General features: G+C 68.1%; 114 protein-coding genes, 1 tRNA gene and 3 rRNA genes (2 of these 118 only partly in view). 76 read left to right on the forward strand and 42 right to left on the reverse strand.

Features of this window, described 5'->3' with window-relative positions:
• The 4 genes from hisB to EV141_RS06825 all read left to right on the forward strand — a co-directional run.
• Window positions 1-84: the end of an imidazoleglycerol-phosphate dehydratase HisB gene (hisB, locus tag EV141_RS06810; protein ID WP_130485202.1), read on the forward strand. Its footprint begins 522 nt before the window's first position; 84 of the gene's 606 nt are visible here — the last part of the coding sequence; the start codon falls outside the window, past its left edge; it ends in the stop codon at window positions 82-84.
• On the forward strand, window positions 81-728 hold the full coding sequence (gene hisH, locus EV141_RS06815) for an imidazole glycerol phosphate synthase subunit HisH (protein ID WP_130485203.1): 648 nt from the start codon (window positions 81-83) through the stop codon (window positions 726-728). The genes hisB and hisH overlap by 4 nt, the downstream gene beginning before the upstream one ends.
• Window positions 729-816: 88 nt before the next feature.
• On the forward strand, window positions 817-1,566 hold the full coding sequence (priA, locus tag EV141_RS06820) for a bifunctional 1-(5-phosphoribosyl)-5-((5-phosphoribosylamino)methylideneamino)imidazole-4-carboxamide isomerase/phosphoribosylanthranilate isomerase PriA (RefSeq protein ID WP_130485204.1): 750 nt from the start codon (window positions 817-819) through the stop codon (window positions 1,564-1,566).
• Between the two features lie 8 nt (window positions 1,567-1,574).
• Entirely contained in the window at window positions 1,575-2,336 is a 762-nt protein-coding gene (locus EV141_RS06825) for an SseB family protein (RefSeq protein ID WP_130485205.1), read from the forward strand.
• Here the strand turns inward: EV141_RS06825 and EV141_RS06830 are convergent.
• Window positions 2,333-2,656 carry a DUF1844 domain-containing protein gene (locus EV141_RS06830; protein WP_130485206.1) on the reverse strand — a complete coding sequence of 108 codons (324 nt, stop codon included), beginning with the start codon at window positions 2,654-2,656 and terminating at the stop codon, window positions 2,333-2,335. The genes EV141_RS06825 and EV141_RS06830 overlap by 4 nt on opposite strands.
• A 161-nt stretch (window positions 2,657-2,817) precedes the next feature.
• On the opposite strand from EV141_RS06830, the gene infC reads away from it, so the two are divergent.
• From infC to recN, 31 genes are all read left to right on the forward strand, one after another.
• Window positions 2,818-3,522 (forward strand): translation initiation factor IF-3, encoded by a 705-nt coding sequence (gene infC, locus EV141_RS06835; protein WP_130485207.1) that lies wholly within the window; start codon window positions 2,818-2,820, stop codon window positions 3,520-3,522.
• Between the two features lie 63 nt (window positions 3,523-3,585).
• The gene (gene rpmI / locus EV141_RS06840; protein ID WP_130485208.1) at window positions 3,586-3,783 is read left to right on the forward strand and encodes a 50S ribosomal protein L35; all 198 of its coding nucleotides are present in this window, start codon (window positions 3,586-3,588) and stop codon (window positions 3,781-3,783) included.
• Between the two features lie 34 nt (window positions 3,784-3,817).
• Window positions 3,818-4,204, forward strand: a complete 387-nt coding sequence (gene rplT / locus EV141_RS06845) for a 50S ribosomal protein L20 (RefSeq protein WP_130485209.1) — start codon at window positions 3,818-3,820, stop codon at window positions 4,202-4,204.
• A gap of 104 nt (window positions 4,205-4,308) precedes the next feature.
• Window positions 4,309-5,124 carry a TrmH family RNA methyltransferase gene (locus EV141_RS06850; protein WP_130485210.1) on the forward strand — a complete coding sequence of 272 codons (816 nt, stop codon included), beginning with the start codon at window positions 4,309-4,311 and terminating at the stop codon, window positions 5,122-5,124.
• Between the two features lie 16 nt (window positions 5,125-5,140).
• Window positions 5,141-5,812 carry a response regulator transcription factor gene (locus EV141_RS06855; RefSeq protein ID WP_130485211.1) on the forward strand — a complete coding sequence of 224 codons (672 nt, stop codon included), beginning with the start codon at window positions 5,141-5,143 and terminating at the stop codon, window positions 5,810-5,812.
• Window positions 5,813-5,814: 2 nt separating this feature from the next.
• Entirely contained in the window at window positions 5,815-7,191 is a 1,377-nt protein-coding gene (locus EV141_RS06860; protein ID WP_130485212.1) for a sensor histidine kinase, read from the forward strand.
• Window positions 7,188-8,144, forward strand: a complete 957-nt coding sequence (locus EV141_RS06865; RefSeq protein ID WP_130485213.1) for a TAXI family TRAP transporter solute-binding subunit — start codon at window positions 7,188-7,190, stop codon at window positions 8,142-8,144. The genes EV141_RS06860 and EV141_RS06865 overlap by 4 nt, the downstream gene beginning before the upstream one ends.
• A gap of 169 nt (window positions 8,145-8,313) precedes the next feature.
• Window positions 8,314-9,063: an amino acid ABC transporter ATP-binding protein gene (locus EV141_RS06870; protein ID WP_130485359.1), complete on the forward strand. Its 750-nt coding sequence runs from the start codon at window positions 8,314-8,316 to the stop codon at window positions 9,061-9,063.
• Window positions 9,064-9,138: 75 nt separating this feature from the next.
• Window positions 9,139-10,068 carry a glutamate ABC transporter substrate-binding protein gene (locus EV141_RS06875; protein WP_130485214.1) on the forward strand — a complete coding sequence of 310 codons (930 nt, stop codon included), beginning with the start codon at window positions 9,139-9,141 and terminating at the stop codon, window positions 10,066-10,068.
• A gap of 111 nt (window positions 10,069-10,179) precedes the next feature.
• Window positions 10,180-10,827: an amino acid ABC transporter permease gene (locus EV141_RS06880; protein WP_130281821.1), complete on the forward strand. Its 648-nt coding sequence runs from the start codon at window positions 10,180-10,182 to the stop codon at window positions 10,825-10,827.
• Window positions 10,824-11,753, forward strand: coding sequence for an amino acid ABC transporter permease (locus EV141_RS06885; protein ID WP_130281823.1), 930 nt, complete (start codon window positions 10,824-10,826; stop codon window positions 11,751-11,753). Before EV141_RS06880 ends, EV141_RS06885 begins: the two co-directional genes overlap by 4 nt.
• A 32-nt stretch (window positions 11,754-11,785) precedes the next feature.
• Window positions 11,786-12,826: a phenylalanine--tRNA ligase subunit alpha gene (gene pheS / locus EV141_RS06890; protein ID WP_130485215.1), complete on the forward strand. Its 1,041-nt coding sequence runs from the start codon at window positions 11,786-11,788 to the stop codon at window positions 12,824-12,826.
• A complete protein-coding gene (gene pheT / locus EV141_RS06895) occupies window positions 12,826-15,324 on the forward strand; it encodes a phenylalanine--tRNA ligase subunit beta (protein ID WP_130485216.1) in 2,499 nt (832 codons plus the stop codon). The genes pheS and pheT overlap by 1 nt, the downstream gene beginning before the upstream one ends.
• A gap of 9 nt (window positions 15,325-15,333) precedes the next feature.
• On the forward strand, window positions 15,334-16,380 hold the full coding sequence (gene argC, locus EV141_RS06900; RefSeq protein WP_130485217.1) for an N-acetyl-gamma-glutamyl-phosphate reductase: 1,047 nt from the start codon (window positions 15,334-15,336) through the stop codon (window positions 16,378-16,380).
• Window positions 16,377-17,531, forward strand: a complete 1,155-nt coding sequence (argJ, locus tag EV141_RS06905) for a bifunctional glutamate N-acetyltransferase/amino-acid acetyltransferase ArgJ (RefSeq protein ID WP_130485218.1) — start codon at window positions 16,377-16,379, stop codon at window positions 17,529-17,531. The genes argC and argJ overlap by 4 nt, the downstream gene beginning before the upstream one ends.
• Entirely contained in the window at window positions 17,531-18,436 is a 906-nt protein-coding gene (argB, locus tag EV141_RS06910; RefSeq protein WP_130485219.1) for an acetylglutamate kinase, read from the forward strand. The genes argJ and argB overlap by 1 nt, the downstream gene beginning before the upstream one ends.
• Window positions 18,433-19,635 carry an acetylornithine transaminase gene (locus EV141_RS06915; RefSeq protein WP_130485220.1) on the forward strand — a complete coding sequence of 401 codons (1,203 nt, stop codon included), beginning with the start codon at window positions 18,433-18,435 and terminating at the stop codon, window positions 19,633-19,635. Before argB ends, EV141_RS06915 begins: the two co-directional genes overlap by 4 nt.
• Window positions 19,632-20,591 carry an ornithine carbamoyltransferase gene (gene argF / locus EV141_RS06920; RefSeq protein WP_130485221.1) on the forward strand — a complete coding sequence of 320 codons (960 nt, stop codon included), beginning with the start codon at window positions 19,632-19,634 and terminating at the stop codon, window positions 20,589-20,591. The genes EV141_RS06915 and argF overlap by 4 nt, the downstream gene beginning before the upstream one ends.
• Window positions 20,588-21,991: an argininosuccinate lyase gene (gene argH / locus EV141_RS06925; RefSeq protein ID WP_130485222.1), complete on the forward strand. Its 1,404-nt coding sequence runs from the start codon at window positions 20,588-20,590 to the stop codon at window positions 21,989-21,991. Before argF ends, argH begins: the two co-directional genes overlap by 4 nt.
• Window positions 21,992-22,011: 20 nt before the next feature.
• Window positions 22,012-22,692 carry a DNA-3-methyladenine glycosylase gene (locus tag EV141_RS06930; RefSeq protein WP_241969142.1) on the forward strand — a complete coding sequence of 227 codons (681 nt, stop codon included), beginning with the start codon at window positions 22,012-22,014 and terminating at the stop codon, window positions 22,690-22,692.
• 12 nt (window positions 22,693-22,704) lie between these two features.
• Window positions 22,705-24,012 carry a tyrosine--tRNA ligase gene (gene tyrS / locus EV141_RS06935; RefSeq protein WP_130485223.1) on the forward strand — a complete coding sequence of 436 codons (1,308 nt, stop codon included), beginning with the start codon at window positions 22,705-22,707 and terminating at the stop codon, window positions 24,010-24,012.
• A 555-nt stretch (window positions 24,013-24,567) separates the two neighbouring features.
• Window positions 24,568-26,088 (forward strand): 16S ribosomal RNA (locus tag EV141_RS06940).
• A 423-nt stretch (window positions 26,089-26,511) separates the two neighbouring features.
• A 23S ribosomal RNA gene (locus EV141_RS06945) occupies window positions 26,512-29,630 on the forward strand.
• A 141-nt stretch (window positions 29,631-29,771) separates the two neighbouring features.
• A 5S ribosomal RNA gene (gene rrf, locus EV141_RS06950) occupies window positions 29,772-29,888 on the forward strand.
• The 16S, 23S and 5S rRNA genes sit together here, the layout of an rRNA operon.
• Before the next feature lie 106 nt (window positions 29,889-29,994).
• Entirely contained in the window at window positions 29,995-30,495 is a 501-nt protein-coding gene (locus EV141_RS12350) for a hypothetical protein (protein ID WP_185740133.1), read from the forward strand.
• Window positions 30,492-31,265 carry a tetratricopeptide repeat protein gene (locus EV141_RS06955; RefSeq protein WP_198675515.1) on the forward strand — a complete coding sequence of 258 codons (774 nt, stop codon included), beginning with the start codon at window positions 30,492-30,494 and terminating at the stop codon, window positions 31,263-31,265. Before EV141_RS12350 ends, EV141_RS06955 begins: the two co-directional genes overlap by 4 nt.
• Complete coding sequence (locus EV141_RS06960; RefSeq protein ID WP_375880248.1) at window positions 31,249-32,265, forward strand: HAD-IIA family hydrolase; 1,017 nt, start codon at window positions 31,249-31,251, stop codon at window positions 32,263-32,265. Before EV141_RS06955 ends, EV141_RS06960 begins: the two co-directional genes overlap by 17 nt.
• 2 nt (window positions 32,266-32,267) lie before the next feature.
• A complete protein-coding gene (locus EV141_RS06965; protein ID WP_130485225.1) occupies window positions 32,268-32,465 on the forward strand; it encodes a hypothetical protein in 198 nt (65 codons plus the stop codon).
• On the forward strand, window positions 32,462-33,376 hold the full coding sequence (locus tag EV141_RS06970; protein ID WP_241969144.1) for a TlyA family RNA methyltransferase: 915 nt from the start codon (window positions 32,462-32,464) through the stop codon (window positions 33,374-33,376). Before EV141_RS06965 ends, EV141_RS06970 begins: the two co-directional genes overlap by 4 nt.
• Window positions 33,377-33,384: 8 nt before the next feature.
• Window positions 33,385-34,425: an NAD kinase gene (locus EV141_RS06975; RefSeq protein ID WP_241969145.1), complete on the forward strand. Its 1,041-nt coding sequence runs from the start codon at window positions 33,385-33,387 to the stop codon at window positions 34,423-34,425.
• Window positions 34,422-36,122, forward strand: a complete 1,701-nt coding sequence (gene recN, locus EV141_RS06980; protein WP_130485227.1) for a DNA repair protein RecN — start codon at window positions 34,422-34,424, stop codon at window positions 36,120-36,122. Before EV141_RS06975 ends, recN begins: the two co-directional genes overlap by 4 nt.
• A 37-nt stretch (window positions 36,123-36,159) precedes the next feature.
• On the opposite strand, the gene EV141_RS06985 is transcribed toward recN, so the two are convergent.
• The gene (locus EV141_RS06985) at window positions 36,160-37,131 is read right to left on the reverse strand and encodes a hypothetical protein (RefSeq protein ID WP_130485228.1); all 972 of its coding nucleotides are present in this window, start codon (window positions 37,129-37,131) and stop codon (window positions 36,160-36,162) included.
• A gap of 86 nt (window positions 37,132-37,217) precedes the next feature.
• Between EV141_RS06985 and EV141_RS06990 the strand changes: the two genes are divergently transcribed.
• Genes EV141_RS06990 through EV141_RS07000 form a run of 3 tightly spaced genes read left to right on the forward strand, consistent with a single transcriptional unit; the run spans window position 37,218 to window position 40,508 of the window.
• The gene (locus EV141_RS06990) at window positions 37,218-38,915 is read left to right on the forward strand and encodes a CTP synthase (protein WP_130485229.1); all 1,698 of its coding nucleotides are present in this window, start codon (window positions 37,218-37,220) and stop codon (window positions 38,913-38,915) included.
• Between the two features lie 4 nt (window positions 38,916-38,919).
• Complete coding sequence (locus tag EV141_RS06995; protein WP_241969146.1) at window positions 38,920-39,543, forward strand: NUDIX domain-containing protein; 624 nt, start codon at window positions 38,920-38,922, stop codon at window positions 39,541-39,543.
• A gap of 2 nt (window positions 39,544-39,545) precedes the next feature.
• Entirely contained in the window at window positions 39,546-40,508 is a 963-nt protein-coding gene (locus tag EV141_RS07000) for a site-specific tyrosine recombinase XerD (protein WP_130485230.1), read from the forward strand.
• Between the two features lie 3 nt (window positions 40,509-40,511).
• Here EV141_RS07000 and EV141_RS07005 read toward each other — a convergent pair whose 3' ends face one another.
• The 5 genes from EV141_RS07005 to EV141_RS07025 form a co-directional block, all read right to left on the reverse strand.
• A complete protein-coding gene (locus EV141_RS07005) occupies window positions 40,512-41,660 on the reverse strand; it encodes a hypothetical protein (RefSeq protein ID WP_130485231.1) in 1,149 nt (382 codons plus the stop codon).
• Between the two features lie 72 nt (window positions 41,661-41,732).
• Complete coding sequence (locus EV141_RS07010) at window positions 41,733-42,848, reverse strand: hypothetical protein (RefSeq protein ID WP_130485232.1); 1,116 nt, start codon at window positions 42,846-42,848, stop codon at window positions 41,733-41,735.
• Complete coding sequence (locus EV141_RS07015) at window positions 42,845-43,981, reverse strand: hypothetical protein (RefSeq protein WP_130485233.1); 1,137 nt, start codon at window positions 43,979-43,981, stop codon at window positions 42,845-42,847. The genes EV141_RS07010 and EV141_RS07015 overlap by 4 nt, the downstream gene beginning before the upstream one ends.
• Entirely contained in the window at window positions 43,978-44,886 is a 909-nt protein-coding gene (locus tag EV141_RS07020; RefSeq protein ID WP_130485234.1) for a hypothetical protein, read from the reverse strand. Before EV141_RS07020 ends, EV141_RS07015 begins: the two co-directional genes overlap by 4 nt.
• Window positions 44,886-45,617: a hypothetical protein gene (locus tag EV141_RS07025; RefSeq protein WP_130485235.1), complete on the reverse strand. Its 732-nt coding sequence runs from the start codon at window positions 45,615-45,617 to the stop codon at window positions 44,886-44,888. Before EV141_RS07025 ends, EV141_RS07020 begins: the two co-directional genes overlap by 1 nt.
• A gap of 99 nt (window positions 45,618-45,716) precedes the next feature.
• Here EV141_RS07025 and EV141_RS07030 point away from each other — a divergent pair, with 99 nt between their 5' ends.
• The 7 genes from EV141_RS07030 (at window position 45,717) to der (ending at window position 52,333) form a co-directional block, all read left to right on the forward strand.
• Window positions 45,717-46,604, forward strand: a complete 888-nt coding sequence (locus EV141_RS07030) for a ParA family protein (RefSeq protein ID WP_130485236.1) — start codon at window positions 45,717-45,719, stop codon at window positions 46,602-46,604.
• A gap of 7 nt (window positions 46,605-46,611) precedes the next feature.
• The gene (locus tag EV141_RS07035) at window positions 46,612-47,454 is read left to right on the forward strand and encodes a segregation and condensation protein A (protein WP_130485364.1); all 843 of its coding nucleotides are present in this window, start codon (window positions 46,612-46,614) and stop codon (window positions 47,452-47,454) included.
• Complete coding sequence (gene scpB, locus EV141_RS07040; RefSeq protein WP_130485237.1) at window positions 47,444-48,088, forward strand: SMC-Scp complex subunit ScpB; 645 nt, start codon at window positions 47,444-47,446, stop codon at window positions 48,086-48,088. Before EV141_RS07035 ends, scpB begins: the two co-directional genes overlap by 11 nt.
• Complete coding sequence (locus EV141_RS07045; protein ID WP_130485238.1) at window positions 48,078-48,917, forward strand: pseudouridine synthase; 840 nt, start codon at window positions 48,078-48,080, stop codon at window positions 48,915-48,917. Before scpB ends, EV141_RS07045 begins: the two co-directional genes overlap by 11 nt.
• The gene (locus EV141_RS07050) at window positions 48,914-50,020 is read left to right on the forward strand and encodes a prephenate dehydrogenase (protein WP_130485239.1); all 1,107 of its coding nucleotides are present in this window, start codon (window positions 48,914-48,916) and stop codon (window positions 50,018-50,020) included. Before EV141_RS07045 ends, EV141_RS07050 begins: the two co-directional genes overlap by 4 nt.
• Window positions 50,021-50,084: 64 nt before the next feature.
• Window positions 50,085-50,759, forward strand: a complete 675-nt coding sequence (gene cmk / locus EV141_RS07055; RefSeq protein WP_241969147.1) for a (d)CMP kinase — start codon at window positions 50,085-50,087, stop codon at window positions 50,757-50,759.
• Window positions 50,756-52,333: a ribosome biogenesis GTPase Der gene (gene der / locus EV141_RS07060; protein ID WP_130485240.1), complete on the forward strand. Its 1,578-nt coding sequence runs from the start codon at window positions 50,756-50,758 to the stop codon at window positions 52,331-52,333. Before cmk ends, der begins: the two co-directional genes overlap by 4 nt.
• On the opposite strand, the gene EV141_RS07065 is transcribed toward der, so the two are convergent.
• From EV141_RS07065 to EV141_RS07080, 4 genes are all read right to left on the reverse strand, one after another.
• A complete protein-coding gene (locus EV141_RS07065) occupies window positions 52,330-52,527 on the reverse strand; it encodes a hypothetical protein (RefSeq protein WP_130485241.1) in 198 nt (65 codons plus the stop codon). The two genes, der and EV141_RS07065, sit on opposite strands and share 4 nt — an antisense overlap.
• Before the next feature lie 48 nt (window positions 52,528-52,575).
• Window positions 52,576-53,370, reverse strand: a complete 795-nt coding sequence (locus EV141_RS07070; protein ID WP_130485242.1) for a PKD domain-containing protein — start codon at window positions 53,368-53,370, stop codon at window positions 52,576-52,578.
• 157 nt (window positions 53,371-53,527) lie between these two features.
• On the reverse strand, window positions 53,528-54,094 hold the full coding sequence (locus EV141_RS07075) for a hypothetical protein (RefSeq protein ID WP_130485243.1): 567 nt from the start codon (window positions 54,092-54,094) through the stop codon (window positions 53,528-53,530).
• Between the two features lie 74 nt (window positions 54,095-54,168).
• Window positions 54,169-55,047, reverse strand: a complete 879-nt coding sequence (locus EV141_RS07080) for a YqjF family protein (protein WP_241969148.1) — start codon at window positions 55,045-55,047, stop codon at window positions 54,169-54,171.
• A gap of 86 nt (window positions 55,048-55,133) precedes the next feature.
• On the opposite strand from EV141_RS07080, the gene EV141_RS07085 reads away from it, so the two are divergent.
• Window positions 55,134-55,673 (forward strand): NUDIX hydrolase, encoded by a 540-nt coding sequence (locus EV141_RS07085; protein WP_130485245.1) that lies wholly within the window; start codon window positions 55,134-55,136, stop codon window positions 55,671-55,673.
• A 1-nt stretch (window position 55,674) separates the two neighbouring features.
• Here the strand turns inward: EV141_RS07085 and EV141_RS07090 are convergent, their stop codons facing one another.
• The gene (locus tag EV141_RS07090; protein ID WP_130485246.1) at window positions 55,675-55,887 is read right to left on the reverse strand and encodes a hypothetical protein; all 213 of its coding nucleotides are present in this window, start codon (window positions 55,885-55,887) and stop codon (window positions 55,675-55,677) included.
• Between the two features lie 17 nt (window positions 55,888-55,904).
• On the reverse strand, window positions 55,905-56,234 hold the full coding sequence (locus EV141_RS07095; RefSeq protein WP_130485247.1) for a hypothetical protein: 330 nt from the start codon (window positions 56,232-56,234) through the stop codon (window positions 55,905-55,907).
• Window positions 56,235-56,456: 222 nt separating this feature from the next.
• Here EV141_RS07095 and srmL point away from each other — a divergent pair, with 222 nt between their 5' ends.
• Complete coding sequence (srmL, locus tag EV141_RS07100; RefSeq protein WP_130485248.1) at window positions 56,457-57,587, forward strand: PheS-related mystery ligase SrmL; 1,131 nt, start codon at window positions 56,457-56,459, stop codon at window positions 57,585-57,587.
• Between the two features lie 125 nt (window positions 57,588-57,712).
• Here the strand turns inward: srmL and EV141_RS07105 are convergent, their stop codons facing one another.
• The gene (locus EV141_RS07105; protein ID WP_130485249.1) at window positions 57,713-58,321 is read right to left on the reverse strand and encodes a TetR family transcriptional regulator; all 609 of its coding nucleotides are present in this window, start codon (window positions 58,319-58,321) and stop codon (window positions 57,713-57,715) included.
• A gap of 87 nt (window positions 58,322-58,408) precedes the next feature.
• On the opposite strand from EV141_RS07105, the gene EV141_RS07110 reads away from it, so the two are divergent.
• On the forward strand, window positions 58,409-59,149 hold the full coding sequence (locus tag EV141_RS07110; protein ID WP_130485250.1) for an SDR family NAD(P)-dependent oxidoreductase: 741 nt from the start codon (window positions 58,409-58,411) through the stop codon (window positions 59,147-59,149).
• A 116-nt stretch (window positions 59,150-59,265) separates the two neighbouring features.
• Here EV141_RS07110 and EV141_RS07115 read toward each other — a convergent pair whose 3' ends face one another.
• Window positions 59,266-59,850: a GNAT family N-acetyltransferase gene (locus EV141_RS07115; protein WP_130485251.1), complete on the reverse strand. Its 585-nt coding sequence runs from the start codon at window positions 59,848-59,850 to the stop codon at window positions 59,266-59,268.
• 85 nt (window positions 59,851-59,935) lie between these two features.
• Here EV141_RS07115 and EV141_RS07120 point away from each other — a divergent pair, with 85 nt between their 5' ends.
• On the forward strand, window positions 59,936-60,553 hold the full coding sequence (locus EV141_RS07120) for a helix-turn-helix domain-containing protein (protein ID WP_157985522.1): 618 nt from the start codon (window positions 59,936-59,938) through the stop codon (window positions 60,551-60,553).
• Window positions 60,522-60,983, forward strand: coding sequence for a HEPN domain-containing protein (locus EV141_RS07125; protein ID WP_157985523.1), 462 nt, complete (start codon window positions 60,522-60,524; stop codon window positions 60,981-60,983). The genes EV141_RS07120 and EV141_RS07125 overlap by 32 nt, the downstream gene beginning before the upstream one ends.
• A gap of 21 nt (window positions 60,984-61,004) precedes the next feature.
• Here EV141_RS07125 and EV141_RS07130 read toward each other — a convergent pair whose 3' ends face one another.
• The 8 genes from EV141_RS07130 to EV141_RS07165 form a co-directional block, all read right to left on the reverse strand.
• Complete coding sequence (locus tag EV141_RS07130; protein ID WP_130485254.1) at window positions 61,005-61,208, reverse strand: hypothetical protein; 204 nt, start codon at window positions 61,206-61,208, stop codon at window positions 61,005-61,007.
• Between the two features lie 70 nt (window positions 61,209-61,278).
• Window positions 61,279-61,896, reverse strand: coding sequence for a pyroglutamyl-peptidase I (pcp, locus tag EV141_RS07135; RefSeq protein WP_130485255.1), 618 nt, complete (start codon window positions 61,894-61,896; stop codon window positions 61,279-61,281).
• A gap of 69 nt (window positions 61,897-61,965) precedes the next feature.
• Window positions 61,966-63,327, reverse strand: coding sequence for an HNH endonuclease signature motif containing protein (locus EV141_RS07140; RefSeq protein ID WP_157985524.1), 1,362 nt, complete (start codon window positions 63,325-63,327; stop codon window positions 61,966-61,968).
• A 299-nt stretch (window positions 63,328-63,626) separates the two neighbouring features.
• Window positions 63,627-64,787, reverse strand: a complete 1,161-nt coding sequence (locus EV141_RS07145; protein ID WP_198675516.1) for a Wadjet anti-phage system protein JetD domain-containing protein — start codon at window positions 64,785-64,787, stop codon at window positions 63,627-63,629.
• Complete coding sequence (locus tag EV141_RS07150; protein ID WP_130485257.1) at window positions 64,784-68,155, reverse strand: ATP-binding protein; 3,372 nt, start codon at window positions 68,153-68,155, stop codon at window positions 64,784-64,786. The genes EV141_RS07145 and EV141_RS07150 overlap by 4 nt, the downstream gene beginning before the upstream one ends.
• On the reverse strand, window positions 68,152-68,745 hold the full coding sequence (locus EV141_RS07155; protein WP_130485258.1) for a DUF4194 domain-containing protein: 594 nt from the start codon (window positions 68,743-68,745) through the stop codon (window positions 68,152-68,154). The genes EV141_RS07150 and EV141_RS07155 overlap by 4 nt, the downstream gene beginning before the upstream one ends.
• Window positions 68,742-70,166, reverse strand: coding sequence for a DUF3375 domain-containing protein (locus tag EV141_RS07160; protein ID WP_130485259.1), 1,425 nt, complete (start codon window positions 70,164-70,166; stop codon window positions 68,742-68,744). The genes EV141_RS07155 and EV141_RS07160 overlap by 4 nt, the downstream gene beginning before the upstream one ends.
• 51 nt (window positions 70,167-70,217) lie before the next feature.
• On the reverse strand, window positions 70,218-70,619 hold the full coding sequence (locus EV141_RS07165) for an NUDIX hydrolase (RefSeq protein ID WP_157985525.1): 402 nt from the start codon (window positions 70,617-70,619) through the stop codon (window positions 70,218-70,220).
• An 82-nt stretch (window positions 70,620-70,701) separates the two neighbouring features.
• On the opposite strand from EV141_RS07165, the gene EV141_RS07170 reads away from it, so the two are divergent.
• The 5 genes from EV141_RS07170 (at window position 70,702) to EV141_RS07190 (ending at window position 74,580) form a co-directional block, all read left to right on the forward strand.
• Window positions 70,702-70,775, forward strand: a tRNA-Pro gene (locus EV141_RS07170).
• Between the two features lie 486 nt (window positions 70,776-71,261).
• Complete coding sequence (locus tag EV141_RS07175) at window positions 71,262-71,933, forward strand: hypothetical protein (RefSeq protein WP_130485260.1); 672 nt, start codon at window positions 71,262-71,264, stop codon at window positions 71,931-71,933.
• Window positions 71,934-72,342: 409 nt separating this feature from the next.
• A complete protein-coding gene (locus tag EV141_RS07180) occupies window positions 72,343-72,978 on the forward strand; it encodes a hypothetical protein (protein ID WP_130485261.1) in 636 nt (211 codons plus the stop codon).
• Window positions 72,979-72,997: 19 nt separating this feature from the next.
• On the forward strand, window positions 72,998-74,161 hold the full coding sequence (locus EV141_RS07185; RefSeq protein ID WP_130485262.1) for a helix-turn-helix domain-containing protein: 1,164 nt from the start codon (window positions 72,998-73,000) through the stop codon (window positions 74,159-74,161).
• Window positions 74,162-74,175: 14 nt separating this feature from the next.
• The gene (locus EV141_RS07190) at window positions 74,176-74,580 is read left to right on the forward strand and encodes a Rossmann-fold NAD(P)-binding domain-containing protein (protein ID WP_130485263.1); all 405 of its coding nucleotides are present in this window, start codon (window positions 74,176-74,178) and stop codon (window positions 74,578-74,580) included.
• A gap of 86 nt (window positions 74,581-74,666) precedes the next feature.
• Here the strand turns inward: EV141_RS07190 and EV141_RS07195 are convergent, their stop codons facing one another.
• From EV141_RS07195 to EV141_RS07205, 3 genes are all read right to left on the reverse strand, one after another.
• Complete coding sequence (locus EV141_RS07195; protein ID WP_241969149.1) at window positions 74,667-76,580, reverse strand: hypothetical protein; 1,914 nt, start codon at window positions 76,578-76,580, stop codon at window positions 74,667-74,669.
• 220 nt (window positions 76,581-76,800) lie between these two features.
• Window positions 76,801-78,555 (reverse strand): DUF2075 domain-containing protein, encoded by a 1,755-nt coding sequence (locus EV141_RS07200; protein ID WP_130485265.1) that lies wholly within the window; start codon window positions 78,553-78,555, stop codon window positions 76,801-76,803.
• A complete protein-coding gene (locus EV141_RS07205) occupies window positions 78,542-78,862 on the reverse strand; it encodes a nucleotide pyrophosphohydrolase (protein WP_130485266.1) in 321 nt (106 codons plus the stop codon). Before EV141_RS07205 ends, EV141_RS07200 begins: the two co-directional genes overlap by 14 nt.
• A 100-nt stretch (window positions 78,863-78,962) precedes the next feature.
• On the opposite strand from EV141_RS07205, the gene EV141_RS07210 reads away from it, so the two are divergent.
• The 3 genes from EV141_RS07210 to EV141_RS07220 are packed head-to-tail and all read left to right on the forward strand — an operon-like array spanning window position 78,963 to window position 82,550.
• A complete protein-coding gene (locus tag EV141_RS07210) occupies window positions 78,963-80,384 on the forward strand; it encodes an SNIPE associated domain-containing protein (RefSeq protein ID WP_130485267.1) in 1,422 nt (473 codons plus the stop codon).
• On the forward strand, window positions 80,381-81,040 hold the full coding sequence (locus tag EV141_RS07215; RefSeq protein WP_130485268.1) for a nuclease-related domain-containing protein: 660 nt from the start codon (window positions 80,381-80,383) through the stop codon (window positions 81,038-81,040). Before EV141_RS07210 ends, EV141_RS07215 begins: the two co-directional genes overlap by 4 nt.
• A 37-nt stretch (window positions 81,041-81,077) precedes the next feature.
• The gene (locus tag EV141_RS07220) at window positions 81,078-82,550 is read left to right on the forward strand and encodes a protein adenylyltransferase SelO (protein WP_130485269.1); all 1,473 of its coding nucleotides are present in this window, start codon (window positions 81,078-81,080) and stop codon (window positions 82,548-82,550) included.
• An 18-nt stretch (window positions 82,551-82,568) separates the two neighbouring features.
• On the opposite strand, the gene EV141_RS07225 is transcribed toward EV141_RS07220, so the two are convergent.
• Complete coding sequence (locus EV141_RS07225; protein WP_130485270.1) at window positions 82,569-82,895, reverse strand: nucleotidyltransferase family protein; 327 nt, start codon at window positions 82,893-82,895, stop codon at window positions 82,569-82,571.
• Window positions 82,896-82,972: 77 nt separating this feature from the next.
• On the opposite strand from EV141_RS07225, the gene EV141_RS07230 reads away from it, so the two are divergent.
• From EV141_RS07230 to EV141_RS07240, 3 genes are read left to right on the forward strand one after another with little or no spacing between them, the layout of a single operon-like run.
• Window positions 82,973-84,424 carry a threonine/serine exporter family protein gene (locus EV141_RS07230; protein ID WP_241969150.1) on the forward strand — a complete coding sequence of 484 codons (1,452 nt, stop codon included), beginning with the start codon at window positions 82,973-82,975 and terminating at the stop codon, window positions 84,422-84,424.
• A gap of 50 nt (window positions 84,425-84,474) precedes the next feature.
• A complete protein-coding gene (locus tag EV141_RS07235; protein ID WP_130485271.1) occupies window positions 84,475-84,750 on the forward strand; it encodes a type II toxin-antitoxin system TacA family antitoxin in 276 nt (91 codons plus the stop codon).
• Complete coding sequence (locus EV141_RS07240) at window positions 84,747-85,262, forward strand: GNAT family N-acetyltransferase (protein ID WP_157985526.1); 516 nt, start codon at window positions 84,747-84,749, stop codon at window positions 85,260-85,262. Before EV141_RS07235 ends, EV141_RS07240 begins: the two co-directional genes overlap by 4 nt.
• A 38-nt stretch (window positions 85,263-85,300) precedes the next feature.
• On the opposite strand, the gene EV141_RS07245 is transcribed toward EV141_RS07240, so the two are convergent.
• From EV141_RS07245 to EV141_RS07270, 6 genes are all read right to left on the reverse strand, one after another.
• Window positions 85,301-88,300: a hypothetical protein gene (locus tag EV141_RS07245; protein ID WP_130485273.1), complete on the reverse strand. Its 3,000-nt coding sequence runs from the start codon at window positions 88,298-88,300 to the stop codon at window positions 85,301-85,303.
• 69 nt (window positions 88,301-88,369) lie between these two features.
• Window positions 88,370-89,161: a type I methionyl aminopeptidase gene (gene map / locus EV141_RS07250; protein ID WP_130485274.1), complete on the reverse strand. Its 792-nt coding sequence runs from the start codon at window positions 89,159-89,161 to the stop codon at window positions 88,370-88,372.
• On the reverse strand, window positions 89,158-89,955 hold the full coding sequence (locus EV141_RS07255) for a response regulator (protein WP_130485275.1): 798 nt from the start codon (window positions 89,953-89,955) through the stop codon (window positions 89,158-89,160). The genes map and EV141_RS07255 overlap by 4 nt, the downstream gene beginning before the upstream one ends.
• Window positions 89,952-91,232, reverse strand: a complete 1,281-nt coding sequence (locus EV141_RS07260) for a sensor histidine kinase (protein WP_130485276.1) — start codon at window positions 91,230-91,232, stop codon at window positions 89,952-89,954. Before EV141_RS07260 ends, EV141_RS07255 begins: the two co-directional genes overlap by 4 nt.
• Complete coding sequence (locus EV141_RS07265) at window positions 91,229-92,080, reverse strand: ABC transporter permease (protein ID WP_130485277.1); 852 nt, start codon at window positions 92,078-92,080, stop codon at window positions 91,229-91,231. The genes EV141_RS07260 and EV141_RS07265 overlap by 4 nt, the downstream gene beginning before the upstream one ends.
• Window positions 92,077-93,012, reverse strand: coding sequence for an ABC transporter ATP-binding protein (locus EV141_RS07270; protein ID WP_130485278.1), 936 nt, complete (start codon window positions 93,010-93,012; stop codon window positions 92,077-92,079). The genes EV141_RS07265 and EV141_RS07270 overlap by 4 nt, the downstream gene beginning before the upstream one ends.
• A gap of 205 nt (window positions 93,013-93,217) precedes the next feature.
• Between EV141_RS07270 and EV141_RS07275 the strand changes: the two genes are divergently transcribed.
• Window positions 93,218-93,772, forward strand: a complete 555-nt coding sequence (locus EV141_RS07275; RefSeq protein WP_130485279.1) for a small multidrug efflux protein — start codon at window positions 93,218-93,220, stop codon at window positions 93,770-93,772.
• Here the strand turns inward: EV141_RS07275 and EV141_RS07280 are convergent.
• The 3 genes from EV141_RS07280 to EV141_RS07290 are packed head-to-tail and all read right to left on the reverse strand — an operon-like array spanning window position 93,719 to window position 96,080.
• Window positions 93,719-94,498, reverse strand: a complete 780-nt coding sequence (locus tag EV141_RS07280; RefSeq protein ID WP_130485280.1) for a MerR family transcriptional regulator — start codon at window positions 94,496-94,498, stop codon at window positions 93,719-93,721. The two genes, EV141_RS07275 and EV141_RS07280, sit on opposite strands and share 54 nt — an antisense overlap.
• Entirely contained in the window at window positions 94,495-95,451 is a 957-nt protein-coding gene (gene bla, locus EV141_RS07285) for a class A beta-lactamase (protein WP_130485369.1), read from the reverse strand. Before bla ends, EV141_RS07280 begins: the two co-directional genes overlap by 4 nt.
• Window positions 95,452-95,453: 2 nt before the next feature.
• Window positions 95,454-96,080, reverse strand: coding sequence for a TetR family transcriptional regulator (locus EV141_RS07290; protein WP_130485281.1), 627 nt, complete (start codon window positions 96,078-96,080; stop codon window positions 95,454-95,456).
• 88 nt (window positions 96,081-96,168) lie between these two features.
• Here EV141_RS07290 and EV141_RS07295 point away from each other — a divergent pair, with 88 nt between their 5' ends.
• Together EV141_RS07295 and EV141_RS07300 are read left to right on the forward strand one after the other, a co-directional pair.
• Window positions 96,169-96,816 (forward strand): hypothetical protein, encoded by a 648-nt coding sequence (locus EV141_RS07295; RefSeq protein ID WP_241969151.1) that lies wholly within the window; start codon window positions 96,169-96,171, stop codon window positions 96,814-96,816.
• Between the two features lie 46 nt (window positions 96,817-96,862).
• A complete protein-coding gene (locus EV141_RS07300; RefSeq protein ID WP_130485282.1) occupies window positions 96,863-97,804 on the forward strand; it encodes a CPBP family glutamic-type intramembrane protease in 942 nt (313 codons plus the stop codon).
• A 27-nt stretch (window positions 97,805-97,831) separates the two neighbouring features.
• Here the strand turns inward: EV141_RS07300 and EV141_RS07305 are convergent, their stop codons facing one another.
• Window positions 97,832-98,386 (reverse strand): LysR substrate-binding domain-containing protein, encoded by a 555-nt coding sequence (locus EV141_RS07305; protein WP_130485283.1) that lies wholly within the window; start codon window positions 98,384-98,386, stop codon window positions 97,832-97,834.
• Between the two features lie 54 nt (window positions 98,387-98,440).
• Between EV141_RS07305 and EV141_RS07310 the strand changes: the two genes are divergently transcribed.
• From EV141_RS07310 to EV141_RS07320, 3 genes are read left to right on the forward strand one after another with little or no spacing between them, the layout of a single operon-like run.
• A complete protein-coding gene (locus EV141_RS07310) occupies window positions 98,441-98,857 on the forward strand; it encodes a DUF5997 family protein (RefSeq protein WP_130485284.1) in 417 nt (138 codons plus the stop codon).
• A gap of 60 nt (window positions 98,858-98,917) precedes the next feature.
• Window positions 98,918-100,153, forward strand: coding sequence for a Fic family protein (locus EV141_RS07315; protein WP_130485285.1), 1,236 nt, complete (start codon window positions 98,918-98,920; stop codon window positions 100,151-100,153).
• 9 nt (window positions 100,154-100,162) lie between these two features.
• Window positions 100,163-100,576 (forward strand): VOC family protein, encoded by a 414-nt coding sequence (locus tag EV141_RS07320; protein ID WP_130485286.1) that lies wholly within the window; start codon window positions 100,163-100,165, stop codon window positions 100,574-100,576.
• 168 nt (window positions 100,577-100,744) lie between these two features.
• Here EV141_RS07320 and EV141_RS07325 read toward each other — a convergent pair whose 3' ends face one another.
• Window positions 100,745-101,743 (reverse strand): DMT family transporter, encoded by a 999-nt coding sequence (locus EV141_RS07325; RefSeq protein ID WP_130485287.1) that lies wholly within the window; start codon window positions 101,741-101,743, stop codon window positions 100,745-100,747.
• 57 nt (window positions 101,744-101,800) lie between these two features.
• Here EV141_RS07325 and gdhA point away from each other — a divergent pair, with 57 nt between their 5' ends.
• Window positions 101,801-103,150: an NADP-specific glutamate dehydrogenase gene (gene gdhA, locus EV141_RS07330; protein ID WP_130485288.1), complete on the forward strand. Its 1,350-nt coding sequence runs from the start codon at window positions 101,801-101,803 to the stop codon at window positions 103,148-103,150.
• On the opposite strand, the gene EV141_RS07335 is transcribed toward gdhA, so the two are convergent.
• Complete coding sequence (locus tag EV141_RS07335) at window positions 103,147-104,070, reverse strand: FUSC family protein (protein WP_130485289.1); 924 nt, start codon at window positions 104,068-104,070, stop codon at window positions 103,147-103,149. The genes gdhA and EV141_RS07335 overlap by 4 nt on opposite strands.
• A 77-nt stretch (window positions 104,071-104,147) precedes the next feature.
• Here EV141_RS07335 and EV141_RS07340 point away from each other — a divergent pair, with 77 nt between their 5' ends.
• Window positions 104,148-105,386 carry an amidohydrolase gene (locus EV141_RS07340; protein ID WP_130485290.1) on the forward strand — a complete coding sequence of 413 codons (1,239 nt, stop codon included), beginning with the start codon at window positions 104,148-104,150 and terminating at the stop codon, window positions 105,384-105,386.
• A 27-nt stretch (window positions 105,387-105,413) separates the two neighbouring features.
• Here EV141_RS07340 and msrB read toward each other — a convergent pair whose 3' ends face one another.
• On the reverse strand, window positions 105,414-105,884 hold the full coding sequence (msrB, locus tag EV141_RS07345) for a peptide-methionine (R)-S-oxide reductase MsrB (protein ID WP_130485291.1): 471 nt from the start codon (window positions 105,882-105,884) through the stop codon (window positions 105,414-105,416).
• A 168-nt stretch (window positions 105,885-106,052) separates the two neighbouring features.
• On the opposite strand from msrB, the gene EV141_RS07350 reads away from it, so the two are divergent.
• Window positions 106,053-106,571 (forward strand): DUF2975 domain-containing protein, encoded by a 519-nt coding sequence (locus tag EV141_RS07350; RefSeq protein ID WP_130485292.1) that lies wholly within the window; start codon window positions 106,053-106,055, stop codon window positions 106,569-106,571.
• Window positions 106,571-106,801: a helix-turn-helix domain-containing protein gene (locus tag EV141_RS07355; RefSeq protein WP_130485293.1), complete on the forward strand. Its 231-nt coding sequence runs from the start codon at window positions 106,571-106,573 to the stop codon at window positions 106,799-106,801. The genes EV141_RS07350 and EV141_RS07355 overlap by 1 nt, the downstream gene beginning before the upstream one ends.
• Before the next feature lie 7 nt (window positions 106,802-106,808).
• Here EV141_RS07355 and EV141_RS07360 read toward each other — a convergent pair whose 3' ends face one another.
• Both EV141_RS07360 and EV141_RS07365 read right to left on the reverse strand, forming a co-directional pair.
• Entirely contained in the window at window positions 106,809-107,258 is a 450-nt protein-coding gene (locus EV141_RS07360; protein ID WP_130485294.1) for an SRPBCC family protein, read from the reverse strand.
• Window positions 107,259-107,303: 45 nt separating this feature from the next.
• Entirely contained in the window at window positions 107,304-108,290 is a 987-nt protein-coding gene (locus EV141_RS07365; RefSeq protein ID WP_130485295.1) for a TerC family protein, read from the reverse strand.
• A 166-nt stretch (window positions 108,291-108,456) separates the two neighbouring features.
• On the opposite strand from EV141_RS07365, the gene EV141_RS07370 reads away from it, so the two are divergent.
• The 5 genes from EV141_RS07370 to EV141_RS07390 all read left to right on the forward strand — a co-directional run.
• Window positions 108,457-109,449, forward strand: coding sequence for a hypothetical protein (locus EV141_RS07370; RefSeq protein WP_130485296.1), 993 nt, complete (start codon window positions 108,457-108,459; stop codon window positions 109,447-109,449).
• The gene (locus EV141_RS07375) at window positions 109,442-110,902 is read left to right on the forward strand and encodes a hypothetical protein (protein ID WP_130485297.1); all 1,461 of its coding nucleotides are present in this window, start codon (window positions 109,442-109,444) and stop codon (window positions 110,900-110,902) included. The genes EV141_RS07370 and EV141_RS07375 overlap by 8 nt, the downstream gene beginning before the upstream one ends.
• Before the next feature lie 206 nt (window positions 110,903-111,108).
• Entirely contained in the window at window positions 111,109-111,435 is a 327-nt protein-coding gene (locus tag EV141_RS07380) for an ArsR/SmtB family transcription factor (protein ID WP_375880249.1), read from the forward strand.
• Between the two features lie 14 nt (window positions 111,436-111,449).
• Window positions 111,450-111,941: an SRPBCC family protein gene (locus EV141_RS07385; protein WP_130485299.1), complete on the forward strand. Its 492-nt coding sequence runs from the start codon at window positions 111,450-111,452 to the stop codon at window positions 111,939-111,941.
• A 28-nt stretch (window positions 111,942-111,969) separates the two neighbouring features.
• Window positions 111,970-112,016 carry the beginning of an NAD(P)/FAD-dependent oxidoreductase gene (locus tag EV141_RS07390; RefSeq protein WP_130485300.1) on the forward strand. Its footprint extends 1,381 nt past the window's final position, so the window shows 47 of its 1,428 coding nt (coding positions 1-47); the start codon lies at window positions 111,970-111,972; its stop codon lies off the right edge, out of view.

A 112,016-nucleotide genomic window follows, 5' to 3' on the forward strand; every position in this document is an offset into this window, starting at 1 on the left:
AAGGCGTTCGCACGCGCATTCCGCCGTGCGGTCGAGCCTGACACGCGCGTCGTCGGCGTCCCGTCGACGAAGGGCGCGCTCTGAGCTCCGCGGCCGGCCGGCCGACGGTCGCGCTGCTCGACTACGGCTCGGGCAACGTGCACTCGGCGGCGAAGGCGGTCGAAGAGGCCGGCGCATCTGTGCGGTTGACGCGGGACCGTGCGTCGGTGATGGAAGCCGATGGCCTGCTCGTCCCCGGAGTGGGGGCATTTCACGCCGTGATGACGTCACTGCGTGCTGTGCGTGGTGACGAATTGATTGACCGGCGCCTCGCGGGCGGCCGGCCGGTTCTCGGCATTTGCGTCGGCATGCAGATCATGTTCGACCGGGGTGTCGAACGGGGCACGACCTCGGAGGGTCTCGGCGAATGGCCGGGGACGGTGCGCGAACTTGATGCGCCGGTGCTGCCGCACATGGGGTGGAGCCCGATCGATGCCCCCGCCGACTCGACCCTGTTCGCCGGTCTGCATGACGAGCGCTTCTACTTTGTGCACTCGTACGCCGCGTCCGAGTGGAGCCTCGAGGTGACGAACCCGAAGATCCGGGCGCCGCGTGTGACGTGGGCCGAGCACGGCCAGCGCTTTGTCGCGGCCGTCGAAAACGGCCCATTGACTGCAACGCAGTTTCACCCCGAGAAGTCGGGGGCAGCAGGTCTCGCGCTCCTGCGCAACTGGGTCGCGTCCCTGTAGCGATTCTTGCTCTCGGGCGGCCGGGGGTAGGCTCGTGAGTCGGCCGCGCGGCCTCGAAAACCCGGATACCCACCAGAGAAAGCCTGTGATGAGCGAGTTCTCCCGCGTTCCCCACCTCACCCTCCTTCCTGCGGTGGACGTCGCCGACGGCAAGGCGGTGCGTCTCACCCAGGGCGAGGCCGGCACTGAAGAGAGTTTCGGCGACCCGATCGATGCCGCGCACGAGTGGGCCGATCAGGGGGCCGAGTGGATCCACCTCGTTGATCTCGACGCGGCGTTCGGTCGGGGAAGCAACCGCGCGATCATCAAGAAGGTCGTGAAGTCGATCCCGCGGTGGGTCAACATCGAGCTCTCGGGGGGCATTCGAGACGACGCGAGCCTCGAGGCGGCGCTCGCGACCGGCGCGAAGCGCATCAACCTCGGCACCGCCGCGCTCGAGAACCCGGAGTGGGCCGCTCACGTCATCGCCGAGTACGGCGAGGCGATCGCCGTCGGACTCGACGTGCGCGGCACAACCCTGGCCGCCCGCGGCTGGACGCAAGACGGCGGCGACCTGTGGCACGTGCTCGAGCGCCTCGAAGACGCCGGATGCGCGCGCTACGTCGTCACGGACGTCACGAAAGACGGCACCCTCCGCGGCCCCAACATCGAGTTGCTGCGCGCGGTCATGGAGCGCACGCACCGCCCGGTGATCGCCTCGGGCGGCGTCGCTACGCTCGACGACATCGCCGCCCTGCGCGAGCTGGTGCCCCTCGGCCTGGAGGGCGCCATCGTCGGCAAGGCCCTCTACGCGGGCGCGTTCACGCTGCCCGAAGCGCTCGACGTCGCTGGTCGCTGAGGCTGATCGTGTCGGGCCCGACGGATTCCGCCGGCCAGCCCTGGAAGGGGCGCTCGTTCGAACCGAATCCGAACGCCACCGACGACGGCACGGCGCCCGCCGCGTTCGTCGAGGCGCACTCCGCGTTTCGCGCCGGGCGCGCGAGTCTCGCTGAGCTCGTCGACGTGATCCGCGACTGCCGCTTTCTGATTCCGCTGGTCGCGGTGGCGGGGGAGACCGGCGTGGGCGCGAGCGGCCAGCTCGTCGACAAGTCGCAGGAGTTGTCGATCATCACGGTCGAGGGTCCAGATGGTCGTGCCGTGCTCCCGGTTTTTTCGTCGACGGCCGCGATGTCCGCCTGGCGTGCGGATGCGCGCCCCGTGCCGGCAGACGCCGTGCGCGTGGCGCTCGCGGCGGCCTCCGAGAACACCGACCGGGTCGTCATCGACCCGCGCTCGGAGACGTTGACGGTCCTGCCGCGGCCCGCCGTGTGGGCGATCGCGCAGTCGGTGCCGTGGATCCCCGCGGTCGATGACGACGCGGTGGTCGAGGCGATCTCGGCGCCCGCCGCCGCGCATCCCGAAATCTGGGCCGTGTCGGTGGTTCCGGGCGACCCGCAGGCGACCGGCGCCGGGCCCGAGGTGGTCGTGCGTCTCGCCTACGACCCGGCCGCTGAGCAGCAGCAGATTCGCCAGGCAATAGCCGCCATGAGCGCAGCCTGGGCGTCAGACGAGCTCGTGACGCAGCGCGTCGACTCGATGAGCGTGCAACCGATCGTTGCGCCGCGTTAGATAACCGGCCCGGTCCACTTCTCGCCGGGCCCCTTGCCGGGCGCGTCGGGGAAGGCGCTTGCCTCGCGGAAGGCGAGTTGCACCGAGCGCAGGCCGTCGCGCAGCGGCCGGGCGTGGTGGTCGCCCAGTTCGGGAGCGGCGGCGGTCACGAGCCCCGCGAGGGCGTTGATGAGCGAGCGGGCCTCGGCCAGGTCCATCTCGGCCTCGCCGTTCTCCGACAGCCCGCACTTCACGGCGGCCGCGCTCAAGAGGTGCACGCAGGCGGCGTTGATGATCTCAACCGCGGGGACCTCGGCGATATCGCGGGCGGCGGTGTCCATGGTGACCTCGTTCTGCTATTCTTGGGCGGGCTCCGGGGCACGTTCCCCGGTACGAAAGTGGAGTTCGCTCCCACCCGCGCTTGACCGAATCACTAGGTTACCGGGTCGCCATGCCTCCCTCAGCCGCTGTACGGGCTGAGAGATTAGGGGCTGACGCGGCCATGCGCGCCGTGGAATTGCACTCCTCGATCGGGCCAGCCGAGACCGCCTCGGTACGGCCGCCAGCATCCGAGAAACTCGTCAGAGGAGTCGCCATCAGCGAACCGAGAATCAACGACCGCATCCGCGTTCCCGAGGTCCGACTTGTCGGGCCGGGAGGCGAGCAGGTCGGCGTCGTAAAGGTTGAAGTCGCTTTGCGCCTTGCGCAGGAAGCCGATCTCGACCTCGTCGAGGTTGCCCCGAACTCGAAGCCCCCCGTGGTCAAGATCATGGACTACGGCAAGTTCAAGTACGAGGCTGCTCAGAAGGCGAAAGAGGCCCGACGCAATCAGGCCAACACCGTGCTCAAAGAGGTGCGGTTCCGTCTGAAGATCGACTCTCACGACTACGAAACGAAGCGCAAGCGCGCCGAGAACTTCTTGAAGGCCGGCGACAAGGTCAAGGCCATGATCCTGTTCCGCGGGCGCGAGCAGTCCCGCCCCGAGATGGGCGTCCGTCTGCTGCAGCGTTTCGCCGAAGATGTCGCCGAGCTCGGCATCGTCGAGAACAAGCCGACGATCGACGGCCGCAACATGACGATGATCATCGCGCCGGTCAAGAACAAGTCGGAGGCGAAGGCCGAGCAGAACGCCGCTCGCGCCGAGGCCAAGGCGGTCCGTCAGGGCCGCGCCGACGACGGCGACACCGCCGACGCGGCCGGCGAGTAGCGCCCCCACCACTTCACCGCCCCTGAGGGCGAGTGCAGCACCCCGCAACGAAACGAGGAAGACATGCCCAAGCAGAAGACCCACTCCGGGGCGAAGAAGCGCTTCAAGACCACCGGCACCGGCAAGGTCATGAAGCAGTCGTCCGGCATGCGTCACAACCTGGAGAAGAAGTCGAGCGAGCTGACCCGCCGACTGAACCGCGAGCAGGTGCTCGCCCCTCAGGACGCGAAGGTCATCAAGAAGCTCATCGGCGAGAAGTAACGCCGAGACACGACGAAGGTAAGGACGAAAGAAGATGGCGAGAGTCAAGCGGGCGGTTAACGCCCAGAAGAAGCGTCGGGTCATTCTCGAGCGCGCCGAGGGCTACCGCGGCCAGCGGTCGCGCCTGTACCGCAAGGCGAAGGAGCAGGTCACCCACTCGCTCGTCTACGCGTACCGCGACCGCCGCGCACGCAAGGGCGAGTTCCGTCGCCTCTGGATCCAGCGCATCAACGCCGCTGCCCGCCAGAACGGCATGACCTACAACCGCTTCATCCAGGGCCTCGCGCTCGCCGGTGTCGAGGTTGACCGTCGCATGCTGGCCGAGCTCGCCGTGAACGAGCCCGCCACGTTCGCGACGCTGGTCGAGACCGCGAAGAAGGCGCTGCCGGCCGACACCTCGGCGCCGAAGACGGCTGCGTAACCCGCACCGCGCATCCTGATCGATGGCGCGTCCACCCCGATTCGGGGAGGGCGCGCCATCGTCGCGTTAACCGGCTATTCGGTGGCGATCGCTAGCATGAGCGCGTGATCGACAACCCGCGTTCGCCCCGCGTGCGCGCGGCGGCGAAGCTTGCGAAGAAGAATCAGCGCGCCGAGACGGGCCTGTTTCTTGTCGAGGGGCCCCAGGCGGTCGCCGAGGCGATCCGCTTCCGCCCCGAGCTCGTCCGCGAGATTTTCGTGACGCCGCAGGCGCGCGATCGTGCGGGCGCCGTCATGCGGGATGCCCGCGCGGCCGAGGTGCGCGTGGAGATCGTGACCGACGCGGTGCTCGATGCGATCGCCGACACGGTGACCCCGCAGGGCATGGTGGCGGTCTGTGAGACCTTCCCGTCGTCGCTTGAGGCGATCGTCGCATCCGCCCCGCGCCTGGTCGCGGTGCTTGAGGAGGTGCGCGACCCCGGCAATGCGGGCACGGTGATTCGCGTGGCCGACGCGGCCGGCGCCGACGCCGTCATCTTGACCGGCACGAGCGTTGACCCGTTCAACCCCAAGGCCGTCCGGGCGACGACCGGCTCGCTGTTTCACGTGCCGGTGGTGGTCGGGGTCGATCTCGACGAGGCGCTCGACGCACTCCGGGGGGCGGGCATTCGCGTGCTTGCCGCCGACATCTCGGGTGACGACCTGCTGGCGGCGCGCTCGGAGGGCGACCTGGATGGCGCGACCGCGTGGTTGTTCGGCAACGAGGCCCGGGGCCTCACGACCGAGCAGTTGACGCGCGCCGATCGCGCCGTGATCGTGCCCATCTACGGCAGCGCTGAGTCGCTGAATCTCGCCACAGCCGCAGCCGTCTGCCTGTACGAGAGCGCGTTCGCGCAGCGCGCGGCGGCGGGCGACCAGTGACCCCGAGGGGCGCGCGATGAGCGTGCTGATCGTCGAGGACGACGATCGATTGATGGATGCGCTCCGCGCGTACCTGCGCAAGTCCGGTTACGCGACGACGGGCGCATCGGACGCCGCGCAGGCGATGGAGTCGCTCGGCGCGGACACCGAGGTGGTGCTGCTCGATCTCGGGCTGCCCGACATGGACGGCATCGAGCTGTGCCGGCTCATTCGGCAGCGTTCGGGCGTGCCGATCATCATCGCGACGGCGCGCAGTCACGTGCAGGAGCGCATTCGCGGGCTGCGCGCGGGCGCCGATGACTTCGTCGTGAAGCCCTACAACGTGCTCGAGCTCGTCGCCCGCATCGAGGCGGTCACGCGCCGGTGGCGCACCGCCGTCGCTGAGCCCGACCACGATCAGGTGATCACCCTCTCAGGTCTGCGGATCGATCTCGCCAGTCGTCAGCTCGCGATTGACGGCGAGAGTGTCGACCTCACGAGAACCGAGTTCGACATCGTCGCGGCCCTCGCCCGATACCCCGGCGTCGTGGTGCCGCGCGAGCGCATCATTCGCGAGGTCTGGCAGACCGACTGGCACGCGTACAGCCGCTCACTCGAAGTGCACGTCGGCTCAATCCGTCGCAAGACGGGCCGCGTTGACGTCATCGAGACGGTCCGGGGCGTCGGCTACCGGGTCGTCGGGAGCTGACGGTGCGTCGCCGGCTCGTCGTGGTCTTTCTGGTGCCGCTCATTGCGGTGCTATTGGTGCTGGGCGGCGCGTATGCGTGGAGCGCCGCGCGCAGCATCCAACAGGAACACATCACCGAGTTGGTCGGCGACGTGGCCTACTTTGTGACTAACGCGCGCCAGGCGCTGCGTTCGGGCAGCCCCGAGCTCGTCACCCGCGAGGCCGAGCGCTACGCCGAGGTGTACGGCACCGGCGTCGTCGTGGTAGACCGCTCGGGTGCACCCTGGGCGACGGGCGGCGACGACGCGACGGTGCTCGATGAGGCGACGACGGCGCAGATTCAGCTCGCTCTGGCCGGCCGTCGCGGCGACTTGCCCCAACCGGGGGCGCCGTGGGAGTTCACCGAGCTCGTCATCGTTGAACCCGTCTTCGATAACGGGGATGCGATCGGCGCGGTCGTCGTGGAGGCCAACGTCGACGTCGCGCGGGAGGCGATTCTTGAACAGTGGGTGCTCGTGCTGTTCGGCGCGGTGCTCGCGACGTCGGTGGGTCTCGTCATTGTGTTCCGGCTGTCCGACTGGGTTTTGCGCCCCGTCCGTCGCGTCGACCGCGCGATGGAGGCGATCGAACGCGGCGAGATCGAGTCACGCATTGCGGATGACACGGGCCCTCCCGAGCTGCGCCGCATGATTCTGCTGTTCAACCGCATGGCCGACGAGATTGAGCGCACCATGTCGCGGCAGCAGGAATTCGCGTTGAATGCCTCCCACGAGCTGCGCAACCCGCTGAGCGCCCTGCTCGTACGCGTCGAGCACTTGGCGACGGGCCTCGGCGATGAGTGGACCCGCGACATTGAGGAGACGCGCGAGGAGGGCAGGCGCATGACGCGCATCCTCGACACCCTGTTGAATCTGGCGCGCAGCGGCCAGCGCGACGCGGTGGCCGATCGCGTCGACATCACCGAACTGGTGCGCAGTCGGCTCGATGCCTGGCGGCAGCGGGCCACGCAGGCGCGGGTGTCGCTCGTCCTTCGCGGCGATGCCCCGGTCTCGATCGCGACCGACCGCGTGATCGTCGAAAGCGCTCTGGACGCCGTCATCGACAACGCGGTGAAGTTCTCGCCCTCGGGTACGCGCGTCGTCGTCACCGTCGCCGAATCGGATGGCGGCGTCGACATCGTGGTGCGCGACAACGGGCCGGGCGTCGACACGGAGGAACTGGCGCACCTGACCGACCGCTTCTGGCGCAGCCCCCGCAACCGATCGACCCCCGGCTCGGGGCTCGGCCTCGCCATCGCGACCGACCTGGTGCATTCGATTGGCGGCAAGCTGCGCATCGAGGCGCCCGACGGGGGAGGCCTCGCCGTGCACCTGCGACTGAGTCCGGAGCTCGCCGCATGAGGCAGACCCGACGTTCAATCGCGGCGCGGGCGCTCGCCATCGTCGCGGTGATCGCGACCCTGGCAGGATGCGCGCCCTCGCCCGTTCCCGATCGCTTCGCCATCGCGGGCGGCGGCGTCACCGGCGTCTACTACAGCTTCGGAGCCGAGCTCGCGGAGGAGTATTCGGCGCGATTCGGTGCTGCCGTGACGGTTGACGAGACGAACGGCTCGGTCGACAACCTGCAGCGCGTGGGCGACGGCCGCGCGCTGCTCGGTTTCGCGCAGAGCGATGCCGCTGCTGACGCGGTGGCCGGTGCGGGAGCCTTCCCTGAGCCGTTGCCGGTCGCGGCAATCGCGCGGCTATATGACGAGTACGTGCACGTCGTCGTGCGCTCCGACTCCGACCTTGCGCGACTGGCCGATCTGGAGGGGCGCGCCGTGTCCCTCGGCGCATCCGGCTCGGGGGTCAACTTGGTGGCACGACGCGTCTTGGATGCCGCGGGCGTCTCCCCGGCGGACGTCACCGATGAAGAGCTCGGGCTCGCCGAATCGATCGCCGCGCTGCGCGCCGGCGACATCGAAGCGTTTTTCTGGGTGGGCGGGCTGCCGACGCCCGGCCTCACCGAGCTCTTTGCCGACACGCCGTCGCGGCTGCTGTCGATCGAGTCGGCGACCGTCGAGCGCGTGAACGCCGAACACGGCGGCGTGTACCGTCTCGCGGAGTTTCCGATCGGCGCGTACGGTCGCGCGGAGGCGACGGCGACGATGACGGTGCCGAACTACCTGATGGTCGCCGACAGCACGAGCGACGACGAGGTCGTCGCACTGCTGGCATCACTGTTCGATTCGCGTTCTCGGATCGCCGCCGACGTTCCGGCGGCCGCGCTCCTCGACCGACGGCAGGCAATTTTCACTGATCCCGTGAGCCTGCACCCGGGTGCGGTGGCGTACTACCGCGACGCCCGCGACTAGCTCGTCCCGCTGACGTCGCGAGCTCATTTCGACCGCGTTGCGGGCGCGTTACCCACGCTCAAGAAACGCTCAAGGCCCGTGACCGGTGCCGAGCGTCGACCTACCGTGATCCCGTGCCACCACTGTCGGTGCGCAGCATCGCTGGTGGATGCCGGTCGAATTCGAAGGGATGGCGCGGGTGTCTGAACCGCTGGTCGCGATCGAGAACGTGAACAAGCACTTCGGTGAGTTGCACGTACTGAAAGACATCACCACCACTGTCGCCAAGGGTGAGGTCGTCGTCGTCATTGGGCCGAGTGGCTCGGGCAAGTCGACGCTCTGCCGGGCGATCAATCGCCTCGAGACGATCGACAGCGGCGAGATCCGCATCGATGGCACGCCGCTTCCCGCAGAGGGCAAGGCGCTCGCCCAGTTGCGCGCCGACGTCGGCATGGTCTTCCAGTCGTTCAACCTCTTCGCGCACAAGACGGTTCTCGAGAACGTCACGCTCGCGCCCACCCGCGTGCGTCGCGCATCCACATCGGATGCTGACAAGCGAGCCATGGAACTGCTCGATCGCGTCGGCGTCGCCAATCAGGCGCAGAAGATGCCCGCGCAGCTGTCGGGCGGCCAGCAGCAGCGCGTCGCGATTGCTCGCGCGCTCGCCATGGAGCCAAAGCTCATGCTGCTCGACGAACCGACGAGTGCCCTTGATCCCGAAATGATCAACGAGGTGCTCGACGTCATGGTGCAGCTCGCCAAAGACGGCATGACGATGATCGCGGTCACCCACGAGATGGGCTTCGCGCGCCGCGCCGCTGACCGCGTGCTGTTCATGGCCGACGGTCAGATCGTCGAAGAGGCGACGCCCACCGAGTTCTTTGACGCGCCGAAGAGCGCTCGCGCGCAGGACTTCCTGTCGAAGATCCTCAGCCACTGACGTGGCGGCCACGACAGCACGTGGCCGTCCTGCAACACACACAGCACCACCACACGAAACCCTGGAGGACTGCACATGCGACTGACACGGAAAACCACTCTGGCGAGCGCGGCAGCGATGCTGCTGCTCGGCCTGACGGCATGCGCCCCCGCCGGTAGCGCCGGCCCCGGCGGCATCGACGACGAGGGTGACGCGCCGTCGACCGCCACCGGCAATGGCCCCTACAACCTCGAGATCGCCGAAAACCCCGAGTTCGAAGCCGGCACCACCATGGCGGAGATCGCTGAGGCCGGCACTCTGCGTGTCGGCACGAAGTTCGACCAGCCGCTGTTCGGACTGCAGGGCCCTGACGGCACCCCGGTCGGCTTCGACGTGGCGATTGCGGCGCTCATCGCCGCCGAGCTCGGCATCGCGTTCGAGGACATCGAGTGGACCGAGGCCCAGTCGGCCGTTCGCGAGTCGTTCCTCGAGTCGGACCAGGTCGACATTGTCGTGGCGACGTACACGATCAACGACGCCCGCAAGGAGCGCATCGACTTCGCCGGGCCGTACTTCATCGCCGGTCAGGACATCATCGTGCAGGCGGGCAACCCCGAGGGCATCACCGGCCCCGAGGACCTCGCGGGCCTGCCGGTCTGCTCGGCCGAGGGTTCGACCCCGGCCGCGACGATTGCCGACGAGTACGGCGCCGAGCTGCTCGCCGCCGGTGGATACAGCGACTGCCTCGACCCGCTGCGTAACGGCCAGGTCGTCGCAGTGACCACCGACAACGTGATTCTCTCGGGCTTCGTTGACCAGAACCCCGGCGAGTTCGAGCTGCTGGGCGAGACCTTCACGGAGGAGCCCTACGGCATCGGCCTGCCCCTCGGTGACGACGCCTTCCGCACGTTCATCAACGACGTGCTCGAGGAAGCCTTCGCCAATGGCACGTGGGCGCGTCTCTACGAAGAGACCGCGGGCACGGTGCTCGAGGTACCCGAGCCCCCGATGGTCGACCGCTACTAGGCGAGAGACACCGACGGTTCCCGGTGGGTGGCTGCACGCCTCGCGCGTCGCGGCCGCCCATCGGGCGCCCCGCCCCGATACCCCGATTCACACAACTGAGGACGGTTGAGCGTGCAATTCCTCATTGAGAGTGGCGATGTCCTCCTCGAGGGTTTTCTCTCGACGCTGAGGATGCTCGCGCTGACTGTGCTTCTCGCAGTTCCCCTCGGCATCCTGCTCGCGGCGATGCGCATCTCGCCGGTTCCCACCCTTCGTTGGGTCTCGGCTGGGTTTACTGAGCTGTTACGCAATACGCCCCTGACCCTCGTCTTCTTCCTCTTGGTGTTCGTGCTGCCGCGGCTGGGGGTCATCGTTGACTTCCAGATCAGTGCGATCGCCGCACTCACGCTCTACACCGCTCCGTTCTATGCAGAGGCGATCCGCTCGGGCATCAACTCGGTTCCGTCCGGTCAGGCAGAGGCCGCTCGTTCCCTCGGGCTCACGTTCGGTCAGACGGCAAGCCTCGTGATCATTCCCCAGGCGATCCGTACGGTCGTCCCGCCGCTCATCAACGTGACGATCGCCCTGACGAAGAACACCTCGGTGGCGGGCGGCTTCCTCGTCTTCGAACTCTTCGCCTCGAGTCGTCGCCTCGCCAACAACTACGCCGACGAGACCATCGCGATCTTCCTCGTGGTCGCCGCGTGCTATCTCGCGATCACCATCCCGCTGGGCCGTCTCGCCGACCAGCTCGAGAAGAAGGTGGCGGTGTTGCGATGACCTCCGTTCTCTATGACGTCCCGGGGCCGCGTGCGCGCCGACGCGCACTCATCGCGTCGATCATCACGGGAATCGCCCTCGCCGGCGCCCTCGCCTGGGTCATTGTCACGCTGACGGGCGAGGGTCTGTTCGACGCCGATCGCTGGGATGTCTTCCGCGACCCGGTGGTCTGGGGCGCGCTGGGCGGCGCCCTGCTCGTCACGCTTCAGGTCGCGGCGATCGCGAGCGTTCTTGCCGTGCTTCTTGGCAGTGTCTTCGCTCTCTTGCGACTGTCCAGACTGAAGGTAGTTCGCGTTCCCACCACGGTCGTCCTTGAGTTCCTGCGCGGCATGCCGGTGCTGCTCATGATGTTCTTCATCCTCATCATGTTTGCCACGTCCCAGTACTGGGCCGTCGTGATGGGGCTCGCTCTGTACAACGGGGCCATCATCGGCGAGGCACTCCGGGCCGGCATCGTCGCACTTCCCAAGGGTCAACGTGAAGCTGGTCTCGCCCTGGGCATGACGCCCCTGCTCACTCGCCTGCTGGTCGAGTTCCCTCAGGCGTTCCGGGCCATGACGCCGATCATCGTTGCGCAGCTCGTCGTGTTGCTGAAGGACAGCTCGCTTGGCTACATCGTGGGCCTGGAAGAGCTTGTGCGTCGCCAGCGCACTCTCGCCGAGTTCTACGGCTTCTCGCAGTACGGGTTCTCGTTCTTCGTGATCACCCTCTTTGCATTCCTCATCGTGAACCTCGTGCTGTCGATGCTCGCCCGGCGCCTTGCGTCTCGTGATCCCGCGGGTCGCGCGAGCCGCCGCGCCGCGCGGAAGACCACGGGCGAGAACGCCGACACCACGGCGATTGCCTCCATTCGAACCCGGCGTTCCGAGGCGCAACCACCGGTCGCGCCGCCGAGCGACCACGGAGGCGGCGACGGAGGCAACTAGCGTGCAGCGCGGCCCGATTAGACTCGGTGCTCGTGCCTGACAGCCTCCCTATTACTGACGACGCCGTTGCGTCGGCCGTCGATGCGGCGCTCGCCGCCATCGACGCCGCGGGCGACACCGCCGCGCTGAAAGCCGCCCGATCCGCTCACGCGGGTGAGCAGTCCGCCCTCGCCCGCTTGAATGCGAGCCTGCGCGACGTGCCCGCCGAGCAGAAGGCCGCGCTCGGCAAGCTCGTGGGCCAGGCCCGCGGCCGCGTTCAGCAGGCCTTCGCCGCGCGCGAGGAGGCGCTCGCCGCCGACGAGGAGGCTCGTGCTCTCGCCGCTGAAGCGATCGACGTCACGGCCGTGGCCCCGCTCGGGCTCGCCGGCGGCCGCCACCCGCTCACCACCCTCATGGAGCAGATGAGCGACATCTTCGTCGCCATGGGGTGGGAGGTCGCGGAAGGCCCTGAGCTCGAGAACGAGTGGTTCAACTTCGACGCGCTGAACTTCGACCCCGACCACCCGGCCCGCGCGATGCAGGACACCTTCTTCGTCGAGCCAGAGGATGCGCACCTGCTGATGCGCACGCACACGAGCCCCGTGCAGGTGCGCGCGTTGCTCGAGCGCGGCCTCCCGTTGTACGTCGTGGCGCCGGGCCGCGTGTTCCGCACCGACGAGCTGGATGCGACGCACACCCCGGTCTTCCACCAGATCGAGGGCATCGCGATCGACAAGGGCCTCACGATGGCGCACCTGCGCGGCACGCTCGAACACATGGCCCGCACGATGTTCGGCGAGGGCGCCCGCATTCGTCTGCGCCCCAGCTACTTCCCGTTTACCGAGCCCAGCGCCGAGCTTGACGTCTGGCACCCCACCTTCCGCGGTGGTGCGCGCTGGATCGAGTGGGGCGGCTGCGGCATGGTCAACCCGAACGTGTTGCGCGCGGCCGGCGTCGACCCCGAGGTGTACCAGGGCTTCGCGTTCGGCATGGGAATCGAGCGCACCCTGATGTTCCGCAATGAGGTGCACGACATGCGCGACATGGTCGAAGGCGACGTGCGGTTCACCCAGCAGTTCGGAGTGAGTGCCTGATGCGCGTTCCCCTGTCTTGGCTTCGCGAGTGGGTCGAGCTGCCCGAGCGCGCTGACGCCGACCACGTCCACGCCGCCCTCGTCAAGGTGGGGCTTGAGGAGGAGGCCATCCACGGCTCATCCCTCACCGGCCCCATCGTCGTGGGGGAGGTGCTCGAGTACGTCGACGAGCCGCAGTCCAACGGCAAGACGATCCGCTGGTGCCAGGTGCGCACCGGCCCGAGCGACTCCGGCGAGCCCGAGGTGCGCGGCATTGTCTGCGGTGCGCACAACTTCCACGTCGGTGACAAGGTCGTCGTCGCTCTGCCCGGTTCGGTGCTGCCCGGCCCGTTCCCCATCAGCGCTCGCAAGACCTACGGTCACGTCTCCGACGGCATGATCGCGAGCGCCCGCGAGCTGGGCCTCGGCGACGAGCACGACGGCATCCTGCGCCTCGTGACGCTCGGGCTCGACCCCGAGGTCGGCACCGACGCCATCGCGCTGCTCGGCCTCGACGATGTGGCCGTTGAGGTGAACGTCACCCCCGACCGCGGCTACACGCTGTCGATTCGCGGCATCGCCCGTGAGTACTCGCACGCGACGGGCGCTGCGTTCCGCGATCCGGCCAAGGCCCGAGAGGTCGGTGAGGCCGACGGCTTCAGCGTTGAGGTGCGCGATGACGCTCCCATTCGCGGTCGTCGCGGCTGCGATGTCTTCGTCACGCGGGTCGTGCGCGGCCTCGATCCGACGCGTCCGACTCCTCCCTGGATGATCGCGCGGCTGGGCCTCGCCGGCATCCGCTCGATCTCGCTGCCGGTCGACATCACCAACTACGTGATGCTCGAGCTCGGCCAGCCCATTCACGCGTACGACCTGTCGCGGCTCAGCGGCGGCATCGTCGTGCGACGCGCGGTCGCGGGGGAGACGCTGACCACCCTCGACGATCAGTCGCGCACGCTTGACCCCGAAGATCTGCTCATCACCGACGAGTCGGGGCCCATCGGCCTCGCTGGCGTGATGGGGGGCGCCAGCACCGAGGTGAGCGACGCGACGACCGACGTGCTCATTGAGTCGGCCAACTTCGACCCGGTCTCGATCAGCCGCACCGCTCGCCGTCACAAGCTGCCGAGCGAAGCGTCGAAGCGCTTCGCGCGCGGCGTTGATCCGCTCGTTGCCGCGCCCGCCGCACAGCGCGTCGCCGAGCTGCTGGTTGAGCTCGCCGGTGGCACGATCGACACGCTCGGCTCTGAGTGGATCGAAGCGAAGCGCCCCGAGAGCATCGCGTTGCCAGAGGGCTACGTCGACGGCCTCGTCGGGGTCGACTATTCGCTCGACGAGGTCACCGACTCGCTGACGGCGATCGGCTGCCAGATTCGCCTGGAGGGTGAGGGCTGGATGGTCGAGCCGCCGAGCTGGCGACCCGACCTCATCGACGCGCCCTCGCTCGCCGAAGAGGTGGCGCGCATCGTCGGCTACGACCGCATCCCGGCCGTGCTGCCCGTCGCGCCGCCCGGCCGTGGGCTCACGCGCACCCAGCGGGTGCGTCGTGCGCTGGGCGCGTCGCTCGCCGCCGCCGGTTTCAGCGAGGTGCTGAACTACCCGTTCTCGACCTCCGCCCAGGTCGCCCTGATGGATGGCGACGGTGCGCCGACCATGCGGCTGGCGAACGCGCTCGACGCCGAGGCCGCGCACCTGCGCCGCAGTCTGATCCCGGCGCTCGTCGCCACCGCCCACCGCAACCGCTCGCGGGGGCTGCTTGATCTGGCCCTCTTTGAGGTGGGTCGGGTCTTCCGACCCGAGGCGGGCGTGGCCTACGGCGTCGACGCCGTGCCGTTTGGTTCGGCGCGCCCCAGCGATGACGTCCTCGCCGACCTGAACGCGAGCATCCCGCCGCAGCCCTGGCGCGTCGCCGTGCTCGTGACGGGCGACCGTCGGCCGCGCGGCATCGGCCAGTCGGCCGAGCCGGCCGGCATCGCGGATGCGCTCGGTGCCGCGCACCTCGTCGCGTCCGCGGCGGGTGTCGCCCTCGAGGTGCGCCAGGGGTCCCACCCCACCCTGCACCCGGGCCGCACTGCCGAGCTGTTTGTCGGCGAGCAGTCCGTCGGGTTCGCGGGCGAGCTGCTGCCGCGCATCGCCGTCGCGCACGACCTGCCGCGTCGGGTCGCCGTGCTCGAGCTCGACCTCGACGCACTGATCGCGCTGGGAGAGGGCGAACTCGTCGCCGAGAGCCTGTCGGCGTACCCGGCGGCGACCCAAGACCTGTCGCTCGTGGTGCCGGTTGAGGTGCCCGCGGGCGAGCTGCGCCAGGCCGTGGTCGAGGGCGCGGGCGAGCTGCTCGAGTCGGCGACCCTCGTCGACGACTACCGCGGCGAGGGCGTTGAGGCCGGCACGAAGTCGGTGACGCTCGCGCTGCGCTTCCGCGCCGCCGACCGAACACTGACCCAGGCCGAGGCCACCGAGGCGAAGATGGCGGGCCTCGCGCTCGCCGCCGAGCGTTTTGGGGCGAGCCTGCGGGCCTAAGCTAGAGCAATGCCGTATTCCGTCGCGATCGCCGGGGCGAGCGGGTACGCCGGCGGCGAAGTGCTGCGCCTGATGGCGCGCCACCCCGAGCTCGAGGTGCGCACGGTCACCGCGCACTCGAACGCCGGAGCCGCGCTCATCGACGTGCACCCGCACCTGCGCTCGCTCGCGCACCTGACCTTCGTCGAGACGACGCCCGAGAACCTGCGCGGCCACGACATCGTGGTGCTCGCCCTGCCGCACGGCACGTCCGGCGCGATCGCTGCCGAGCTCGACGACGACGTGCTCGTGCTCGACTGCGGGGCCGACCACCGCCTCACGAGCGAGGCCGATTGGGCCCGCTACTACGGCGGCGACTACCACGGCTCCTGGAGCTATGGCCTCCCCGAACTGCCGCACGCCGACGGCTCGCGCCACGGTGATGTGCTGACCGGTGCCCGCCGTGTTGCGGTGCCGGGATGCAACGTCACGGCCGTCTCGCTGGGACTGGCCCCGGGCATCCATGCCGGCCTTCTCCGCGACAGCGACCTGACGGCGGCGCTCGCCGTCGGTCCGTCCGGCGCCGGCCGCGCGCTCAAGACCAACCTGCTCGCGAGTGAACTGCTCGGCTCTGCCCAGCCGTACGCCGTGGGCGGCGTGCACCGGCACATCCCCGAGATCCTGCAAAACCTCCGCCTCGCGGGTGCCGAGAGCCCGACCATTTCGTTCACGCCGGTGCTCGTGCCGATGGCGCGGGGCATCCTCGCGACGATCACGGCGCGCGTCGCCGACGGCGTCACAGCCGAGCAGCTGCACGCCGAGTATGTCGCGCGCTACGCCGACGAGGCCTTCGTTCACGTGTTGCCCGCCGGCCGCTACCCGTCAACGGCTGAGACGGTCGGCGCCAACACCGCGCTGATCGGCGTCGGCCTCGATGCCGACGCGGGCCGCGCGGTCATCATCGTCGCCCTCGACAACCTCGTGAAGGGAACAGCAGGAGCCGCCGTGCAGTCGCTCAACATCGCCCTCGGCCTGCCCGAAACGCTGGGGCTTCCGATCGACGGGGTCGCCCCGTGACCGTCACGGTGCCCGCCGGCTTCACCGCCGCGGGTATCGCCGCGGGGCTCAAGAGCTCTGGCGCGCCCGACCTCGCGCTCATCGTAAACACCGGTCCCCGCGACGCGGCCGCCGCCGTGTTCACCTCCAACCGCGCCCAGGCGAACCCCATCATCTGGTCGCGCCAGGCGATCGCCGACGGCCGCGCGCGGGCCATCGTGCTGAACTCGGGCGGAGCCAACTGCTTCACCGGCCACGAGGGCTTCCAGACGACGCACGCCACGGCCGAGGCCGTCGCCGCAGCCCTCGACCTGGGCGCGGGCGAGGTGCTCGTCTGCTCGACGGGCCTCATCGGCGAGCAGCTCGATCGCCCGAAACTGCTGGCGGGCGTCGAGGCGGCATCCGCCGCTCTCTCCGCCGACGGCGGGGCGGATGCTGCCCGCGCCATCATGACGACCGATTCCGTTCCGAAGGTGGCCGAGCACCGCGACGCGGCCGGCTGGGCGATCGGCGGCATCGCGAAGGGCGCGGGCATGCTCGCACCGGGCCTCGCGACGATGCTCGTCGTCGTCACGACCGACGCCGATCTCGACGCCGCGACCCTCGACCGCGCGCTCCGCGCCGCCACCCGCGTCACCTTCGACCGGCTCGACTCCGACGGGTGCATGTCGACGAACGACCAGGTCACGCTCATGGCGAGCGGAGCATCCGGAATCGTTCCCGATGAGGCGGCGTTCACCGCCGCCCTCACGGCCGTCTGCCAGAGCCTCGCCGAACAGCTGCAGCACGACGCCGAGGGCGCGAGCCACGACATCCGCATTCGCGTCGCGAACGCGGCGACCGAAGACGACGCCGTCGAGGTGGGCCGCTCGGTCGCGCGCAACAATCTCTTCAAGGCCGCCGTCTTCGGCAACGACCCCAACTGGGGGCGCGTGCTCGCCGCGATCGGCACGACCCGCGCCGACTTTGACCCGTACGCGGTCGACGTCGCGATGAACGGCGTGCGCGTCTGCGCCGCCGGCGGCCCCGACCGACCCCGCGACGAGGTCGACATGACCCCGCGCACGCTCGTCGTCGACATCGACCTCAAGGCGGGCGCGCACCGTGCCGAGATTCTGACCAACGACCTCACGCACGACTACGTGCACGAGAACAGCGCCTACTCCAGCTGATGACGACTCTCCACGACTCTGCCGACTTCGCGCTCGCCTCCGAAAAGGCGGCGACGCTCATCGAGTCCTTGCCGTGGCTGCGGCGATTCCGCGACCGCATCGTGGTGGTGAAGTTCGGCGGCAACGCGATGGTCAGCCCCGAACTGCAGCAGGCCTTCGCCGACGACATGGTGTACCTGCAGACGGTGGGCCTGAAGCCCGTGGTCGTGCACGGCGGCGGCCCGCAGATTTCGAAGATGCTCGACAAGTTCGGCATCGAGAGCGAGTTCCGCGGCGGCTACCGCGTGACGAGCACCGAGGCGATCGACGTCGTGCGCATGGTGCTGGGTGGCCAGATCAGCCGCGAGCTGGTGGGACTCATCAACGCGGCGGCTCCCGGATCGGCGGCCGCCGTCAGCGGCGAGGATGCCGGCCTCTTCCAGGGGCGCAAGCGCGGCGTGATGGTCGACGGCGAAGAGGTCGATCTGGGCCACGTGGGCGATGTCGTTCACGTCGACCCCTCGGTGGTGTTCGCGCACCTCGATGCCGGTCGTATCCCGGTCGTCTCGTCGATCGCGCCCGACGTCGATCACCCGGGCCAGAGTCTCAATGTGAACGCCGACGCCGCCGCCGCGGCCCTCGCGATCGCTCTGCAGGCCGAAAAACTGATCGTGCTCACCGACGTCGCTGGCCTCTACAGCGACTGGCCGAACCGCGACTCGCTCGTGTCGAGCATCACCGCGTCAGAACTTCGCGCCCTCGTGCCGAGCCTCGAGTCGGGCATGATCCCGAAGATGACCGCGTGCCTCGACGCCGTCGACGGGGGCGTGAAGCGCGCCGCGATCATCGACGGCCGCCAGCCGCACTCCATCCTGCTCGAGATCTTCACGAAGCAGGGTTTCGGCACCGAGGTGGTTCCCGCATGAGCCCGCTCCTTCCCGAACAGACCCCCGAATCGGATGCTCTGCGCGCCCGATTCGCGCGCGTCGCGATGCGCTCCGCTCCCGTTCCGCAGGCCGTGTTCGTGCGCGGTGAGGGCGCATACGTATGGGACGCCGACGGCCGGCGCTTCCTCGACTTTCTCGCCGGCATCGCCGTCAATTCGCTCGGGCACGCGCATCCCGCTCTGGTGGATGCCGTCGCCGAGCAGGCGGCGCGCCTGATTCACGTCTCGAACTACGTGACGACACCGCAGGGCATCGCCTTCGCCGAGCGCCTCGTGCGGCTGACGGGCGCGGGTGAGACGGGCCGCGTGTACCCGGCCAACTCGGGCGCCGAGGCGATCGAGGCGGCCGTGAAGCTCGCCCGTCGCACCGGGCGCCCGCGCATCATCGCCTTCGAGAACGGCTTTCACGGCCGCACGATGGGGGCGCTCGCCGTGACGGGCAAGCCGGCCCTGCGCGCACCGTTCGAGCCGATGCTTCCGGGCGCCGAGCACATCCCCACGAACCTCGCGGCGCTCGAGGCGGCCATGGGCGACGACGTCGCCGCGGTGCTGCTCGAGCCGATCAAGGGTGAGGCGGGCGTCATGCCGCTACCCGAGGGATTCCTGACGGCGGCTCGCGAGCTGACCACCCGGCACGGCGCGCTGCTCATTGCCGACGAGATTCAGACGGGCGCCGGTCGCACCGGCGACTGGTTCGCCACGCAGCACGAGGGCGTCATCCCCGACGCGTGGGTGCTCGCAAAGGGCATCGGCGGGGGAGTGCCCGTCGGGGCCCTCGTCACGACGGGAGCCGCAAGCGACCTGTTCACGCTCGGCCAGCACGGCTCCACGTTTGGCGGCAACCCGCTCGCAACGGGCGCTGCCGACGCCGTCCTCGCCGAGATTGAGCGTGCCGACCTTGTCGGTAACGCCCGCCGCCGCGGCGACGAGCTGCGCGCCGGAATCCTCGGACTCGGCAGCCCGCTCGTCACCGAGGTGCGCGGCCGCGGCCTGCTCCTCGGCGTGGGCCTCGCCGGCGAGGTCGCCCAGCGCGTTGTCGACGAGGCGATGCGTCGCGGGCTGATCGTCAACGCGCCGAATGCCACGACCATCCGTCTCGCCCCGCCGCTCATCATTGGCGACGCTGAGATCGCCGAATTCCTGACCCTGTTCGCCGAGAGCCTGGAGGCCGCATCATGACCGCGACCGCAACCCGTCACTTCCTGCGCGACGACGACATCACCCCCGCCGAGCAACGCGAGATCCTCGACCTCGCCGCCCGCCTGAAGGCTGACCGCTACGCCGAGCGCCCGCTCGCCGGCCCGCAGACGGTAGCGGTGATCTTCGACAAGTCGTCGACCCGTACGCGGGTCAGCTTCGCCGTCGGCATCGCAGACCTCGGCGGCCAGCCGCTCATCATCTCGACCGCCTCCAGCCAGTTGGGTGGAAAAGAGACGCCGTCCGACACGGCGCGCGTGCTCGAGCGCATGGTGTCGGCGATCGTGTGGCGCACCTACGCGCAGGCAGGCCTCGAAGAGATGGCGGCCGGCACGACGGTGCCCGTCATCAACGCGCTGAGCGACGATTTCCACCCGTGCCAGCTGCTCGCCGACCTACTGACGATCCGCGAGCACAAGGGCGAGCTCGCCGGTCTCACCGTCGCCTTTATCGGTGACGGCGCCGACAACATGGTGCACTCGTACCTGCTCGCGGGCGCCACCGCGGGCATGCACGTGCGCGTCGGCAGCCCCGCCGAGTACCACCCGAAACCCGCCGTGCTCGACGACGCCCGCCGCATCGCGGCCGAGACGGGCGGCTCGATCACCGTGACGACCGACCCGCGCGAGGCGGTTGCGGGTGCTGATGTCGTGGTGACCGACACCTGGGTGTCGATGGGCAAAGAAGACCAGAAGGCCGCCCGCGTCGCGATCATGTCGCCCTACCGCGTCGATGAGGCGCTCATGGCGCACGCCGCCGATGACGCACTCTTCCTGCACTGCCTCCCCGCCGACCGCGGCTACGAGGTGACCGAGGGTGTGATCGATGGCCCGCAGAGCGTGATCTGGGACGAGGCCGAAAACCGCCTGCACGCCCAAAAGGCCCTGATGGTGTGGCTGCTCGCGCGCTCGGCCGGCGGCTCGGGGGCGCGCGCGTGAGCGGCGCCACCAACGAGGGCTCGCTCTGGGGCGGCCGCTTCTCGTCGGGCCCCTCGCCCGAACTGCAGCGGCTGAGCCGCTCGACCCACTTCGACTGGCAGCTCGCTCCGTACGACCTCGCGGGCTCGCGGGCGCACGCGGAGGCGCTCGCCGCGGCCGGCTATCTCACCGACGATGAGCTCACGCGGATGCTCGCCGCACTCGAGAGCATCGAGGCGCGTTTCCGAGACGGCACGCTCGCCCCTCGCCCCGAAGACGAAGACGTGCACGGCGCCCTCGAGGCGGCGCTCGTGGCGGAGGCAGGCCCGGAGCTCGGCGGCAAGTTGCGCGCGGGCCGCAGCCGCAATGACCAGATCGCGACGCTCGTCCGCATGTACCTGCGCGACCACGGCCGCGTGATCGCCGACGAGCTGCGTGCGCTAATCGGGGCGCTCGCTGCCCAGGCCGACGCGCACCCGGGCGCGGTCATGCCGGGCCGCACCCACCTGCAGCACGCGCAGCCGGTGCTGCTCGCGCACCACCTCTTGGCGCACGCCTGGCCGCTCGTGCGCGACATCGAGCGCCTGCGCGACTTCGCGGCGCGCGCCGACCGCTCGCCGTACGGCGCCGGAGCCCTCGCGGGCAGCTCGCTCGGCCTTGACCCGGCCCTCGTCGCCGCGCGCCTCGGCTTCTCGGGCCCGACCGAGAACTCCATCGACGCCACGAGCGCCCGCGACCTGGTCGCCGAGTTCGCGTATGTCGCCGCGCAGATTGGCGTCGACCTGTCTCGCCTCGCGGAAGAGATCATCATCTGGAACACCCGCGAGTTTGGCTTCGTCACCCTCGACGACGGCTATTCGACGGGGTCGTCGATCATGCCGCAGAAGAAGAACCCCGATATCGCCGAGCTCGCGCGCGGCAAGGTCGGCCGTATGATCGGCTCGCTCACGGGGCTGCTCACGACGCTCAAGGGCCTCCCGCTCGCCTACAACCGCGACCTGCAGGAGGACAAGGAGCCCGTCTTCGACGCGGTCGAAACGCTCGAGGTGCTGCTTCCCGCGTTCACGGGCATGGTCGCCACGCTGCGGTTTGACACCGAGCGGATGGCGACACTCGCGCCGCAGGGCTTCTCGCTGGCCACCGACGTCGCCGACTGGTTGGTGCGGCAGGGCGTGCCCTTCCGCGAGGCGCACGAGATCTCGGGCGCGCTCGTCGCGCACTGTGAGCGCGCGGGCCTCGAGCTGCACGAGCCGAGTGACGCCGACTACGCGTCCATCGATCCGCGACTGACGGGCGAGGTGCGCAGCGTGCTCACGGTCGAGGGTTCGATCGCCTCACGCTCGGGCGTCGGCGGCACCGCTGCGTCCGCCGTCGCCGCGCAGCGCGCGCACCTCGACGAGCGGCTCGCCGCCCTCGCGTGACGGCTCCGAGCAACGACTCCGTGACCGCTGCTGACGGGACCGCGGCGCTGCCCGACCCCGTCGCGGAGGCACTGCTCGCCGCCGACCCGCTCGACGCCGCCCCGCGACTGCTCGGCTCCGTGCTGCACGGCCGCGGAGTCGCCGTGCGTATCACCGAGGTCGAGGCCTACCGCGGTTCCGACGACCCCGGATCGCACGCCTTCCGCGGCGAAACCCCGCGCACGCGGCCCATGTTTCTGGGTGCCGGTCACGTGTACGCGTACGTCACCTACGGCATGCACACCTGCGTCAACCTGGTCTGCGGTGAGGCGGGCACGGCCTCGGGTCTGCTCATCCGCGCGGGCGAGGTGGTGGTCGGCGAGGTGCTCGCGACCGAGCGCCGCCGCGGGGGAGTCGCCACCCGCCGCATCCCGCCCCGCGACCTCGCGCGCGGCCCCGCCCGCCTCGCCCAAGCGCTCGGGGTGACGCTCGGCGATTCGGGCACCCCGCTCGCGCCCCTCGACCGTCCCGAGCTCGACCGGCTGCGTCTCGAGGTTCACCCGGCGATCCCCGCCTCCGCGATCGCCACCGGCCCCCGCGTCGGCGTCGCCGGTCCGGGCGGCGATGGGGATGCGCATCCCTGGCGATTCTGGATCGCCGGCGAGCCGACGGTGTCGCCCTATCGCGCGGCCGCTCCCCGCGGCCGACCACCCGCCCGCTGATAGCCTCGTCGGGTGACCGACGCCCCTGAAACGCTGACCGCGCCGCGCCTCGATGACAGCTTCGACACCCTCTGGGACGAGCTGCAGTGGAGGGGTCTCGTGCACGTCTCGACCGACGCCGAGGCCTTGCGCGATGTCTTGGCCGGCGACCCGATCACCTACTACTGCGGCTTCGACCCGACCGCGCCGAGCCTGCACCTCGGCAATCTCGTGCAGCTGCTGCTGATGCGACGCCTGCAGCTTGCCGGCCACCGCCCGCTCGCCCTCGTCGGCGGCTCGACGGGCCTCATCGGCGACCCGCGCCCGACGGCCGAACGCCAGTTGAACGATCGCGAGACCGTCGCCGAGTGGGTGGGGTACCTGCAGCAGCAGGTCAGTCGCTTCCTGTCGGCCGATGGCCCGAACGCCGTGACGCTCGTGAACAATCTCGACTGGACGGCGGGTCTCAGCGCCATCGACTTCCTGCGCGATGTGGGCAAGTACTTCCGCGTCGGCACGATGCTGAAGAAAGACGCGGTCGCCGCCCGCCTGAACTCTGATGCCGGTATCTCGTACACCGAGTTCAGCTACCAGATTCTGCAGGGCTATGACTTCCTCGAGCTGTACCGCCAGCACGGCTGCATCTTGCAGACCGGCGGCAGCGACCAGTGGGGCAACCTGACGAGCGGCACTGACCTCGTGCACAAGGCCGAGGGGGTGAGCGTGCACGCCATCGGCACGCCGCTCATCACGAACAGCGACGGCACGAAGTTTGGCAAGAGCGAGGGCAACGCCATCTGGCTCGATGCGGCGATGTGCTCGCCGTACACGATGTACCAGTTCTGGCTCAACACCGACGACGCCGACGTGGTTGACCGCCTGAAGGTGTTCACCTTCCTGAGCCGTGACGAGATCGACGACTACGCGCGTCTTGTCGCCGACGAACCATTCCGCCGGGCCGCCCAGCGCCGGCTCGCTCTCGAGGTGACCGGTCTCGTGCACGGTGAGGATGCGGTTCGCGCGGCGATCGCCGCCTCTCACGCCCTCTTCGGGCAGGGGGATCTCGCCGAATTGGATGCGGCCACGCTGCGCGCGGCCGTCGCGGAGTTGCCCGGGGCGGATGTCACGGCCGACGACACCGTCGTGGCAGCCCTCGTCGCGACGGGGCTCAGCTCGAGTGCGAGCGACGCGCGGCGCGCGATCGCCCAGGGTGGGGTGTCGGTCAACAACGCGAAGGTCGACAGCGAGGACCAGCTGCTGGGCTCAGCCGCCCTGGCCGGGGGAGTCGCGGTTCTTCGTCGGGGCAAGAAGACCCTCGCGGGGCTGCGCTTCCCGCGGTAGCGGGGGCGGCGTCTGGCCCGGAACCCCCGGAAACTCGGGGGAGTTCGGCGCGACACGCCCGGGATACGGTCGAGATTTGCCGAGTGTCCCAAACGCCCGTAATGTCTTCTCTTGTCAGCCCGACGGAGCGGAAAGAGCGAGAAGCTCGAAGCCAGCTACCGGGCCTGAATCCTCCAAGACAGAGCAGCCCTTGCGGGTGCGCTCATCGCCAAGTAGGATTCCAACTCCCCCCGCAGGTTAGACACTGCAACACGATGTCCGGATCACCGGAACATCCGATTTGCAGAGTGTCTCCCGGGTGGTTACAGTAGGAAAGTTGCCCTGGCAGGGCGGTCGAGAGGCCGACCACCAGGAGCGTCCGATCCTTGAGAACTCAACAGCGTGCACTAAGTCAATGCCAAATAACCTCGACGGTTGGTCTCGACCAACCGGATGAGATTCCTTTGGATTGAAACGAATGTCAGTAGATATTCAACTTCAGTCAGATTGAACTCGTGCGGTACTTCGGTACTTCACACCAAATGTGCCGGCAGCTTGCTGCCGAGCAGATAAACATTTACGGAGAGTTTGATCCTGGCTCAGGACGAACGCTGGCGGCGTGCTTAACACATGCAAGTCGAACGATGAAGCCGGAGCTTGCTCTGGTGGATTAGTGGCGAACGGGTGAGTAACACGTGAGTAACCTGCCCTTGACTCTGGGATAAGCGTTGGAAACGACGTCTAATACCGGATACGAGCTGAGACCGCATGGTCATTAGCTGGAAAGAACTTCGGTCAAGGATGGACTCGCGGCCTATCAGCTAGTTGGTGAGGTAACGGCTCACCAAGGCGACGACGGGTAGCCGGCCTGAGAGGGTGACCGGCCACACTGGGACTGAGACACGGCCCAGACTCCTACGGGAGGCAGCAGTGGGGAATATTGCACAATGGGCGAAAGCCTGATGCAGCAACGCCGCGTGAGGGACGACGGCCTTCGGGTTGTAAACCTCTTTTAGCAGGGAAGAAGCGAAAGTGACGGTACCTGCAGAAAAAGCACCGGCTAACTACGTGCCAGCAGCCGCGGTAATACGTAGGGTGCAAGCGTTGTCCGGAATTATTGGGCGTAAAGAGCTCGTAGGCGGTTTGTCGCGTCTGCTGTGAAAACGCGAGGCTCAACCTCGCGCCTGCAGTGGGTACGGGCAAACTAGAGTGCGGTAGGGGAGATTGGAATTCCTGGTGTAGCGGTGGAATGCGCAGATATCAGGAGGAACACCGATGGCGAAGGCAGATCTCTGGGCCGTAACTGACGCTGAGGAGCGAAAGCATGGGGAGCGAACAGGATTAGATACCCTGGTAGTCCATGCCGTAAACGTTGGGAACTAGATGTAGGGACCATTCCACGGTTTCTGTGTCGCAGCTAACGCATTAAGTTCCCCGCCTGGGGAGTACGGTCGCAAGACTAAAACTCAAAGGAATTGACGGGGGCCCGCACAAGCGGCGGAGCATGCGGATTAATTCGATGCAACGCGAAGAACCTTACCAAGGCTTGACATATAGAGGAAACGTGCAGAAATGTACGCCCCGCAAGGTCTCTATACAGGTGGTGCATGGTTGTCGTCAGCTCGTGTCGTGAGATGTTGGGTTAAGTCCCGCAACGAGCGCAACCCTCGTCCTATGTTGCCAGCACGTAATGGTGGGAACTCATGGGAGACTGCCGGGGTCAACTCGGAGGAAGGTGGGGATGACGTCAAATCATCATGCCCCTTATGTCTTGGGCTTCACGCATGCTACAATGGCCGGTACAAAGGGCTGCAATACCGCAAGGTGGAGCGAATCCCAAAAAGCCGGTCTCAGTTCGGATTGGGGTCTGCAACTCGACCCCATGAAGTTGGAGTCGCTAGTAATCGTGAATCAGCAACGTCACGGTGAATACGTTCCCGGGCCTTGTACACACCGCCCGTCAAGTCATGAAAGTCGGTAACACCCGAAGCCAGTGGCCCAACCGCAAGGAGGGAGCTGTCGAAGGTGGGATCGGTGATTAGGACTAAGTCGTAACAAGGTAGCCGTACCGGAAGGTGCGGCTGGATCACCTCCTTTCTAAGGAGCTTCTGATGCGCTGCTTCGGCAGCTGCATCCAGAGCCGGAACTGAGACGAACGTTCTCAGCCGGTTTGCTCAAGGGTGGAACATTGATTTAGGTCGTCGGCGGAAGCCGGCTTGTCAGTACGTCCCTCGGGACAGGAAATCAAGCCGTCGGATGCTGGCGACGTGCACGCTGTTGGGTCCTGAGGGACCGGGCGCGGGGAAACCCGAGCTAGGAACCTCGGACTTCTGGGCAGTCGCCATGTTGGCTGACTGCAGGGAGTGCCGACCGTATGTTGAGAACTACACAGTGGACGCGAGCATCTTAGAACTGATGCCTTCGGGTATCAGATCTACGATCTAGATTTATTTAGATCATTGGTCAATCTGCAGCGTCGAACCTTCGGGGGAGATGCTGTCGATCGATTCATACTCATGTAGTCAAGTTTCTAAGAGCAAATGGTGGATGCCTTGGCATCTGGAGCCGAAGAAGGACGTAGCAATCTGCGATAAGCCTCGGGGAGCTGATAAGCGAGCCCTGATCCGAGGATGTCCGAATGGGGAAACCCCGCTGGGCGTACTTGTGCGACCTAGTGACTCCCGCCTGAATATATAGGGCGGGTAGAGGGAACGTGGGGAAGTGAAACATCTCAGTACCCACAGGAAGAGAAAACAAAAGTGATTCCGTTAGTAGTGGCGAGCGAAACCGGAAGAGGCTAAACCGATCATGTGTGATAGCCGGCAGGCGTTGCATGGTCGGGGTTGCGGGACTTTCCTGTTGTTCTGCCGAACAGCAAGGGTTACAGCGCGATATAGACGAATGGCATTGAAAGGCCAGCCACAGAGGGTGCCAGCCCCGTAGTCGAAATGTCGTAATGGCCCGGAGAGTATCCCAAGTAGCACGGGGCCCGAGAAATCCCGTGTGAATCTGTCAGGACCACCTGATAAGCCTAAATACTCCCAGATGACCGATAGCGGACAAGTACCGTGAGGGAAAGGTGAAAAGTACCCCGGGAGGGGAGTGAAATAGTACCTGAAACCATTTGCTTACAAACCGTTGGAGGGGCCCTAGTAGCCCTGACAGCGTGCCTTTTGAAGAATGAGCCTGCGAGTTAGCGATATGTGGCGAGGTTAACCCGTGAGGGGTAGCCGTAGCGAAAGCGAGTCTGAATAGGGCGATTCAGTCGCATGTCCTAGACCCGAAGCGAAGTGATCTATCCATGGCCAGGTTGAAGCGACGGTAAGACGTCGTGGAGGACCGAACCCACTTAGGTTGAAAACTGAGGGGATGAGCTGTGGATAGGGGTGAAAGGCCAATCAAACTTCGTGATAGCTGGTTCTCTCCGAAATGCATTTAGGTGCAGCGTTGCGTGTTTCTTGCCGGAGGTAGAGCTACTGGATGGCCGATGGGCCCCAAAAGGTTACTGACGTCAGCCAAACTCCGAATGCCGGTAAGTGAGAGCGCAGCAGTGAGACGGTGGGGGATAAGCTTCATCGTCGAGAGGGAAACAACCCAGACTACCGACTAAGGTCCCTAAGCCTGTGCTAAGTGGGAAAGGATGTGGAGTTGCATAGACAACCAGGAGGTTGGCTTAGAAGCAGCCACCCTTGAAAGAGTGCGTAATAGCTCACTGGTCAAGTGATTCCGCGCCGACAATGTAACGGGGCTCAAGCACAGCACCGAAGTCGTAGGATTCGTATATTTGGTAGGCCTTCGTGGTCCAGCCGTACGGATCGGTAGGAGAGCGTCGTGTGGCCAGTGAAGCGGCGGTGTAAACCAGCCGTGGAGGCCACACGAGTGAGAATGCAGGCATGAGTAGCGAAAGACGGGTGAGAAACCCGTCCTCCGAAAGACCAAGGGTTCCAGGGCCAGGCTAATCCGCCCTGGGTAAGTCGGGACCTAAGGCGAGGCCGACAGGCGTAGTCGATGGACAACGGGTTGATATTCCCGTACCGGCGAAGAACCGCCCAAGCTAATCCAGTAGTGCTAAGAGTCCGAATCCTCTTTTCAATACACCTTCGGGTGTGGCGAGCTGAGGGCTAGCACTCGACCCCATGCTGGTGCGGCTAGCGTATTAACAGGTGTGACGCAGGAAGGTAGCTGAGCCGGGCGATGGTTGTCCCGGTGTAAGGACGTAGGGCGAGAGATAGGCAAATCCGTCTCTCACATAGCCTGAGATCCGATGCGTATCCCTCACGGGAGAAATCAGTGATCCTATGCTGCCGAGAAAAGCATCGACGCGAGGTTCTAGCCGCCCGTACCCCAAACCGACTCAGGTGGTCAGGTAGAGAATACCAAGGAGATCGAGAGAATCGTGGTTAAGGAACTCGGCAAAATGCCCCCGTAACTTCGGGAGAAGGGGGGCCGGATTCGTGAAGGGATTTACTCCTGGAGCGTTGAAGGCCGCAGAGACCAGTGGGAAGCGACTGTTTACTAAAAACACAGGTCCGTGCCAAGTCGCAAGACGATGTATACGGACTGACGCCTGCCCGGTGCTGGAAGGTTAAGAGGAGGGGTTAGCGCAAGCGAAGCTCTGAATTTAAGCCCCAGTAAACGGCGGTGGTAACTATAACCATCCTAAGGTAGCGAAATTCCTTGTCGGGTAAGTTCCGACCTGCACGAATGGCGTAACGACTTCCCAGCTGTCTCAACCGCGAACTCGGCGAAATTGCACTACGAGTAAAGATGCTCGTTACGCGCAGAAGGACGGAAAGACCCCGTGACCTTTACTACAGTTTGGTATTGGTGTTCGGTGTGGCTTGTGTAGGATAGGTGGGAGACTGTGAAGCGGGCACGCTAGTGTCTGTGGAGTCGTTGTTGAAATACCACTCTGGTCACTCTGGATGTCTAACTTAGAACCGTAATCCGGTTCAGGGACAGTGCCTGATGGGTAGTTTAACTGGGGCGGTTGCCTCCCAAAAAGTAACGGAGGCGCCCAAAGGTTCCCTCAACCTGGTTGGCAATCAGGTGTCGAGTGTAAGTGCACAAGGGAGCTTGACTGCGAGACTGACAGGTCGAGCAGGGACGAAAGTCGGGACTAGTGATCCGGCAGTGGCTTGTGGAAGCGCTGTCGCTCAACGGATAAAAGGTACCTCGGGGATAACAGGCTGATCTTGCCCAAGAGTCCATATCGACGGCATGGTTTGGCACCTCGATGTCGGCTCGTCGCATCCTGGGGCTGGAGTAGGTCCCAAGGGTTGGGCTGTTCGCCCATTAAAGCGGTACGCGAGCTGGGTTTAGAACGTCGTGAGACAGTTCGGTCCCTATCCTCTGCGCGCGCAGGAAGATTGAGAGGATCTGACCCTAGTACGAGAGGACCGGGTTGGACGAACCTCTGGTGTGTCAGTTGTTCCGCCAGGAGCACCGCTGATTAGCTACGTTCGGGATGGATAACCGCTGAAAGCATCTAAGCGGGAAGCCGGCCTCAAGATGAGTCTTCCAAGTCCTTCGGGACGAGAGGCTCCCAGCCAGACGACTGGGTTGATAGGCAGGATGTGGAAGAGGGGACTAAAGACCCTTGCAGCTGACCTGTACTAATAAGCCGATAACTTGACAACACCTTCCCTCGGGAGGGTTGAGTATGCGCTCGCGTCCACTTTGTGGTTCTCGATTTACGGTCGAGAACTACGCACAGACAGCACACTGTGAGAGCAGTGCTTGGCATGTCTGTCCGTAAACGATTGATAAATCAATAGTGTTTCGGCGGCCATAGCGAAGGGGAAACGCCCGGTTACATTCCGAACCCGGAAGCTAAGACCTTCTGCGCCGATGGTACTGCGAGGGGGACCTCGTGGGAGAGTAGGACACCGCCGGACTTCTTTGTGAAATGGCCACCCAGTGATGGGTGGCCATTTCGCGTTAACGCACTTATGTGCAGCGCGAGGAGAACCATGTCAGAGAAGCACGACCGCCCGCGCCGGGATGACGATCGTCACCCGCGCCGGAACGCTGACGATCGAGGACGCCCCGCGCGTGAATCGCTGCCCTCGCGCGACGCTGACGCTCGCCCGCGTGGCGGTGGACCGGGTCGGCCGTCCCGCGACGGCGACGCTCGACCGCGACGTGATGGCGAATCCCGCCCGCGTCGTGATGGCGATGCTCGTCCGCGTCGTGACGGGGACTCGCATCCGCGTCGTGAGGGCGATTCCCGCCCGCGCCGCGACGGTGACAGTCGCCCGCGTCGCGACGGCGACAGTCGCCCGCGTCGCGATGGCGATGCTCGGCCCCAGCGGGACGGGGAGAGCCGGCCCCGTCGTGACGGGGCGGGCGGGCCGCGTCGAGAGGGTGACGGGCGCCGCGAGCACGCTCCGCGTGCGGGCGCGGGACGCGCATCCGATCGGCCGACCGGGGGGATTCGTCCGCGCCGGACAGACGGTGACGATGTTCCCCGCCACGACGACCCGCGCATTCCGGAGGATGTGACCGGCAAGGAGCTCGACCGCGTCGCTCGCGCCGAACTGAAGGCCCTCAGTAAAGAGAACGCCGAGCGGGTGTCGCAGCACCTCGTGATGGCTGCGCGCCTGATCGATGACGACCCCGAGCTGGCGCACAAGCACGCGCAGGCCGCGGCCCGTCGCGCCGGCCGCATTGCGGTGGCGCGCGAGACGCTCGGCATCACTGCGTACCTGACCGGCGACTTTGCCCTGGCGCTGCGTGAACTGCGCACCCACCGACGAATCAGTGGCTCGAACGAGCAGCTGCCGCTCATGGTTGACTGCGAGCGCGGGCTCGGGCGCCCCGAGAAGGCGCTCGAGCTGGGCCGCAGCGTCGACCGCGCGACCCTGAGCGTGGGCACCCGCGTGGAGCTGGCGATCGCACTGTCGGGCGCGCGACTCGACCTCGGTCAGACTGAGGCTGCGCTGCGCGAGCTCGAGATTCCGCAGCTGGACCCGTCGACCGCGTACCGCTTCAGCCCGGCGCTGTTCGATTCGTACGCCGTCGTGCTCGCTGAGCTGGGCCGCGACGATGAGGCGGCCGAGTGGGGCCGCCGCGCCGATGTCGCCGCCGAGGCGATTGCCGAGGCCGAAAACGGTGGCTCGAGCGACGAGATCGAGGTCATTGAGGAGGAGCTCGAGTTCGTCGACGATGAGGGCGCCGCGAGCGCTGCGCATACGGCCGACGACAGCACCGCTGATGGTGACGTTTCCGAGGGCGAGGCATCGACCCCCGCGGAGGGTGACGATGTTCGCTAAGAAGACTCCGACGCCGCTTGACGGGCGTGACGCTCTGCTGCTCGATCTCGACGGGGTGGTGTATCGCGGACCGGACCCGGTTGATCACGCCGTGACGAGCATCCAGAAGGCGGCGCGTTCGACGCGCGTCGCCTACCTGACGAACAACGCCTCGCGCACCGACGCCTCCGTCGCCGAGCACCTCTCGTCGTTCGGGCTGTCGGTCGCGGCGGACGACGTGGTGACGAGCCCCCAAGCCGCGCTGCGCGTTCTCGCCACCCTCGTCGAGCCGGGCGCGCTCGTCATGGTGGTCGGGGGCGAGGGCATCACGGCCGAACTCGAGAAGGCCGGCTACCGCATCACCCGCTCGGCCGAGGACCAGCCCGACGCGGTGGTGCAGGGCTTCGCGCCGCACGTGGGGTGGGAGCACCTCGCCGAGGCGAGCTTCGCGCTGCAGCACGAGCACGTGCACTGGGTGGCGACCAACACCGACTGGACGATCCCGCAGAAGCGCGGCATTGCTCCGGGTAATGGCACGCTCGTGTCTGCGGTGCACCTCGCCGTGGGGCGCCTGCCCGTGTTCGCGGGCAAGCCCGAAAAGCCCATCTACGACGAGGCGCTTGAGCGCTTCGGCTCGACGAACCCGCTCGCGATCGGCGATCGCCTCGACACCGACATTGCCGGCGCCAACCGGGCCGGGCTCACGAGCGCACTCGTGTTGACTGGCATCGATCAGGCGAAGCAGGTTCTCGCGGCGACTCCTGAGCAGCGGCCGGCGTACATTTTGCGCGACCTGCGCGAGCTGTTCACGCCGTACCCCGACGTGGCCGAGGAGGTCGACGCCGATGGCGTGCGCACCGTGACGTGCGGCAAGGCCGTTGTGCGCATGAAGCAGCACTTGGTGCGCGTGGCCCGGGCGGGCGACGACCCCGTCGACCTGCTGCGCGCCGGAGCCGCCATCGTGTGGGCATCGGGGCTGCAAATCTGGGGTCTCGACGTCGACCCGCAGCTATATTCGTGACCATGAGTGAGGCGGGCGGGCGCGACGGCGTCGACGAGGTGCCGAACGAGTTCGGCGACACGGCAGCCGAGAGTGACGCCGACACGCCCGACGAGGGCCTGCTGTCACAGCTCGCCGTGATCGAGGATCAGCCGCTCGGCGACCGCGCGGCGGCCTTCGCCCACCTGCACGACGCCCTGCGGCAGCAGCTCGAGGCGTGACGACGACGGACGGTGGCGCGGGGCAGGGTGGCGCGGCTCGCGGCGGCGGCTCCGGGGTGACTGGGCGCCTCGACGTGGCACTCGTCGACGCGGGACTGTCGCGCTCGCGGAGCGCCGCGCGCGAGGCGATTCAGGCCGGGCGCGTCAGCGTGGGCGGGCGCGTCGTGACGAAGCCCGCGTACGCGGTGCGCGCATCCGATGTTGTGGGCGTGGAGGGCGAGAGCCCGTATGTCAGCCGCGCCGCCCACAAGCTGATCGCGGCGCTCGACGCCGAAGCCGCCGCGGGGCGCCCGCTGCCGATTGATGGCGCGATCGCCCTCGACGTGGGGGCATCGACCGGCGGATTCACCGAGGTGCTGCTCGAACGCGGCGCGTCGACCGTCATCGCACTCGACGTCGGACACGGGCAATTGGATGCGCGCATCGCGCTCGACGCGCGCGTCGCGGTCGTCGAGGGGGTCAACGCGCGCGAGCTGAGCCCCGAGCTGCTGACACGGGTGAGCGGGGTCGCGGAGGCTCCGCGCATCGTGGTCGGCGACCTCAGCTTTATCTCGCTGGGCCTCGTACTGCCGGCGCTCGTCGCGACCGCCGGAGTTGACGCCGACTACGTGCTGCTGATCAAGCCGCAGTTCGAGGTGGGCCGCCAGGGTATTCGCGAGGGCATCGTGCGCGACCCCGCGGCCCGCGAAGACGCGATCATGGGCGTGCTCTGGGCGGCCGCTGACGAGGGGCTTGCCGCCTCGGCCCTGATCTCCTCCCCGCTGGTGGGAACATACGGCAATCACGAGTACCTGGCCGTCTTCCGACGTGCGCACGGGGTCGATCCGTCACAATGGAGGTCGCGCGCAGCGGAGCTCGCTCGCGCACACGTGACCGGGGCCCCCGGGGCCGCCGATCAGCCACCCGCCTAAGGAGCCCCGTGACAGAACGCCACATCCTCGTCGTCGCCCACACGGGCCGCGACGAGTCGCTCGAGGCGGGCGTCACCGTGTGCCGCCTACTCGCCGACGCTGGGCTCACCCCGGTCGTTGCGACCGACAGCGTCGACGACCTGCGCGCGGCCACCGGGGGCGCCGCCCTGCGGGTGCTCGACGACTCCGATACCGGCAACAAGCATGACGTTGCCGTCGGTGATGTCGAGCTCGTCATCGTGCTCGGCGGCGACGGCACAATTCTGCGCGCGGCCGAACTGGTGCGCGGCGGTTCGGCTCCGCTACTCGGCGTGAACCTCGGGCACGTGGGGTTCCTCGCCGAGAGCGAGCGCGACGACCTCGCCGACGCGGTGGCCCGTGCGCTCGACCGCGACTACCTCGTCGAAGAGCGCATGACGCTCTCGGTGCGGGTGAAGGTCGACGGCGAGGTCATCTGGCAGACCTGGGCGCTCAACGAGGCCACGGTCGAAAAGGCCAGCCGCGAGCGCATGCTCGACCTCGCGGTTGCGGTCGACGGCCGACCCCTCACGAGCTTTGGCGCCGACGGCGTCGTCATGGCCACCCCGACCGGGTCGACCGCCTACGCGTTTAGCGCCGGCGGGCCGGTCGTTTGGCCGAGCCTCGACGCGCTGCTCATGGTGCCGCTGAGCGCGCACGCCCTGTTTGCCCGGCCGCTCGTCGTGGGGCCCAACTCGTCGCTGTCGGTCGACGTGCTCGACCGCACCGGCGCGACCGGCGTGCTCTGGTGCGACGGGCGCCGCGCATTCGACCTGCCGGCGGGCGCCCGCGTGGTCGCGCGGCGCTCGTCGACGCCGGTGCGCCTCGCGCGCCTGCACCCGGGGCCCTTCACCGATCGCCTCGTGCAGAAGTTCGCCCTGCCCGTCAACGGCTGGCGGGGCGGGGCCGAGGTCGACGCGACCCCGACCGGCGCGGTCACGCTGCCGCGAGCATCCGATCGGGGTGCGGGCGGCGCGGCGGATGCGGATGTCGCGTTCGGCGCGGAGGCGGCGGAGGGCGACGCGCGGTGATCGACGAGATTTCGATTCGCGATCTCGGCGTCATCGGCGAGGCGCGGCTGCCGCTCGGCCCGGGCTTCACCGCGCTGACGGGCGAGACAGGCGCGGGGAAGACCATGGTTGTCACGGCGCTGGGGCTGCTGCTCGGCGCGCGCGGCGACGCGGGTGTCGTGCGCTCCGGCGCCGACCGCGCGCTCGTCGAAGGGCGCTGGATTGTCGACCCCACGGGCTCCGCCGCCGAACGCGCGCGCGACGCCGGCGGCGAGCTGGACGAGGACGAGCTGATTCTTGCGCGCACCGTGTCGGCCGAGGGGCGCTCGCGCGCCGTCGTCGGCGGGCGCTCGGCTCCGGTCGGGGTGCTCGGCGAGCTCGGTGAGCAGCTCGTCGTCGTGCACGGGCAGAGCGACCAGGTGCGACTCAAGTCATCCACCGCCCAGCGCGAGGCGCTCGACCGCTACGCAGGGCCTGAACTTGCGTCGGCGCTCGCCGAGTACCGATCCGCCTTCACCGCCTGGAACAATGCGCGCGCCGAGCTCGATCGGCTGACCAGCGCCCGCGACGACCGCGCCCGCGAGGCCGACGAGCTGCGCGCGGCGATCGCCGAGATCGAGCAGCTCGCCCCGCAGCGCGGCGAAGACGCCGAACTCGCCGACCGCGCCGAGCGGCTCGGCAACCTCGAAGACCTGCGGCTTGCCGCCGCCCAGGCCCACGAACTGCTGTCGAGCGAGTCGCTCGACGAGGCCCGCGACGCGATCGGCCTGATCGACGCGGCCCGTCGCTCGGTCGAGCGCGTGAGCGCGCACGACGTGCAGCTCGGCCCCATCGTTGAGCAACTGGCCACCGCCGGGTACGCCGTGACCGAGGCCGCCACCGAACTCTCGGGCTACCTCGCCTCGCTCGAAACCGACGGCGGGCGCGAGCTCGAGGCCGTCAACGAGCGTCGCGCCGCCCTCACCGACCTCGCTCGCCGCTTCGGCCCGAGCCTCGACGACGTCGTCGAGCTGCTCGACACGGGGTCTGCGCGCCTGCTGGAGCTCGACCAAGACGACGACCGCATCGTCAGCCTCACCGAGGAGGTCGAGCGGGGCGCCCGAACGGTCGAGGCCCTCGCCGACCGCGTCACCGCCCTGCGCCAGGCCGCCGCCGCGCGGCTCGCCAACGCGGTCACCGCCGAGTTTGCGGCCCTCGCCATGCCGGATGCGCGTCTCACGGTCGCGATTGACGCGCGCGACGAGCTGACAGCATCCGGCCGCGACCAGGTCTCGCTGCTGCTGCAGCCGCACGCGGGCGCCGAGCCGCGGCCTCTCGGCAAGGGCGCCTCAGGCGGTGAGCTCTCGCGCGTCATGCTCGCGCTCGAGGTTGTGATCGCCGAGACCGACCCCGTGCCAACCTTTGTGTTCGACGAGGTCGACGCTGGCGTCGGCGGCGCGAGCGCGATCGAGATCGGGCGGCGCCTCGCGAAGCTCGCCCAGAGCGCCCAGGTGATCGTCGTCACGCATCTCGCGCAGGTCGCCGCGTTCGCGACCAACCATTTGACGGTTGTGAAGGGGCGTGACGGCACCGTCACGGCGTCGAGCGTCACACAGCTCGAGGGTGAGGCGCGGGTCGCCGAGATGGCGCGCCTGCTCTCGGGCCTCGCCGACAGCGACACCGGGCTCGAGCACGCCCGCGAGCTGCTCACCGAGGCGCGGGCGCTCGCGAAGGCGTAGCGGCGTCGGCGTCGCCCGACTCGCGCCGCTGCGCCCGCTACCCCACCAGGTCGACGATCGGCACGGACACGGTCACGGCGTCGGAGCCCGTGCGCACGGTCGTGAACTCCACGGTGGTGGCGCGCGCTGCTGCCTCGAGCGGCACGGCGAGCACGCTCGTGAACGGAGCAAAGTCTTCGGTGCAGAACGTGTCGGGCGCGCGACGCTCTTGGAGGGTCACGCCGATGACGCCCTCGCCGGCTCCCGGGTCAACGACCGTCGGGATCACGGGGCAACTCGAGCTACCGTAGGTCACGATCGTCAGTTCGCGCTCGCTCGCCAGTTCGAGCACGGGGCTCAGCCAGTAGGCGAGCGGCGTCTCGGCCGGCGGCGCGTCGGGCGCGGGCTCGGGCAGCAGCGGCGGCAGGCCCGGATACTCGTCGACCGCGGCCGAGGGCGGCGGGAAGGTGGGCTCGACGTTCGGGTCAATGACCATGATGGTGAACTGCTGCACGCGGTCGTCACCGTCGGCCCGCGGCTCGCGCCACTCGACGTCGGCCACCACCTCGGCGGCCGTGAGCCCCTCGGGGGCGGCAAGCACGTGATGGGAGGCCCGCAGATCGTCGGTGCACGCATCGCCGGCTTGCTGGGTGAAGACCACGCGCACGCGATCGGCGGCCTCGACCTCGAGCCCGATGAAGCCGAACGGGCACGCCGACGAGCCGTAGCTGATGAACGTCAGGGTTTCGCGGGTCTCACCGAGGTTCCACCAGGCGATGGGTTCGACGGGGCCCTCGAGTTCGCGCTCGGGCACCGGCGCACTGACGGGCCAGTCGAGACCCTGCTCGAGGGCCTGGCTGATCGGCACACCCGGGTTGACGGGCCCCGCAGTCGAGGCGCAGGCGGAGGCGAGGAGCGCGAACGCGACCGTTCCCGCGAGCGTCGCCGCGACGCGGCGCGCGCGGCGCGGGGCGAGCATCCGGGATGCCGTTTCTCGCGTTTTCTCTTTCGCGCTGCGTCGACGAATCATCGAAAACCCCCTGGCCGACCACGGTACGCCGATCGGTTCCGCGCGTCGAGGCGCACGGGGTCACGGGTCGGATACGATAGAACCCCGTGGCAGACACTTCAGACTCCGGGAACGGTGACCGCGTCACCAAGCACATCTTCGTCACCGGAGGAGTCGTCTCCTCTCTCGGCAAGGGCCTGACGGCGGCAAGCCTCGGCAACCTGCTCACCGCGCGGGGCCTTCGCGTCGTCATGCAGAAGCTCGACCCCTACCTGAACGTCGACCCGGGCACGATGAACCCGTTCCAGCACGGCGAGGTGTTCGTCACCGACGACGGGGCCGAGACCGACCTCGACATCGGCCACTACGAGCGCTTCCTCGACATCAACCTGAACCAGGCTGCCAACGTCACGACCGGCCAGATCTACAGCCAGGTCATCGCGAAGGAGCGCCGCGGCGAGTACCTCGGCGACACCGTGCAGGTGATTCCGCACATCACGGACGAGATCAAGCGCCGCATGCGCCTGCAGGCCGAAGACGACCCGCAGCCCGACGTGATCATCACCGAGATCGGTGGCACGGTTGGTGACATCGAGTCGCAGCCGTTCATCGAGTCGGCCCGCCAGGTGCGCCACGAGCTCGGCCGCAAGAACGTGTTCTTCGTGCACGTCTCGCTCGTGCCGTTCATGGGTGCCTCGGGCGAGCAGAAGACGAAGCCGACGCAGCACTCGGTTGCGGCCCTGCGCTCGATCGGTATCCAGCCGGATGCGCTGGTGCTGCGCAGCGACCGCCCGGTCACGAGCGCCAACCGCCGCAAGATCGCGCTGATGTGCGACGTCGACGAGCAGGCCGTCGTGAACGCGGTCGACGTGCCGTCGATCTACGACATCCCGTCGATGCTGCACAGCCAGGGCCTCGACGCGTACATCATCGACCAGCTCGGCCTCGAGGCGAACGACGTCGCGTGGGACGGCTGGGCCGACCTGCTGACCGCCGTGCACGAGCCGAAGCGCGAGGTGACGATCGGCCTCGTCGGCAAGTACATCGACCTGCCCGACGCGTACCTGAGCGTCACCGAGGCGCTGCGGGCCGGCGCCTTCGCGCACCAGTCGAAGGCCGTGATTCGCTGGATCGCCTCTGACGAGTGCGAGACCCCCGAGGGCGCGGCCAGGCACCTGAGCGACGTCGACGCGATCTGCGTGCCCGGGGGCTTCGGTGTGCGCGGCATCGAGGGCAAGCTCGGCGCGCTGCGTTTCGCCCGCGAGAACATGATCCCCACCCTGGGCCTGTGCCTCGGCATGCAGTGCATGGTCATCGAGTACGCGCGTAACCTTGCCGAGTTGCCCGGAGCATCCTCGACCGAATTCGACCCCGAGACCGAGTTTCCGGTCATCGCCACGATGGCCGAGCAGGTCGCCCACATCGACGGCGGCGACCTCGGCGGCACCATGCGTCTCGGCCTCTACGAGGCGGCGCTCGCCGAGGGGTCGCTTGCCCGCGAGCTGTACGGCGAGTCGTCGATCAGCGAGCGGCACCGCCACCGCTACGAAGTGAATAACGCCTACCGCGAGCGCATCGCTGAGGCCGGCCTGTCGTTCTCGGGCACGAGCCCCGACGGCACGCTCGTGGAGTTCGTCGAGCTGCCGCGCGAGCAGCACCCGTTCTACATCGCCACGCAGGCGCACCCCGAGCTGCGCTCGCGCCCGAACCGCGCCCACCCGCTGTTTGCGGGCCTCGTCGCCGCGGCCATCGACCGTCAGAAGGCCAGCCGCCTGTTCGACGACGAGCAGTCCGAGGGCGAGTAGCCGCGTGGGCGAGCTGTCGACGGTCGGTGCGCCGCTCGCCGACGAGCCGTTCGAGCCGGCGATCGCCTCGAGCGACACCGTTTTCGACGGGGCCGTCTGGGATATCCGCCGCGAGCGCTTCGCCTTCGGCGACGGCGAGCTGGTGCGCGAATTCGTCGCGCACACGGGCGCGGTCGCGGTGCTCGCGATCGACGACAACGACCGGATGCTCGCCATCCGTCAGTACCGTCACCCCATTCGCGAGCGCAATTGGGAGCTGCCCGCGGGGTTGCTCGACGTGCCGGGGGAGGATCCGCTCGAGGCGGCGAAGCGCGAGCTCGCCGAGGAGGCCGACCTCACGGCCGCGCACTGGGAGCCGCTGATTCAGCTGCACACGACCCCCGGCGGCTCGGACGAGATCATTTACGTCTACCGGGCGACCGGTCTTGCAGCCGCACCTGAGGTGTTCGCCCGCGACGGCGAGGAGGCCGACATCGTCACGCGCTGGGTCGCCGTCAACGACGCGGTGGATGCGGTGCTCGCCGGGCGCGCCCGCAACGGCATCTTCATGGCCGCCGTGCTCGCCGAGTACGCGCGTCGCACCCGCACGGGTACGCCGTCGGGCGTCACGCCGCAGGCGCGGGACTAGCGATGGCGGAGGCGCTCGAGGTGCCTCCCGCGCTCGCGCGCGCGGTCGACCGATACATCCGCCACGTCGCCCTCGAGCGCGGGCGGTCGCCGCACACCGTGTCGGCCTACCGCCGCGACCTCGACCGCTACCTTGCGCACCTCGCGTCGCGCGGGGTGACCGAGCCGTCGGCGATCGCCGAGGCCGACGTCGCCGCCTTCGTGTCGGCCGTGCGCGACCCCGAGGTGGCCGCCGCCGCGGGTGTCGCGCCAGTTGCCGCGTCGAGCGCCGCCCGCATGCTGTCGAGCGTGCGCGGCTGGCACAGCTTTCTCGTCGAAGAGGGGCTCGCGGCCCGCAACGTGGCCGCCGAGCAGAAGCCGCCCAAGCAGCCGCGGCGCCTGCCGAAAGCGATCACGGTAAACGAGGTCGAGCGGCTGCTCGACGCGTGCGCCGGAGACGACCCGATCATGCTGCGCGATCGCGCCCTGCTGGAGCTGCTCTACGCGACGGGCGCGCGCGTCTCAGAGGCCGTGGGGCTGTCGGTCGACGATGTCACGGGCGATGACGGGGGAGCTGCCGAGATGGTGCGGCTGTTTGGCAAGGGGCGCAAGCAGCGCCTCGTGCCGATCGGCCGCTTCGCCCGCGAGGCACTCGACGCGTACCTGGTGCGCTCGCGGCCCCTGCTCGCCCCGCGCGGCGCATCGACCCCGGCCCTGTTCTTGGGCGCTCGCGGTCAGGCGCTCAGCAGGCAGAGCGCGTGGCTCGTGATTCGGGGCGCCGCCGAGCGGGCCCAGCTCGACGTCGAGCTGTCGCCGCACACGCTGCGCCACTCGTTCGCCACGCACCTGCTCGAGGGCGGCGCCGACGTGCGCGTCGTGCAGGAGCTGCTCGGCCATGCCTCGGTCGCGACCACGCAGATCTACACGCTCGTCACCGCCGACGCCATGCGCGAGGCGTGGGCGCTCGCGCACCCGCGGGCGCGGTAGGGCTCACGGCCGCAGCACGGTGAGGCTCGTGTCGCCGGTGGGCTCCCAGCGGTAGGAGAAGACGCCGACGCCCGCGTTGGGGCTCTGCTCGGTGCCAAGGCCCGACTCGGCGAAGTCGCTGACGGGCACGCAGCGCTCGTCGATCTCACCCCACGCGACGCCGAGCCGCACGGCGGCCGCGCACACGGTGAGCTCCGCGCCGGGCAGCGAGCCGGGGGCGAGGTAGCCGATGAGGATCGCCTCGTCGCCCTCCCGCGCGAGTTCGGTGGGGCCGAGCAAGACCGCTCCGCGGTTCTCGGGTCGAACGGCGGTCATGATCGACGCGACGAGCGGCGGCGGCTCCGCTTCGTTTTGCGGGCGCAGTGTGCCGAGGGCGTCGCCGGCAAGGTCGAGAGACTCGGCGACCGATGTCGGGCCCGTGGGCGCGTACTCGATACTCGGCGTCACAGCCGGGTCGGCGGGCCAGGCGTACCGCACCTCGACGCCCGTCAGGCTCAGGGTCGCCTCGATGCCCGCCGCCAGGAAGTCGGGTTCGGAGGTGCAGGTTCGCTCCCAGCGCCGCGGCGCCGCGCCCTCGTCGCCGAGGGTGCCGAAGACGGCGACGCAGGCGCTGCGGCGCTCGGCGGGGTCGCCCTCGCGGCCCGAGCGATAGGCGACGAGGTCGACGCGGCCACCGTCGGGCAGTTCTTCCTGGGCGATGATGCGCGCCTCCGACAACAGTTGCTCGCCCGCCGACGCAAGCTGATCCGCGTAGGCGGCGGCATGAAAGTCGGTGTGGGTGGCGTCCGTCGAGGCGAAGACCCCGAAGGCGGCGGGAGTCGCGGGGGCGAGCTGCCCGACGAGGGCACCCCCGACGAGGGCCGCTGCGGCCACGGCGGCGGTCACGAGCACCCAGCGCGGGGCGCGGTCGCGCGCGACCGGCAGCTCGTGGTCGGCGGCTTCGGACGTCGCGGCGTCGGGCATCGCAGGGTCTGGCTCGGGGCTCGGCGCCGGTGCGCTGACGAAGGTGGGGGCGGCGGCCTGTTTGCGGGCGGTGAGGATGCGCGCGGCGCGCTCGGCGCGCATCCGATCGTTTTCTGAATCGGCGCGCCCGTAGGCGAGCCGCGCGAGGGCAGCGTCGTCGAGTGCCTCGAGCTCGCCGGTGTCACTCACGGCGCCAGTAGACCACCGGTGGCCGCAAACACGCCGAATGCGGGTTTCGGAGAATTCGCGTCGCGGGGCGGATCAGCCGAATTGGAAGAGCGTCTGCCCCGACGGCGACAGGGTGACGATCGTTGACGCCGCTCGCACCTCGAGCCCCTCGCGTTCGTAACCGCTCACGGGGGCGCACGACGAACCGAGGGGGGTGTCGTCGTTCATGACGGTCAGACACACCTGCGCCTCCGAGTCGCCGGCCCGGTCGGGGTGGATGCTCGCGAACGCCTGGAAACGCAGGTTTCCCGAGCTGGCAGACGACACGCGGCTGGGCCCGTGCGAGGCGGGCGGCACGATGCCCTCGAGCTGGGTGGCGACGGTGGAGTCGACCGCGAGGGTGCGGATCTGCTCGGTGATCGCGAGGCCCTCACCGGCGGCGAGGTCGTCGGGGGAGAGCGCGTCGGCCTCGCGCAGCTCGCGCGTGACATCGCGGGCGTTGATGCCGCCGCGAGGGCCCCACGTGAAGTCGATGAAGCGGTCGGCGTCGGAGGTGCTGTCGGCGAACGACCCGGTGCGGAACGAAATCAGGGTGCCCGAGAGGCCTCGCTCGCGAAACAGCGTCTCGGCGACGCAGTTCGACGGCAGAAACGCGCCCCGATCGGAGGTGGCGAAGACGCAGATCTGTGGCCCGTTGCCCGAGCCGAAGATGAACTCGGAGGTCGAGCGCACGGCGAAGAGGCGTATGTCACCGATCGTCTGCAGCAGGCGCGTTTCGCCGATGCGCTGGCCGTAGAACTGCTCGAGCTGCCCGTCGTCCATGGGAGTCGCCGGCCGGTCGAACACGGCCAGAGAGTCGGGTGCCGTGTTCTCGATCAGGGCGGGCACGCCGTACCCGAGTGCGCCTCCGATGAGGGCCCCCAGCGTGAGCGCGGCGACGCCGACCCGCCAGGGCGAGCGCCACCAGCGGGGCGGGTCGTCGGAGTCCTCGTCAGTGTTCGCACCCGCCTGGTCGGGGCGGGGCTGCTGCGATGGCGCGTCGATCGTCGCCCGGGGACGGCCTGCCGCGGCGGACGCCGCCGACGCGCGATCGGCGAGGATGCGCGCGGCGCGCTGGGCGCGCATCCGTTCGATTTCCGAATCGGCGCGCCCGTACGCGATGCCGCGCAGGGCGACATCGTCGAGCCGATCGAGATCGGCATCGATCATCGAGACTCCTCCATGATTGTGACGGTGCCATCGGAGTCTGCGTCGAGGCTGAAGAAGGACGTACCGCTAGCCGTCGGAATGCCGAGGGTGATGCCGTCGCGGCGGAAGACCTCAACGGGCACGCAGTTGTCGGAAAACTCGTCGAGCGCCAGAACGCCGACGCAGACCAGCGGGTTCTCGGCGCTGCCCCCGTGAATGCTAGCGAAGACGCGCGCGGTGCCGAGCTCGCTCGTGGTCAACTCGCCGATCTGCGCCGGCCCGAGCGACGGCGGGGGCACCACGTCAACGAGCAGGGCCACTGCCTCGGGTGCCACCTCGAGCTCGGCGAGCGTCTCGGCGAGCCGCAGGTCGTCGCCCGCCGCGCGCTGCGCCTCGCTGAAGGCGTCTCCGGCGGCCGCCGCGATCTCGGCCGACATGTCGGTCACGGTCGCCGGGCCCCGCGGACCCCACTCGACGGCGATCACCCGCGTGAAGTCGGGAATGCCGCTCGCCGAGACGGAGGTCACGTCGTACCCGATCACCGAGCCCGAGAGTCCGTTCTCGCGGAACACCGTCTCGGGCGTGCACGTCGTCGGAATGAACTGCACGTTCTCTGCCCACCCGCTGAGACAGATCTGGGGGCCCAAGGCCGATGAGCCGAAAAGAACGCCCGACTCGGTGCGCACGCCGTAAATGTCGACGTCGCCGACCGTGCCGATGAGGCGCGACTCGCCCGGCAGTCCCGACCCGAACTGATCGATCGGCGGTGCGTCGGCCTCGGATTCTTCGCGCTCGAACACGGCTAGTGAGTCGTCGGCGAGTGTGGGAATGAGTCGCTCGTAGGCGATCGCGGCGCCCGCCCCGACGACGAGGCCGCCGACGAGCAGTGCTGCGCCGATGCGCCGAGAGCGTGTCCACCAGCCTGTGGGGTCGTCGTCGTCGAGCTCGACCGTGTCGGCGCTCGCCGCGGGCTCGTCGGCGGGTGCGGCTGCGGGCAGCAGGGCCTCGGCCCCGCGGGCGTGGTCGCCGCGGTCGGCGAGGATGCGCGCGGCGCGCTGGGCGCGCATCCGTTCGCTTTCGGAATCGGCGCGCCCGTACGCGATGCCGCGGAGGGTCGCGTCGTCGAGGGTGTCGAGAGTGGGGTCGTCGGTCATTCGGGGCGGCTCCTGGTGGTGTCGACGCCGACGCCTCCCATGGGCATCGCGGTCAGGACGATGACTCCGCCCTCGCGGCTCGGCACCTCGACGTCGAGGCCGTCATCGCGGAACGCCGCCATGGTCGTGCAGGCGGGCGGGAAGAGATCGCTGTTGACACGGCCGGTGAGACACACGTCGCGGGGCTGGCCGGGCTGCGTACCCGGGTGCACGCTGAGGTAGCTGGCCGTGACGTTGCCGGCGCCGCTGCTCTCGCTCATGCGCACCGGCCCAAGTTCAGGTTCGGACAGGTACTCGGCGAGAAACGCCTCCACCTCGGGGTCGATGAGAGAGCCGCGGAGTCCGCTGATGAGAGGGATGTCGAGCCCGGCGTCTCGCTCCGCGTCGGTGTAGAGATCGTCGGGGGCAATCACGATCTCGTCGGTGACGTCGCTCACCTCGATGTCTCCCGACGGATGCCACACGACGGTGAGCAGACGGTTGGTCGGGGCGACAGCGACGAGAAACGCGTCGGGGTTGTCGGCGCTGCCTGCCAACACGCCCCGAAGCCCCTGCTGCCGAAAAACCGACTCAGGCGTGCAGATGTCGGGTGTGTAGCGCAGGCCCGGAGCCTCGGCCACGATGCACACCATGGGCCCGGCCGACTGAACCCCAATGGACAGGTCGATGGTGCTGCGCACGGCGTAGACGTCGGTATCGCCCACGGTGGCGACGAGGCGTGTGTCAAGGATGTCGTCGGCGGGGTAGAGAGATTGGACCCACTGGTCGGCCGCGCGGGGCTCGCCAGTGAAGACCGACAGGGCGGGGGTGGGCGCGAACCCGGCAAGCCTCTCGCTCGACAGCCCCAGGCCGACGCCGATGACGAGGCCCGCAGCAATCGCCGCGATCACAGCGCCCTTCGCCATCAGTTCGTCGCCCCAGTCGACACGAGGGTCGCCGTCGCCTCACCGCGGGGCCCCCACTCGACCGCGATGGTGCGAACGTCGCCAGACCCGCTGTTCAGCCCACCGAACGGTGACTCGTACAACACGCCCGCGATTCCCTGTGACTCGAAGACGGCGATCGGGACGCACTGCGGAGTGAAGAACTGCTCGTCGGCAGATCTCGCCGTGAGGCACACGCGCTCGCCGACGTCGCTGCGCACGATCTCGCTGTCAACGGGAAGAATCTCGGCGTACACGACCACGTCGTCAACGGTCGCGATCTCGCGAACCTCCGAGCGCGCATCCCCCTCGATGCCGGGAAATATGGTGGATGCCGCCGCCTCGTCGTCCGTCGGCGCCCGGTCAAAGATGGTGAGGGAGTCGGCGGCGAGCGTGTCGCTCACGCGGTCAATGGCGACGCCGAGGAGGGTTCCCACCCCGATGCTCGCAAGCCCGGCGGCCGCCGCGATGCGACGAGTACGGGTCCACCACGGGCCGGGATCATCATCAGCGTCGTCGAACTCGCTCGGCTCGGCGCGGTCGGCACCTGACCCGGGGGCTACGGGCGGGGGTGCCGGGGGATACCGCAGCGCGAGTTCACGCGCGGCGGCCTCACGGCTGACACCGCCCGCAGTCTCGGCGCGCCCGTAGGCGATGCCGCGGAGGGTCGCGTCGTCGAGCGCCGCCAGCGCGTCGTCGCGATCCGGTTCCATGAGGGTCAGTCAATCACGGGGGTGGACCGACCGGGAGACTCAACTCACGCGGCCCGTCGTGCCCGGAGGAAACCCGCGTGAACACTAGACTTCACTGCCATGAGCGGCGACCAGCACGAGGCATCAGAACTCCCCGGAATGCCCGACATGCTGCCCGGCCCGACGGGCCGACCCCTGCGCACCTTCCCCGAGCCGGCACCGCTGAGCAGCCACGGCCCCGCGCGCATCATCGCGCTGTGCAACCAGAAGGGCGGCGTCGGCAAGACGACCACCACCATCAGCCTGGGAGCGGCGCTCGCCGAGTACGGCCGCCGGGTTCTCGCGATCGACTTCGACCCGCAGGGCGCCCTGTCGGCGGGCCTCGGCGTCGCGAGCCACGACGTGCCGACGATCTACGACCTCTTGATCGGCCGCGAGAAAGACATTCGCCAGACGATCCAGTCGACGTCGACGCCCGGTCTCGACGTCGTGCCCGCCAACATTGACCTGTCGGCCGCCGAGGTGCACCTCGTGAACGAGGTCGCCCGCGAGCAAATTCTCGCCCGCGTGCTGCGGCCCGTACTCGACGAGTACGACGTGATCTTGGTCGACTGCCAGCCGAGCCTCGGCCTGCTCACCGTGAACGCGCTCACGGCGGCGCACGGCGTGCTGATCCCGCTCGAGTGCGAGTACTTTGCCCTGCGCGGCGTCGCCCTGCTGGTTGAGACGATCGAGAAGGTCAAAGACCGCCTGAACCCGGCGCTCGAGCTCGACGCGATTCTCGCCACCATGTACGACTCGCGCACGCTGCACTCGCGCGAGGTGCTGCAGCGCGTCGTCGACGCGTTCGGCGACTCGGTGCTCGAGACCGTGATTGGCCGCACCGTGAAGTTTCCCGACGCGACCGTCGCCGGCACGCCCATCACGACGTTCGCGCCCGACCACCCGGCCGCCGGCGCCTACCGCCAGCTGGCACGGGAGCTGATCGCCCGTGGCCACGCCGCCTGACGCGACGATCGAGGTCACTGACGGCGCGGATGCTGCGCTCGCGCCCCCGACGGACGTTGCGGATGCGCCGAGCGGCTTCCGCGTCTCCGTCGCCGACTTCGACGGCCCCTTCGACCTGCTGCTGAGCCTCATCACGAAGCGCGAGCTCGACATCACCGAGGTGTCGCTCTCGGCCGTCACCGACGAGTTCATTTCTTACCTGCGTCAGCTTGAGGGCGCCGACCGCCTCGACGAGGCCAGCGAATTTCTCGTCGTCGCCGCCACCCTGCTCGACCTGAAGATCGCAAGCCTCTTGCCCCAGGGCGAGCTCGTCGACGCCGAAGACGTCGCCCTGCTCGAGGCCCGCGACCTGCTGTTCGCGCGCCTCTTGCAGTACCGCGCGTTCAAACAGGTGAGCGCCTGGTTCGCCGAACGCATCGCCGCCGAGACCGCTCGGCACGTGCGCAGCGTGCGGCTCGAAGACCGTTTTCGCCAGAAAGAGCCCGAACTGCGCTGGACGACGAGCCTCGACGACTTCGCGGCGCTTGCGTTGCTCGCCTTCACCCCGAGAGAGCTGCCCAGTGTCGGGCTCGACCACCTGCACGCCCCGCTCGTCTCGATTCGCGAGCAGGCCGCGCACGTCGTGGGCCTCCTGCGCTCGGGCGAGCCCCTCACCTTCCGCCAGCTGATCGCCGGCGCCGAGCAGAAGGGCGTCGTCGTCGCCCGATTCCTCGCCCTACTCGAGCTGTACCGCCACGCGGCGGTCAGCTTCGAACAGCTCGAGCCGCTCGGCGAGCTGACCGTGCGCTGGAGCGCCGAGCACTGGAGCGACGAAAACCTCGTGAACCTGGGAGCCGACTATGGCCAGTGAGACCCTGACCGACACCGCAGCTGCCCCCGACGGCACCGACACGACGCCCGAGCGGGGCCTGCCCGACGGCGTCGAGCTCGCCCGCGCCCTCGAGGCGATCCTGATGGTGGTCGACGAGCCGCAAAGCGTGGTCGGTCTCGCGAGCGCGGTGGGCCGTCCGGTGAAAGAGGTGCGCGCATCCATCGCCGAGTTGGTCGCCGACTACGACGGCGAGCCCGCCGCCGACGGAACGCCCCGACCGCGCCGCGGCTTCGAGCTGCGCGAGGTCGGCGGCGGCTGGCGCATCTACGTGCGCAGCGAGCTCGACGCGGTCGTGCGCGACTTCGTGCACACCCAGACTCCCGCGAAGCTGTCGCAGGCGGCGCTCGAGACGCTCGCGGTGATCGCCTACAAGCAGCCCATTTCGCGCGGAGCCGTGGCGAGCATCCGCGCCGTCAACGTCGACTCGGTCGTGCGCACCCTGCTCGGCCGCGGGCTCATCACCGAGGCCTACACCGACTCGGAGACCGGCGCGATTCACTACGAGACGACCGAGCTCTTGCTCACACAGCTCGGCATCAACTCGCTCGACGAGCTGCCGCCGATCTCGCCGCTGCTCGACGACGGACGGGACGGCTTCGACGATGTCCGATAAGGATGCGCGCGGCGGCGCGTTCGAGATTCCGCCGTGGGACGACGCGGCAGCCCCCACGGGGGAGCGGCTACAGAAGGTCATGGCCGCGGCCGGGGTCGCCTCGCGCCGGGTCAGCGAACAGTACATCGAGGCGGGGCGGGTCACCGTCAACGGCGAGGTCGTCACCGAGCTCGGCCGCCGCATTGACCCCGAGAACGATGAGATCGCCGTCGACGGCGTCGCCGTGCAGCTCGACCAGACGAAGCGCTACGTGATGCTGAACAAGCCGCGCGGCGTCGTCAGCACCATGAAAGACGACCAGGGCCGGCCCGACCTGCGGCAGTACGCCGTGAAGTTCGAAGAGCGCCTCTACAACGTGGGCCGCCTCGACACCGACACCAGCGGGCTGCTGATGCTCACGAATGACGGGGAGCTTGCGAATGTGCTCGCGCATCCGAAATTCGGCGTTGAGAAGACGTACATCGCGAAGGTGCGCGGCGTCGTCGCGCCGAAGACGCTGTCGCTGCTGAAGAAGGGCATCGAGCTCGAGGACGGGCCGATCGCGGCCGACGCCGCCAAGCTGCTCGGCAGCCCGCAGAACGGCTTCAGCATGGTCGAGCTCACCCTGCACTCGGGGCGCAACCGCATCGTGCGGCGCATGATGGCCGAGGTCGGCCACCCCGTCGTCGAGCTCGTGCGCCGCCAGTTTGGGCCCCTGCATCTCGGCCCGCTGCCGCTGGGGCAGATGCGCGAACTCACTACAGTGGAGCGCGGCGCGCTGCTGACGCTCGCCCGCGCGGCGCGCGACACGACCGCCGAGGCTAAGAGCAAGGGCAAGGGCTCCCGATGACTGACCGACGACTGCAGAGCAGCGTGCGCATCGTCGGCGCCGGGCTGCTCGGCACGAGCATCGGCCTGGCGCTCACCGAGAAGGGTGTTGACGTCACCCTCGACGACCTGTCGCCGACGGCCGTGAAGCTCGCCGTCGACTACGGCGCGGGGCGCGCGGCGTCGGCGAATCGGGGCGAGCACGACCAGCCGGGCCTCATCGTCGTCTGCGTGCCGCCGGACGTGACCGCCGTGACGGTCGCCGGTGAGCTCACCGCGCATCCGGATGCGCTGGTCACCGACGTCGCAAGCGTCAAGCAGAGCGTCTTGCGCGAGCTGATCGCGATGGGTGCCGATGTGAGCCGCTACCTCGGCACGCACCCCATGGCTGGCCGCGAGCGTGGCGGCCCCATCTCGGCGCGCAGCGACATGTTCGTCGGCCGTCCGTGGGTGCTCGCCGGCCACGACGGCATCACCTACAGCCGCGCCGGCGCCATCGAAGACCTGATTCTCGACGTGGGCGCCGTGCCGATCGAGATGTCGGTCGCCGACCACGACGCCTCGGTTGCCATGGTCAGCCATGTGCCGCAGCTGGTCGCGACCATGATGGCCGCGCGCCTCACGGGCGCCACGAACGGCGCCGTCGGCCTCGCCGGGCAGGGCCTGCGCGACGTGACCCGAATTGCCTCGAGCGACCCCGGGCTGTGGGTGCAGATTCTGGCCGCCAACGCCGCGCCCGTCGCCGAGATTCTGCGGGGGCTGCGCGATGACGTGGATTCCGCGATCGAGGCGCTCGAGCATCCGGATGCCCCGGGCGCACGCCGCACCATTGCCGACCTCATGGGTGCCGGCAATGCGGGGGTCGCGCGCATTCCGGGCAAACACGGGCAAGACCGCCGCTACGCCACCCTCGTCGTCATGATCGACGATACCCCCGGCCAGCTCGCGCGCCTGCTGACCGAGATCGGCGAGCTCGGCGTCAACATGGAAGACCTGCGGCTCGAGCACTCGCCCGGCGCCCCCGTGGGCTTCGCCGAAGTGTCGGTCGTGCCCGAGGCCGAGCAGCGGCTCGTCACCGAACTCGAGGCCCGCGGCTGGAAGATCGCCGCCGCCGGAACCGACTGACCCTGACCCCCGCAGCCCCACCCCCGTTACCCCCATACCCGCGTACCCCGTGAAGGAGTAGCCCGTGAGCGAGATCATCGTCGCCGTCGACGGACCGGCCGGAAGCGGCAAGTCGAGCGTGTCGAAGGAGGCCGCCCGCCGCCTCGGCTACGCCTACCTCGACACCGGCGCCGCCTACCGTGCGCTCGCCTGGCACTGCCTCGACGAGGGAATCGACGTCGAGAACGCGGATGCGGTGGCTGAGCGGGCGCGCAGCTTCGACTACGCGACCGGCATGGACCCGGACCACTACTTCGTGCGGGTCGGGGGGGAGGACATCACCCCCGACATTCGTGAGCCGCGCGTGACCGCCGTCGTGTCGGCGGTGGCGCGGGTGTCGGAGGTGCGCGAGGCGCTCAACGCGATGTTCCGGCGGATGATGAGCGAGCATCCTCGCCCCGGTGTCATCGCGGAGGGACGCGACATCACGACCGTCGTCGCCCCGGATGCGCCGGTGCGGGTTCTCTTGACGGCCACCGAAGAGGCTAGAATTGCGCGACGGTCGGCCGAGGTGAGCGCCCAGACGACCGAAGCGACCGCGCAGCAGCTGGCCTCGCGGGACCGCCAAGATTCCCGTGTCGTCGACTTTATGACGGCCGCCGACGGTGTGATCACGATTGATTCCACCGACATCGACTTCGAGCAGACGGTGCAAGCGCTCATCGACACCGTGCGCTCTGGACTGAGTACTGAGCAATGACTGACACGCCTTCGACACCCTCTGCCGACTCTGCGGATTCTGCTGGATCTGCGGGTTCTGCGGGTTCTGCCCCCGAGTTCGACGACCTCGACATCGTCGACGCTGAGCCGGTCGACTACGACGACCCCGAGCGCTCTGAGTTCGATCAGCAGCGGGCCGACGCCCTGCGCGCGGGCCTCGCCGACTACGAGCTCGACGAAGACGACCTGTCGCTGCTGGAGGGCGCTGAGCTCGGCGAAGACGGCATCGTCACGCTGCCGGCCCTGCCGGTGCTCGCGATCGTGGGCCGGCCGAACGTCGGCAAGAGCGCGCTCGTGAACCGCATCCTCGGCCGCCGCGAGGCGGTCGTCGAAGACAAGCCGGGCGTGACCCGCGACCGCATCGCCTACAAGGCCGAGTGGAACACCCGCCGCTTCACCCTCGTCGACACCGGCGGGTGGGAGCCCGACGCCGCCGGCATCAACGCCTCGGTCGCCGCGCAGGCCGAGGTCGCCGTCGAGCTGGCCGACGCCGTGCTGTTCGTCGTCGACGCCATCACCGGCGCGACCGCGACCGACGAGTTCGTCGTGAAGATGCTGCGCCGCTCGAAGAAGCCCGTCATTCTCGTCGCCAACAAGATTGACGACGCCCGCCAAGAGCCCGAGGCCGCCGCGCTGTGGAGCCTCGGCCTCGGTGAGCCCTGGCCGACGTCGGCCGTGCACGGCCGCGGCGTGGCTGACCTGCTCGACCACATTCTGACGGTGCTGCCCGAGGTGTCGACGGTGGCGAAGACCGAGTTCGGTGGCCCCCGCCGCGTGGCGCTGATCGGCCGCCCGAACGTCGGCAAGTCGAGCCTCTTGAACAAGGCCGCGCGTGAAGAGCGTGTCGTCGTTAACGAGCTGGCCGGCACGACCCGCGACCCGATCGACGAGCAGATCGAGCTCGGCGGCAAGGTGTGGCGGTTCGTTGACACGGCCGGTATTCGCCGCCGCCAGCACATGGCGCAGGGCGCCGACTTTTACGCGTCGCTGCGCACGGCGGCCGCGCTCGAGAAGGCGGAGGTCGCGGTCGTGTTGATCGACGTGACCCAGCCGATCAGCGAGCAGGATGTGCGCATCATCGACCTCGTGCTCGAGTCGGGCCGCGCGCTGGTGCTCGCGTTCAACAAGTGGGACCTGCTCGACGACGACCGTCGCCGGTACCTCGAGCGTGAGATTGACCAGGATCTGGAGCACGTGTCGTGGGCGCCCCGCGTCAACATTTCGGCCCGCACGGGTCGCCACCTCGAGAAGCTGGTTCCGGCTCTGGAGGTCGCGCTCGACTCGTGGGATACGCGTATTCCGACGGGCAAGTTCAACGCGTTCTTGACGGAGCTGGTTTCGGAGCACCCGCACCCCGTGCGCGGTGGCAAGCAGCCCCGCATTCTGTTTGGCACGCAGGCCTCGACCCGCCCGCCGACGTTCGTGCTGTTCACGACCGGGTTCCTCGACCCGCAGTACCGCCGCTTCATCACGCGACGCCTGCGCGAGACGTGGGGCTTCGAGGGCACCCCGATCGTCGTGAACATGCGAGTTCGGGAGCGCCGCCAGCGCTAGTTCTTGTCGGTCTGGTTGCGCTTGGCGCGCTGCCGGGTGTTCACGCCGAGGGCGACGAAGATGGCGCCAATGGAGAAGAAGATGGATCCTTCGCGCCCTAGTCCCTGGATGATGGCGACGAGGCCCAGCGCGACGAACGCGGCTCCGAGCGGAATGTAGAACCGGTCGAATCGTCCCGCGGGTTTGTCAGCCATGCCGCTGAGTGAATAAGACTCGCCTGCGGGATGCCTGCGTTGGTCCTGTTAGCAGCCCGGGCCGCGGGATGCCCGAGTGCAGTCGCGGTCGACGAGCACGGTGACGGCGTCGCTAGTGGCTTCGGCGATGAGTTCGTTGGCGGGTAGTTCGAGGTAGCCGGCGATGCGGGTCCACGGGCCGCCGGCATAGCGGTATTCGGCGGCATAGGCGACGGTGAGGGTGATCTTGTACGTGCCCTCGGCCTCGTAGATGTGGCTGGTGGGGGTCGGGTCGAACTCGTTGAGGCCGAGTGTCTGCCAGGTTGCGCCGGGGGTGGGGTGGGTGACGGCGGTGCCGTCGCCGTAGTTCCAGGCGTAGGCGAACGGGGTGAAGCGCACGTCGGCGGGCTGGCCGAGCAGCTGCCCGCTGACGACGTGCGGCGCGATGTCGGTGTAGAAGTTGGTCGGCAAGCCGACGACCATCCAACGGTCGGGTTGCATGTACTGCACGGGCGACTGCGGCGTGAAGGTCGCGATGTCGGCGAGGGTGATGATCTGCGGGCCCGACGCGTCGGAGTCGTCGGCCGTGTCACCCGGAACGGGGTTCACGTCGAGGTCGGGAATGGCGAACCCCTGGCAGACGACCCCGCCGTCGTAGTCGCAAACGATCTCGGGGTCGACGACGCCGGTGGAGCCGGGTGGGACGGCGTAAGCGGGGGTCGCGGACGAACCGCCGCCACCATTGCCAGAGCCTCCAGCCGGAGCCCCGCCCTGGTTGCCGGAGTTCGAGCTGGACGAGCCCGAGTTGCCTCCTCCGCCACCCTGCGACACCTCCGCACCGAGCGAGACATTCGAACCGGTCATCGATGTAGAGACGTTTGGGTTGTTGCCTTGCCATTGGTCGAAGTTTCCGTCTTCGACCGAGCTGGCAGGCGCCGCGGCGTGTGCGTTCAGAGCCGGATTCACCAAAATGAAAATGGTGACTAGTGCGCCCACGAAAAGTGCCGGTGGCGATTTTGGCCTACTCGGCATCACAGATGCCACCGCCCTGCCAAAGCTCTCGCGCTACGACCTCCCCCTCGCTGCTTCCATCGAAAGACACTGTCGGCATCCACTCCGAAAGAACTAAGCGGTCATCTTCGAGCGTCGACATCCCCCCGTCATTCAGAATGTCTGTGTCAGCGACGCTTTCACAGACGTAGAAACTAACTTCAGTGCTGGAGTGCTCCGTGACACTGCTTTGGAATATCGAGTTGACGATGGTTCGGTAACCAACAATTTGAAGGCCTTGCTCTTCGAGGTTGGCCCTGATCGCGACGATGTTCTCTGTCAGTGCGTCGCTCGCGATTGCATTGAGGTTGTCAAGTGCGAGTGCCGGGTCATTCAGTGCGTCGTCTGCTGCCGTGAGGTAGCGCTCGTACACCTCGACCGCGGCGGCGAGGGCCTCCTCGTCGGAGGCGAACAGGGGATCGGCACTGGCCTCAGGTGTGGGGTCGGGCAGGCGCGTGGTGTCGGAACATCCGACGAGGGTGGTGGTGAGGCCGAGGAGGAGCAGGCCCGTAACCGCGGTGAGGGATCGTCGTGGCATGCGCAGAACCCTAGAGGTGCTCCGCCGCCGGCCGGTCGACTGTCCACACGATTAACCAGCCGGAGATCGACCTCTTACTGGGGAGGAGTCGCGGGGCGGGCGGCAGCGAACTCGGTGAGGAGTCCGGGGTGGTCGAGGGGCGTCGCCAGCACCGAGTCGGGGGCGCGCGACGCGAGCTCGGGGAATCCTGCTGCGGCCAGCAGCCCGTCGTCGAGGGCGAGCAGCTCCGCCTCGACCAGCGGCCACGCCTTGTGCCGGTTGCGCGCGTAGATCGTGCGGCCGAGCCGCGTCTCGTGAAAACCCCACCGGCCGGTCAAGAATCGGCTGAGCTCCGTGTCGACGGGGCGGGGGAGCGGGCGGGCGAGGATGCGCGTGGACGCGCCCCGAGCATCCGGAACCGAATCGGGCGCGAGCGACATCGGCGACGCAACGGGAGCATCGGAAACGAGCGCGCGCATCCGCGAATCGAGGCGCGGGCCGCGGCGGCGGCGGGAGCGGTATTCGATCGTTCCGTCGATGATGCGCTGGCCGGCGCGCGCCCAGCGGTAGGGGAGGCCGAATAGGGCCTGCGCGGCCATCACCGACGGCAAGGGCTCCGCGTCGAGGGAGCAGAAGACGACGCTGCGGTTTCCGGCGCCGTCGACCGCGTAGGTGCGCACGTTGATTTCGACGAAGGTTCCGAAGCCGGGCACGGGCGGCAGTGGCAGGAAGGCGTGCTCGCTCAGCACAAACGGGATCAGGCCCACCCACGCGCTGCCGTCGAAGGTGTCGGGGCGGGTTCCGGCGGGAAGCAGCGGCGCGATGCGCGACGGGTCGACGCGCCAGTGGAGGAAGACGAAGTGGTTCCAGCGCTGGCGGATCACCGAGCGGCCCGGCAGCGGCGGCGCGGTGTGCGGCGCGGGCGCGGGGCCGTCGGCCGGGTCGTGCGCCGGCGCGGGATCGAGTGTGGTCACGCGACCAGTGTGCCGCGCGAGGCACATAGCTTTCCTGATGGATGCGCGGCGCGCGTTCTCGCAGGCAACACGCGTAGCCTTCGACCATGTCGACCACGGGCGAAAACGTCGAAGCAAGCGCTGAATCCAGCGCGCGCGATCGCCGCCCGCCGCCACTGCCCCCGGGTCACCTGCGCGACCCGGGCGACGCCTGGGTCGAAAGCCCCGACGGCGTGCGCTACTGGGGCCGCTTCGGGGCCGCCGGCCTCCTCGCCTGGCACCCCACAGCCGGAGTGCTCTTGCAGCACCGCGCCGAATGGTCGCACCACGGCGGCACCTGGGGAATCCCCGGCGGCGCCCGCAAACTCGACGAGAGCGCAACCGACGCAGCCGTGCGTGAGGCGAATGAAGAGGCCGGGGTTCCCCCCGAGACGCTCACCGTGCTGTTCGACAGCGTGCACGACCTCGGCTTCTGGAGCTACACCACCGTCGTCGCCCGCGTCGACGAACTCTTCGACCCCGTGCTCGGCGACGCCGAAAGCATCGAACTGCGCTGGGTCGCCGTCGGCGACGTCGAAACCCTGCCGCTACACCCCGGCTTCGCGTCCAGCTGGCCGCGCCTGCGCGCGCAACTACCGACCGGCTGAACTACCGACCGGCTGAGCCGCCGCCCTCGCGGACCTCACGCGCGAGCTGCGACAGGCGCGTCGCGGCGACCGCGATCAAGATCCCGCCGACTACGAGCAGCACGACCGCACTGCCCGAGCGGCCGATCGCGAACGACAGCATCGCGAGCGCGAGGGCGGCGATGCCGGCCCACAGCGCTCCGCGGGCGGATGCGCGCCGCGCGACCCCGCGCATCCGCGAACCCAGCCCGCTCAATCGCCGCCCCCGCCGCCACCGTCTCCGCCGGACCCACCGGTGCCGTCAGATGAGTCGCCCCGGTCGGTGTCATTCACGGGCGTGACCGAGCCGTCGCCCTTCCTCGGGTCGGGCTTCTTTGGCGAGTCGCCGTCGCCGTCGCCGTCGTCATCGGCCTGCTCGCGGCCCGACAACCAGATCACGATGAAGGTGATGCCAATAGGGATGAAGGCCCACGACAGCGAGATCGACGGGCCGAACAGAAACGCGAGCCCCACGGCGAGAAACGTGATGCCGATGGGTAGGAAAGCGGCGTTGCGGTTCGGGGTGCGCTCGTCGTCGGACATACCCCAAGCCCACCACACCGCGCCCGCGCGTGCCATCCGCCGCGCGACGGATCCGCGAAGCGCTGGTACCGTCGACCCCATGACTGCGCAGCCGCGATTTCTCAGCCCTCGGCCGAACACCGGCCGACTCGGGCTGATGCTGCACGCGTAAGCGCTCGAGTCGTTCCGACTCGGTCGAGGGCCACCCCGCCCCTCTTCGACCGAGATCAAAGGACGACCCTGATGTATCTGACCCCTGCCGCGCTTGCCGCTGCCCTCGCAGTGCGCGACCTATCTGACCCCGCAACCACCCCGGCCGGCGAGCAGCCGCACGCGATGAGCCGGTTGCTCGACGCGCTCGTTGACGCGGCGACCGCCGGTGGCGCGCACCCCCACCGCGTGGTGCGCTCGAGCCCGCTCGTCGCCACCGCCGACAACTACGACGCGCTCGGCTTCAACGCCGTCGCGATCACCCGCGACCGCCGTTACTCGCACTACGTGAGCCCCACCGTGATGCTGCGCAGCCACACCTCGGCGGGAATCCCCGCCCTGCTGCGGGCAATCGACGGCGACGCCGACCGCGACGAGGTGCTCGTGCTGCCCGGCATCGTGCACCGCCGCGACGCGATCGACCGCACCCACGTCGGCACGCCTCACCAGGTCGACGTGTGGCGGGTGAGCGCGCCCGGGCGCCTCGCGGTTGACGAGCTGCTCGAGCTGGTCGGTGCGCTCGTCGACGCCGTTCTGCCGGGTGCGCGGTGGCGCGCGGTGCCCGCCGAGCATCCGTACACGGTCGAGGGGCGCCAGATCGACGTGTGGCACGCGGGGGAGTGGCTCGAGCTCGCCGAGTGCGGGCTGATCGACCCGGGCCTGCTCGCGCGCTCGGGCCTCGACCCGGCGCGCTGGTCGGGCCTCGCCCTAGGCATGGGCCTCGATCGGGCCCTGATGCTGCGCAAGGGCATCGACGACATTCGTGTGCTGCGCTCGACGGATGCGCGCATCCGTTCGCAGATGACCGACCTGTCGCCGTGGCGGCCCGTGTCAATGATGCCGCCCGTGACGCGCGACCTGTCGGTCGTCGTCGCGGCGGAGGACGACGACGAGACGCTCGGCGACCGCGTGCGATCGGCCCTGGATGCGCGGGTCGACGACCTCGAATCGGTCGCCGTCATCGCGCGCACCGCCGCCGACGAGCTACCGCCCGCCGCGCGCGACCGCCTCGGCATCGTCGATGGTCAGGTCAACGCGCTCGTGCGGATCGTGCTGCGCCCGCTCGACCGCACCCTCACCGACGCCGAGGCGAACGCGCTGCGCGACCGGGTCTACCTGGCGCTGCACCGCGGGCCGCGGCTCGAGCTGATCGGGGCGAGGTAACGTGCGCGTGCTCAGTCGTTGGCTTCCGACCGTTCGGGGCGCTTCGACCACCAGAACAAGATCAGGGCGGCGCCGATCGGGATGGATGTCCACGACCACTGCGCCGCGCTCGTGCCACGCGCCGGCTAACCCACGGGCCACCAGGGCGGCAACACCGCGCGCCAGCGGCGGGTGAGCAATGCGCGGTCGCGGGGCTCGGAGTCTGCGAGCCACACGGTCACCACCGCGACCGTGCTGGCGGCGAGCGCGGCGGCGACGGTTGCCGCAAACCGCGCGTCGTCGTCGCCCGTGACGCGGGGTGGGGTGAGCGCGTCGTGTGCGATGAGTAGGTCGATGGACGCGGCGAAGTGCCCCGCGAGCATGGCGCCGAGCCCGGCAGTTCCGGCGGCGAGCTCGCGCGCGTAGATCGGCCCGTGCCTTTCGATGTGGGCGAAGACCTGCTCGGCCGAGGTAGCGATGGCGGCAACGATCGTGTCGGGGGTCGCCGGGTCGATCACGGCCGCGCGGATCTCGTCGAGTTCGGCCCTGAGCGCCTGGCGCACGATCGCGGCCGGGTCGGCGCCGTGCTGGTAGACGGTCGAGCGGTGCAGGCCGGCCGCGCGGGCGAGGGCGGCCCCCGTGATGTCGGCGGCGGCGGTGTCGCGGGCGAGCGTCAGGGCTGCGGCGTGCAACTGCTCTCGCGAGCGCACGAAGCGCGGGTCGTCGGTGCTGGCGGGAATACCGGGGGCGTCCACGCGCTTATACTATGCGACAGTTGTCGTTTAGCGCGCCGGAGCAGCGACCCACCCAGATCGCCCCGCCGGCCGAAGGAGGGAACGATCATGAACCGACTTACGAACCGCACGGCCATCGTCACCGGCGCCGCCAGCGGAATCGGCCGCGCCACCGCGCTGCGCCTCGCGAGCGAGGGTGCGACCGTCGTTGTCGCCGACCTGCAAGACGACAAGGCGGCAGAGGTTGTCGCCGAGATCGAGGCGGCCGGCGGTGCCGCCAGCGCCGTGCACCTCAACGTGACCGATGAAGCCAGCTGGGCCGAGGCCGTCGCGCAGACGGTGTCGACCCACGGCGGGCTCGACATTCTGGTGAACAACGCCGGCATCGGCGACACGGTGCCGATCGAGCAGAGCACGACCGACGAGTATCAGAAGGTCATCGCCGTCACGCAGGACAGCGTCTACTACGGGCTGAAGGCCGCCGCCGAGGCGCTGAAGGCGAGCGGCAATGCTGCCGTCGTCAACGTGTCGTCGATGTTCGGCATCGTCGGCGGCTTCGGCACCTCGCCCGCGTACGCCGCGGCGAAGGGCGCCGTGCGCACGCTGACCAAGTCGGTCGCGCTCGGCTGGGCGACGCAGGGCGTGCGCGTGAACTCGGTGCACCCGGGCTTCGTCGACACCCCAATTCTGGGCGAAACCGACCGGCAGATGCTCGCCGACACGACCCCGATGGCCCGCATCGCGCAGCCCGAAGAACTCGCGGCGGCGATCGCCTTCCTCGTGAGCGACGACGCGTCGTTCATGACGGGCGCCGAGCTCGTCGTCGACGGCGGCTACACCGCCCGCTGACGGCTCGAGGCGCGGCGCGACGGCTCGGATTCCGTCGTGCCGCTGGCGGGCGGCAGTGTTTGTGGGGGTTCCAGGCCCCGCGGATGCTGTCGCCCGTTTTTTGCGCTCCTGTCGCGTTACGCGCGCACCACGACCCGCGGGCCCATGCGGCCCACCTCGGTGAAGCCGTGCGCCGTGAACAGGCGCAGTGTGCCCGTGTTGAGGCTGCCGGCCGGCTTCGCTGACACGTCGGTGTCGTGCGGGTAGGCCTCGATCGTGTGGGCTCCGTTCGCGCGGGCGTGCTCGATGGCTGCGTCGAGCAGGTGGTGGGCGACGCCCTGTCCGCGGTGCTGGCGCGGGATCGTGAAGCACACGATCGACCAGACGCCCTCGTCGGCCCAGTCGGTGTCGCCGGCGGCGGTCGTGATGGCCTTCGTGCGGGGGAGCCGCGCGTAGCGGGGGCGAGGGGCGACGCCGACCCAGCCGACAGCATCCTCGCCGCGGTGAGCGATCAGGCCGGTCGACAGACCGGCCGCGCGGTCGCCGTCGAGGGCGGCGCGGCGGGACTGCGGGTCGGTGGCGGCGTAGTCGGCGTTCGCGAGCATCCACCAGCGACACCAGCAGCGCGACGCCTCGGTGACGGCGCCGAGCACGGCGTCGATGGCGGTGTCGGGAACGAGCTCGGCCGGGGTGACGGTGAGGCCGGCGGCGGATTCGCTCATGGTGGGTTCAGTGTGCACCGCGGTCGAGTCAGTGTCGACAAGCCGGCGCTGTAACTTTCATAAAGCGTTTGCTAGCATTCATTTTATGAAAGTTAAGTCGTCGGCGCTGTTTCCGCTTTTGCGCTCCGACACGCAGGGGCAGATTCTGGCTGCGCTCGTGCTGAGCGAGCGGGGCGAGACGGCGAGCGAGCTCGCGCGACAGGTCGGCACGAGTCTGCCGACGGTGACGAGAGAGCTGGGGCGACTTGTCGACGCCGGGCTGTTGGTGAGCGAGCTCGTCGGCCGCCGTGCCGTCTACCGGCCGAACGGTGCGCACCCCCTCGCTGAGGCGACGGCTGAGATCGCCCTCTTCACGTACGGGCCCGAGCCGGTCATCGCACGAGAGCTCGCCACAGTGCCTGGCATCGCTCAGGCGATGATCTTCGGGTCGTGGGCTGCGCGTCGGCGCGGTAAGCCGGGGCCTCCGCCGCGCGACATCGACGTGCTTGTCGTCGGAGGAGCTGATCTCGATGACCTCTACGACGCCGCCGAGCGCGCCGAGGGAGTGCTGAAGCGGGAGGTGAACATCACCTCTCTGACTCCCGAGCAGTGGGCGAATGTGGACGACGGCTTCGTCGCGACGGTGCGTGAGCGACCATGGGTCGATCTTCAGGTCGACACAAGGAGCGAGCATGACGTGGGCGCAGGGCCAGGCGGTCATTGAGCAGCTGCTGAGCAGCGGCAATCTCGAGCGGGTGACCCCGAACCTGACGGCTGCGGAAGCATCCCTTTCGATCTGCGAGGCGCACATCACGGCAGCGCGCACGATTCGCCGCGATGACCCGGTTGGTGCGGTGTCGCTCGCATACGACGCGGCGCGAAAGGCGCTCGTCGCGCTGATGTTGGCCCAGGGTCTTCGGCCGACGCGCCGTGGTGGCCACGTTGCGGTGACCGAGGCTGCGTCGGCTCAGCTGGACCCGCCCCTTCGCGTCGGTCGTCGCGTCGACCGCATTCGGCGACTGCGCAACGCGAACGAGTACCCCGACGCGGCAACCCGCCTTGCCTCTGTCGGTGACGCCGATGACGCAATCGAGGTGGCGGTTGAGGCTCTCGACGCTGCTCGCCGCATGCTGCCTCACCTCACGCCGTTTTAACGCGACCGGGCGAGCCGTTCGTCAGTGCCTGTTGCCGCCAACGTCGTCGCGAGAGGCCTTCGTACGGTTGGCGAACCAGATCACGATCAGGAAGGCCCCCATGGGCAGGAAGGACCACGCCAGCACGGGCACATCGATGACGATCGACAGGAACCCCATGGCGACGAACATGGCGCCCGCGAAGAGGAAGCCGAGGGAGGGGGTCGTTTGCCGCGAGTCGCTCATGGACTCCAGCCCATCACGCGACGCGTTCGCGTGCATGCCGCACCCGTCACGCCTGTGGATGGAGTCGCCGTCAGTGGATGCTGCCCCCGACGTCGTCGACGTCGTCGGGGTGGGTGAGCGCGGTGGCGATCGCGAGGCGGATCGCCGGGGTGAGGGTGTCGGCCGACCAGTTCGGCACGTGGATGAAGCCGGCGGCGATCTGGTGCCGCTCGGCGACGGCCCCCAGGTGGTAGGCGAGGGCGTTGCAGACGTAGCTGCCGGCGGTCAGCGACACGGCGGCCGGGTGCCCGGCGTCGCCGAGCGCGCGCACGATGCGCTTGACGGGGAGGCCGGTGAAGCGGGCGGCGGGCCCGTCGATGTCGAGGCTCGCGTCTCGGGGCTGCTCGCCGTCGTTGTCGGGGATGCGCGCATCGGCATAGTTGATGGCGACGCGTTCGGGGGTGATCGTTTCGCGCCCGTCGGCGAGGCCGAGGCTGACGATCAGCGCGGGGGAGTGCAGGGCGACCAGCTGCTCGAGCTGCGCGGCGGAGGCGGCGAAGCTGACGGGCAGCACCCGCCCCACGACCGTGGCCCCTTCGATGGTCTCGCCGTCGAGGGCGCGGGCGACGTCGCCGCTCGGGTTGACGCTGTCGCCCCCGAACGGCTCGAACCCGGTGACGAGCACGGTGCGGGCGGCGGGCGCGGTCATGGGACAACCCTGGCACGCGACACGCGCACTCGCACGCGCACTCGCACCCTCTCTATCGGCGCGACAGACTCACGCAATACCGCGCAGCTCATCGCGGAGCGCGCGACTTCGGGTCGGCATGTCACGCACGTCTCTATTGCCTGGTGGGGTCAGGTGGTAGGTGGGGCCAGCGCGTGTGATTTCCCACCCGTTGTTGTGGGCGAGCATGTGGTGATGTCGGCACAGCAGGATGCCGTCGGCAATATCGGTGCGACCGCCGTCGCGGTGCCAATGTTTGATGTGGTGCGCGTCGCACCAGCTGGGCGGTCGCTCACAACCGGGCCAGCGGCAGCCACCGTCGCGCGCTGCGAGGGCGATGCGTTGCGCGCGGCTGTAGAGTCGCCGCTCGCGGCCCAGGTTCAGCGGTTGGCCGTTGGCGTCGACGCTGACGGTGATTGACCCGGAGGCGCATGCGACGCGTTCGACGGTATCGACGCTCACAGGGTCGGCCTGGCCCTCGAGATAGCCACCGCCACGGCGTTCGGTCAGGGTTCGTGCCGCCACGATGATGCGGACGCCGACCGGGGCATCGCCGAGCAGGTGGTAAGTGTCAGCGCTGACACCCTGTCGGAGGAGCTCGGCGAACACATCACTGGCGTACTGTTCGATGCTTCGATCGTCGGCCTCGATGCCGTTCGTCTGGGTGTCGACGGCAGTACCTGTCTCACTTTCGCCGCATGCCGCCGTGAACTCAGGCTGTCGCCGCCGCGGTGTCGTCACGCGATCGTAAATCTCACTCACGACGGCGAAGGTCTCGGGGTCCAGATCCCACTGTGCATAACCACCGCCCCCTGCTCGTCGTCCGATGCGGAATGCGCGCCGCTCGCGCAGCGCCTGTTCGCGAGTGGCAATGCCGGCAACGTCGAGCTCGTCACGTGCGAAACGCGCTTCGCGGGCTGCTCTCTCGGGGTCGAGCCCCGCGACACGATCGAGCAGCGCGGCCGCGGCGGCGTCAAGCTGCTCTCGTGTGACGGCGGCACCCGGCGCGCCAAGCCCCGTCGTGACGGCATCGGCGACGGCGACACTCAGGCGACCGTCAAGCACTGCGTCAGTGAGGGGAGAGGGGGAAGAGGCGCCCGCTGCGGCCCCGATGCGGACGGCCGCGCGCGCATCGAGCAAGCGGGTTCCGGTTGTCACCCGCACCATCTCTTCGGGGGTGCGGTGGCCGGATTTTTGTGCGAGCCCGTCGCTGCCGAGTTCGGGGGCAGACCTGCGCGCAATTTCACCGGCCAGGATCGAAATGTGCAGTTGCGCAAGCCGCGACTCTTCGGCAGCGAGGCGGGTGAGGGTCACCAGTGTTTCGTCGTCGAGGGAGACAAGCTGCTGCGGGTCGCGCGGAACCCGCCGCAGCGCCTGAATGGCAGAGTCGAGGCTCGCAGCGATGTTGGTCACGGTTCCCCCTCTCGAATGCCTGTTTGGTGTCATTCGAATATATGTTCGACCACCGACGTTCGATAGACGGAGGGGACACAAGGGGGAAACTCCCGGACGCCGGTCACGGGGAGGAGTGTCAACGCCTCGCATCGCCTCGCATCGCCTCGCATCGACTTGCATCGCCTTGCGCCACGGCCACGGCCACGCCCACGGCCAAGGCTTCGCCTCGCCGCCCACCACGGCCGACGCCACGACCACGGCCGTGCCCACGCCCAAGGCCCCGCATCGCTGCGCACCACGGCCGGCACCACGGGCCACTACTGGTCTGGCCACAGACGGGCACTCACCCACCGCCAATCGAGCCGTTCTTGTTCGAGACGCACCGCCGGGCCATATCGCGCGGTCACGAGGTCGGAGTACAGCGCGCTCTCGTCGGTTGTGAGCCTGTCGAGGGATGCGCGGGTTGCATCGTTTTCGGTGCCCCACCGCTGCTCGTGCTCCAGCAGTGTCGGCGCATCCATCAGCACCGATCGCGCCTGCGGCAGGTGGGCGCGAACGCGATTGAGGATGCTGAACCCGTGCGTGTCGATGTCACCCCAGTAGTCGACGGGTCGGCCGGCCAGCCACGTCAGTGACGCCGGTTCGTTGGCGTCGTATCCGCGCCCCCACAGCACCACGCAGCCTTCGGGCACGGGCACGCTCAGGTAGCTGATCTCGTTCTCGACGATGAGTGCGCGTTTCGGGCGAACGTCGAGAGCATCAAGCTCGTCGCTGCGCAGCACAGCCTCGTGAACGCCCCGTGGCATTCCCAGCACGGCCGGGTCGAATCGCAGTCGAACTGTTGCGGGCTTCGTGGCGAAGCCGAGCGTGCGTTCAAATGGCCCGCGCGCAGAAGGAACGGCGAGCATCCCGGCGAGGGTTGCGCGGTGCCGCTCGATGAACTTGGTGTCGACTCCGGGGGCGCTGACGTGCCGTAGGTAGAGGCCAGAGTTTCGGTGTTCGACGAGCCAGCTCAGCGCCGCCAGTACGGTCGACCATTCAGCGCCGATCGCGAGGGCCTTGAGCGGATTCGCCAGAGCCCACTCCTGCGCGGCAGGGCTCGTCACGCTGCCGCTGATGATCTCGCGATAAACCGCAACCTCGGTGACCGTGCCGAGGATGCTCCACGCCTGGTCGAAGCTCGAGATGACGGCCCGCTCCGGTCGCGTTGTGACGCCTGTCGATCGACCGCCTATGCGCCCGTCCACCACGGTGAACGACCGCCCACCGCGCGATGCGCGGCGAATCGATTCCGCCCACGCGCGCGCCTCGTCGAAGTGGTCGCCGAGGTCGGCCGAGCTCGGCCCGCGCAACGGCAGGTCGATTGTCGTGAACGGCTCTGCATTCACGAATCCGCGCAAGAGTGAGCCGTCCGTCCAGCGTCGCCGCACCGCCTCGACGATCATCGCCGGCGTCGTCCAGCGAGCGGGATCACTCACGATGACGCTCGGCGGCGTTCGCGAAACTCTTCAATCGTCATGGTGTGCACCCGGGATGCGGCTCCCGTCGGGTTGTCGACGAAGCCGATCGTGCTGACGTACGGCTCAATGATGTGCACTTTTTGCAGCGGGGTGACGATCAACAGCTGCAGGCCGAGTTTCGCGAACAGCTCGAGCGCGTAGCGGGTCGAGACGTCGGACCCGCGACCGAATGCCTCATCGATGACAGCGAAGCGGAAATCGCGCGACTTTTCGACGCCCCACTCGAGACCGAACTGGTAGGCGAGTGATGCCGCGAGGATCGTGTACGCGAGTTTCTCTTTTTGCCCTCCCGACTTTCCGTCAGAGTCGGTGTAGTGCTCGTATTCGTCTCCGGTCTCGCGGTCTTGCTCGCTGGCGGCGAAGGTGAACCAGTTGCGCACATCGGTCACGCGTTTGAGCCACACCTTGTCGGCATCGGCGTGACCCTCTCGGCCGCTGAATCGCTCGATCAGGCGACGGATCTGCTCGAATCGGTGCTCCACGTGGTCGGCCCTGTCATCGGTGCCTAGCGCGTCGCTCGTCGCCTCGCGCATGTCAGCGCGGAACTGCCGCACTTCGCTATTCACGGTCGGCTCGAGGACCAGCTGAATGATTCGGCCGTCGGTGTAATCGATGGCGCGCAGCGCGTCGTTGATGCGGTCAATTCGGTCTCGAATCTCGCCCGCCTGACGGGTGAGCCAGCTTGAGAACGATGCGAGTTCACGAACCGCGTTCGTGGTCAGTTGGTGCCGAAATTCAGCTTCGAATCGCGGGAGGTCGTCGCGCAGCACGGTTGCGTGCAGCTCACGGTAGGCGGGAAGGGAGAGCACATCGGCATCGAGCTCTGCACGATGGGCGGGCCAGGTGCGCAGGAACTCGTTCATCTGGTTCTGGATGCTCGTGATGTAGCCCTGCATTTCGCGTTGCGTTCGGTCGATGCTCGCGCTGAGCGCCTCGCTGATGGTCGTGCGCGCGGTGTCGCAGTGGGTGACTGTCGTGAGGGGCGTGCCTCCGTGACGTGTCGCGAGTTCGGCGTAGTGGGTTCGGGCTTGGCTCACAATGTCGTCGCCCATTGCGTGAAGGGCGGCCGCCTCACGTCGGTCACGCTCCGCGATCGTTTCCGCGTGCTTCTTGATCTCGCCGATCCTGGTTGCGAGCGCGGTGAGTCGCTCACGAAGGGCAGCATCTTCGGCGTCAATGTCGTCGAGCAGGGCGTCGATGGCGCGAAGCTTGTCTGACCCACTGATGAGCAGCTGCTGCTCGTCGCTGAGTCGCCGCAGGTTTTCGTTCGCCGCTTCGGTGTCGAGGTCTGGCCACGATCGGTATTCGCGAAGGCCGGTGAGTGCGGTGCTGATGCGTCGCCGTGCGTCGTCGCCCGCGGCGATCGCGGCGATCTCGGCGTCGAGGCGACTCAGCTCGCCGCCGAGGCTGTCGTGTTCCCCTTCGAGTACCGCGAGCTTGTGACCGTTGTCTCGCCCGAGCACCCAGTTTCGCGGGCTGAGGGTGTCAGCCCGATCATCTTTTTCGTGCCGGTCGCCGCTCTTGATCAACCCCTCGCGAGTGACGGCGCGATGCTCACGCTGCAGTTCGTCGACCGTTTCGGCGAGTACGTGGTCGGCGCGCTGCGCGAGTTCGACGGCAAGGTAGTCGGCGAACGGTCCGGACTCGATGGCGATGATGTCGACGAGTCGCCGCCCGATCCTGGGGGTGGGTACGGCGTGAACCCCTCGCTCGGCGACTCGGCGGTAGACGAGTTTGGTGTGCAGCCGGTTAGCGTTCACCCAGCGAGAGACGGCTGCGTAGTGGGCGGTGGGTACGAGCATCGTGAGCGCGAATCCGCGGAGAACCCGCTCGGCTGCTGCGCGCCACTCAGATTCGGCGGGGGCTACGTCGATGAGTTCGGCGATGTAGGGCACCTCGTGGGGGTTGAGGTTCACGCTCGAGCACAGTTCATCGCGAACGCGCTCAAGGTCGAGGGGCAGGCTGTTGCGACGCTGGCGAAGGCTTGCGATCTCGAGGCCCGCTGCGTCTCGTGCTCGCCGCGCGTCGATGCGCCGCTCGATCAGCGGCTCGCGGCGCAGGGCATCGGCGGCGCTCTGCTGCTCGAGTTCGGTGAGGCGCTGTTCGATGTCGTCGCGACGCATGCTGAATTGCTGCGCATCATCGACTGGCGGAAGATCAGCGTCGGCCAGGAGCCCTGCAAAGCGGTTGCGCCGCTCGACGCGCTTGTTGAGCTCGACCTGCAGACGCTGAATGTCGGCCTCAATGTCACGCAGGCGGTCGCCACCCGCACCGGCGCGCTGGAGCGTGAGTGCATCTCGGCGGGGTACGAGCTCGGCTCGTGCGCGGTCGACAGTCTCGGTTTCGTCGCGAAGCGCGTTGTGCTGCGCATCGCACTCCGCCAGCTCGGCGGCGATGATGGCGCGCACCTGCTCGGCGATGTATGGGGTGAGGGCGTCGCGCTGGTCGCGGTGGTCCGCGTTCTTGCGGTGCGCCTCGTCGTACCGGTCGGCGGCTTCGACAAGCGGGTTGAGCACCGCCAGCTGTTCGGTGGCTGTGCGCACCGCGTCGTGCGCTTTCACGAGGTCGGTGTAGTGGGTGATGATGGCCCGAATGCGGGTGTCGGTGTCGGCTGGCTCGAGCATGTGCTGACGCACGAAGTCGTTCAAGTTGCCCACGGATTTCATCGACACGGTCTGGTGGAACAGTTCCATCGCCTGCTCGCTGGCGATGCCGAGCAGGCGTCGCACGCGGCGCTGGTATTCGGGGTAGCTGGTGTCGATGGTTGCGCCCGCGCTGCGCAGGCGGGCGCGCAGAGCGTTGAGGTCGGTGCCGAAGTCGGTGAAGTCGCCGTCGATGCTGAGCGGGTGCGTGGCTGTCACGAAGAAGCGGTCGGGTTGCCCGGCGCGATTTTTCTGATGGAAGACCTGCGCGAGGGTGACGGTTTCTGCGTGACCGTCGTTGACGAACATCCCGAGGATGACGGTGTAGTTGCGGTCGTCGCGCAGCCCCACGGGGCGGGATGTGCCGGTGGTTTCGTTGCGCTCAGACTTGTAGTGCCCTTCGACGTAGCTGCGGAGCGTGCGTTCGCGGGCGTCGGCTCCGGCGGCTTTGTTGTAGGCGATGCGGTTCGCGGGTAACAGCAGGGTGGTGATGGCGTCGACGAGGGTCGATTTTCCGCTGCCAATGTCGCCGGTGAGCAGTGACGTGGAGCCGTTGGGGCTCACGGTGTAGACGCGCTTGTCGAATGTGCCCCAGTTGAATACTTCGATGCGATGGAGTCGGTAGCCCGTGGTGTGGTGGGCGGCCGCGGGTGCGTCGAGCGCGCTGAAGAGCGTGTCGGTCATGAGGGTGCCCCTGTCGAGTTGGCGGCGTACTGCGCGAGACGCTCGGCGAAGTCGCCCAGGGCGTGCGCATCGACGTAGGCCTTGAGTATTCGCCGCACCTCGTAGTGCCCGGGTTGGGCGCGCAGCTCGCGAAGGAACCCGAGTTCGACGACTTTCTTGATCGTGGTCTCTGCGGCGTCGACGCTGCGCGCCTCGTTGCTCGTCGTGGCGTGAAAGACACGGATCATCTCGATGAGCCTGTCGCGCGTGATCACGAGGGATCCGCTGTCGCCGTCTGACTCGAACTCTGCGAGCCGCTTGCGGAGGATGACGAGCAGCACGCTCACGGGGTAACTGAGGGCGTGTCGGCGCACGAGCCGTGGCAGGGGTTCGTCTCCGTCGGCGGTTTCGCGCGTGGCGAGGTAGGCGTATCCCTCGGTGTCGTCAACGACCACATCGATGCCGATTGTGCGGAAGTGGTCGGCGACGTGACTGCCGTGCCGGTGGAGTGTCTGCCACACGGTTTCGTGGGCGGTGATGTCTCGGTAGACCACGTCTCTCATGAGGTGGATGATCGCGGTCGCGATGGCGTGCTCGTCAGGGTTTGTCATGGTCGGCTCACGGTGACGTGACGCATGCGCACGATCTTGGGGTTGCCGGCGCTGTCGTCGTAGGGAATGGTCGTGGTCTCGTCGTCGATGCGGATGGCGATGTCGTCGGCGTCGAGGCTGAGGTAGCCGAGAATTTCGGCGATGCCGTGCTGTACGGGGCGCTGTTGAATGATGTCGCTGAGGGAGGCGCTCGTGCGCGGGGGCACGAGTTCGCGCACGGTGTCGGCGAGGCGTGCGGTGTCGATGTAGCGCTGCGCGAGCAGGGTTTCGAGGTCGGCGGGGTCGCTGGTGTCGGGCTCGACGAGGCTGTCGACTCGCGTTTCGGGCTGCGGGTCGTAGAGGGGGCGTTCGAGCGGAAGGCTGATGGGCACCCCGGGCGCGTTGACGGTGAGGCCGATATCCGCCGGCGGCGTTTCGCGCACTGCGAGGGCCGCCGTTTCGATGCCGCGGACGAGTTGCATGATGCGCTTGTTTTCGAGCCAGACGTGGTCGTCGAGGAAGCGGCGTAGTTGCTCGGAGAGGGTGCGCACGGTGTGCTGGGTGCGTTCGGCGGCGTCGAGCCAGTCATGGTGCACGGTGCGCAGTCGCCGGTCGGTGGCGATGATCGGCATGCGGTGTACCGCGTCGAGCATCTGGTCGAGTTCGGTCTGGCTGTCTTCTGAGAGCAGGAAGTCGTAGAACGCTTGGAAGCTGCGCCCCTGGTCGGAGGCGGTGATGTCGGCGCGACTGGAGATCAGTTCGGCGAGCAGTTCGCCTTTGCCGCCCTCCCACCGGGCGATCTTTTCTCGAGCGCTTCGGTCGAGCGCACGGAAGTTGTCTTCGACTTCGCGGAAGTCGGCGAGCAGCTCGCGGGCGGTCGCTGCGACCTGTTGGTAGCGATCGCGCAGCGCGGTCTCGTCGAGCGTTCGAATGATGCCGTTGCGTGCATCCGCCAGTTCGGCGTCGATGGCGGCGCGGCGCCGCTCGAGTTCGGCGATGCGCGTCTCGGGGTCGGTTTCTGCGCCGTGCACGATCTGGCGGAGCAGATCGATCACCGTGTGCAGACGTGATTCGGTGCCGATGAAGGTGCGGGCGCGCATGCCCTCGACCCACGCGTAGGCCTTGTGTAGCGCCGGGGTCGCGTCGTAGTGCACCTGGTCAGATCCCACAGGGTAGTGCCGCCGAAGCCACCCCGCGTCGGCTGCCGACCAGTCGTCGAGGTAGGTCGATGCGTCGTTCGTGTACCGGCCGGGGTCGGTGCGGTGGAGGTCGTACAGGTAATCGTCGAGACGTGATTCGATCGTGCTGGCCGGAACGGCGGCGCGGTTCTCGTCGACGAAGTAGGGCCCGAGAAATGACAGCACGAGCGGCGCGTTGTGCGCACGCATGAGGCGCCAGGCGGGGTGCCGTTCGCGCAACCGGTCGATGTCGTCGAGGTCCATGGTGCTTGCCACCCTATGGGCGACCACCGACATCGCCGGAGTGATTCTCGTCTACTCGCCCCGAATCAGCGGAAGCATATGCTCCGTGATCAGCGGTGCCACCGGAACCGTCTCAAGCTCGGCGCGGCTCAGCCACCGCACGTCGTCGATTTCGGCGGCCGCGGCGATGGGCCCGTCGATGCGCGCCCGAAACACGTCGGCGACGAGCGTCGCCCCGGCCTCGTTGGCGGCGGGCGCCGTGAACTGCCCGAGCGGCTCTAACTCGTCGGGGCGGATGCTCGCCCCAATTTCTTCGCGCAGCTCACGACTGAGCGTCTCGGCCGCCGTCTCACCCGCCTCGGGCTTGCCCCCCGGCTGCATATAGACGGAGGTCCCCCGCTTCCGCACCACGAGCAGCCTGCCGATGTTGTCAACAACGAGCGCCGCCGACACCCGTATCGTCTGCCCGCTCACGCCCCCACTCTGCCACCCCACCCCGGTTCGGCCACCCCCGCCAATACCGCTAGACTCTCCTACGGCCTCACGGGGCCAGCCACGGGCTGTGGCGCAGCTTGGTAGCGCACTTGACTGGGGGTCAAGGGGTCGCAGGTTCAAATCCTGTCAGCCCGACAAATGACGAAACCCTCCCGCTCTGCGGGAGGGTTTCGTCATTTCCCGGCGATAAACATTGCACCTGCGAGCAGGTGGGCCCACGCCGCGCGAGGGGCCCCGGGCGCGGCCCCGCCGCGTCTGGGGGAGCCGGTGGGGACAAATCCTGTCAGCCCGACTACGCCCTGTCTCAGGACATAGGAAGCCCTCGAACCCGCTGGATCGGGGGTTTTTTGTTTGCACGAGGGACTCGGGCTCGGCCAGTGGATCGATAGCCGCGGCTGGTGTCGATGGTGAGTTCTCCGAACACTTCGCCGGTGGCGGCGTTCATGATGGCGACATCGAGGTCGTTGACGCGAACTTTGACGGTTCACGTTCAGTAACGCAAAAGTGGTGCGCGTTGCCTTTCGCCCCTCATCTGCGGGTGGCTGTGAAGCATGAGCGCGATACTTACAAGACCGGCGGTGCCGTAGAAAATACAAGGCCGCGTTGACCAACGGAGCGAACGTGGTGGATCAGAAGCAGGTTATCGTGCCGGACTCCCCGGAGGTTCGTCGTCTCGCCGCACTTGGCAGTCTCAACGCCGATCTCACTGAAGCAGCCCTCGCACTCGGGCTTGTCAGTGAGTACACCGAAGCCGACAACGATCACGACCGAGCGCTCTACCGTCAGCTCCTTGCGCTCGCAGTGGTCGTCTATGGTCGGGCGCAGACGAAGTCGGGAGCGCGCAAAGCTCTCTGGTCGTACGTTACGGTGCCGCCGAACCTGGAGTCCACGCACGACCAGGTCATGAAGTTCCGTAACCGGACCATCGCCCACTCGGAGAGCGAGAACGAGAGCACATACGTCATGGCCGATCTCGCTTCGGATGGTGGGCCGATTACCGTCGAACGCGCTCTCGTAATCACCGCTGCTTCGCCGTCGCCGCGCACGTTCGTGCACCGCTTCCAGGCGCTCGTTGCAGAGCTTCAGGTGCTGCTCAGGACGAAGATTGAGGTGGCGCGAGCCGCAGTCATCGCCTTGATCGATACCCAGCAGAGCGGCGACCTTTGGCGTGAGGGGCGACAGCCGCAATTGGTGCCGCGCCTCATCTCGGATTGGGACCCGGACACTCGGCGGCCTCCCTACCCGACCAGCCATGAGATCCCGGTATACCTGCTCGAAGATCCGCAGCCCTAGCCCGGAGCGCTGATGTCTGTGGCCGCCGGCAGAACGCCAGCGTGTCCCGGCTCAGTAGAAAAACGGTCGCACGCTGCAGCGTGGCGGCAGCAAGCTCCGCTCGAGCTTCAGTGTCTACCTAGCCACCATTCCGGGTCGATACGTCCTTGACGCGTCCGGCCAGTTCGCCAGCACCATCGATGGCGACCGTGTCGGCTACCGCATCGTCGACTCGGCCCGGATCGCCAGCCCGATGATCGCTGCGCCGAGGGTTAGTCTCGCCGTTGTGCTTGTGGTCCCGGCAGTGGCCCTCGGCGACGAGCCATCGTTCCCGAACTGAAGCGAGACGAAACGCCTGACTTAAAGTAGCGATTCTTTCACTCGTCGCGCTACCCTGGAGATATCACCGGCCGCGAGAGAGGAACCGCATATGGCGATCCACACCCCGAAGACCCGCGAGGAACTCGCTGGCCACCTATCTCCGAAGCGACTCACCGCCGAGGTATTCGAGCGTGCCGTGTCCGCCGGTGCCGCCGAGAGCCGCACCTACTCCAAGGGTGCACCGAAGTCCGCGCCGAACATGACTCGCTGGTTCCGCACGGTGGAGTTCATGCACGACGAGCTGATGCTGCTGAAGCTTGATTGGAAGCGCTCCGACCCGCAGAATCTTCCGTACTTCTCGCAGGCCGACCTGAACCTTGGGCTCATCGCGAGCAGCGGTGACGAGTTCACAGGCGTGGCTTGGGGTACCCCCAGCACGAAAAACCCGAAGGGCTCCGCGTTTGCGAAGCGCGTCGACGAGAACGGCCAGGGTGCCCTTTTCGCTCAGCAGACAGCCGACGGCGGCGGGATCGACGTGAAGTACCTCTGGATCCTGCTCTACAACGAGCGTGACGGCATGGTCTACCTGGAGCTGTCCCGGCCGAAGTCGATGGCCGGGAAGCAGATCGACAGCTGGCTCGACCGCATCATCTTCCCGCCGTTCGATCTTGCGCTCGGCGCCTTCACGTTTGAAGAGACCGAGGCGGACGACGAGAGCTTCGGCTTCACGATCGCCCGTCGCTGACGGGGCTGGGTTCCCCACAATGAGCAGTACCTTCATCCCGGCGCGCCTGGAGATGGCGCGCGCCATCCGTCAGATGACGGGCGTTGAGTTGGCTGCGGCCGCGGGCATCAGCGCGCCCTGGATCTCGCAGATCGAGAACGTCAAGAAGACCCCGGGCCCGGACCTCATCCGGGAGTTCGCCCGCGTCCTCAACTTCCCCGTCGAGTTCTTTTACCGGCCGGTAAAGAGCCAGCCGCCGCTGGACGCGTTCCACTTTCGCGCGACCTCGAAGCTCGCGAAGAAGGATGAAGCTACGGCGCGTAGTCTCTCGACACTCGCTATCGAGCTCTCGGATTGGATCGAGACGACGTACCACTCGCCCTCGCCGAACGTTCCGGAGCAGCAAGATCTGATCGGGTCAGACGACGAGCTCGCTCCTGAGCAGGCGGCCGAGGCACTGCGCGGCGCATGGGGGCTCGGTGTCGCGCCCATCCCGAACCTGCTGCAGCTCCTGGAGTCGAAGGGGGCGAAGGTCTACTCGGCCGGTGGTCCACTACAGGCCATTGATGCCTTCTCGTTCCGTCACGGAGCTAGGCCCGTCATATTCCTCAATGTTCACAAATCCGCTGAGCGACTTCGGTTCGACCTGGCGCACGAACTGGGCCATCTGGTGATGCATGGTGGGTCACTGAACGTCGAGCCCGGCAAGGAGAAAGAGCAGGCCGCCAACGACTTCGCCAGCTCATTCCTTATGCCGCGTTCCGACGTGATTGGCGCGATTCGAAGCAACAACCTAATGATCGAGGACGTCCTGATGCTGAAGCGCCGCTGGCGCGTCAGCGCGATGGCACTCAACCTTCGCGCGCACCGGCTCGGCGTCATCTCTGACTGGACCTACAGCACGCTCGCCAAGCAGCTCTCGATGGCCGGCTTCCGCCGCGGCGAGCCGGGCTCGGATCTACGCGCCGAGTCGTCGAGCCTGCTCACGCAGGTCATGCGCGATATGCGTAACCATGGCCAGGGGTTCTCAGAACTCGCCCGCCTTCTCGGCGTCCGCGCACAGGATGTTCAAAACCTCATGCTTGGCATCGTGACCTTCGCGATTCAGGGCGACGGGGTTGTGCGATCGAGAAGCACTGCCGATCTGCGGGATGCTTCGCTCGCACCGGTGGCCGATCTCGACGCGCGACGCGGGCGTTCCTAGTTCCGGTTCAGCCCGTGACGTCGGCTGTCCGGCACGTCCTGGAAGTGGCTTTCGGCCGCGTCGATGTCCCATGTCGGAGTGGTTGGAACCTTCTCTCGCTGTCCGCTCACCCCTCCACGGCCAACACGAACATCTTCGATAACGGCAAGCAGCTTGGTGGCAATCAGCCGCTCCTGCTTCGTATCCTCGCGCCGCTTGTTCCGTCGCACCCCCCGGAGGGCGGTGCCGATTCGATGCTGTACGCGACCACGCGAGCGGATGTCGTCCATGGCGGCTACTACGGCCTCGAGAAGGGAATGACCGGCCCTCCGGCGCAGGCGAAGCTCCCCAAGCGTGCCCAGGACGAAGCGGTCGCGGCCCGCCTATGGGAGACCGCAGAACTTCGGACTGGCGCATCCGTTGACGAGTTCGTGAAGTAGTCCGTCGCGATCCCTCGGCGATTCGGGGTCGACCTCCCATGGGGTCGGCTCCGATTCTTCGTTGTGGCAGAAGTTCGCTCTGACGATTAGGCCGGGAGTGGCCAGCCTTCCTTCTTGATGCGGTCGCGCCAGTATGTAGCTGCGTCGGTACCACCTTGCATAGCGACGAACTCACCCGTCCGTTCGGCAAGTGCTGTCTGCGGATCGGTCACGTCGACGAACGATTCCAGTGCGATGTAGAGCGCCGTGCCGCCAAGGAACTCGGCGTAGTCGCGCGCCGATTGCACCACTGCGAACGTGGTCGGATTGCCATGGACGAGGGCATTGCGAATTCGCCAGCGACGGGCTTCGAGCACCTCCCCTTCTGCCTCGTACTCGGCAATCAGGGCGCTATAGGTCGCGTGATCGATGATGCTTGCAAACATGCGCTCGATCCAGGCTCGTTCGTGCTCGAGTCGGCAGAGCGAGATGAAGTCACTCGCCCGATCCCCCAGCATAAGGATCTCGGGCTGCTTCGGATTGCGCGAGAACCACTCCACGATTAGTTCGTGCTGCAGCTCACGGTGTTCGCCGCCGCCGAGCAGGCACATTCCCGCTGCGCGCCGGAGATCGCCGAGCCACCGGGCATGCGCCCACCGCTCACCAATTAGCGAGAAGAGCGCTTTGGGATCCATCGCGGCATGGGCAGATACGTGCTGAACGACGCGGTCGGAGAGCGGGATGACACTGCTGATATCTGCCTCGGAGGGCTTTCGAAGCGCCATGTCACGGCTGAACGGATGATCCAGGGTGGTCTGGACCTCAATCGCGGCAGCGAGGAATCGTGGGAGCTCTTCACGCGCCAAGGCGTCGGCGATCCGCGGGCCATGTTCCTCGATCGCTTCGGACATCATGCCCGCACCGTACGTGTCGTCGGGGAAGCCGGTGTGGTCCCAGACGGCGCGGTGTCCCGAGGAGGTGGGAACTCCGGAAAGAACGACGACGTGCTCCGCAAGCTGCGGGCGGATCCCGCCTGCTCGGTGCAGCGCCACATTGAAGATCACGTCGACGATGGCTATGGCTCGTTCGACGGCGCTGGCGGCCGTTGTGTTGCCGAGGTCGACCCGAATGAGCGTATCGACGTCACGCCTCTCGTCCATCATTTCCGGAACGCGGAAGTTGAAGCCGCCCTTCACGATTTCCCAGAGCTCTTCCTTGTGCGCGAAGTCCTGCCGACCCGGTTCGGCGTTCGGCACCGCCCAGAGCGGCTCGTAGAAGGACACACGTCCTGCGGTGAGCTGCACGTGCGCGCGCCCTTTGTAGCCGAGCCAGACGGCGACCGGTTCGACCGTCGCTGGCGTCGCGATGAACGTGCGCGCCGCGTCGACCCGATCGGAGAGCACGATTGTGCCCTCGCCAAGTGGGATGTCGTCCGAGTCGCGGCCGAACGCCATGACCCCCACGAGCCCACGGAACGCCGATTCAGGCTCGAGGCCCCTGCGTCGCACTTGATCGAATAGCAGGTCGGCGATGGGCGCGTACTCGCGGTGGTGGAGCGTCCGGTCCTGGGCTACGTCGACCAGGTCGTCCCAGCTCGCGCGCACGGCATCATCCGATTCGAGCGCGGTGAGAAGGTCTCGCGCCGAACCGAGGAGTGCGTGCCACTCAGGGGCGATTCGGGTGGCGCCTGGTGGCTCGGTCAAGACCGCATTGCCACTCGCGGACAGCGCAGCGAACGTGGCGCGGAACGATGCCAGGTCGGCGGCGACCTGGGCGCTGAGATGTGCCCCGATGCTCGCGATCGACTGCGCGATGTCTCGGTCGAGCGAGTCGCGGTTGGCGCTCTTCTTCCACGCATCGACGCCGCTCGCCAACTCGATCCACTGCACGATCTCGTCTGCCACCACGGTGAGCGGCAGCACGGTGGAGGAGGTGTGACGGCGGTCGAGCGAGGACACCAGCGACTTGAGCCAGTACGGAGTGTTCTCCGGCCAGTCGTCTCGGACGTTGTAGTCGATCATCATCGGCGGCCTCGGGAGTAGCTCAGGGTCGGGAGGGGTTTCGTCATGTCTGTCTATGACTATGACCGAACTCATCCGCGACGAGAACATCTCGAGCGTCGTGCTTTTCACTGAGAGAGGGGACTGTTCAAATCCGCTACGGATTCGTCCCAGAGGAGAACAACGGCTGCGACCTCGGCGAAGACTTCAGTTGCTCCCCGGCGTTTTTTGGTTGCGGCTATCAGACTTCCTTCAGGCGCCGTTTCAGTGACGGGTCACAAACGTATACAAACGTCCCGCGGATGCCTCTTGTCATCAAAACGGCGTACACATTGCAGATGTAACGCAACAGATCGTCGTCGGTATACGTTCGTCCGAGTGTTGGGTTGTTCTCTTTACCCTTCTTGTCGAAGTAGCTCGCGCGGTCGACAAAGAGCCGACCGTGCTCTTCATCCCAGCGCAGGTCGTTGCCGACGATGACCCCGGCATAGTTGAGGTCATAGCCCTGCACGGTGTGGATCGAACCAACTTCTTCCAGCGAGTTCGGCGACGCGATCCATTCGGTCGCCGTGGTGTTCCACTTAAGTCGGCGACCGTCGAGTTCGATGTCGTGAGCATCGCTGTCGTTCTTGCTCTTCCACTCCCACGCGTAGCCGGCCACGAGCCTCGCGAGGCCGTGTTGCGCATCCCTTTCTCGAATGGCGTCGTGCATCTCTCCTAAGTCATCGAAGAGTTTCAGTTCGTAGTCCCCGAAATCTGGACGAGTGCGCATCGCCCCCTCGCTCAACTGCGGGCTGAATAGTTGGCGCACCCAGGCGATGTAGTCGTCTCCGGCCCGCACTCGTAGTTGAGAGACCAGCGGGTAGTGCCGGCTCTCGTCCTTCGCCTCGTCGACAAGGTTGCGAAGAAGTTCGGGAGGAAGGTCGGCCGGCCGAACGCTCTGCTCGGGGTCGACGAGCAGCACTTGGTGGCGGCTGAGCGCCCGAATCCAGTCGAGTTGCGTCTTGGAGTAGTCGTCCTGGCCGAACAGCTTCACGGTGATGTCGCTGAACTGCTTGTTCTGCACACCTGACGGCTGGTTGGCTCGCTGGTTCAATCGGTGCGCCTCGTCGACGATCAGCAGATCCCAGCGCTCGTCGCTGGCGCCCACCTGGAATGGCGTGAGAACTTGCGACGGAGCAAGGCCCGGTGTGCGCTTGAAGACGCGCTTGATGCTTTTGCGGAGAGATTGTTGCGGTACGACGAGCCCGACCCGGAATTCGCGGAGCAGTTCGCGGTGCCCGTCAGTGAAGAAGTCGGAGAAGATCGAGTCGGCATCGGGCTCGTCGTCGGGCCGGGAGGCGGCGATGTCGGCGAGAAGCTTCATCAGGTAGATGGCGATGACCGTCTTGCCGGTTCCCGGTTCACCCTGAACGACGAGTAGTTCGCCGCGGTCGTGCTCAAGGTCATCGAACAGGCCTTCAACAATGTTCTCGACAGCGACCGCTTGGTCGGTGGTTAGCGCTTTGTACGGCGACAGCTTGAACAGGTCGCTGTTTTCGATTTCGGGGATGCTGCGCGAGAACACGCCTTCCTTAAGCAACTGGTCGAAGACCTGTCGGAAGGACTCGCGATATACGTCGCGCTCGTAGTAGTTGGCGTCGGTGATGCCGTCGTTGCGATTGAGGACGCGGAACGTGCCGTCGCCCGCGAGCAGGCGAATCAGGTGTGATTCGAGATCGAGGCACACAGACTTGTTGAAGCGGTCGTCGAGGACCACCCGGAACTGTGAGAGAAGTCGCTTCTTGTCGGGGTTGTCGAGGTGCTGAAGGATGCGCGCTTCGGCATTCAGGGTTTCGCCGACGTAGACGTCGCGCAGCGCGGTGGAAGTCGCCGCCGGTTTCGCTGAATCGAGGAGGTACACGACCGGCCAGTTCTTGTGTCGCGGGTCCGTTTTGGCCCAGTCACGGACCGCCGACTTGTCGAACGAGATCCGCGGGATTTCAGAGCTGGTCATATTTGTCGCTACGTCCGCGCGATTTTTCGACAGGGTACTTTGCGCGCGATTTCTCAAGTTTGTCGAGCACCAGCTGCTCGGCATCAAGCCCCAGGCGATCTGCGAGCAAAATGCAGTAGCTGAGTACATCGGCGAGTTCGTCGCGGATGGCTTGCTCGTTGCCTTGGGCGTTCCACTGGTAACACTCGAGAAGCTCCCCCGCTTCGATCGCGATGCTCTTCGCAAGGTTCTCGGGTGTATGAAACTGCGCCCAGTCACGCTCTGACACGAAGGCCCGTAGGGCATCGCGAGCGGCGTTGTCGACCATTTCGTCAACGTAGCACGGAGGCCAGCCGGGGCCCGGCCTCGACCTGCGCCCCGAGTGGGGGTCTTACGAGCGCCGCTCGAATTCACCTACGGTCGAAATTATGAGTGCAGCCTCGGGATGGTACGACGACGGTTCAGGACGACGGCGGTGGTGGGACGGTTCGCAATGGACCAGTCACTTCGCCGATCAGCACCCCACGTCTGCGGCTCCTCCGGTAGAGGAGCCCAGAGAAACTGAGACGGTCCGTGCATCGAAGCCCAAGATCACCTTTTTCGGCGGCAAGAAGGCAGCGATCGCGCTTGCATCCGAGAACGAGCGGCTCGAAAAGCTAGTGGCGAAACACGGGCTCATTGAAATCGCCGAGCTTGATCGAGTACACGCGGAGTACCAAGCCCAAGTCGACGCAGAAAAGTCGAACCTGTCTGAATTGCAGTCCCGCGTCGCGTCTACGAAGGCAGAACTTTCCTCGCTCAACGAAGAGATCTTGAGTGCACGGCAAGGGATTGAGCTGCAATCGTTTGGGCTGTACGACTACGAGCATCCCGCCGAGAATTCGACTGCCTTGATGGCGCAACTTGAGTCGGTTCGTTCCCAGATCAAGGCAATGGTGCGCGACAAGCGCGCGACTATTGCGACCACCAGCTTCACGTTCAACAACTCGGCAGCGAAGGGCCGCAAGTTCGTCGCGGACATGTCGAAGCTCTTGCTGAGGGCGTACAACGCCGAAGCCGAGAACTGCGTGAAGAGTGTCAAAGCGGGTGGGATCGCCACGGCGACTAAACGACTCAGCACTGTCGCGGATCAGATCGCTCGGCAAGGGTCAATGATCTCGCTGCAGATCACGTCGGACTACCACGCTTTGCGACTGCAAGAGCTTTCGTTGGCCGCGCAACACCTTCAGGCCGTGCAACGCGAGAAGGAGTTGGAGCGCGCTCATCGCGAAGAGTTGCGTGAGCAGAAGAAGGCCGAGCAGGAGCTGCAGCGTGAGAAGGACAAGCTCGAGAAAGAGCGGGCGCACTATGCGGCCACGCTTGCGGCACTTGAGGCAAACGGTGACGAAGAGGGTGCGGCCCGAGTGCGCGAACGAATCGCCGACGTGGAGAAAGCGATCGTCGATGTCGATTACCGTGCGGCCAATATTCGCGCCGGGTATGTCTACGTCATCTCGAACGTCGGATCGTTCGGTGAAGACGTAGTCAAGATCGGGTTGACGCGGAGACTCGAGCCGATGGATCGCGTCAACGAGCTCGGTGATGCTTCAGTCCCCTTCCGTTTCGACGTTCACGCACTCTTCTTCGCAGACGACGCCGTGGGCATCGAGTCGATGCTTCACAAGCGCTTCGAGCGCCAGAGACTCAACAAGATCAACCTGCGCCGGGAGTATTTCAAGGTCACCCCGGAGCAAGTGCTTGACGCTTTGAAGGAAGAGTCAGTCGAGGTGCTTCAGTACACGGTCGAGCCAGAGGCGCCTGAGTTCAGGGCGAGTTCTGCGCTACTGGAGAAGGAAGCTGTCGGTCAATGAGCGATTCGACTGAGCGGCCTCTACCCAGGGCTGGAGTCTCCGCCCGCGCCGAGCACGAACGCCGCCGCGCCAAGGACGAAGCCGCGACTCGTGCCGCTTGGGGCAAGCTCGGGGGCATCGCCGTCGCTCTGACTCCCGAGCGCAGCAGTACCCGCGTGTGGGCAACGGGTGCGATCGGCGAAGAGGTCGTCGGGGCGAAGCTGGATGCGATTGCCAGCGACCAAATCTGCGTGTTGCATGACCGACGCATCCCGAAATCGAGGGCGAACATCGACCACATCGTGGTGACGCCCGGCGGGGTGTGGGTGATCGACACGAAGCGCTACGTCGACAAGCGCATCGAAAAGCGCGTCGAGGGCGGGTTGTTTAGCCCGCGCGTCGAGAAGCTGTGGGTGGGTGGAGACAACACGAAGCTTGTCGTGGGAATGACGAAGCAGGTCGCGCTCGTCGAGGCCGCGGTGCCAGGCGTTCCGGTGAAGGGCGTGCTGTGCTTCGTCGAGGGCGACTGGGCCTGGTTCGCCGACCCGTTCACGGTTAGCGATGTGCTGGTGCTGTGGCCGAAAATGCTCGTGCAGTTGCTGACAAAAGAGCCGTCGGTCGGGGTCGATGTCGCCGCCGTTCATGATGCGCTCGCAACCACCTTCCGCTCGAGTTAGAACCGCCGCGCACAGGCTCGAGGCGTAGCGTCGACCCATGACCGCGTCGACCGCCGCTACCATCGCGCTCGAGGGCCGCTTCGCCCGCGAGCTGCCCGAGCTTGCCGTGCCGTGGCAGGCCGAGCCGGCGCCGTCGCCCGAACTGCTGGCCCTCAACGAGCCGGTCGCCGCCGGGCTCGGCCTCGACGCGGCCTTCTTGCGATCCGCCGAGGGCGTCGCCTTCCTCACCGGCGCCGCCCTCCCCGACACCGCCACCCCGGTCGCGCAGGCCTACTCAGGCCACCAGTTCGGCGGGTTCAGCCCCCGGCTCGGGGACGGGCGGGCCCTGCTGCTCGGCGAACTGCGCGACCCCGCCGGCTCGACCCACGACCTGCACCTGAAGGGCTCCGGCCCCACCCCGTTCGCCCGCGCCGGCGACGGCCGCGCCGTGCTCGCGCCTATGCTGCGCGAGTTCGTCGTGAGTGAGGGCATGCACGCCCTCGGAATTCCGACGACCCGCTCGCTCGCCGTCGTCGCCACCGGGCGCGTCGTGCAGCGCGAGGTCGAGTTCCCGGGCGCGATTCTTGCCCGCACGGCGAGCAGTCACCTGCGGGTCGGCAGCTTCCAGTTCGCCGCCGCGACCGGAGAGGTCGAGCTGCTGCGCCGCCTCGCCGACCACGCAATCGACCGGCACTATGCGCACGCGGCGTCAGCCGAGCATCCGTATCTGGCGCTGTTTGAATCGGTGGTGAAGGCGCAGGCGAGCCTCGTCGCGCAGTGGATGCTCGTCGGCTTCGTGCACGGCGTCATGAACACCGACAACGTGACCATCTCGGGCGAGACGATCGACTACGGTCCGTGCGCCTTCGTCGACGCGTTCGACCACGCCGCCGTGTTCAGCTCGATCGACGGGGGCGGCCGCTACGCCTACGGCAACCAGCCTGTCATCACCGAGTGGAACCTGGCGCGCTTCGCCGAAACCCTGCTGCCCCTCATCGACGACGACGCCGACCGCGCCGTCGAGCGGGCGACGGAGGCGCTCGGCGAGTACCGCGCGCACTACAGCGAGGCGTGGGTTGCGGGGATGCGCGCCAAGCTCGGTCTCGGAGGCTCGGTTTCCGACGAGGCCGTCGCCCCGCTCGCCACCGAGCTGCTGAACCTGCTGCACGAGCACCGGGTCGACTTCACGGCGTTCTTCCGGGGGTTGGCGGGGGTTGCTCGTGGTGGGGTTCGGGCACGCGGTGTCGCGCGGCCGGCGGCGTTCGATGTGGCGGCGATCGGGGACTGGGCGGCGCGTTGGCTGGAGCTTGTGCCCGACGCCGATGCGATGGACCGCGTGAACCCGGTCTACATTCCGCGCAACCACCTGGTCGAGGAGGCGCTCACCGCGGCGACGGCGGGGGACATGGCGCCGTTCGACGCGCTGGTTGGGGTGGTGAGGCGACCCTTCGAGGAGCGGCCGGGGCTTGAGCGGTACGCGGTGGGTGCGCCCGAGCAGTCGGAGCCGTACACGACGTACTGCGGCACCTAGGCCCGACGTTTTTTGGGGCTAGCTATCGCTGGCCTCTTGAGCGGATTCGGAGATTGCGGGCTTCAGCAACTGCGCGGGGAAAATGTCGATGTCGTCGCGGCCGAAGAGCGTGCGAGTCTCTTCCATGAGCCCGGATGCGCGCATCAGCAGGTTGCCGTCCGCAGGATCCATGGTGACGACGATGTCGATATCACTGTCGGGCCCGGCGTCGCCACGAGCAACCGACCCGAAGAGCCTCGGTTGGCTCGCGTTGTACTTCGCCAAGAGTGCGTCGAACTCACGCCGACGCGCGCTGAGCAACTCGCGCAGGGCGAGTGTCTCAGACGAAGCGGCGGCAATGGCCATGCGTTGAGGATACCGGCGGAGCCCGCGTCAGGCATGTGCCAGAGGCGCCGTCCTTAGCTGGCCCCTACCCTGGGGCGGTGGACGAACGTGGCAAGAGCAGTGACAGCGCCGACCAGCCGCGGCGAAAGAATCGGTCGATCCTGAAGATCGCCGACGGGGTGCTGCGCGGCACCGCAGCCCCCACCCAAGTGCTGTCGGTCGCCGGCACGGAGGGGCAGCAGTCGCAGCGCCACGTGCGCCTCGTCACCGACCTGTGCCTGCGCGTGGGGGAGTCGATGCTCGCCACGGGGGCGTCGGCCGCCGACGTGGTCGCGATGGTGCTGCGGCTGAGCAGCGCGTACGGGGTCGACGGCATGCACGTCGACATCACGTTCACCTCGATCACCGTCTCGGTGCATCGCGGCATGAACGAAGACCCCATGTCGGTCATGCGCATCGTGCAGGTGCGCACCACCGACTACACGCGCCTGCAGAACGTTTACCTGCTCATTGAGGAGATCATCGAGGGCGGCGGCCAGCTCACGGTCGAGCAGGCGCGCCAGCGCCTCACCACGATTTTGACGAGCCCCCACCCCTATCGCCGCTGGGTGGTCACCCTCGGTAAGGCGATTCTGACGGGCGGAGTGGTGGTGCTGTTCGACGTCGGCCTCGTGCTGGCGCTCGTCGCCGCGGTGGCTGCCGTGGTCTCTGACCTGATCACCCGCCAGTTGGGCAAGTGGTCGGTGCCGGGCTTCTTCGCCCAGATGACCGCCGCGATGGCGACGACCTGCATCGCCGTCGTTCTCTTCTGGCTGCGATCGGTGGGCATCGAGGTGCCGGGGTCGGAGGCCCCCACGGTCATCGTCATCGCCGGAATCGTCATGCTGCTGTCGGGCCTCGGGCTCACGTCGGCCGCGCGCGACGCGATCGACGGGTACTACGTCACCGCGACGGCGCGCGGTACGGAGGTCTTCATGCTCACGCTGGGCCTCGCCGTCGGCATCTCGGCGGTGCTGGGCATCGCGCTGCGGCTGGGCATTCCGGTCGACATCGCGACCTCGCTCGGCGACGGAATCGGCCTCGTGTCGGGGGTCGCCGGGGCGGCATTGATCGGATGCGGTTTCGCGCTCACGTCGTACGTGCGGTTGCGCTTGGTGCCGCTCATGGCGGCCGCGACCGCCGCCGTCATGGCGCTGTTCCTGCTGGTCTCGCCGTACGTCGCGCAGCCGGGGCTCGCGCCGGGCATCGCCGCGGTCGCTGCGGGAGTCATCGGCTACCTCACCTACCGCTGGCTGAAGGTGCCGGAGGGCGCGACGACGACGGCGGCCATCATCGGGCTGATCCCGGGCCTCGCCGTGTACCGCGCGCTGTACGTGCTGGTCGATTCGAGTGCCGGCGTATTGGAGGCGCTGCCCGCGGCGGTCGACGCGCTCGCCACGGGAATTGGCCTCGCCGCCGGCACGGCGATCGGCGTATTCCTGGCCCGCCGCATCTTTGGCCTCGATCGGCAGGCGATGATCGCCGCTCGACGGGCGCGCGGGGCGCGATAGCGCGGCATCATCTGTGTGAACGTACGGCAATATGCCGTACATTTCACTGCATGAGTTCTCGCACTAGTGACCGGGTCGAGTTTCGGCTGCCTGCTCAGCAAAAGGGAGAGCTGGAGGCCGCATCGGACGCGCTGGGGCTGACGACGTCGGCCTTCGTCAAGCAGGCCGCGCTCGAGGCGGCGCGGCGCGTGCTGACCGAAGAGCGTCAGGTCAGGCTCTCAGAGGATGCGTGGGCGAAGTTCGTCGATGCCGTCGACAAGCCCGGCACCGTCAACGCCGGCCTCGCCGAGCTGCTGTCGCGCCCTTCGCGCTTCTCGACCGAGTGACCTCGTACACACCGCCTCGCGCGCTTACCCGCAGAGACAAGGTCGGGAAGTTTGACTGCGGCGTCGACTCGCTCAACTCGTGGTTCCGCACCCTCGCGCTTCGCAACCAAGAATCAGGGGCCTCGCGAACATTCATCACCCTCGACGGTGAGGGGCGAATCGCCGGGTTTTACTCGCTCTCGTCATTCTCTATCGTCAAAGCCGAGGTGGGGAACGCTGGGTTGGGCATGCCCGACCCCACCCCGGCGACGTTGATTGGGCGGCTCGCCGTTCACGTCGACCACCGCGGCCAGGGCCTCGGGGTGTCGCTGCTGCGGGACACGGTCGAGCGGGCCATTCGCGTGTCACTTGAGATCGGAAGCGCGGCGATCATCGCGCACGACCGGGACGAGTCGGTCGTCAGCTTCTATGAGCAGTTCGGATTCGCGCGTCTCGGTGGCGACCGGAAAACCCTGATGATTCCGATGGGGGATGCGGTCGCGACCATTCGGTCGCTTGAGACCGAGTCCTGACAGCCTCGGGCGACGTGCGCCGACACAACCGCCGGCAGCTACGCGGTCGCACCCGCCGCCTTCCGCGGCCCACGCCAGCCGACGGCGAGCGCGAGCCAGCCGCCGGCGATGCCCGCCAGCGCTCCGATGCCCGAGATGGCGAGGCGCGGGTCGTCGGCGGGCAGCTCGAGGGTGATCCAGACGAACAGCACGACGGCGCTCACGCCGAGGGCGGGTGCAAGCCACCGCAGCACGTCGCGGGCGAGGCCTTCTGCGACGTCGCCACTGGGGCGGCGCGGCGCGCCCACCGCGCACAGGCCGCCGAGCGCCAGCCCGAGGACGCCGATGCCGATTGCCACCGCGGGCGGGGTGACCTCGGCGAGCGTCTGCGCCCGCAGGGCGCCCTCGTCGGGGCCGGTGAAGGTGCCCGCCGGGAAGTCGAGCAGCACGCCGCTGTACGGCCGGTCGACGGCCCACGGGGTGCCGCCGTCGGCGTCGGTGCCGAGGCTCAGCGTGTACGTCTCGAGCCCGCCGCCGGCCGGCTCGACTCGCTCGGTGTAGGCGCCGTCGGCGAGATCGACGGGCACCTCACCGAAGGGGTAGGCGTCGATCATCCAGTCGTCGGCGCGGTCGGCCGTGTCGGGGTCGCGGTAGTCCCACCCGGCGACGATCGCGTCGTCGAGCAGCGCCGGGTCGGCGGTCATCGAGAAGGTGAACGGCTCGACGACGCGGTCATCGCCGCCGAAGCGTGAGCGCCAGCCGTCGAGCAGCGCCACCCAGTGCACGCGGTCGACCGTCTCGCCGTTCTGCCCGCGCACGGCCGCGACCGCTGCCGAGGCGAGCGTGTACTCGACGGTGAGGGTGTGCTCGCCGTCGAGTGGCTCAGCCATGGTCGTGCGCACGAGTTGCGTGTCGCCCTCGCGCTCGACGACGTGCGACACGTCGCGGCCGTCGAGCCGCACGTCGCCGATCGTGAGCCCCAGGCTCTGCCCGGTCACGCGGTCCGCCCACTGGCGAATCACCTGGCCGGGCTGTGAGGTGTTGCCGTCCATCAGCAGGCCGACCGTTTCGGTGACCGCGATCACGGCGCGACCATCGTCGGATCGGGTGAGTACGGCATCCGCCTCGAATGATTCGATTTCGGTGCCGTAGGTACCGAAGTCGTACGTATAGGCGGCGTAGTCGTTGCCGGCGATCGACGGGCTCGGAATCAGGGTGACGGTCAGCGCCGTGCCGACGAGGGCGAGCAGGGCGAGCGCGCGCACGGCGAGGCGCGGCGCGGTCAGGAAGTCGGGGGTGCGCCACGCGCTCGGGTCGCGGTCGTGGCCGAGCTCGGCCTCGACCTGCTCGGCGATGGCGCTACCGGCGTCGCGCGCATCGGTGAGCAGCACGGCGTGAGCGAGCGCGGGGTCGCGCAGGGGGGTGCGGGCAAACAGCTGCGTGCGCTCGGCGTAGAGGTGCACGCCCTGCAGGTGCTGCCGCAGCACGGCGCCCTCGGTGGTCAGCGGATGCGCGGTGTACGCCAGCGCGACGATGATCGCCGCGAGCACGGTCGAGCCCGCAACGAAGGCGGCCGGCCACCACACGACGGCGAGCGGCACCTGGTACGACAGCTGCCGCACCACGCCCCACTGCACGATCGTGAGAGCGATGGGCGCCCAGATGAAGGCGTCGCGCACGAAACCGTGGGGGATGCGCCGCAAGCCCCGCGCATACTGCTCGCGGCTCTCGGCGAGGGTGAGGCTCGCGTAGCGGCGCAGCGCCCGGGGCAGATCGCCGAGACGGCCGGCGCGGCGGGCGGCGTGGCCGACGTGCTCGAGGGAGGCGCGGCGCGTGGCCGCGGGGGTGCGCCGGCGCAAGGTGGCGTGATGTTCGAGCTTTTCAGCGAGTTCGAGACCGCGCCGCGATCTCAGGATGCGCGCGGCCAGGCGCACGGAGACGTCGTCGGGCGGCTCTGACTGGGCGACGTACCAGGGGCGGCCGCGCGCGTCGCTCCAGGCGACGGCGCGGGCGGCGATAGCGAACAGCAGGGTGAGGGCGAGCAGTACGAGCGGGGCGAGCGGGCCCCACGTCTGCACCCAGAACCAGGTCGACGGCGGCGGCAGCTCGACGGTGCCCGGCTCGAGCACGACCGTGAACCAGGCGTTCGCGTTCGGGGGAATGTTCTGGTCGTTCGTCAGCTCGTACACTGAGCGCCCGGCGGGGGAGTCGGGTTCGGGCTCAAGCCACGACGAGGCGGCGAGTAAGGTCCACGCGAGGCCGCCACGCGGGTCGCGCACGAGGTTGTCGGTGAGCGCGTCAGAGAGGTCGAGGCGCATCGAGAAGTTGGTGAACGCGCTACCGAAGTTGGGGCCGAGAACATCCCACTCGAGCAGCTGTACGGGCTCGCCGCTCGCCTCGTCGATCGCGTCGGCGGCGAGGTGCTGCAGCGTGTAGCGCAGCACGAACTCGTGGTCGCCCGTGAGGCGCTCGCCGGCGTCGAGGGTGAGCGTGAGCTCGGTGGGGGTCTCGACCGCGCGCGGCTCAAGAGGTTCGCCGTTCAGCGTCGCCTCGATGTCGCTCGGGTTGAGCTCATTGCCCTGGTACTGGGTGACCAGCAGGCGCTCAATGCCCGAGGCGTCGACGTCGTCGGGGAAGAACGCCGTGATGCGCTCCTCGACCCGGGTGACGAGGGTGCCGTCGTCGGCAATGTCGACCGTGTACTCGACGGCGAGGTCGCGGGCGATCCAGCGGTCGGTCGCCGTGTCGGCAGACGAGAGGATGTCGTCGAGCGTCATCGGCTTGTTGATGACCGGCCCAACCAGCAGGAAGATGCCGATGGCGGCGACGAGCATCCAGAACCCACGAATCGTGTAGCGCAGCGGTTCGCCGCCGTGCGAGCGCAACCAGCCCTCGAGGCTCAGCAAGAAGGCCGACAGCGCGGCCCAGAGGGGGGTGTGCCGGGGCGGGTCGACCGTCACGCTGCCGGCGGGTGGGGTGGCCGGGTCGGTCAAATCGGTGCCGGTCAGATCAGCGCCGGTTACATCACTGGTGGTCTCGTCTCGCCCGGCGTCAGTCACAGCGGCTGAGTCTAGAAGTTTCGTCGACTGTGCGGGGTGCGGCGCGCACGGGCCCGGCGGTCGATGGGGTCAGCGGGGCTCGGCAGGCGCTTCGGGCCTGAGCGTCAGCACCTCGGGCCCGGCCTCGGTGATCGCGATCGTGTGCTCCGCGTGGGAGCTGAGGCTGCCGGTTGCGCTGCGCAGGGTCCAGCCGTCGGGATCGGTGACGAGCTCGGCGGTGCCGGTCATCACCCACGGCTCAAGCGCGAGCAGCAGGCCGGGGCGCAGCACGTAGCCGCGGCCCGGGCGGCCGGCGTTCGCGATATGCGGGTCTTGGTGCATCGTCGAGCCGATGCCGTGCCCGCCGTACTCGAGGTTCACGGGGTAGCCGGCCGCCTGCAGCACCGTGCCGATGGCGTGCGAGATGTCGCCCGTGCGGTTGCCGACGACGGCGGCCGCGATGCCGGCCTCGAGCGCCCGCTCGGTGGTGGCGATGAGTGCCTCGGCCTCGGGGTGACGCGCCCCACCGACCACGAAGGTGAGCGCCGAGTCGGCGGCGACACCGCCCCGCTCGACGGCGAGGTCGAGCGTCAGCATGTCGCCCTCGCGCAGGCGGTAGTCGCGGGGCTTCGCATGCAGCACCGCGTCGTTTACGGCCGTGCAAATGTAGTGCCCGAACGCCCCGCGCCCGAAGGAGGGCGCGTAGTCGACGTAACACGAGCGGGCGCCGGCGCGCTCGATCGCCTCGCGGGCCCACGCATCGATCTCGAGCAGGTTGGTGCCCCCGCGGATGCGCGCCCTCAGCGCCAGCAAAATCTCGCCCACCAGCCGCCCCGTCGAGCGGGCATCAACGAGGTCGGATGCGGTCAGGATTTCGATCACGGTGCGCTCGGCCCCTGGGTGTCGTCGTCGTTGTCGCTGTTGTTGTCGAGGTCAATGGGGGCGGTGCCCGCGTCGCGACCCGCCACGCCCAGCTCGTAGGCGAGGATCACCGCCTGCACCCGGTCGCGCAGCTCAAGCTTCTGCAGAATGCGGCCGACGTGGGTCTTCACCGTCGACTCGCTCACCCACAGCTCGGCGCCGATCTCGGCGTTCGTCGCCCCGCCCGCGATCAGTGCGAACACGTCGCGCTCGCGCTCGGTGAGGGCGGCGAGCCGGGCCGAGGCGCGCTCCTCTGCGCCCGCGACGGCGCGCGCATCGCCAGCGGCGCACTGCTCGCCGTCGTGCTCGGCGCCCTCGCGCGGCAGGTGCGGGGCGGCCACCTCGATGAGCCGCGCGGTGATGCGCGGGGCGACCACCGCATCCCCCCGATGCACCGCCTGAATCGCGTCGACCAAGTCGGCAGGCTTCGTGTCTTTCAACAAGAACCCGGAAGCGCCCGCGCGCAGCGCGCCGAACGCGTACTCGTCGAGGTCAAACGTCGTGAGCGCCAGCACGCGGGTGCTCGGCAGTTCTGCCGTGATGATCGTCGTCGCGGCGATGCCGTCGACGCCCGGCATGCGGATATCCATGAGCACGACGTCGGGCGTGAGCTCTCGGGCAGTCGTGATCGCGGTGCCGCCGTCGGGCGCCTCGCCGACGACCTCGAGCGCGGGATGGGCGTCGAGAATCAGGCGGAAGCCGTAGCGAATGAGTTCTTGGTCGTCGGCAATGAGGATGCGGATGGGCGTGGTCATGGGGAGCTCCTGTCGAGCGGGATGCGGGCGGAGACCCTCCAGCCGCGGGCGGGGCCGGGGCCGGCGGTGAGCTCGCCGCCGAAGAGGGCGACGCGCTCGCGCATGCCGATGAGGCCGCGGCCGACAGCCGGAGACGAGGCGGAGGGGACCGCGCCATCGTCGGAGACGGTGACGGTCACGGCCTCGTCACCCCAGTCGAGCGCGACGCGGGCCCGGCTCACGCGCGATCCGTGGCGCAGGGTGTTCGTCAGCGACTCTTGCACGACGCGGTAGACGGTGAGCTCGAGAGCGGGGTCGGCGTGCGGGGTGCCGCGCGTCGTCACGGTGACGGGCAGGCCTGCCCCCTGAACGGCGGCGATCAGCGCACCGAGGTCGCTGATCGCGGGCTGCGGGGCGCGCTCGGGCGGCGCGTCGTCCCCGCGAACGGTGCCGAGCATCCGACGAACCTCGCCGAGGGTGCGCCGGCCGGTGTCGGCGGCGCGTTCCATGGCGCGTTGCGCATTCTCGGGATGCTCGGGTGCGGCCGCGCGCGCCCCCTCCGACAGGGCGATCATCACCGACAGGCTGTGGGCGATGACGTCGTGCATCTCGCGGGCGATGCGCTCGCGCTCAAGACCTCGGGCGATCTCGGCCTGCGCGTCGCGCTCGCGGGCGAGCTGTGCGGCACGCTCGACGAGGGCGGCGACGTAGCGATTGCGCGAGCCGACGTTTGTGCCGATGAGCGTGGCGATCAGCAGCACGGCGATACCGGTGATGGTTCCGCTGATGACGAGGGAAAGGGTGGGCTCGCCCGCGGCGGCGGGTTCGATGAGTGCGTTAGGCGCCCACACGGCTCCGACGACGCTCGCGAGCGCAGCTGCAGCGGCGCCCGCGACGAAGGACACCCACGCGGTGCGGGTCGAGCGGTAGACGCCGATCGCGTAGATGGTGATGAGGGGGAGGAAGATCTCGACGGCGGTGCCGACGGCTGCTCCGGCGATCAGAAGCACATTCGCGATAGCGAACGTGGCGAGAGGGAACCTGCGGCGCAGCGTCACCACCGCAGCACCCGCGACAGTCATGGCGACGACCAGGCCGAGGGCGGGGGCGCCCGGGGCGACCGCCGCGATGACGACGAAGATCGCCGCGACCAGAACGTAGGCCGCGGCGACCAGCGAGTCGGTCACCCACGGGTGGGCGTGCAGGTACCGCCGCACCACGCCGGGCGGGCGGGGCAGCGCGAGACCGTCCGGCACCCCCGTGGAGGTGCCGGACGGTGGGTTCGAACTGGTCGTCACGCGTCCTGGCGCTTCAGTCGGATCGCTCCGAGGATGAACGCGGCGAGCGTCCAGGCGAGGGCCACGAGGCCGCCCTGCCACGGCTCGAGCAGGCCCAGGCCGAACTGGTCGGGGTTGTCCGAGAACGGGAGTTGCGCCATGGCCGAACCCGCTGACGAGAACAGGTAGGGAGTGACGTCTGACACCCAGTCGGCGACGATCGCCAGGAGCGATACGGCCGTGTCGAGCACCAGCATGACTCCGAGCGCTGCGGCAATGCCTCCCGCGGTTGACCGCAGCAGCGTGCCGAGGCCGATGGCGAACACCGAGACGAGGCCCAGGTAAACGGCCGAGCCCGCGAGGGCGATGGCGAGGCCATCCTCGGCGAGGCCAGCAGCGGTTCCCTGCCCGTCGAAGATCGGGTACGTGGCGGCCCACGAGCCGAACACGGTCACAAAGCCCACGGCCGTCACGAGCGTGAACAGCACAAGCGACTTCGCGACCAGCACCGACAGGCGGCCCGGCACGGCGGCGAGCGTCGACTTGATCATGCCCGTCGAGTACTCGCCGGTGATGACGAGAACGCCGAGGACGGCGGCGATCAGCTGGCCGAAGCCGACGCCGATCGTCGTCGCGGTCAACACCGTGTTGGGGTCGGCGACGGCTTGTTCGCCACCGAGGGCGGAACCGAGGCTCGCGATCATGAGCGACAGGCCCACGCCGAGCACGACGATCAGCGCCAGCGACCAGACGGTCGAGCGCAGGCTCGTCAGCTTGATCCATTCGGAGCGCAGGATGCGCCCGAAGGTGAGTCGCGCATCCGATCGGATGGTGGCGGCCGGTTGACGAGTCAGGGTTGCGGCGGTCATCGCGCCACCTCCTCGGGGGTCGGGGCGACAGAGGTCGAACGGTACTCGACCTCGTCGGCGGTCAAGGAAAGATAGGCGTCTTCGAGCGAGCTGCTCAGCGCCGTCAGCTCGTGAATCGCGATGCCGGCGCTCGCCGCAGCGTCGCCGATCTGCTCGGAGGAGAGCCCGGTGACGACCGCCGCGCCGTCGTCGAGCGTGCTCACGCTGACGTCGGGCCCCGCGATCGCGCGGTTCAGGCCCGCGAGGTTCGGGGTGCGCACGCGTACCGAGGTTCCCGACGCGCGGGCGATGACCTCGTCGACGCTCGCATCGGCGACAACGCGGCCGCGGCCGAGCACGATCAGGTGGTCGGCGGTCTGCGCCATCTCGCTCATGAGGTGGGACGAGAGCAGCACCGTGCGACCCTCGGCGGCGAGGCCGCGCACGAGGGTGCGCACCCAGCGCACTCCCTCGGGGTCGAGGCCGTTCACCGGCTCGTCGAGGATCACGGTCGCGGGGTCGCCGAGCAGCGCCGCGGCAATGCCGAGTCGCTGACCCATACCGAGCGAGAAGCCGCCGACACGCTTGTTCGCGACCGACTCAAGCCCGGCGAGCTCAATGACCTCGCGCACGCGCTTGCGGCCAATGCCGTGCGTGGCGGCCATGGCCAGCAGGTGCTTGTAGGCGCTGCGGCCCGTGTGTACGGCCTTCGCGTCGAGCAGAATGCCCACCTCGCGCAGTGGTGCCGTGTGCTGCCGGTAAGGGCGGCCGTTGACGGTGACGCTGCCCGCGCTCGGCCGGTCGAGGCCCGCGATCATGCGCATGGTGGTCGACTTGCCGGCGCCGTTCGGGCCGAGGAAGCCGGTGACGCGGCCGGGCTCGACGCGGAAGTCGATGCCGGCGACGGCGGTTTTGCTGCCGAACCGTTTCGTGAGGTCGTGTGCCTCAATCATCGTGAGATTCCCTTCGTGTTCGTGACGTCGTCAACGCTACGGAGCACCTCACGCGGGCACATCAGCCTGTGGACCGATCTCGTGTCACCCCGGTGTCAGCCTGGGGTACGACCTGCGGATTCAGGCCTTGACCCTGTGGTGACCACACGGTTTTCACTGCCGCTATCGGATCCCCTTGTCCACTGTCAGAAGAGAGGTCATCGCCATGTCATCAAGCCCCTACGCCGCCATACAAGACTTCGTTGCCGACCTGCCCGAGCTCGTTCAGCCGCTCATGATCGGACTCGTCGGCATGATTCCGTATGTCGAGGGCGAAGGCTCGGTCGCCATCGGGATCCTCGTCGGCATCAACCCCATCGTCGCGACGATCGCCGCCATCGTGGGCAACGTGCTCGCCGTCGCCGGCGTCGTCCTGCTGACGTCGCGGGTGCGCAGCGCCGTCGTCGCGCAGCGCGGCGCTGACCGGTCCGGTAACAGCGGTGACGGCAGCCCTGATGCGTCGTCACCCGAGACCCGGCCCGAGAGCCGCAAAGAAAAGGGGCGCAAGAAGATCGCGAAGTGGGTCGTGCGATTCGGCGTGCCGGGGGCGAGCATCCTTGCCCCGATCGCGCTGCCGACCCACCTGACCGCCGCGTTCCTCGTGGGCTCGGGCGTCAGCCGCGGCTGGGTCATGCTGTGGCAGGTTGTCGCGATCGTGCTCTGGACCTCACTCGTCGCCGCCGCCTCCTTCGGCGCCGCCACTGCCCTCGGCCTCATTTGACCGCGCGTCGACCAGACGGTGGGCGAGCTGTATTGCGCGGGTAAACACCTCGAGCTGGGCAGCGTTGTAGAGCGTTGCCGCGCTCATCGCGAGCGCCATCTGATCCTCCGCCGAGCCAGAACGCAGCCCCGCGCGGGGGTCGCGCAGCCAGGGGTAGGCGAGGTACTGCTGCGCGATTACGGGGGCGTAGCGCGTGGCGAGTGCGTCGATCGTCGCCTCGTCGGCGTCTTCCGGCAAGGCGTCGACCTCGGCATCGAGCTCGTCGTCGGACATCTCGATCGTCTCGGCCAGGTCGGCCAAGGCGTCGTCGCCGTAGAAGCGCGAATACACGCGCACCATCTCGGTGTCGGTCACCGACAGGCGCGACGCCACCTTCTCGAAGCCGGCGGGCGTGTCGGGAGCTGCCTGTTCACGCCGAATGGTGGCGAGCTGCTCGCGCGCGCGAGTGAGGCGCTCGATGTTCCGCTCAAGTTCAGCGTCAATCTCGTCGAGCGTCGCCTCGGTCACGTCGTCGCCCTCGAGCATGCTCGCCACCCGCGGCAGCGGAACCCCCAGGTCGACCAGTCGTCGAATGCGCAGCAGGGTCAGCAGGTGGGCGACGCCGTACTGCTTGTACCCGTTGCTCAAGCGTTCGGGCTCGGCCAGCAGCCCAAGCTGGTGGTAGTGCCGCACCGTGTTGATGGTGGTGCCCGCCAGTTCGGCGAGTTCGCGCGTGCTCCAGCTCATTGCCGCGCCCCCTCGAGCGCATCCAGTGCGACGGCGGCGGCGTCGGCAACCAGCTGGTCGTCGCGCTCGGCGCCTGCCTCCGCGCGCGAGCTCAGCACCGCGATGACGATCGGATCACCCTCGGCGGGCCACACGACGGCGATGTCGGTGCGCGTGCCGTAGCCGCCGGCGCCCGACTTGTCGGCGACCACCGCATCCGCCGGTGCGCCCGCCCGAATCAGGGTGTCGCCGGTCGCGTTGCCGGTCATCCAGTCGATCAGCAGGGCGCGACGGTCGTCGGGCAGTGCGTCGCCGAGGGCGTAGGCGCGCAGGGTCTCGACGAGGGCGCGGGGCGTGCTCGTGTCGCGCGTGTCGCCGGGCGTCGCTTCGTTCAGCGCGGGCTCCGTGCGGGCGGGCTCCGTCGTCGTGTCACCGAGGCTGGCGAGCAGCTCGCCGAAGGCAGCCGGCCCGCCGAGCTCGGCGAGCAGCAAGTTCGTCGCGGCGTTGTCGCTGACCCGCACCGCCGCCTCCGCCAGATCCCGGATGCTCATGCCCGTCGCGAGATTCGCCTCCGTTTCCGGCGAATTCGCCACCAGAGCATCCGCGCCGTAGGAGACGACGCGGTCGAGGTCGTCGACCTCCTGCAGGATCGCGGCGGCGAGGACCGCCTTGATCGACGAGGCGTAGGCGAAGCGCTCGTCGGCGCGGTAGGCGACGCGGTCGCCCGAGCCGGTGTCGAGCGCGTAGACGCCCACGCGGGCGTCGTACGCCGCCTCGAGTGACGAGAGATCATCGTCGACGACGACCGCCTGACCGCCCGAGGTCTGCGCGCCCTGCGGCGCGCTCGTCTCGGGGGTGGGCGAGGAGGCGGCCGGGGGCGGGGGAGCGGGCGTGTCGGTGGGCGCGCATCCGCCGGCGGCGAGCGCGACGATCACCGTCGCGGCGAGCGTTGCCGAGCGGGCGTAGCGCCGCATCGTCACGCCCGGCGTGCGAGCACCGCGGTCGCGGCGATGCGCAGGGTGCTGTCGGTGAAGGCCATGCGCGACAGACTTCCCGGAATCAGGTGGTCGGTGACCAGACCGCTCACAACGGTGGAGAGAAAACGCGCCCCTTCCTCAGGAGTGCACGCGAAGTCGGGGGTCTCGTCGCCAGCGGTTTCGTGCCGGAGGGCGGTGATCCAGCCGGCGATCTGGTGCAGCGCGAGTCGCTCGAGAGCGAGGGTGGGGGCGCTGTCATCGTCGGCGCTTGAGGGCTCAGGGGAGGCCAGCGCCGCGCGCAACTGCTCGCGGGCGCCGTCGCCGCTCAGGCTCGTGGCGAGCACGCCGCGGAGCTGCTCGATCAGTCGATCGACCGCCGGGCGACTGGTGTCGCTGAGGGCCTCGTCGGGCTGCTGTGCGCCCTCAAGGGCCGCGATGGCGGCGACGACCGCGTCGATCAGTTCGCGCTGGGTCGGAAACACGTGGCGCAACGAGCCGGTGCTGATGTCTGCGCGCTGCGCGACGGCGCGAACGCTGAGGCGCGCCGTCGGATTTTCGGCGAGCATCGCCGCGGCGGCGGCAAGGATGCGCTCGCGCAGTTCGGGGGCGGGTGTGCGGGGGGTCATGAGGGCTCCTGTACACGTTCTAGTACGGTGTGCTACTTTAGGGCACACCAACTATCACACTGTACTACTTTTGCGAAAGGAATCCCTTGTGGCCCGCTGGATGCAGCGCATCAATTCCCGATGGGCGAAGGCCGGCGACGGCAGCCCCCTGCCCCCTTTTCGCTGGTGGCAGCTGCTCGGACGCTCGGTGTTCGAACTGCCCGCGGCCCCGGGCCGAGCAGCCCGATACACCGTCGATGTGCGGCACATGGGTGACCGCACCGACGGCGCCGTGCGGGCCCGCCTGTATCGAGACGGGGCGCTCGCGGCCGTCTCGAAACTGCCCACGGCGTTTCCCGTAGAGGGCGGCGCGATCGAGGTCGCCGTCAACTCAATCGGGCTGCGCCGCTGCCACTTCGTGCCCGACGGCAATCGCGCCGGCGCGCACGTGCTGACCCCGCTGCCCGCCTCGGCCGAGGGTCGACGCGCCCGCTTCGACCGCGACCACCCGGCCGCGAGCCGCCTCATCGGAGCCCTCGCCCTCGCCGCCGTACTGATCGGCGTCGCCGTCGGCGGCTACGAGCTCGTCATGCAGCTGTCGCGAATCCCGGCGGTTGTCGACGCGATCGGCGTGATCGACCGGCCGGTGCGCATCCCGCTGGAGATCGGCATCGCCGTTGGGGCTGGCGCCGTGCTCGGCGGTATCGAACGCGCCCTCCGCCTGCGTTCGACCTGGCTCGATGAGTTCGCGACGTAACCACGACTTCCACCACCACGACCACCTTCGACAGACAGGAGACACCATGACCACCGCCCCCACAACCACTGCCCGTACCCCGTGGCTCGGGCGCGACGACACCCCGCGCGCCGCTGACCGCGCCGTGCCGCGACGCGTCGAATACCACCGCGTCTTCGCGGGCGAGAAGCGGCGCATCCTCCGGGGCATTCTCGCCATCGTGCTGCTGGCCGCCGGGCTCATCGGTTTCGCGGTCGGCCTGCGCGACGTGGCCGACTTCATCGATGCCGAATACCTGGGTCGCGACGGCTACACGCCCGTGAACTTCGCGGCGGCGATGCTCGGCCTCGGCCTGTTGATTCCGTGGAGCATGGTCATTCAGCGCGTGCTCTACGGCGTGCGCGCCCCCTCGCTGCACTCGGTCGCGCAACGATTCCGCTTCGGGATGCTCGGGCGCGGACTGCTCGTACTGGCACCGCTCTGGGCGCTCACCGTCACGCTCGCGCTGACCGGGCCGGTTGAGCGCATCGCGTGGACGACGATCGACCTCGTCGCCTACCTGCTCATCATCGTGCTGCTGGTGCCCCTGGCCGCCGCCGCCGAAGAGTACGCCTACCGCGGCCTGATGTTCCGCGTCATCGCCGGCTGGACGCGCAACCCGACGGTGGGGCTCGTGCTCGGCGTTGTGGTCACGAGCGTCGTGTTCGCTGTGTCGCACGGCACCCTCGACCCGTACTTCCTCACCTGGTATGTCGTGCTCGGCGCATGCCTCGCAATTCTCGTGTGGCGCACCGGCGGCATCGAGCTGGCGGTTCTGCTGCACGCGGTGCTGAACACGCTCGCGCTGCTCGGCGCTCTCGTGCTGCACGCCGACATTCCGACACTGATCAATGCCCGCCCCGAGACCCAAGGAAGCCCCGTGGTGCTGATTCCCGCCGCAGTGATCATCGTGATCACCGCCGGGGTGTGGGCGTCAACGCGTCGCTCGGGCGCGGTGACGAGCGCCTAGGTCCGACGCAGGGGAGCCGCCGCTCGGTTAGCGCGAGCTGTTCGCCGTGCGCCCGCGCACGATGCCAATGAAGACGTCGACAAGAGGATGCGCGTTCGTCGTCGGCCAGACCAGCGCCACACCCGTATCGGGGGCGTCCGTGACCGGCCGGGCGACCACGTCTTTGCGACCGTGCTGCCGGGCGACCGACTGCGGCACGACGGCGACGCCCACGTTGGCGGCGACCAACTCGATCGTCTCGGCGCCCGTGCCCACAATGAGGTCGACGTCGAGCACGGGGAGCCCGCCGAGCTCGCGCAGCTCAGCGAGCGTGAGCGAGCTGGCGTCGGCCGCGAGCGACTCCTTCGGCACGACCGCCACGGGCTGCTCGCGATACAAGGCGATTGCGTGCCGCTCGTCGTCGGCCGCGACGTCGCGAAGAAGAGCCATGTGGGCGGTGCCGTCCGCGAGCGCGGCGAGCGCAGCATCCTGCGTCATCGACTCGAGGTGGATGCGCCCGGGCGGCCGGCGCTCGCGCCAAATGCGCTCCCACTTGGTGGGGGTGACGCCGGTCACGAACGCGACGACGAGCGGTTCGGCCATGCGGCAAGGGTAGCGACGATGGATGCGCGCCCTGACTCCCGTACGCTCGTCACCATGACCGATGCCCCGCGTGAGGACCGCCGCCAGCAGCCGAAGCCCAAAAAGGAGCAGCTGCTGAGCCCCGCCACCGCGGCGAAGAAGCTCAGCATCTTCCTGCCGGCGACGCCCGCAGAGTTTCAGTCGACCCCGATCACGCGCACGCAGCTGAACGAGCTCACCGAGAACCCACCCGAGTGGCTGGTCACCCTGCGCAAGGAGGGCCCGCACCCGCGCGACGAGGTGTCGCGCCGGCTCGGCGTCTCGAACTCGGCGCTCGCCCGTGCCGGCGTCAGCGACTCGATGACGACCGCCGAGATTCGCGCCATCATCGACGAGATGCCCGAATGGCTGGTCGACGAGCGCGAGAAGCATGCGCCGGGCACGGGTCGTAAGCCGGGCACGGCAATCGGCGAGCGTCCCACCGCCGATTAAGTCATAACGATGTCGACTCTTAATAACGCTTAAGTCACTAAGTGTAATTAAGATGGCACCATGGTCTCGGATGCTCAGCGGGTGACGCTCCCGGCGCCGCCGGCGGGGTGGGAGACGCGCACCTGGACGCCGCGCGATGCGTCGTCGTACTCGCGGCGCGAGCGCGAGCGGCAGACCGGGGAGTACCGGTCGATCATTCCGCCGGTGCTGGCGAACTGGGCGCCCGACATTCCCGTTGAGCTGGCGGCCGAGCTCGATGACGCGACGGCGGCACTCGCGGACTTTGACTCGTCCGTGAGTGCGCGCTTGGGCCGGGAGAGCGACGCGGTCGGCCCCATGGCCGCGATTCTGTTGCGCTCCGAAAGCGCATCGAGTTCGCAGATCGAGAACCTCACGAGTTCAGCGCGGCAGATTGCCCTCGCCGAACTGGGCGACGTCAGCGCACCCAATAGCCGCACCATCGTCGGAAACGTGCGCGCGATGGAAGCCGCCCTGAGCCTCGCGAACAAGCTCACCGCATCCACGATGCTGCAGATGCATCACGCGCTGTTGAGCCAGCACGTCGGCATGGAGGATCACGCTGGTCGGTGGCGCGACGAGCTCGTCTGGATTGGGCCGGGTGATGCGGGCCCCCTCACAGCCGACTTCGTTGCGCCCCACCACGAGCGTCTGCCCGCCGCACTTGACGACCTCGAACGGTTCATGGCGCGCAACGACCTGCCCGTGCTGCTGCACGTGGCCGTCGCCCACGCGCAGTTCGAAACCCTGCACCCGTTCGTCGATGGCAACGGCCGCACAGGGCGGGCGTTGGCTCAGGCGATGCTGGCCGGTAAAGGGCTCGTCACCCGCAGCACCGTGCCGTTGTCTGCAGGGTTGCTCATCGACGTGCAGGGATACTTCGACGCGCTCTCGGCCTACCGTGCGGGGGACGCGGCGCCGATCGTCCTGCAGTTCGCGGGCGCCGCACTCGTAGCTGTTTCACGCGGGCACGCCCTGGTAGACGACCTCGCCGACGCGCTCGATGCGGCGCGGGAAGCCCTCTCAGGGATTCGGGCCGATGCCGCAGCGTGGCGGGTGCTGCCATTGCTGGTCGGCCAACCCGTCGTAAACGCCCGGTACCTCACCGACCACCTCGGGCTCAACGCGGTCGCCGCACAGCGGGCGCTCGACACCCTGACGAGTCGCGGCGTGCTCGACGAGATATCCGGCCGCCGGCGAGGGCGCGCGTGGGCGCAACCGCAGATGCTTGCCGCGCTCGACGCGTATTCACGCCGGTTCGGGCGCCGGGGTCGCTAGGGTCGCACCGTGCACCCGCGCGTCAGCGTCATCACCCTCGCCGTCGGCGAACTCGCGGCCGCGCGGCGCTTCTACGTTGACGAGCTCGGTTGGCCGGTCGTCGAGGAGGTCGCCGGAGAGGTGATCTTTGTGCGCGTCGGTGAGACGAGCATCCTGTCGCTCTGGAACCGCGCCGGATTCGAAGCCGAGGTCGGCGCGGCCGGCCCGGCCAGCGCATCCCCGATTGTGCTCGCGCACAACGTGCCGACCGCCGCCGACGTGGATGCTGTGGTCGCCCGCGTCATCGCCGCCGGCGGCGCGCTCGTCGCGGCACCGCAGCGGCGCGAGTGGGGCGGCTACACGGCGTACATCGCCGACCCCGAGGGCTACCGGTGGGAGATCGCGCACAACCCGACCCCGATGGGCGAGAGCCTGCTGCCGTAGGGTGCGGCTACGGGCAACGCCACGGCGCCGTCGTCGCTGATCTGTTGCGAATGCTGCTCTGGCATGCGTGGAAGGTACTCACCGCCACCGACATCGCAATCACCACAGCCGACCAATTTGCGCACATCGAGGTCACTTCGCCCGCGTGGCGCGACGGCCGCCGCGTGGTTACCGGACGATCGGCTCCGTGGGCGGAATCGGCTCGTCGAGGGCTTCGCTCAGGGTCGGATGCTCGTGGTCATCGCCAGCGTCCGTTGCGCTGTCGGGTGCCTCCGTTATTTCGGCCTCGGGAGTGGCCGCGGCCTTCGCCGGGTCGGGCCGCGTCACGAGCGCTGATCCGAGGAGGATCGCGGCGAACCCGACAACCGTCCATGCGCTGATCGGTTCGTTCAAGAACAGCGCTCCCGCGATGACCGCCACCGCCGGGTTCACGTAGGTGATGGCCGACATACGGATCGGGCCAACCTCGGCCACGAGCGCGAACATCAGCAGGAACGCGACGGCGCTGCAGAGCACCGCGAGCACGATGACTGAGACGATCGTCATGGTCGAGGGCACGGCGGTTGGCCAGCCGCCCGTGAGTGCCACGATCGGCACATACGCCAGCGCACTGATGCCGAGCGCGCACGCGATGACGCCGACGCCCGGCAAGTCGTGCAGGTAGCGCGCGAGGATCGCGGGCCCGACGGCGTAACCGACGATCGCGACCGCGAGCTGCGCGACGGCACCGAGGTCGCTGCCGCCGACGTCGAAGCCGACGATCGCGGCAACGCCCACCATGCCGAACGCGACCCCCACGAGATTCACGCCCGTGAGTCGGTCGCGCCGCCCGCCGAGGAAGGCGACCGCCATGGCGACAAGAGGGATGGTCGCGAGCAAGAGCCCGACCGTCGAACTCGACAGCGTCTGCTCGGCCGCGTTGATGAAGTACCAGGCGAGCACGATCTCGAATAGGGCGAACGCCAGCAGCGGTTTCCATCGTCGCAGCACCGGCGCAATCGCGCGGTGACGGGCGGCAATCGGCAGCAGTAGGGCAGCCGCGATCGCGGTGCGGGCGAGCACGAGGAACTCCGGTGTCAGCTCAGCGACGGCGATCTTGATGAAGAGATACGGAACGCCCCAGATGATGCCGAGGGAGGCGAATAGGAGAAAACCGCGGCGGGTCATACGTTTATTCTGCGCCCGCTGGCGCACGCCCCCGACCACACCGGAGCCGTCCCGATCATGCCTGCACTCGACCCTGCCCTCGAGCCCGTTTTCGACGCCGTTATCGCGCGAAATCCGGGCGAGCCGGAGTTTCACCAGGCTGTGAAAGAGGTGTTCGAAAGCCTGGCGCCCGTCGTCCGGAAGCATCCGGAATATATGAACGCGGCGATCATGGAGCGCCTCGTCGAGCCCGAGCGACAGCTGATCTTCCGTGTGCCGTGGGTCGACGACGCGGGCGACGTGCGGCTCAACCGCGGCTTCCGCGTGCAGTTCAACTCGACGCTTGGGCCCTACAAGGGCGGGTTGCGGTTTCACCCGTCGGTGAACCTCGGCATCATCAAGTTCCTCGGCTTCGAGCAGACCTTCAAGAACGCGCTGACCGGCATGCCGATCGGCGGGGGCAAGGGCGGCGCCGACTTCGACCCGAAGGGCAAGAGCGACGCCGAAATCATGCGCTTCTGCCAGTCGTACATGACCGAGCTGTCGCGCCACATTGGGGAGTACACCGACGTTCCGGCGGGCGACATCGGTGTCGGCGGCCGCGAGCTCGGCTATCTGTTCGGCCAGTACAAGCGGCTCACGAATCGCTACGAGTCGGGCGTGCTGACCGGCAAGGGCATCGGCTGGGGCGGCTCGCTCGTGCGCACCGAGGCCACCGGCTACGGCACCGTCTTCTTCGTCGACGAGATGCTGCAGCGCCATGGCGAGACGCTCGAAGGCAAGCGCGTAGTCGCGTCGGGGTCGGGCAACGTGGCCCGCTACGCGATCGAGAAGGCGCACCAGCTGGGTGCGACGGTCGTCGCCTGCTCCGACTCGGGCGGCTACGTCGTCGACGAGCGCGGCATCGACCTCGAGCTGCTCATCGACATCAAGGAGCGCCGCCGCGGCCGTGTCTTCGACTACGCCGATGAAAAGGGCGGCTCGGTACGGCACATCACAGGCGGTCAGATCTGGGACGTGCCGTGCGACATTGCACTTCCCTGCGCCACCCAAAACGAACTGGATGAACGGGGTGCGGCCGCGCTCGTCACGAACGGCACGCGCATCGTCGCGGAGGGCGCCAACATGCCGACGACGCCGGACGGCGTCGCCGTGCTGCGCGCCGGTGGTGTGCTCTTCGCACCCGCTAAGGCGGTCAACGCGGGTGGCGTCGCGACCAGCGCACTCGAAATGCAGCAAAACGCGTCGCGTGACTCGTGGAGTTTCGAGCACACCGAGGAGCGGCTCGCCGACATCATGCGCGGCATCCACGACCGGGTGCTCGACACCGCCGATGCCTACGGCGTGCCCGACGACTACGTCGCCGGCGCCAACATCGCCGGCGTCACGCAGGTGGCCGACGCGATGCTCGCGCTCGGCGTGATTTAGGGGGTTGCTCGCCGCGCGGCCCGGCGCTCAAGGTGTCGCGTCACCCCGGTCGATGCGGCCGACACGCCGATTGTGAGCGCGAGCGCCTGCGCGCCGGCCGCGATCACCGCCTCGACACGACCGACGCCGAGGGCGAGCGCGCCCGCGGCGGCCCCGGTCGTGAGCAGCACCGAGGGCGTGAGGAAGGCGACGAACAGCGTGTAGTTGCCCTGCCACAGGTAGGCCACACACAGCACCGTCGCGACGACGGCGGCGATGATCGGCACGGGCGCCGGGGCCAGCGCGAGCAGGGTTGCCGCCACGGCGCCGATGAGCGTGCCGACGATGCGCTCGAGGGTGCGCCGGGCCCGCTGGTCGGTACCGACCGACAGCACCATGCAGAGCGACAGCAGCGCCCATGCCACGTACGGGAAGTCGAGCAGCTCGGCACCCACGACGATCACGATCACGCCGACGATGAGCGTGATGCCGTACTCAGCGCGCGCGCGACGCGTGCTGGGTGCGGGCTCGTGCGTGCTCGGCGGCAGCACCCGCGCCAACAGCCGAATGAACGCCGCACCGATCGCCGAGCCCAGCAGCACCTGCCAGAGGGCAGCGCCCGTCTCCGACAGCGCCGCGAAGGCCATGAAGTTGACCGGCGCCCGCGACATGCCCGACACATCGCCCAGCCGGAAGCGGGCCTGGACGACGCCGACGATGACGAGCCCGAGAACGACTGCGGGCATCCCGAGCGGGCCGATCAGGTAGCCAGCCGTCGCGACGCCGACGGCGGCGACGGCCGCCCAGAGACGGATGCGCGCATCGCGTGATCGCGACGGCGACAGCAAGAAGAGAATCGCCACGTACGCGGCCTGCGCCGTGTTCGGCCCGATCGCCACGACGCTGAGCCCGACGACGATGCCGACGGCGGCGACCAGCATCAGCGCTCCGCGCAGCGCAGACCCCGAAAGTCTCAGGCTGATTTGGGGGGCGATTGGGCGCCATGTGCTCTCTCACCATGACCAGTAGTGCACTTGACCAGCTCGCCGATCTGTGCCGTGAGCTGCACGCGAATCCCGAGCTGAGTTTCGCCGAAACGCGCACGGCCGGCATCGTCGCCGACCGTCTGCGCCAGCTCGGCTTCACCGTCACTGAGGGCGTCGGGCGCACGGGTGTTGTGGGCGTGCTCGAGCGCGGTGACGGGCCGACCGTGCTGATGTGCGCCGACATGGATGCCCTCCCCGTGCGCGAGGAGACAGGGCTGCCCTACGCCAGCACAGCGACCGACGTCGACGCCGAGGGGCACGAGGTGCCGGTCATGCACGCGTGCGGTCACGACATGCACGTCACCGCACTGATCGGCGCGCTCGGGGCACTCGTCGCCGATGCGAGCTGGAACGGGCGCATTCTCGCGGTGTTCCAGCCGGCGGAGGAGAAGGGCGCCGGCGCCCGCGCCATGGTCGACGACGGGCTCTTCGACCGCTTCGGCCGACCCGACGTCGTGATCGGCCAGCACGTTGCTCCGCTTCCGGCTGGCGCCATCGGGATGCGCGTGGGGCCCGCGTTCGCCGCCTCCGACGCGCTTCGGGTCACCCTCTACGGGCGCGGCGGCCACGGCTCGCGGCCCGACGCGACGGTCGACCCGGTCGTGCTCGCCGCCTCGGTGATTCTGCGCCTGCAGACGATCGTGTCGCGCGAGATTCCGGCCACCGAAACCGCGGTCGTGACGGTCGGCTCGGTGCAGGCGGGCTCGGCGCCGAACATCATCCCTGACTCGGCCGAGCTGAAGCTCTCGATTCGCACGTTCGACTTGACGGTGCGCGAGACCGTGCTCGCCGCGGTCGAGCGCATTGTGCGCGGGGAGGCGCAGGCGGCCGGGGCCGACCGCGAGCCCGTCATCGAGACCCTGCACTCGTTTCCGGCGGTCATCAACGATGAGGCCGCGGTGGGCCGCGCCCGTGAGGCGTTTTCCGCCGCCCTTCAGGGGGTCATGGTGGTCGACCCGGGCGTCGTGACCGGCAGCGAAGACGTCGGAATCCTGGCCCGCGAGTCGGGGGCGCCGTGCGTGTTTTGGCTTCTGGGAGGTGCCGACCCGGCGCACTTCGCGGGCCTCGGCTCGGTCGCCGAGATCACGCAGAAGGTCGCCGAGCTGCCGTCGAATCACTCGCCGCAGTCTGCGCCCGTGATCATGCCAACCCTCGGCATCGGCGTGCGCGCACTTGCGGCCGCCGCGCGCGATTGGCTCGCCTCGGCCTAGCGCTCGAGGTGCCCGTGCCCGGGCCGCCTATGCGAACAGTGCCCGATACTCCCCGTAACCTTCGGCCTCAAGCTCGGCAACCGGGATAAACCGCAGCGACGCCGAGTTCATGCAGTAGCGCAGGCCCCCGCGGTCGCGCGGACCGTCGTCGAACACGTGCCCGAGGTGGCTGTCGGCGCCCGACGAGCGCACCTCGACGCGCTTCATCCAGAGGGTTCGGTCGGTGCGGGTCGTGACCGCGTCCTCCTGGATCGGCTTCACAAAGCTCGGCCACCCTGTGCCCGAGTCGAACTTGTCGCGCGACGAGAACAACGGCTGCCCCGACACCACGTCGACGTAGAGACCCTCGGCCTTGTTGTCGTTGTACTCGTTGCGGAACGGCGGCTCGGTGCCGTCGTTCTGGGTCACCTTCCGCTGCAGTGGCGTGAGTTTCGCCAACTGCTCGCGCGTTGCCCGGTACTGGGCCGGGTCGTGGCGGGGAACGCTGGGCTCGGTCATGCGTGAACCGTATGTGCCGGAGGTGAGATGCGGCCGCAAGGAGGACGAGCATCCGCTCGACATGGGTGCGCCCGCCGCCACGCACGAAACGGATGCTCGCGCACCGTCACGGATGCATGTATCGTTTGTCGATAGATTCCGTTCGTTATTCGATTAGGGGAGGCCGTCGTGGGTCGCATCGCCGTCGTCGTGTTGAAAGTGGTGATCGCGATCGCGATTGCCGGGTCGCTCGTGGTGCAGATCGGCGCGCTTGCCATGGCGAGCTTTTCGATCGATGACTCCTCGGGTTCGCGGGTCGCGTGGGTGTACAGCATGCTCGGCATCTACGTTGCCCTCGGCGTGCTCTGTCTGCAGGTGATTGCCGTCTGTATCTGGAGACTGCTTACGCGGGTGAGGGCGGGCACCGTCTTCTCGCGGCGATCGTTTCGCGAGGTCGACGTCGTCATCGGAGCGATCTCTCTTGCCGCCGTGTTGACCGTCGGAGTCGCCGTCGGCTTCGCGATCGCGAACCGCACGACGAGGGGTGACGTGGTCGCGCCGGGTCAGGTGGGTCTCTTGCTCGGCTTCGCGCTCGTCGCCGGGGGAGTCGCCCTCGTGGTCTACATCATGCGGCTGCTGCTCGTGCAGGCCATCGAACTCGACACGAGCGCCCGCGCGCTGCGCGCCGAGCTCGACGAGGTGATCTGATGCCGATCATCGTCGACATTGACGTCATGCTCGCGAAGCGCAAGATGCCGGTCGGCGTGCTGGCCGAACGCATCGGCATCACCCCCGCGAACCTCGCCGTGCTGAAGAACGGGAGGGCAAAGGCCGTGCGCTTCACCACCCTCGAGGCGATCTGCGAGGTGCTCGACTGCCAGCCGGGCGACCTCCTGCGTTTCGAGCCAGGTGACGAGGCGGCGGGGCCCGCACGATAGCTGAGTGTCAGCGCGTCGCGATCTGCTCAATCACGTCGACGAAGCCGGCCCAGCCGGCCGCGGCCTGCTCATACTGCTCGGGGCTCAGGCCGCCGCCCGACTGCGCGAGCGTGAGGGCGCATCCGCCGCCGTCGCTCGCCGTGAGGGTGAAGACGACATCGTCGCGCTGCGGGTTCGTCGCGTCGTCGGTGATGGTGAAGGCGAGCTCGCGCGGCTGATCGACCCGCACGAACTCGCCCTCCCACTCGATGGTGGCGCCGTCGGGCAGCACCATCTGAGCGCTCCATTCGGAACCCTCGCGAGCATCCCATCGCAGCGTCGACAGCGGAACGGCCACTTGCTCGGTACCGAACCAGCTCGCGAACGATTCGGTGTCGATGAGCGCGTGCCAGACGCGCTCGGGCGATGCCGCGATCGTGCGGGTGGTCGTGAAACCGTCGGCGGGATGCTCGCTCATGCGGGCGAGGCTACTCGCCTCATCGCCGCCCCGCGAGGGGTGTGCTCAGCCGAGCCCGCGCGGCGGCTCGGCGTCGTCGTGCGCACCATCGATGGGACGCCGCGACAGCCCGACCGCACCCGACCCCGACGCCTTGCTGGTTGCCGCAGCAACCGCGACGGATTCTTCTGCGGGCGAGAAGCGCGAGCGCAGGCGTACCGGCTCGCTGGCGGCCGCCTCACGGTCGGCGCGGGCCTTCTCGCGGGCCTTGCGGCGGCCAGCGGCAATGAGGTTGAGCGACTCGACGAGCACGGCGAACGCCATCGGCCCGTAGATGAGTGCATTGTCGATCTTGATGCCGAAGCCCTCGGCGATGAGGAAGACGCCGATGAGTAGTAGGAACGACAGGGCCAGCATCTTCACGGTGGGGTGGCGGTTCACGAAGGTGAAGATGAAGCGGGCCGCGAACAGCATAATCGCGAAGGCGCCGACGACCGCGGTGATGATGACGATCATGTTCGTCGTCATGCCGACGGCGGTGACGACCGAGTCGATCGAGAACACGAGGTCGAGCAGCAGAATTTGCCCGATGACGGCTCCGAAGGTGACGGTGGCGAGCTTCACCTCGTGCGACTCTTCGGCGCCCTCGAGCTTCAGGTGAATCTCGTGCACCGCCTTGTAGACGAGGAAGAGGCCTCCGGCGATCAGGATGAAGTCTTTGACGCTGAAGCCGTTGCCGAACAGGGTGACGACGTCGGCGGTCAGCGTGACGATCCAGCCGGCGAGGAAGACGAGTCCGACGCGCATCACCATTGCGAGTGTCAGCCCGAGGTTGCGGGCCTTCGCCTGCTGCTCGACCGGCAATTTGCTCGCGAGGATCGAGATGAAGATCACGTTGTCGACACCGAGAACGATCTCGAGCACGAACAGCGTGAGGAAGACGGCGATGAGGTCGCGCGTGATGACGAGGCTGAAGTCTACGGCGCAACTGTAGGGCCTTGGGCCGTCGCGTGCGACGGGTCGGGGAGGCGGTGAGATGACTCTGGGCGTCATGCCTGGCGGGGGTGCTGGGTGCCATCCGAGGCGTCATTGCCGTGACACTTGCCGCTACTGCCGCGCGGCTCCCCAGGCTGGTGCGGCCCAACAGAAGGTCTCTGTCGCTCGTGCCCGATATTCTCTCGTCACTTAGAAGACGCAGCGCGGAGTACGGGGGATTGGGATGGCTGAACCGATCGAGAATGATGAGGTTCGGGCGGGGCTCGGCAAAGCCGCAGATGAAGTGGGAAGGCTTGCGCGCAGCACTTCCGCACAAGTCGCCGAGCAGGCCGGCGAACTGAGGGACGCAGCTGGGAACATCCTCCAGAAGCTCACCACCAAGAAGCTGGACCCTTACGAAGAAGCAATCGCCGAATACAACGGCGCGTTCACAGCAATGAACGACAGCGGACTTTCGCTGCTTCGGCAACGTGAGCGCTCGACGGACCTGATCGACCTGGTCGAGTTTTTGGTGAACAGCATCGCGAACACACCGAAGTCGTTCGAGAAGGACTTCGAGGACATCAACTTCCACAAAGCGCAGTTTGTTGAGGTCATCGAGTTCGCTCGGAAGGATCTTGAGGCCGCTCGAGCGTCCGCGATCGGGGCGGGAACGGGCTTCGCGGCGGGCGCTGCTGTGGCGAGCATGGCGCCGACGGCGGCCATGTGGGCCGCTACGACCTTTGGTGTCGCTTCGACCGGAACTGCGATCTCCACGCTTTCAGGGGCTGCCGCGACCAATGCGGCGCTAGCGTGGCTCGGTGGCGGAGCACTCACAGTCGGTGGCGGCGGCACTGCAGCTGGAAGCGCGCTGCTCGCACTCGCGGGCCCCATCGGATGGACTGTGGCAGGGGCCACCCTGCTCGTGTCGGTCGTGCTATTCACGAAGAAGAAGGTTGAGAACCGCGACGCGAAACAGGAATCGCTCGTTGGCGTGAAGCAGAACACCGCGCTCGTCCGAGGAATCGACGCCCAGATCGACGACCTGCTGCGTCGCACCTCTTCGCTCCGCGAGCTACTCCTGAACCGCTATCGCGACGCGATAACGCTTGCCGGCGCTGACTTCCTTGCGCTGTCCGCAGCGGAGCAGTCGAGGCTAGCCACGCTGGTCAACAATGCGAAGGCCGCCGCGGTGCTCCTTCGTCGAACTGTAAATCAGCAGGCCGACGATGAGTGATTCGCCGAGCCTCGCGAAGACCAACCAAGAGCAAGCGCTCGCCGCATGGGTCAATTACCTGAACCAACTCCGCCTCGACAATCTGCTGAGCACCTTTCGTCAGCAGGACGTGAATCTTGGAGATGCGCTTGCCAGTGTCGATGAGGCGATTAGAAAGATCGACCTCGAAGTCGTTACTTCCAACCGCGGCGGCGTGAAGGGTATGCACGGCTTCATCGCCGAGGTTGCAGAAGTAGGCGTCGGCAACGCGCGCAGCCAAATTCTCGGAGAAGGCGCCGTGTACCAGTGGGTAAACGACAACGGGCCCGTGGACCTCATGCGAGGCGGCGTCGCGATCCAGCAGAAGTTCGTCGCGGCGGGCGGACGCTTCGGTTTGGGCGCTATTTCGGAGCACCTCGAGAAATACCCGGGCTTCGTGATGAGTGGTGGGAAGTACCAGATCCCCAGCGACCACTTTGATGCGATCCGAAAGCTCCACGACATGCCGCGGGAGGAAGCCGGCAGCCTGCTCACACGTAGCGGGGACGGTCCCTCCTTTCGTGATTGGGAGCGGGTGCAAGCATTCTTCGACAAAGGCTCGGTCGGCATCGAGTCACTCGAGCCCTCCACACTCGATTACCACGAGGCGCAGCGAGGCGTACACGAGTCCACTTTGGGGGCTGAGAAGGATGCTCTCCGCGCCACCGACAAGACCCTGCGCGACGATGCCTACCATGCGAGCCGACCGAATCTCAAAGAAGGAGCGAAAGCAACATTCGTAGCCGCTGCCGTCGAGGGCACGACTGCCTTCGTCATCGCGGTGGTCGAGAAGCGTCGAGAGGGCAAAAAGCTCAAGGACTTTACGATCGATGATTGGACGGAGATCGCCGGCAGCACGGGGCTTGGCGCCGTCAGCGGTACGGTTCGCGGTCTGAGCATCTACTCGCTCACGAACTTCACGGCGACGTCTGCGGCCGTCGCCAGTTCGATTGTCACCGCCGCCTTTGGTATCGCTGAGCAGGCAAACAAGCTACGACGCAGGGAGATCGACGAGCTCGAGTTCATCGAGGCGGCCGAACTCGTCTCCCTGGAAGCTGCGGTCAGCGGCTTATCATCCTTCGTCGGCCAAGCAGTCATCCCGGTCCCTGTTCTCGGTGCTGTGATTGGCAACACCGTCGGCATGGTCATGTACAGCGGAGTCTCGTCATCGCTATCCCGTCGAGAAGCGGAACTCATTTCCCGCTACCTCGAAGAGCAACAGATGCTCGATGAGCATCTTGCGGCTGATTATCAGGAGCTGGTCAACCGGCTCGATGCGAGCATGGCGGACTACCTCGCGGTTCTCGAGCGAGCGTTCTTTCCCGATGTGGAGGTCGCGCTTCTCGGATCGGTCGACCTAGCGCTCACACTCGGCGTAGTGCCAGATGACGTTCTCGATTCAGAACTGAAGACCTTCAGGTACTTCGTCGACTAGATCGCTCCGGGTGAGCCAGCGCTTTTCCATCTCAACCGTCATCAGCACGCCCATCGCCGTCAGTTCTCAGCAGCCGGCACTGCACGTTTAGGTGACCGTTTTAGTCGCGCGGCGGCGGCCGTGCTGGTGCTCGACATCGTCTCGAACTGGACGGGGCTTGACGCACGCTCGCAGCGGGTCTAACGTGCAACCAAATGGTTGTACAAATGGATGCTCTCACCGACGATGAGGTCGACGCGCTGTTTCGGGCACTCGCCGACCGCACGCGCCGCGACATCGTCGCGCGCGTCATCGACGCGGAACAGAGCGTGAGCGCCCTCGCGGAGCGATACGCGATGAGCTTCGCGGCGGTGCAGAAACACGTCTCGGTGCTGGAGCGCGCATCCCTCGTCGCGAAGCGCCGTCGGGGGCGCGAACAGATCGTCACGGCCGACCTTGCGGCCGTACGCCGGGCACGGGCCGTGCTCGACGTCTACGAACAGCTGTGGCGGCACCGCGCCGCCCAGATCGACGCCCTCCTCGCCGAGGGCTGAGGAAAGGACCCGCCATGACCGTTACCGATCACGCCATCGATCGCGAGGCGCTGACCCTCACCTTCGTCGCCGAGTTCGCGGCACCCGTTGAGCGCGTGTGGCAGGTGTGGGCCGACCCGCGCCAGCTCGAGCGGTGGTGGGGCCCGCCGGAGTGGCCGGCAACCTTCACGCGGCACGAGCTCACCCCCGGCGGCGAGATGCGCTACGTCATGACCGGGCCCGACGGTGACACCTCGGCCGGCTGGTGGCGCATGACCCTCGTCGAGCCCCCGCATCGCCTCGCCTTCGATGACGGCTTCGCCGACGACTCGGGCGAGCCTGCCCACGGAATGCCCGTCACCCACGCGGAGGCGCGCCTCGACGACATCGGCGACGGCTCGACCCGCATGACGCTGATCTCGACCTTCCCGAGCCTCGAGGCGCTCGACGAGCTTGCCGCCATGGGAATGGTCGAGGGTATGTCGTCGGCCCTCGAGCAGATCGACGCGCTGCTCGCCGACCGCTGAACCACCTCGCGCGCGGCAGAATGGTCGTATGCCCTCACGCGCATCCGGCAATGACGCCGCCCGCACCGCTGCCGG

The organism is Microcella putealis, assembly GCF_004216575.1.
GTDB lineage: Bacteria > Actinomycetota > Actinomycetes > Actinomycetales > Microbacteriaceae > Microcella > Microcella putealis.

What these genes read in the sequence shown, in the direction of transcription:
- priA (WP_130485204.1), top strand. Translation starts at nt 817, where the DNA reads ATGAGCGAGTTCTCCCGCGTTCCCCACCTCACCCTCCTTCCTGCGGTG.
- EV141_RS06830 (WP_130485206.1), bottom strand. Translation starts at nt 2,656, where the DNA reads ATGGACACCGCCGCCCGCGATATCGCCGAGGTCCCCGCGGTTGAGATC.
- infC (WP_130485207.1), top strand. Translation starts at nt 2,818, where the DNA reads ATGCGCGCCGTGGAATTGCACTCCTCGATCGGGCCAGCCGAGACCGCC.
- rpmI (WP_130485208.1), top strand. Translation starts at nt 3,586, where the DNA reads ATGCCCAAGCAGAAGACCCACTCCGGGGCGAAGAAGCGCTTCAAGACC.
- rplT (WP_130485209.1), top strand. Translation starts at nt 3,818, where the DNA reads ATGGCGAGAGTCAAGCGGGCGGTTAACGCCCAGAAGAAGCGTCGGGTC.
- EV141_RS06855 (WP_130485211.1), top strand. Translation starts at nt 5,141, where the DNA reads ATGAGCGTGCTGATCGTCGAGGACGACGATCGATTGATGGATGCGCTC.
- EV141_RS06865 (WP_130485213.1), top strand. Translation starts at nt 7,188, where the DNA reads ATGAGGCAGACCCGACGTTCAATCGCGGCGCGGGCGCTCGCCATCGTC.
- EV141_RS06870 (WP_130485359.1), top strand. Translation starts at nt 8,314, where the DNA reads ATGGCGCGGGTGTCTGAACCGCTGGTCGCGATCGAGAACGTGAACAAG.
- EV141_RS06875 (WP_130485214.1), top strand. Translation starts at nt 9,139, where the DNA reads ATGCGACTGACACGGAAAACCACTCTGGCGAGCGCGGCAGCGATGCTG.
- EV141_RS06885 (WP_130281823.1), top strand. Translation starts at nt 10,824, where the DNA reads ATGACCTCCGTTCTCTATGACGTCCCGGGGCCGCGTGCGCGCCGACGC.
- pheT (WP_130485216.1), top strand. Translation starts at nt 12,826, where the DNA reads ATGCGCGTTCCCCTGTCTTGGCTTCGCGAGTGGGTCGAGCTGCCCGAG.
- argC (WP_130485217.1), top strand. Translation starts at nt 15,334, where the DNA reads ATGCCGTATTCCGTCGCGATCGCCGGGGCGAGCGGGTACGCCGGCGGC.
- argB (WP_130485219.1), top strand. Translation starts at nt 17,531, where the DNA reads ATGACGACTCTCCACGACTCTGCCGACTTCGCGCTCGCCTCCGAAAAG.
- EV141_RS06915 (WP_130485220.1), top strand. Translation starts at nt 18,433, where the DNA reads ATGAGCCCGCTCCTTCCCGAACAGACCCCCGAATCGGATGCTCTGCGC.
- argF (WP_130485221.1), top strand. Translation starts at nt 19,632, where the DNA reads ATGACCGCGACCGCAACCCGTCACTTCCTGCGCGACGACGACATCACC.
- EV141_RS12350 (WP_185740133.1), top strand. Translation starts at nt 29,995, where the DNA reads ATGACGATCGTCACCCGCGCCGGAACGCTGACGATCGAGGACGCCCCG.
- EV141_RS06965 (WP_130485225.1), top strand. Translation starts at nt 32,268, where the DNA reads ATGAGTGAGGCGGGCGGGCGCGACGGCGTCGACGAGGTGCCGAACGAG.
- EV141_RS06985 (WP_130485228.1), bottom strand. Translation starts at nt 37,131, where the DNA reads ATGATTCGTCGACGCAGCGCGAAAGAGAAAACGCGAGAAACGGCATCC.
- EV141_RS07000 (WP_130485230.1), top strand. Translation starts at nt 39,546, where the DNA reads ATGGCGGAGGCGCTCGAGGTGCCTCCCGCGCTCGCGCGCGCGGTCGAC.
- EV141_RS07010 (WP_130485232.1), bottom strand. Translation starts at nt 42,848, where the DNA reads ATGATCGATGCCGATCTCGATCGGCTCGACGATGTCGCCCTGCGCGGC.
- EV141_RS07015 (WP_130485233.1), bottom strand. Translation starts at nt 43,981, where the DNA reads ATGACCGACGACCCCACTCTCGACACCCTCGACGACGCGACCCTCCGC.
- EV141_RS07020 (WP_130485234.1), bottom strand. Translation starts at nt 44,886, where the DNA reads ATGGCGAAGGGCGCTGTGATCGCGGCGATTGCTGCGGGCCTCGTCATC.
- EV141_RS07025 (WP_130485235.1), bottom strand. Translation starts at nt 45,617, where the DNA reads ATGGAACCGGATCGCGACGACGCGCTGGCGGCGCTCGACGACGCGACC.
- EV141_RS07030 (WP_130485236.1), top strand. Translation starts at nt 45,717, where the DNA reads ATGAGCGGCGACCAGCACGAGGCATCAGAACTCCCCGGAATGCCCGAC.
- scpB (WP_130485237.1), top strand. Translation starts at nt 47,444, where the DNA reads ATGGCCAGTGAGACCCTGACCGACACCGCAGCTGCCCCCGACGGCACC.
- EV141_RS07045 (WP_130485238.1), top strand. Translation starts at nt 48,078, where the DNA reads ATGTCCGATAAGGATGCGCGCGGCGGCGCGTTCGAGATTCCGCCGTGG.
- EV141_RS07050 (WP_130485239.1), top strand. Translation starts at nt 48,914, where the DNA reads ATGACTGACCGACGACTGCAGAGCAGCGTGCGCATCGTCGGCGCCGGG.
- der (WP_130485240.1), top strand. Translation starts at nt 50,756, where the DNA reads ATGACTGACACGCCTTCGACACCCTCTGCCGACTCTGCGGATTCTGCT.
- EV141_RS07065 (WP_130485241.1), bottom strand. Translation starts at nt 52,527, where the DNA reads ATGGCTGACAAACCCGCGGGACGATTCGACCGGTTCTACATTCCGCTC.
- EV141_RS07070 (WP_130485242.1), bottom strand. Translation starts at nt 53,370, where the DNA reads ATGACCGGTTCGAATGTCTCGCTCGGTGCGGAGGTGTCGCAGGGTGGC.
- EV141_RS07075 (WP_130485243.1), bottom strand. Translation starts at nt 54,094, where the DNA reads ATGCCACGACGATCCCTCACCGCGGTTACGGGCCTGCTCCTCCTCGGC.
- EV141_RS07085 (WP_130485245.1), top strand. Translation starts at nt 55,134, where the DNA reads ATGTCGACCACGGGCGAAAACGTCGAAGCAAGCGCTGAATCCAGCGCG.
- EV141_RS07090 (WP_130485246.1), bottom strand. Translation starts at nt 55,887, where the DNA reads ATGCGCGGGGTCGCGCGGCGCGCATCCGCCCGCGGAGCGCTGTGGGCC.
- EV141_RS07095 (WP_130485247.1), bottom strand. Translation starts at nt 56,234, where the DNA reads ATGTCCGACGACGAGCGCACCCCGAACCGCAACGCCGCTTTCCTACCC.
- srmL (WP_130485248.1), top strand. Translation starts at nt 56,457, where the DNA reads ATGTATCTGACCCCTGCCGCGCTTGCCGCTGCCCTCGCAGTGCGCGAC.
- EV141_RS07110 (WP_130485250.1), top strand. Translation starts at nt 58,409, where the DNA reads ATGAACCGACTTACGAACCGCACGGCCATCGTCACCGGCGCCGCCAGC.
- EV141_RS07115 (WP_130485251.1), bottom strand. Translation starts at nt 59,850, where the DNA reads ATGAGCGAATCCGCCGCCGGCCTCACCGTCACCCCGGCCGAGCTCGTT.
- EV141_RS07120 (WP_157985522.1), top strand. Translation starts at nt 59,936, where the DNA reads ATGAAAGTTAAGTCGTCGGCGCTGTTTCCGCTTTTGCGCTCCGACACG.
- EV141_RS07125 (WP_157985523.1), top strand. Translation starts at nt 60,522, where the DNA reads ATGACGTGGGCGCAGGGCCAGGCGGTCATTGAGCAGCTGCTGAGCAGC.
- EV141_RS07130 (WP_130485254.1), bottom strand. Translation starts at nt 61,208, where the DNA reads ATGAGCGACTCGCGGCAAACGACCCCCTCCCTCGGCTTCCTCTTCGCG.
- pcp (WP_130485255.1), bottom strand. Translation starts at nt 61,896, where the DNA reads ATGACCGCGCCCGCCGCCCGCACCGTGCTCGTCACCGGGTTCGAGCCG.
- EV141_RS07150 (WP_130485257.1), bottom strand. Translation starts at nt 68,155, where the DNA reads ATGACCGACACGCTCTTCAGCGCGCTCGACGCACCCGCGGCCGCCCAC.
- EV141_RS07155 (WP_130485258.1), bottom strand. Translation starts at nt 68,745, where the DNA reads ATGACAAACCCTGACGAGCACGCCATCGCGACCGCGATCATCCACCTC.
- EV141_RS07160 (WP_130485259.1), bottom strand. Translation starts at nt 70,166, where the DNA reads ATGGACCTCGACGACATCGACCGGTTGCGCGAACGGCACCCCGCCTGG.
- EV141_RS07180 (WP_130485261.1), top strand. Translation starts at nt 72,343, where the DNA reads ATGGCGATCCACACCCCGAAGACCCGCGAGGAACTCGCTGGCCACCTA.
- EV141_RS07185 (WP_130485262.1), top strand. Translation starts at nt 72,998, where the DNA reads ATGAGCAGTACCTTCATCCCGGCGCGCCTGGAGATGGCGCGCGCCATC.
- EV141_RS07195 (WP_241969149.1), bottom strand. Translation starts at nt 76,580, where the DNA reads ATGATCGACTACAACGTCCGAGACGACTGGCCGGAGAACACTCCGTAC.
- EV141_RS07200 (WP_130485265.1), bottom strand. Translation starts at nt 78,555, where the DNA reads ATGACCAGCTCTGAAATCCCGCGGATCTCGTTCGACAAGTCGGCGGTC.
- EV141_RS07205 (WP_130485266.1), bottom strand. Translation starts at nt 78,862, where the DNA reads ATGGTCGACAACGCCGCTCGCGATGCCCTACGGGCCTTCGTGTCAGAG.
- EV141_RS07210 (WP_130485267.1), top strand. Translation starts at nt 78,963, where the DNA reads ATGAGTGCAGCCTCGGGATGGTACGACGACGGTTCAGGACGACGGCGG.
- EV141_RS07215 (WP_130485268.1), top strand. Translation starts at nt 80,381, where the DNA reads ATGAGCGATTCGACTGAGCGGCCTCTACCCAGGGCTGGAGTCTCCGCC.
- EV141_RS07220 (WP_130485269.1), top strand. Translation starts at nt 81,078, where the DNA reads ATGACCGCGTCGACCGCCGCTACCATCGCGCTCGAGGGCCGCTTCGCC.
- EV141_RS07225 (WP_130485270.1), bottom strand. Translation starts at nt 82,895, where the DNA reads ATGGCCATTGCCGCCGCTTCGTCTGAGACACTCGCCCTGCGCGAGTTG.
- EV141_RS07235 (WP_130485271.1), top strand. Translation starts at nt 84,475, where the DNA reads ATGAGTTCTCGCACTAGTGACCGGGTCGAGTTTCGGCTGCCTGCTCAG.
- EV141_RS07255 (WP_130485275.1), bottom strand. Translation starts at nt 89,955, where the DNA reads ATGACCACGCCCATCCGCATCCTCATTGCCGACGACCAAGAACTCATT.
- EV141_RS07265 (WP_130485277.1), bottom strand. Translation starts at nt 92,080, where the DNA reads ATGACCGCCGCAACCCTGACTCGTCAACCGGCCGCCACCATCCGATCG.
- EV141_RS07270 (WP_130485278.1), bottom strand. Translation starts at nt 93,012, where the DNA reads ATGATTGAGGCACACGACCTCACGAAACGGTTCGGCAGCAAAACCGCC.
- EV141_RS07275 (WP_130485279.1), top strand. Translation starts at nt 93,218, where the DNA reads ATGTCATCAAGCCCCTACGCCGCCATACAAGACTTCGTTGCCGACCTG.
- EV141_RS07280 (WP_130485280.1), bottom strand. Translation starts at nt 94,498, where the DNA reads ATGAGCTGGAGCACGCGCGAACTCGCCGAACTGGCGGGCACCACCATC.
- bla (WP_130485369.1), bottom strand. Translation starts at nt 95,451, where the DNA reads ATGCGGCGCTACGCCCGCTCGGCAACGCTCGCCGCGACGGTGATCGTC.
- EV141_RS07290 (WP_130485281.1), bottom strand. Translation starts at nt 96,080, where the DNA reads ATGACCCCCCGCACACCCGCCCCCGAACTGCGCGAGCGCATCCTTGCC.
- EV141_RS07300 (WP_130485282.1), top strand. Translation starts at nt 96,863, where the DNA reads ATGACCACCGCCCCCACAACCACTGCCCGTACCCCGTGGCTCGGGCGC.
- EV141_RS07305 (WP_130485283.1), bottom strand. Translation starts at nt 98,386, where the DNA reads ATGGCCGAACCGCTCGTCGTCGCGTTCGTGACCGGCGTCACCCCCACC.
- EV141_RS07310 (WP_130485284.1), top strand. Translation starts at nt 98,441, where the DNA reads ATGACCGATGCCCCGCGTGAGGACCGCCGCCAGCAGCCGAAGCCCAAA.
- EV141_RS07315 (WP_130485285.1), top strand. Translation starts at nt 98,918, where the DNA reads ATGGTCTCGGATGCTCAGCGGGTGACGCTCCCGGCGCCGCCGGCGGGG.
- EV141_RS07325 (WP_130485287.1), bottom strand. Translation starts at nt 101,743, where the DNA reads ATGACCCGCCGCGGTTTTCTCCTATTCGCCTCCCTCGGCATCATCTGG.
- gdhA (WP_130485288.1), top strand. Translation starts at nt 101,801, where the DNA reads ATGCCTGCACTCGACCCTGCCCTCGAGCCCGTTTTCGACGCCGTTATC.
- EV141_RS07335 (WP_130485289.1), bottom strand. Translation starts at nt 104,070, where the DNA reads ATGCTGGTCGCCGCCGTCGGCATCGTCGTCGGGCTCAGCGTCGTGGCG.
- EV141_RS07340 (WP_130485290.1), top strand. Translation starts at nt 104,148, where the DNA reads ATGACCAGTAGTGCACTTGACCAGCTCGCCGATCTGTGCCGTGAGCTG.
- msrB (WP_130485291.1), bottom strand. Translation starts at nt 105,884, where the DNA reads ATGACCGAGCCCAGCGTTCCCCGCCACGACCCGGCCCAGTACCGGGCA.
- EV141_RS07355 (WP_130485293.1), top strand. Translation starts at nt 106,571, where the DNA reads ATGCCGATCATCGTCGACATTGACGTCATGCTCGCGAAGCGCAAGATG.
- EV141_RS07360 (WP_130485294.1), bottom strand. Translation starts at nt 107,258, where the DNA reads ATGAGCGAGCATCCCGCCGACGGTTTCACGACCACCCGCACGATCGCG.
- EV141_RS07365 (WP_130485295.1), bottom strand. Translation starts at nt 108,290, where the DNA reads ATGACGCCCAGAGTCATCTCACCGCCTCCCCGACCCGTCGCACGCGAC.
- EV141_RS07370 (WP_130485296.1), top strand. Translation starts at nt 108,457, where the DNA reads ATGGCTGAACCGATCGAGAATGATGAGGTTCGGGCGGGGCTCGGCAAA.
- EV141_RS07375 (WP_130485297.1), top strand. Translation starts at nt 109,442, where the DNA reads ATGAGTGATTCGCCGAGCCTCGCGAAGACCAACCAAGAGCAAGCGCTC.
- EV141_RS07380 (WP_375880249.1), top strand. Translation starts at nt 111,109, where the DNA reads ATGGATGCTCTCACCGACGATGAGGTCGACGCGCTGTTTCGGGCACTC.
- EV141_RS07385 (WP_130485299.1), top strand. Translation starts at nt 111,450, where the DNA reads ATGACCGTTACCGATCACGCCATCGATCGCGAGGCGCTGACCCTCACC.